Genomic DNA, 115,343 nt, shown 5'->3' with positions numbered 1-115,343 from the left:
TGCGTGAGGCGTTAGATGCGTTAGCGCGCTTAGACCAAATCTATGCTGAGTATGCCGAACCGGATGCTGATTTTGACAAACTTGCTGAAGAGCAGGGCAAAATGGAAGACATTATCCAGTCATGGGATGCACACAATCTAAATAACCAGTTAGAGAAAGCCGCCGATGCGCTACGTCTGCCACCATGGGACGCGGACGTGAGTAAACTGTCAGGTGGTGAAAAACGCCGTGTTGCTTTATGTCGCCTGCTACTATCACGTCCCGATATGCTGCTACTCGATGAGCCTACTAACCATCTGGACGCCGAATCAGTCGCTTGGCTTGAGCAATTCTTGCAAAACTATAGCGGCACTATCGTTGCCATTACCCATGATCGTTATTTCTTGGATAATGTGGCGCAGTGGATTTTGGAGCTTGACCGAGGCTATGGCTACCCGTATGAAGGTAACTATACTGAATGGTTAGAGCAAAAAAACAAGCGCTTAGAGGAACAACAGAAGCAAGAAGAGTCGTTTGCCAAAGCGCTGAAAAAAGAGCTTGAGTGGATTCGTAAAAATCAAAAGGGTCAGCAAGCGAAGTCTAAGTCGCGCGTACAGCGTTTTGAAGAGCTGAACTCAAAAGAATTCCAGCAGCGAAATGAGACCTCAGAGATTTATATTCCGCCCGGTCCGCGTCTAGGTAATAAAGTTATCGAGGTCAATAACATCTCCAAGTCGTTTGGCGATCGTTTATTGTATGAAAACCTAAGCTTCAATGTCCCAGCGGGTGCTATCGTTGGTATCATCGGTCCAAATGGTGCGGGTAAAACCACGCTATTTAACATGATTACTGAGCGTGATACCCCAGATACTGGTTCGGTTGATTTGGGCGAAAGTGTCAAGGTTGCCTATGTCGGTCAGGTGCGTGACAACCTAGACGACAAAAAGACCGTCTGGGAAGAAGTATCAGACGGTCTTGACATGATTACTGTCGGTGACTACACCACGCCAAGCCGTGCGTACATCGGCCGCTTTAATTTTAAAGGCTCAGACCAGCAGAAACATGTCGGTCAATTATCAGGTGGTGAGCGTAACCGCTTGCAATTGGCAAAAACCCTAAAGCAGGGCGCAAACGTACTGCTACTCGATGAACCCTCGAACGACTTGGACGTTGAAACCTTACGTGCGCTAGAGGATGCGATTCAAGTATTCCCAGGTACGGTCATGGTCGTCTCGCATGATCGCTGGTTCCTTGACCGTATCGCCACCCACATCTTGGCGTTTGAAGAAGAAGGCCCAGTGTGGTTCGATGGCAACTACAGTGAGTTTGAAGCCTATCGTAAAAAGACAATGGGTGATGACGCCACGCCTAAGCGTGCTAAGTATAAGAAAATCACCAACTAATACCATTGTTTGGTATATTGGAACTGCATAAAAAAAGACCGCTAATCAATAGCGGTCTTTTTTGTTTAGCTTAATTGTTTAAAAGTCATGACTAACGATTAACGCTTACGCCCAAATTTACGCTGCTTTTTATTACTAATCTCAGTAATAGCACGAGTGATTTCTTCTTCGTTTAAACTTGCGACTTGCTGCAAGATTTGCATCATATCAGGCGTCAGCACATATTTGGCATGACTGGCGATGTCATTGATACGATGGTCAAAGGTCAATATGCCCGTTTCATCATCTTTTTGTAGATAATCAAGACGAGTCAAAGCGCTGATAAAGCTAGTAAATAATGCGCGATCAAAGAAGTCAGGAATATCATCGGCATACAGTACAGACAAGCGTTGTCCAAGCAAATGGCACAGGTCAACGACTTCGCTTTCGGTCAGATTACCAGAGCCCTGCTGAGCGAGTAGGGCAAGCGTCATAAAATAACGCTCAAGACTTTGCCCAACGGGTGTCGCCAGTACTTGTAGCTGTTGATAGCGCTTGCTATTAGACTCAGGAACACTAAGCGTGTCATCACCCAACTCAACAATCAACCCATGAGAGAGTAAACTATCGACTTTTTTGTTGAGCGTCTCCGCCAAACCATGCGCTGGGTAGTATAAGAACAGCTCACCTTGCAAGAATGGGTATAACTGCTCAGCGATACTATCTAAACGACTGCGTTTGATACGGCCGTTACGTGCCACTAGCGCTGATAAGAAAGACAGCAAGATAAAGACGTGTAGAATGTTATTGCGGAAATAGCTGAGCAATGCCGCTTGCTTGCCAGCGACCTGAATGATATCGCCCAAGATGTGCGGCGTACGCTCTATGAGTTTTAGCTTGATGCCATAATCAATGATTTCTTGCGGGCTCATATCTGTGATGACAGTGTCATCTGCATAAGGAAGCTGTTGCGCAAGGCCTTGGTACAAAGCGATTTGCTCACGGCAACTGTTTTCATCCAGTGCCGCTTTCGGTGCGGATAGTAGTACCAATGATAGCAGCGACACAGGCGTTATCACGGCAGCTTTATTGATGTGCTGCATGACTTTTACACCGATATTATCGACCATGGCACTGGCTTTTTCATCGAGTGGGGAGTCGGTGCGATCGGACGGTAAGCTGTTGGCTGGAACATCGAACTTTGTCATAAAATCGCTAAGATGCAGCGGTGTACCAAAACTTAGATGTACATTACCAAAAATACGCTCAATTTTACGACCCACTTTGAGTAGCCCAATCAACGATTCTGATTCTTTTGGTTTGCCCTTTAACTCACCGATATAAGTGCCGCCTTCCATAATACGCTCATAACCAATATAAGTTGGGATGAACACCACAGGCTTATTGGTTTGACGTAACTGGCTATGTACCGTCATCGCCAGCATACCCATTTTGGGCGGTAGTAGGCGACCTGAACGTGAGCGACCACCTTCAATGAAGTACTCGATCGGCGTATTACGCGTGATAAGGGTATGCATATATTCACGCAATACGGCGGTATAAAGGGCATTGCCACGGAAGCTACGACGAATATAAAAAGCGACAGCGCCGCGCAATAACGGTCCCAATACTGGCACATCTAAGTTATCACCTGCTGCGATATAAGGGATACTCAAACCGCGTTTATAGATGACATAAGACAACAATAGATAATCAACATGGCTGCGATGGCACGGCACATAAATCAGCTCATAATCGGTCGCAAGGTCACGTACTCGCTCAAAGTGATGGACTTCGACACCGTCATATAACTGTGTCCATAACCACGTTAAAAACTTATAAAACCCACGAATAATGGAATGAGAATAGTCATTCACCATCTCATTGGCGTATCCTCGCGCTTGACTACGAGCGTCGCGTACGCTGGTGCCTTTTTCGGCAGCTTCCAGCTCTATTGCGTGCTTAATCGCTGGCGAGTAGACCAGTTTATCGACCAAATTACGTCTATCCGACAAATCAGGGCCCAGCATACTGGCGCGCTGCTTGTCTAAATAAATCGTCAATTGCTGCTGTAGCATCCGCACGAGTTCACGATTGCCATCAGCAGCCGCCACGAGCGTATAGCTAGGTGATTTTTCAGCATCAGTTTTGACATCATTATCCGTCGTTGCTGATTCAGTATCTTGTGAGTCTGTAGCAGGTGAGCTTTTAGTACTTGAATCCTCAGAAACCAAATCTTTAGAAACCAAATCTTTAGAAACCAAATCTTTAGAAACCAAGTCTTTAGAAACTGAGCCTTCAGAAACTGAGTCAAAAACGTTAGGGCCCGCGCTTTCACCTTTGAGGCTATCATTGATGATAGTACGCAAATCTTGGGGTGGGTGGAATTGTACAAAGGTATCACGGCCCATCACGCCGATATTAAATAACTGCTTGCTGATACTCGGGTCTTGCCAATTGTCAGCGGTTAATAGTTTAAATAGCGAGTCTTCTTTTTCAGGGGCGCGTCCCCACAGGATAGATACGGGTACTAGGCGCACCTTTAGCTCTGGATATTGCAAAACCGCAGAGACTAAGCGAGAAAGGCGCGGAGACAACTGATTGTCTTTGGCACTTGGGTGATTCAAAAATATGATGGCTGCATTTTCTTTGATATTGTGAGCCGCGTCATTGACCCCAACCAATGCAGGCGGCAAGTTATGCTCTTGCGTCTGCAAATCGATCAAAATACTGTTGGAGCGAGAATAATCCTGTAGCACATAAAATCTAAGTACCTGCTCGTCGCTATCAAAATCAGGCAATTCACCCAATAATTTCGGTTTGACAGCAACATCGAGTAGCTGTCCCGATAGTTTACGATACAGCTGATTGATCGGAGCATTAGCGTAAGGCTTGGTGACGATTGGACCCGCGTCAGTTTCAGAAGTGCGGTCAGTGCTGACTGGCGCTTTAAAAATCCGTTTTTTTAGGAACTTCGGTATCATAATCAGTATCAAAAATAGTCAAATATGTTGCGCTTATGATGCCATAAAAGCCACTAAAGCGATATATAGTGTCTGTATATACTGCTAATATTAATACTATTGGGTTACTCACTAGTAAGCGAGCAATGATATAAAACGGTCAAGTATTTGAAAGTTACGATATTTGGCGTAATAATATATTGATGCCATGTCTATTTAATCCTTAATCCGTATGACGCCTATTCTTTAGTTCTATTTTATTAAGCCGAAATATTATGACGCCAGCTATCGATCTTGCCAAAAAACGCGGTCTTGATTACCGCATACACGAATACACGCATGACAGTCATGCGGCCTCTTTTGGTTTAGAAGCCGCAGAAAAGCTTGGCGTGGCGGCAGTGCAAGTGTTCAAAACTTTGGTGGTATCGACCGATACTGACGACCTTGCGGTTGCGATATTGCCAGTAGATAAAACCCTCAATTTTAAAAAAATGGCCAAAGCCTTATCCGCGAATAAATTGTTGTCCTGCAAAAAAGTACAAATGGCAGATCCCAAGCAAGTAGAACGTAGTACCGGCTATGTGTTGGGCGGCGTCAGTCCACTCGGGCAAAAAAAGCGCCTAAAAACAGTCATAGATAGCAGTGCTCAAGATCAGACAACGGTCTATGTCAGTGGCGGTCGTCGCGGTTTGGAGATTGAGTTACCACCAGCGCAATTAGCCAACACACTTGATGCGCATTTTAGTGCGATTACTGATGAATAATACAAATAAACGTTTTACGGCGATGAGGCAGAGCGCGTAAACTAATAAGCCAACTGATCTATTACTTTCTCTATTTAAGGATGTCCTCATGCCGCATTTAACCGTTCAAGCTACGCCCAATGTCAGTATCCCTCACGAAGAATCATTGCTAAAGTCGCTCAATAAAGCATTATGGGACAGTGGATATTTTGGTAAGCCGACAGATATCAAAACACGTATCTTACCTATTGAGACGTTTTTGGTGGGTGTGGAAGATGATGAGCAAGCGAATGGGTTTATCTATGCCAATCTAAAACTGATGAGCGGCCGCGATATAGAGACTCGTAATCAGCTGGCTGAGCTCTTGGTCGCTACCATCGAAGAAAAGATCGGAGACGAGCAATCAGGTCGTGCGGCACTGCAAATATGCGTAGAAGTCGAAGAGATTAGTGCGGTATATCATAAGAAGATGCTAGGTAGTTAATGTTAAACGCTTTAACCTTTTCCAAAGCGACTTATTATATTTTGAATACTGTTGTTTGAAGGCGTTAGACGTATATGGTTAAGCGGGCTTGCACAAAGACTGACTAGCAACCTTTGGTAGTATCATGACCTCAACTTTATAGCCTGCTGTTTTGCCATGAGTGGCCATAAGATTACGTGCGATACGGAGTCGGTATTTTCCCGTTTGTGGCAGACAGCCTTGATAAATGATACCGCCTTTGGTGCCATCTTGGGTACCATCCGGCATATGCAATACACCGACGTTAGCAGTCTCGGGCGTACCTGCAAGTGGTGCAATGTTAATAACGGCATATTGCTGACTTGCAGCATCGAAACGATACCACTGCTCATCGGTATGAGGAGCGAGTTTACCAGTGACGACGCTAGTAACAGCGCCTTTTGCAAAATGCAGAGTACTATCGCTACTTTTGGCCGCTGCACTGCTGATGCCAATACTGACGAGCGTGGTACTAATGACCAATGCTCGTATATATCGAGCAGCTAAAGCCGTGTTTTTATCGTTAGGTAAAACCATTATTTGCTCCTAAATTACAGGTTACTTTTGATAGTCTTTAATCATAATACGGTCAGTTAAACACAAAAAAGCGCCTAAATGATAGGCGCTTTTTTATACGTTATTGATACTGTATTAGTCTAAGAAAGCAAAGCTGTCGATATCCATCGCTGTCATGCTCTCGCTTGGTGCGACCATGGATTCAGCATGTCCAGAGGTACGTGGTAGCAGCTTGTCAAAATAGAATTCGGCGGTTTGAATTTTTGCTTTGTAGAATTCTGGTGCTTCTGTACCGCCATTTTCAAGCTTGTCATAGGCCACGGCTGCCATACGTGCCCAGTGGTAGCCCATCATGACGTAACCTGAGTACATCAAGAAGTCATCTGATGCGGCTGAGATGATTTCACGGTCTTTACGAGCCATTAGCATCAAGCGTACTGTCAAGGTGTTCCACTCAGCGCACAGCTTGGTAAGTGCCCAAACAAATTTACGCATGTCTTTATCAAGGGCATACTCGCCGCACCATTTCATGATGCTTGAGGTATAGTCACGGATGATTTTACCTTTAGATTGCAAGATAACCTTACGGCCTAATAGATCCAATGCCTGTACGCCAGTCGTACCTTCGTACATGGTCGCGATACGAGCATCACGAGCAATCAGCTCCATACCCCATTCTTTGATATAGCCGTGGCCGCCATAGACTTGCTGACCGTGTTTGGCCGCTTCGATACCAAGCTCAGTCAAGAACCCTTTTAGGATTGGCGTATAAAAACCTAGCTTGTCATCCCATTTTTCAAACTCTTCTTCATCGCCATTGACAATGCCTTGTGCCATTTTGTCCGCATAGCGTGCTGAATGATAAATCATTGAGCGACCGCCTTCAGCAAAGGCTTTTTGCGTCAAGAGCATACGGCGTACGTCAGCGTGGTGGATGATCGCATCAGCTACTTTTTCAGGGTCTTTGGTACCAGAAAGGGTGCGCATAGAGCGGCGTTCTTTGGCATAGGGCAATGCATTTTGGAAAGACAGCTCCGTATGTGCCAAACCTTGGATACCAGTACCGATACGAGCAGTGTTCATAAAGGTGAACATGGCTTTTAGGCCTTTGTGCGGTTCGCCAATTAGGTAGCCAGTAGCACCATCGAAGTTCAACACACAGGTAGAAGACGAGCTGATACCCATTTTGTGCTCGATTGAACCGCAAACAACAGCATTGCGCTCGCCAGATTCGCCTTCAGCATTCGGCGTGAATTTTGGTACGATAAATAGCGAGATACCGCGTGTACCCTCTGGCGCATTTGGTAGGCGTGCTAAAACAATATGAATGATATTGTCCGTTAGATCATGCTCACCACTTGAGATGAAGATTTTGGTGCCACTGATTTTGTAGGTACCATCATCCTGCGGGATGGCTTTTGACTTTACCTGACCCAAGTCGGTACCACATTGAGGCTCGGTCAAACACATCGTACCTGACCACGTTCCTTCGACCAATTTTGGTAAATAAAGGTCTTTTTGCTCATCGGTACCGTACTGCATGATAGTGTTGATACAACCTGTTGAGAGGCCAGAGTACATCGCCCACGGCCAGTTGGCAGTACCGATCATTTCAGCTTTGATTAAGTTGATTGATGTGGGTAGGTTCATTCCGCCGTACTGTTCAGGATACGAGATACCTTGCCAGCCGCCTTCTACAAATTGGTCATAAGCTTCTTTAAAGCCCTTTGGTGTGGTGACTTCGCCATTTTCAAAATGACAGCCTTCTTCATCGCCTGATTGATAGATAGGAGCAAGGACGTTTTCAGCAAAATCTGCCATACCCTGTAGGATCATATCTATGGTTTCAGGATCCGCGTTTTCGCCATTGTCTAGGCTTTTATAATGCGTTTGGTAATCAAATACATCATTAATCAAAAATTTGATGTCACGTAGAGGTGCTTTGTAAGTTAACATAATCGCTCTCTTTGGTTGGTTCGCTATCATAGACTTACGACGCAATATTTGAGTCAAGAGTCATGTCAGCGATGTGTCATTATTTTAATCGAGATAGATACTATATCTGTTGTTATGAGTGCTAGTAATAAACAGCGAGTCCATTGTGAAGGGCTTTAGGACGTCCTTGTTGAGCGTCAGCTATTATTGCGTTGATATGATTATAAATCTTATAGACCAATAAATATACAATTCATAACTATTATTCATGACTTTTACCTTAATTAATTAATTTTAGTTTTATGAAGTGGCTGATATATGTGCTGGACGTGCTCAAAGATCATCTGTTATAGATGATTGATGATAAGCAGAAGACCGAAGAGTAATAGACATAATATAGTCGAACCACTATTAAAGTGTTACAGCGTTAGACTCGTTTAGCCTACTACTGTAGTACTTGCACTCGTCTGCCTTGTACCACTTTTAATATTGATTGACTATAAATAAGGCAGACCCTCTATGAGTGAGTCAAAATTACACAAACAAACCTCTTGGTTGACCGCGCTATTCACGCGTATTAAGGGGCTCATTGATGGTGAACTTGGGCATTTACTAACCGTCAATCGTAGCCGAAGACCCTGGCATATGCCTATTGTTGCTGCGATTGCGATCAGTTTTCCAGTATTTGTGGGGGCTTACTTTGGTGACTTATCTGCTGGAATCAAAGCGTCGCTAGGGTCAATGATTATTTTAAACCTGCCATTGGTGGGCGGGTTACCTTATCGATTGGTAACAGTGATGGCTTGGGGATTTGCCATGATACTTAGTTTTGCGCTGGGTTTGATGGCGCAGCAATTACCTATACTCAGGCTGCCTGTTTTTATGCTTGTTGCGCTTAGCGTGGTGATGTTGGGTCGATACTATAAGCAGCCACCACCAGCAGGGCTATTTACATTGATGGCTGGGGCAATCGCGCTTTTTATTCCTGTCCCATTAGATCGAGTGCTCTCAGCGATAGGGCTTGTGTTATTGGGTAGCGGATCTTCGATGTTGCTCGCGCTACTGTATACACTGTTTTTGCTCGCCACACGTCCTATTGCCCCTGCGCCTAGTTATCATTATGAGCCAGATATGATCAGTGATAGCCTCATTGTCGTAAGTTTCATCAGTCTGGCGTTGGTAATAGCAGTTTTATTAGACATGCCTTATCCATATTGGGTGGCAATGAGCTGCTTTATTATTATTCAAGGCATCCAGCTGCGAACCATGTGGATCAAGCAGTTGCATCGTATATTGGGTACGTTGGTTGGTATGGTGGTTGCCAGTTGGATGCTGTCTTGGGGGCTCTCGACATGGGGTGTCGCCGTGGCTATATTATGTATGATGCTATTGATTGAGTCGTTTGTCGATCGGCATTATGGGCTGGCGGTGATTTTTATTACACCGTTGACGATATTTATCGCAGAGTACGGCAGCACGATGGCGGTGCCGCCAGTGGCAGGAGATGTCATTCATACGCGCATGATTGATACGGCACTTGGCTGTGTGATTGGTCTGAGCGGTGGTTTGGCCATCCACTCTACACAATTGCGTGTACCACTGCGGCGTTTGGAGCACTGGCTGCTGCTGCGCTTTAGTGAATAATAAGCAGCAGTTTGATGCTGCTGATTAAGAGTTCCATTAAGTATTTTGACTCAGTGCTTCTGTTGCTTTTGAGACATCAATTGTATGACCAGTCCAGCGCTCAAAACTCAATGCTGCTTGTCCGATGAGCATGCCGTAACCTTCAGACGTTTGGGCATCACGCGCCGCGAAATGCTGCAAAAAGGGTAGGTCGCGCCCATACATCATGTCATAAGCGTATTGACAGTGTAGAGTGTCATCCAGCGGCAGTTTATCGCCTGATAAGCCAATAGAGGTGGCATTGATAATCATATCAAACGTGCCGCTCAAATCCTTGGTGGCACAGGTCTGAATCTGCTGCGCTGCAATCACCGAGCTTGCTGCGCTCAGCTCATCCACCAAATCTACCGCTTTACTCACTGTGCGATTGGCAATAGTCAGTGAGCCAATACCTGCTTGAATCAGCGGTAGTATGACACCGCGCGCCGCGCCGCCTGCGCCAATCAGGGCAACGCGAGCACCGTCCAGTGGCCAACCTAAGCGTGTTATATGATTAACGAGCCCTTGTCCGTCCGTATTATCGCCGTATATGGCCTCTTTTATCGACGCGCCTTGTTGTAGTAGCGCCTCATTTATCATGAGCGTATTGACCGCGCCTGCTGTTTTGGCATGCTCTGACAAGCCGCCGCGCGCCGCACAGCAGTCATAAGCGACTTGCTTAAAAGGTACGGTCACGTTAGCACCCATACCACCACCATGAAAAAACGCCTCAATGACCGCTGTAAAACTGGCAGCATCGTCAGGGCAATACTGGCGCTGATAGCGAATATCAATACCAGCCTGTAAGGCAAACTGCGCATGAATTTCAGGGGATTTGCTGTGGGCAATCGGGTTGCCAATAACGATGAAGTGTTGGGTCATAAAGGGTCCATTGGCTAAAAGAGGCAAGACATCATTAAAAATGCATCGCTTACGGCCATTTATCATAAGCGATAAAATGATGATTGACAAACCAATGGCTCACTTCATAAGCCTTATATCGGGCAGAGTTTGATGAGTGATATATTTAACAAATATGTACCCTCTGGGAACGTTATGTGTAGCCTAAAAGGTAGTCAAGCGCTGAGCAGTTGGGTAAACTATCGATTATATGTTAATTAGTATAATATGCTCTAATGACTGTTAGGTTATAACTTTTATTACATACATTCTTTATTAAAAAAACCTTTGTTATCGGTGGCTTATGGGCCAGCTCGTTAATATTCTTTTAAGATCAATCTAAAAGTGTGAGTAAATTATCCATGTGGAATCATAACCTTCAGACTCTTCTAGTCGGTACGATAATGGCAGTTAGTGTGACGCTTGGCGGCTGTGATAGCACCAAAGAGGATGCTCAAAATCCAGAGACAAACGCTGAGAGCAGCGAGCAGGCTGTGGCTGAGGCTCCTGTAGAGAACAGCGCGGTAGACAATCCTGATCTAGATGGCGCGACCGCCCAACAAGGTACACCAGTAAAATACGATGTCTCGGCATGGAACGCTGACAAGGGCGAGCCCCTTGGCACCGATGAGTTAGATAGTATCAAGTCAGCATTTGGTAAAGTAATAAGTACGGATGAAAATAGCCTAGACTATGCCAGTAATCCTGCCACCAAATATCGCTTTATGAAGACGGACGCGCCTTATCTAGATATTATCGACTCCGAAAAATACCTTGAGCTTGGCTGGTATTATGCCAATCCGACCGATTCTGATAAAGAAAAAGAGTTGAGCCAAGACCATGCCAAAAAAGCCTACCAACTATCGCGCCGACTGATGGGTGATGAGGGTGGCAAAATGGTCGCTGATATGCTCAGTAATCAAATCATCAAAAACAGAGTCATTGGCGGACAGAAAGTGGAACTGGCAAAATGTGAGTTTTATAGCTGTATGCTAGTCATCAATAAATCCGCTGCCCAAACAGACAATAGCTAAGCGATGCTAGACATGACGTCACTGCCCAACAGCTGGGTATGTCTATATCCACAAGACGATACGGCAACTAGCAAAGCGGTGACACTGTCGCCAGACAACCGCGGCCTAGCATATGCGGATGGATTTTTTACGACCATGGGTGTGATGGACGGACTCATCCTATGGGCAGACTACCATCATCAGCGGCTCATCTCCCATGCCGACGCCTTGCAGTTAGATATAGACTGCGAGGAATTACTGGCAGTATTAAAAATATATGCCCAGCAGCTAGAGCAGGGTATGCTCAAGCTCGTGGTGACTCGCGCCGCACAAGACATTCGCGGTTATGGCTATGTACCAAGTGAATCAGGAAGTGCTTGTGAGATCTGGCTAAAACCGGCTGTTATGAGAGTCTCCACGGCTGTGGTACTGTCATTACCTGATGGCAATCTAGTACCCATGCAGCCGAATGCCTCGGCGATATGTTTATCTTCACAGATTGCCTGCCTGCCGCCATCGCTGGCAGGACTCAAAAGCCTGAGCCGCCTAGATAATGTCCTTGCCAGTGGCGAGCTACAGCGTATAAAAGCTGAACCACTGGCGGCTAACGTTACAAAGAGCCTCAGTGAAGGACTGCTACGTGATATGAGTGGTCATTGGGTTGAAGGTACGATGAGCAATGTGTTCTATCAGTTAGCAGATGAGCCTTTATGCGAATCTGAAACGCACCCTAGTGGCCACGAAGGTGTTGAGAACAAGCATGAGAGCTATCTAACAACAGGTCAATGGTACACCCCTTCCATGGAACAATCGGGCGTTGCTGGTGTGATGCGGCAAGTGCTCATTGATGCTTTGTCCACGACAAAATATCCAGTGGTGATACGGTCGTTATCAGATGAGGACTTGCCTAGGTTGACGCGGTTATTCTTTTGCAATGCGCTGCGCGGCATCATGCCTATTAGCAGTTTGACGTTATTGTCAGGTGATATTGTGGACTTTAAATCTGTTTAGCTGTTATTTTCTTTATTTAATAAACGATAGAAATGTTGTTTAAAAAACTCTTTTCTCCCTTCATGTTGTAGGTCTTCATAGCGCGCTTGGCTAAGCTGTAAATATACAGTTTCCTGCTCAATACCAATAAAACGTCTTTCTAAGACATTACCTGCGATACCTGTTGTTGAAGATCCAGCGAAAGGGTCAAGTATCAAAGCATTTTTTTTAGTAGAGGCTAAAATCATCTGTGCCAATAATGCCAAAGGTTTTTGCGTAGGGTGCTTACCACAAGATTTTTCCCATTTAGCAATTGCTGGCAAGCGCCACACATCTTTCATTTGCTTATCGTTATTGAGTCGTTTCATCAAGTCGTAATCGAAATAATGTGGCACTTTAGGATGTTTTCTCGCCCAAATAATGAACTCTGTAGAATGAGTGAAAAACCGACAAGAAAAATTAGGCGGTGGGTTGGTTTTTTCCCAAGTTATAACATTAAGTATTTTAAAACCAAGCTGCGGCAAAATACGACCCAGAGTAAAAATATTGTGATGTGTACCACTGACCCATAATGTCGCATTATCTGCCATTTTCTCTCGGACAGCAAAAAGCCATTCATAGGTGAATAAATAAGCATCATTGTCACTGACAAGCTTGTCCCACTGACCTTTATTGACTGACTGGACTTTACCGTTTTTGACTGTTAAACCATCATGGAATGTACTGGTCAAGAGAAAGCGCTCTACTATTATCTATACGCTTATACATTAATGTTCACAAGGACTGAGAGCTACTTTTGGTTTGAGCTAGCTACTCATCCTCTTCTACGCCAAAGATAATAAATTCAGTATCAAGCATATCATCAGGTTCTAAAATAATATCCTCGCTTCTATACATTTCTCGCGCTTTTAGTAGAGCAATTTCACCATCTTCTGCAACCACTTCTATAAGTGCACTCATCGTTTCGATTACTTCTATTTGATAAGTATTTGAACCGCCTGTCTTTATCATAAATATCCTCAATAATTAAAGTCTCTCATATATCACTTCAGTTATTTATACCAATTAGATTAGCAAAAGCCCTCAAAAGAAGTGATCGTCTTTTGTTACGCAGACTTGTGCCATAAAGCAAATCGATCAATGATCCTTTTTCAATAGAAATTTTTAAAAGGACAATATCGCATGCGTTCGGTATATAAAGATCAACGAATTCCACTACAAGTTCGTAGATTGATGATATTTAATAAAGTTTGCTGTGTAGCAAAAGAAAATCCTGATGAAGTAATTCACTTACCTTGCTATTCACAGATAGCATTTAGTATTGTTTATTCTAAGAAAGATAAAAAATACACAGCGTTTGGAAGTGTGTTTAAGTATGCGCATACCCGTCAAGAAGTCATTGAACAAGGTTTAGATAAGCAGTTTCATGAAGATACTGTGATGTGTGCAATCACAACCGAAAGACAAGCTTTTACTAAAGTTTCTCGCACTCCGTTAGGGCTGTTAATGAGCTGGAATAAACAGGTAAAAAATCGAGCTTATACCTGTCTCGATGGCAATGTGAAATACTTTTTCAAAGTAAATGATGAGCTAGAGCTAGATTATCCTCCTCACAAGTTTTACGGTCGTTTGGTTGCTGCCAAAGGTTTGCCATTATGGGATGATAAGTGTTCTTAGTATAACTTTTGATAATGGCCACGGCTTATAAATTCAATAATGCCTTTATCTCGTAATACCTGTAACTGTTGGCGAATTTTATCTTTTACGTGGTTGTTTTCAGGATGTTTGAGCTGTAACTCATCAGCAAAAGCATAAACCTGATTCAGAGAGAAGTGAGCATCAAGTCGATCGATACATTGCCAAACATCTAATGTCCAGCCACGCGACTCTATAGATTGCGTGCGTAAAAATAGGGTTTTTTGGAATTGCTGGGTAACCGACTCTTTATCCATAATTTTTTGGTCAAAGACCAAAAAGACTTTGCCTGACTCTGGCACTTTTCGTAAGTCGATATTACAACCCACCCAACCTGCGCGTTTGGCAGTCACTGATAATGGTTTGCGCTTAACAATAATATCGGGCGTAAAGAAATGCTTGGGAATAATGAGAAAGTTATTAACGGCGTATGCTTTTGAGTAGGTCAAAAAGAAAAAACTGGGATTGTCCTTACTATTGATACGCTCAACCATCGTCTTATAAGCGCCATCATTAACGATGTTGCTTAACTTGGCTTTTTTACTTTTTAGCTCATATTGCTCATTACAGTGCGCGCAGTAAAAATCAGCAACAGGTTGACCGTTAGCAAATTCAGTCAAAGGCTGCTCGCTACAATTAGGACAGTAACCATTTTCTGTTACCCATGTTTCACTGAGAACACGAATAATCTGTGATTTAGAGTGATAGTTTTTGGCGAGTCTTTGGTCAAAATATAGATTCATAATAGAGTGTCAGCATCGATGGACAGTGATAAAAATACCAGTAAAAGGTGGGAATGTTGAGCCATATAAATCAGTGTATAGACCAAGTTAATGCATAAGCTAAGCAAATACCATTGAAAATCGTACGGTTCAGTGCTAAATTCTAGCAAACATCTGCCTCGCGAGTTGCCATGAGCAAGCCCACACCCAATACACCACCTGAACGTCCCAATGAGTCGCCGTCAAACAAGCAAGATGGCACAGTCGAGGAGCGTGTAGACACCACGCTACCGGACGCGCAACCAGTGGTAGATGGGGTGCAAGACACGCCAGCAACCAATGTCTCACTGATCAGTGGCAACAGCAAACCGCGTCAATATAAAGTCAACAATCCCTCGTTTTTTATGCAGCGCGGTTATCAAATATTGCTAGTGCTAGGGCTCATTGCTGCATTTTTCTTAGTCATGGTATATCAGACCTTATTTGGCCGTATCGAGCAGCCGCAGCAAATGGTCACGATTGAGCAAGGTCAGACGTATTATGGCCTATTGCCGCAGTGGCAAAATCAGATTCCGCTATTTTCGGCCAGCGTAGCCAAGCTATATATCAAGTCGCAAGTTGATGCGCCTTTGCATGCAGGTATCTATCAATTACCTGAAAATCCAACCATTGCTGAGGCATTGCAAATATTAGAGCAGGGCGCAAAAGCAGCCATGGTAAAGGTGCAAATCATCGAAGGCAAAACATCAAAAGACCTCTATCAAGCGCTGCGTGATAATGACAATATCGAAAAAGAAGTGCTGACCGCAGGCAGTGATAATGCCAGCATTGCACAAGCGTTAGATTTGGCTGGTATATTGCCAGATAACGTGACTAACAGTAGTGATCCTATCGTCAATCATAATCTTGAAGGGTGGTTTGCGCCCGATACCTATTATTATGGTGAAGGAACGAGCGATAAAAAAGTGCTCACGGACCTATATAAACGCCAGCAAAAAGCGCTGACTGATGCGTGGGAAAACCGTGCGCCTGACCTACCTTATAATAGCCCTTACGAAGCACTAGTAATGGCATCTATCATCGAAAAAGAAACTAGCGTACCAGAAGAGCGTCCGCTAGTCTCTGCCGTATTTAGAAATCGCTTGGTTAAAAATATGCGTATGCAGACCGATCCGACCATCATTTATGGTATGGGTAGCCGTTATGATGGTAATATCCGCCGCAAAGATATCGATGAAAAAACGTCTTATAATACCTATCAGATTGATGGCTTACCGCCAACGCCAATCGCGCTGCCATCTGCCGCATCTATCGAAGCAACCTTGCATCCTGCCGATAGCGACGCGTTATATTTTGTGGCAACTGGTAACGGCGGACACAAATTTACCAATAGCTTGGCTGAGCACAACCAAGCGGTAAAAGACTATCTGAGCGTCATGCGTGAGAAAAAATCTCAAACACCGCCGCAATAAAGCACTTCTTTATCTCTTATAAAACGTATCGTTTATTGAGCGCTATAATCTAACGATAGCGCTCACCGATGACATAAGGTCATATCATGTCAGTATCTATACAGACCAACGCGCCATCCGCACAGACGAGTACAGCATCGTCCACGCTACCGGAATCAAATGCTTCACAAACGACGACCGCACCTATTGTAGGGCGGTTTATTAGTTTTGAAGGAACGGAAGGCGTCGGGAAAACCACGGCGATTGAACAGCTCTGCTTGCAACTAGAGAAAAATGGTATTCACTACCTTCGTACGCGCGAGCCGGGTGGTAGTCCGTTTGCTGAGCGACTGCGCGATATATTGCTAGACCCTGCAACTGAAATTGAGGATGATACAGAGCTTTTATTATTATTTGCAGCACGCTGTGATCATATGCAGCAAGTCATCCTGCCTGCGCTACAACGTGGCACATGGGTCGTTTGTGACAGGTTTACGGACTCTACTATTGCGTATCAGGGTTTTGGACGCGGACATGGTGATAAAGCGATACTGACCAAAATTGAGACGCTGATCGAGCAGTTTGTGATCCAGTTGCCTGAGCTGACTTTATGGCTTGATTTACCTGTAGCAGAGGGCATGGCACGCGCCAATAAGCGCAGCGCAGCAGATCGCTTTGAGCAGCAAGCAATGGCGTTTTTTACTTGGGTACATACCGGTTTTAGTCAACTTGCAAGCTCGCATCCTGAACGTATCCAGCGTATTGATGCGTCAGGCAGTACTGATGAGGTGAGCGCGCGGATATGGCAGGCAGTCGTAGACAGATTTGATGTTGAATAATCATATTTGAGTGAGCATGTTTATCTTGTAAGTAGATTTAATAATCAAGCGGATATGATAAAGGTAAAAAGCCCCAGCTATATGCTGGGGCTTTTTCAATGACAGCTCGTTATTTAACCAATTATGACGTTAGCGGGTAAATAACGATAGAGTTTATTTATCACTATTTTTGTCATTCAGCTTACTCTGCTTGGCTTCTTTCTCAGCCGCACCAGAAGCGTCGGTGTCAGTTTTGGCAATCGAATGAGTAGCACTGTCTTGACCAGAGTCAGGGAGACGATTGGGATCAAGCGCTCCTTTTTTATTTTTAGGCGCGTTGCCATTACCGTTGGTATTACTATTACTAGACGGCTTAGTCTTTGAGGTCGTGGTCGAGTTTGCTGACATCACACCTGTGTTCGCTGTGTTGGTAGCCTCTGTTTTTGGTGCTACTGCCTTATCATCGGCCGCGACTGTCGCAGTATTGGACTTATCTATGGCGCTGTTCGCATTAGGGGCACTGGCGACGCTTTGCTCAGTATTTTGAGCGGTATTAGTTGGTGCCTCTGGCGCTGGTTTTTGTAGGTTATCGCCGCCCAGCTCTTTTTCTTTACGCTTTTCAGGCGCTTTTGAGCTGGACTCAAAATTGGCATCGGCGACCATACGCGCTTGCTCTTGTTTTGGTGTTACGTCCACTGGTTTTGGCTGTACTTCATCATCCACAACTAAGGAGATAAGCTTGCGATCGCGAGGCACCGTACCTTCGAACTTATCAGTAATGACGTGCAGCTTGCCTTCTTTGTCTATGGTATATAGCGGCACAAACTGCTTGTTATCCGCTTTATACTGCTCAAAGCTATAGCTGTCAGTGATGTTGGTGATTTTGATGCGGGCTTTTTTGGACAGCATACTAGCAAGCTTGGTATACGTCACATCTTTGCCAAATAGCCACTGTGAGTGAAAATTGGACTGCTTGTCGTCGCGCTCACTTTTGACTTTTTCATCACTGAACTTGAGGCGGTATAGCTTACGCTCGCCAAATTCATGACGATAATGAATCTCAGACAAGGTATTCATCTCTTTGTCCATACTCATGGCAAACAGACGCCCAATACCAATCAGATCAAGATGGTGATCAGCGTGATCAGAGATTGGGTTGCCAAAGTAAGTACGCAGTCCGCTCATGCGTGCGCGCGCGATATTGGTATAGTTATTATGGGCGACGATGACATCGAAGCCTTGCTCTTTAAGAGAGGTGGCGATGAGTAGGGCAATCGGGTTTGAGCCGACGATAAGAATACCGTTGGTCTCAGGCTCACGTACGCCCAGCAAGTTGCCGACCATCTTTGCGCCCAGACCCTGAATCATTACCGTACCGATGATGACCATAAATACCAATGGTACAAGCAGCTCAACGCCTTGAATATCATACTCTTGCAAACGAATCGCAAACAGGGATGAGATAGCAGCAGCGACGATACCGCGAGGGCCAATCCAGCTGATCATCAGCTTTTCATTGGTTTTGAGGTTGGAGCCGATGGAGGACGCCCATACTGATAATGGACGCGCCACAAACATGACAATAGCAAGGAGCACCAGACCTACAAATCCTACGCTCAATAAACTTGCCAGCTCTACACGAGCGGCCAAAATAATAAATAGCACAGAGATCAGTAGAACGGTTAAAGACTCATTGAACTCTAGAATCGTCTCGCGTGGGAATTTTGGCCAGTTTGCCAAAGCCACACCCAGTACGGTCACAGTCAATAATCCTGATTCATGCTCCAAGTGATTTGATACCGAAAACAAGACCAAGACGAATGCAAGGGTAAAAACATTGCGCAAAAACTCAGGAACCATATGGCGCCGCATGAGGAACGCCAGTAACCAAGCGCCTGCCATACCAAGTGCCGTTGCCAATACGACAATTTTGGCAAATAGCAAGATACTACTGGCTTCACCGCCTGAGATGATATATTCATAGACCAATACCACGGCAATTGCGCCGATTGGATCAATGATAATGCCTTCCCATTTTAGGATATTAGAGATGGTTTTATTGGGGCGTACGCTACGCAACAGCGGCATAATGACCGTCGGACCGGTCACGCAGACCAGCGCACCAAACAGGAGTGCAATCAATGGGTCGACATCGAATAGCAAATAAGTCGACAGCGCCACGATAGCGATGGTGATGAGTACACCAATCGAGACCAGCATTTGCACCACAGTACCATGCTGCTTGATCTCATCAAACTCTAGCGTTAGCGAGCCCTCAAATAGAATAATTGCCACGCCCAAAGAGATAAAGGGGAACATCAGCTCACCTAATACCAAATCAGGGTCAAACACCCCCAGGACTGGTCCGATGATAATGCCAATGAGCAATAAAAATAAAATGGACGGTTGCTTCAAATACCAAGCCAGCCATTGGGCGGCAATGCCAATCCCAACCACGCCGGATAGCAATAGGGCGGTATCCATAAATTAATCCTTTTGTAATCTTGTCATATTTTATATCTATCCATAGCTGCTATAAGATAGTCGCTACCGTTCGTTTATGATCAATTGTTATCATTACTGATTGTATCTGGGTCATCACATTGATAGCCATCATGAATCGCAACATGAGCTTGAGATGATATATACACTATAAAGTAGCAAGGGCAAAAGCATTCTTAGACAAATAACAGTGGTCTAAAAATGCAAAAGATGGAAAACAGGGATGATGATAGCAAGCTTGATAAACGAGTAGTCGATAGCATTTTTACTAATTGACTTTTGTTTGTTTTATGATTTGTTTTGCTTGCTATCATAACATGATTTGATTCATATACATGTATATAGAGCCTGCCACGATATCAGCGCGCAGCCACAAAATTGTACAAAGTCAGTATGAAATAACCATGCCTTGGGTTATCCTGCATTATGTAAATAATGGCAAGATAACGTTTTGTCCATCATACAGTAGCTACGTTGGTCATGCACGCCGCTAAAACAACAATAATATGACGTCAATCAGAGACCGTATATTGGCGCTGAGGGTTTATGTTTACTAAAGCCAACAACCCTGGTTTTGATTAAAATAAATATAAAAACGGGGCTGACATGATCGTTACTATATCAGCCTAGCGATAAAACATATATGAAATCGATGCATAGCACGAATACCATCGTGTAATATGAGTATAACGATATAGTCAATCCTAAATAAAACAGATACATTATATATCAAGGTGGAACTGGTCTAAATTTTCCTTGCGTGCTGTGCCTACGCTGCTCGATGCTGCGAAAAATTTATCCCAGTCCCACTGTATCGTTTTTATACTGAATTCACTATATAAGCAAATATAAGAACGCTGACCAATAACGATTGGGGTTATGTGCGTCAGGCAAGACGTTATCGAGTACCATCATCTAATTACCAACAATAATAATGACCATTCATATGGAGGACAATATGCCTATCAATATGTTTAAATCACGAACCACTGTCGATATGCGACTTTGGTTACAGCGCAGTGCGCTGGCGCTCGCTGTGAGTACGGCGATGGTGGCTAGTATTAATGTCACCACAATGAGCAATGCACATGCGGCTGTAACCACGGCTGATTTCTCTGGCCTAGTTCAACAAGTGACGCCAGCAGTGGCGCGCGTCAACGTCACCAAGACAGTCAGTGAGGCTGAGCTTGCTAAGGCGCAAACGGCTGAAGTGTTGCGGCAGTTTTTTGGCGATCGGGTGCGCATTCCTGATCGAGCAGTCACGCCAGCGATAGAGCATGCTTATGGTACGGGGTTTTTTATTACCTCTAATGGCTATATGCTGACCAATCATCACGTCATCGAGGGCGCTGACAAAATCACCGTCACACTTAATGATAGAACCGAGCTTGATGCAACCTTGATTGGTAGCGACGAGCGCTCAGATGTGGCTGTACTAAAAGTTGAAGGCACTCAGTTCCCCGCGCTACCGATTGGCGACTCAAACAGCTTAAAAGTAGGGGAGCCCGTACTAGCCATTGGTTCACCATTTGGTTTTGATTATTCAGCCTCCGCTGGCATCGTCAGTGCCAAATCACGCAGCTTCTCACGCGAAACCAGTGTGCCGTTTATACAAACCGATGTGGCGCTAAACCCTGGCAACTCAGGTGGCCCTCTATTCAATCAGCGCGGTGAGGTGATTGGTATCAACTCGCGTATCTTTAGTGGGACGGGCGGCTACATGGGGCTATCATTCTCTATCCCAATTGACGCTGCTATGGATATCTATGAGCAATTAAAGACCAGCGGTGAAGTCGCTCGCGCATATTTGGGTATCTATCCGCAAGATATTGACCGTAATCTGGCCGAAGCTTATAAATTGGATAAACCACAAGGCGCTTTGCTGACCCGCGTTTCTCCAGACTCGCCAGCACAAAAAGCAGGTCTAAAACCTGGTGACATTATCTTGCAGTACAATAATGTACAAATCATGCGAGCATCCGACTTATTGAATCTGCTCAACCGAGCAAAGCCAAGCGATCCATTTCGCGCACAGATTCAGCGCAATGGTAAGCAGATGATCATTAGCGGTAAACTTGCTTATGCACCTAATGATGTCAGAGCCCAAAGTGGGGATCAGCAAAGTGATGATGTCCAACTGGGCCTACGTTTGCGCGATTTGACCAAAGATGAACAAGCAGAGATTGCTACAGACAATAAAACGGGGGTGTTGGTCACGACGGTTGATCCGACAGGGTTAGCCGCGCGCTCGGGGATTTTGGCAGGTGATGTCATTACCAATTTTCACCAAAAGCCTATTAAGAAAGTAACGGATTTCTCTGACGCCATCTCATCCCTACCCAAAAAGGGCGTTGTCACGATAGAAATTATTCGACAAGGCATCCCTGCTATTATTGGTCTGCGTATTGAATAGATAAAACCATAAGGAAGTGATTTGGACAGCAGCATACCGAAAAACACCGAAAAGTATAATTGCTCATCATAAATACCGCTCGCTATAAGAGATACGCAAACGGATATTGCATCAGTCTGCAAATAATGTATTTAAATATTCGTCAGCAGCGGTATAGGCACGCGAGGCCTGCCTTTTCGCTTATATCGTCCCACCATCGATGTGTTGACCATTCGCTAGTATTGGCAAAACCATTCAGCAGTGTTGATACGTTGCTGAGTGCTTTAGTTATCGGTATATTATTAATAAAGACTTGAAGCAATATTTATTGTTTCTAGCAATAAAAAAAGCTTTTTTCGTCTTTGATTTGTGCTTGAATCATCAATTGATTGATAGCGGTCAAATCAAAATATGCTACACTAGCAGGCGTTTTTATTATTATATTTTATGGCGCAACAGGTATTTGCGGTCACTGGCATCGATAATGCCAATACTCACTTTAATACGCAGTAATTTATAATGTAAACGTTATGATAATAAATAAAATTTCAGCATTAACATCAAGCAAGGGTTGGTCATTAGCGTTTATCAACGTATATAAATTTTTGGCACTTGCAAACGACCTATCATGTGACAGCTTTGATAAAAGCTAGGATAATACAGTAAGGCACGGTTATGAGCACAGCATACGACGAGATCAAAACCCGATTACAAGGCTCAATGGTAGCCTTGGTAACGCCCATGCACCCTGACGGTACAGTTGATTATAAACGTCTGGCTGACCTCATAGACTGGCAGATCGAGCAGGGCACGCATTGCCTCGTTGCTGTCGGCACCACTGGCGAGTCGGCAACCCTATCGATGCAAGAGCATAGCGATGTCATTCGCTATTTTGTCCAGCATGTTAAAGGTCGCGTACCAGTCATCGCAGGTACTGGTGCAAACAACACCATAGAAGCGATTAAACTGACTCAAGACGCAGCAGATGCTGGTGCAGACTGTGCGTTATTGGTTGCCCCTTATTACAATAAGCCGCCACAAGAAGGCTTGTTTCAGCATTATCAAGCCATTGCTAAAGCCGTCAATATTCCTCAGATGCTCTATAATGTACCGGGTCGCACGGTCGTCGATATCGCCCAAGAGACCGTCGAGCGCTTATGTGATATCGACAATATCGTTGCTATCAAAGATGCGACAGGCTCTGTTGGTCGCGGTGAGCAATTGATTAAAGCTGTTGGTGACAGAATGGTCGTATTGTCTGGTGATGATGGCACAGCGCTTGATCTACTAAAAGTAGGTGGTAAAGGCAATATCTCAGTGACTGCCAACGTGGCGCCAAAAGCCATGAGCGAGACTTTCGCTGCTGGCTTGCGTGGTGATTTTGAAACGGCTAGTCAGATTCATGACGTAGTCAAACATCTACATCGTGACTTATTCATCGAGTCAAGTCCTATTCCAGCTAAGTATGCGCTACATAAAATGGGCATGATTGATAAAGGGATACGCTTACCACTCGTTTGGTTGGCAGAGCAACATCATGCGACTATTGATGAAGCGTTGGTTCGAGCAAACATACTATAACCTGATCTTCAGCGATTTAAGACTTGTTGCTTGACGATTAATATTCAAGAGAGCAACAAGTCAACTTATCATGATAAGCCAATCGCCTAAATGAGCAATAACTGCTAACTCAGAGAGACAACATGATGACAGTATCATCAAAAACGACAAAACTACTTCCTGCAATGCTGACCTTAGTTTTGGGTAGTACGTTGGTATTGAGCGGCTGCCAAGCGACCAAGAGCCTGCTTGGAAAGCGCGACAATGGCAGCTTAGACTATCAACAAAGCAAAAAGCTTGCACCGATAGAGCTGCCGGCTGCTCAAGAAACAGCGCCTTTCGTGCCTTTGTACCCAACACCGAATGTGGGCGCGAACACGCTTAAACTACAGAATGAGTCAGGTAATCAGTATCAGTTGCCAAAGCCTCAGCGTGCTGTTAGTAGCCCTTCAAACTAATTTCTTTCTTCATTTGTACCGCCGATTTTTATGATTATTGATTAAAATAATATCGATATTGTAATAAGAGTCAGCGGTCGCTGCGCGTTTTTACCACATAAGCTTGAACGAACAGGAACCCCCATAATGCAAAAGCAACAACTGCTGTATAAAGGCAAAGCCAAATCTGTCTACGAAACAGAAGACAATGATCTTCTGATTTTACACTTCCGTGATGATACCTCAGCGCTTGATGGTAAGCGTATCGAACAATTGGCGCGTAAAGGCGTGGTGAATAACCGCTTTAATGCTTTTATCATGCAAAAATTGTCTGATGCTGGTATCGAGACGCATTTTGAAAAGCAATTGTCTGACGACGAAGTATTGGTCAAGCGCTTGGATATGATTCCTGTAGAGTGCGTGGTGCGTAACTTTGCCGCTGGTAGTTTGGTACGTCGTTTGGGCTTAGAAGAAGGGCAAGCATTGACACCGCCAACGTATGAGCTTTTTTATAAAGATGATGCGCTAGGTGATCCGATGGTCAATGAGTCGCTCTCTGTATCTCTTGGCTGGGCAACCAAAGAACAATTGGCTAAGATGGAAGAGCTGACCTATCAAGTCAACGATGTACTCAAAGCATTGTTTGATGCGGGTGATTTGATTTTAGTTGATTTTAAATTAGAATTTGGCGTATTCCACGACCGTATCGTATTAGGTGATGAGTTCTCACCAGATGGCTGCCGTATCTGGGATAAGAATACCAAGAAAAAGCTGGATAAAGACCGTTTCCGTCAGTCATTAGGTGATGTGATTGAAGCTTATGAAGAAGTGGCTGACCGTATTGGTGTGCCATTAAAATAAGTATCTGATACTTAGCATAAAATAAAAACTGAGCCATGCGCTCAGTTTTTTTATGGCATTATATTTGTGATGGTTCCTTAGTGAGTATTTAAATCTTTGGCTATGGGCTAAGAGTATCAAGGTTTTAACTCAATAAGATAGGCGCGGTGTACTTCATGGTGTACTTACCATACATATTCTATTAGTGATCGGTGCGCTATACAGGCATCGAACTGTTAGAAACCTTTACAGAATTCTTTATACCTACTCCTCCAGTGTACATAAAGCAATCAAGCCGTTTGTTTTTAATCAATATTTAGGGAATTTAGATATGAAAATAGATGATGAAAATCAAGCATATAGGATTTTTGCAAATGGTCTTATGGCTCATTTAGGTAACGAGTATTGGAAGCAAATGTCTAATCATGTCGATATCTATGAGGGAATGACACAGTCTTCTAAGGTTATAATTACTATCAAGGGAGATAAGATAGATGAATATAGAGAACTATCTAACGAACTGCTTTTCCTTGAACATGATGCCTCATTATTTCTCAGAAACCATATTTTTAACCTTACAGGAGAAAAAATATGGGGCTTAACCTTTACTCTATACCCTGATGGTAAGTTTGAAATAGAGTATGACTACGATAAACCAAAAGATTATGAAGAAACTAATGAAGTTATCACTAGAGGTGAAATAAATCGAACTTTTAAAAGTGATAGTCTAAAGTCATGAATAGTAATTGAAAGCATACCCTAACGAAACCAGTTATTTCACACCAAAAACCTATTAATAGACTGCCATAATGGAACCGCTTATAACAGACTATAATTCCTATCCATTTATCAACAGTATCACCCTTTCAGCCATAGGCCTATCACTTAATTCGTATAAAAAATCAAACATATCGCCAACACTGTCTTTGATACCTTATCTTACTTTTATGCTAATTTGTTAGTACTTACTCATATCAATTAGACCATAAAAATAAGAAAAGGTTTCGCTAATGTCTACTGCTTCATCAACTGTTTTAGAGTCTGACTGGTTTACACGTCCGACCTGTGTGGTTGCTGCCGATTTAGTAGGTAAGGTGGTTTGTAGAAAGCTGATCGACAGCGACGGATCAGAGAAAGTTTTGCGAATGCGTATTTCTGAGACCGAAGCCTATATTGGTCAAGATGATCCCGCTTGTCATTCACATGCAGGGTCACGGACGGCGCGCACAGAGATTATGTATAAGCAAGGCGGTGTGTTCTATGTCTATCTGACTTACGGTGTGCATCATATGCTAAATTTGATTAGCGGCTCTATAGAGTCGCCTGAATCGGTGCTGATTCGAGCAGGATTTTTGACAGAAGATAGCGATCGTCTGCTTGCTGAACAACATCTCAGTCCAGACAAACAACTGACTCATCCCAAACAATTTGCAGGCCCTGGCAAACTGACCAAGCGCTTGCAGATAACTCGCGATTTATATGGCAAGCCTATCACGCCAGACTCAGGCGTTTGGGTCGAAGATGATGGCTGCCAGCCACCTGTATCAGTGCGTCCGCGTATCGGTATTGATTATGCCGGTGATGCTAAAGACTGGCTGTTACGTTATATATGGACTGATCATCCTTCCTTATCTAAGAACTAATAGATTGAGATTTAAACCTATTTTGTGAGGTAAGTTCATGTATAAGTTAACGGTTTTTATTCCTGATGAGGCATTAGAGCAAGTAAAGTCCGCTTTATTTGCCGCTGGTGCCGGGAGTATTGGCGATTATGAACAGTGCTGTTGGCAAGTGCAAGGAACAGGGCAGTTTATGCCGTTAGCAGGTAGCGCGCCGCATATCGGTAAGCAAGATAGTTTAGAAACGGTCGATGAATGGCGAGTAGAGATGGTCGTCGATGACGCATTTATTACTGCTGCTGTCATCGCGTTAAAAGAGGCGCACCCGTATGAAACGCCAGCGTATGATGTGATAAAAGTCTTGGATTTTTAAATATACAATCAGAGATAAAAGTCTGGGACAAAAAAAGCCAAGCAAATCGGTTATTGATCTACTTGACTATCAAATCATAAGTTGATGAGTATATAAGACTGGCAAATATACCCAAAACCTAATTAATGCTTTTTAATTTTGGTCACTTGATAGCTCGGATAATTGAGATCAATTTTATACTTATCACGGCCCCGCTTAGCCTTCACCATAATTTTACGCTTGCCCTTCACGTATTTGACATCCTCGACACGGTATCCCATGCTGCTAACTTTATTGGCAGCTCGACGCTCGATAGCAGCTGAGTAGACGTTTTTATCCGCTTTTTTATGCTTGTCTTTGTGCTTTTTATGATCTTTGTTATCTTTGTAGACGTCTCCATAGATATCGTCATATACACTATAGCCGCCAGGTGTGGTGACACAGCCAGTAGTTACCGCTAATAAAGTGGCGACAATACTGCCAGACACTACATTCTTTAGTGTTGAAGATGATAAAGCTTTCCTAAAAATGTCCTCATAATCTACTATCGTTGGATAAAGATAGTTTTCTAATATTTCAGTAAAGGGACATGTAGAGCTGCTCTACTGACAGTAGTGTCAGCGTCATCAGTCTTTTTTAACGTTAATAACGTCTAAATTTGGATAGCTAAGCAATATCTCATACTCCTGCGAGCCGCGTCTGGCCTCAATGTCAAAGACACCACGCTTGTTTTTTTCTTCAAGATCGATATCTTCGACACGGTAACCCATAGATCTTACTTTATTGATGGCACGGCGCTTGATCGCTGGGTAACGTGACTCTCTTTTAATGCTGTCCTCTATATCACCTTTTTTATAGCGCTTGTCGTTCTTATATTTACCATTATCTTTATGCTTATCTTTTTTATAGCGGTCATTGTCTTTTTGATACTTGTTATCTCCCCAATTGTTCGACCATGATCTTTTATTTGAGCTGATGAGTCTTAGAGAAGGATAAGTATATATTAGCTCATAGAGCTGATTATTCTTTTTGGCAAAAGCTATCATTGCGCGATCGCCACGATAGCTATCAGAGCTAATGTCTATGACTTGATAGCCTTTGCGGCGTAAGTCTTGACGTAGCTGCTGGCTGACACGGTTGAAGCTATCGTTCTGCCGATTATTATCGCCACGATATATGGGCTGGTTATCATAGCCAGGACCAACGACAGCACAACCGACAGTGGTACCCAATAGAGCAACGATAAGAACAGTAGATATGGTTGTCTTAAAGGAGAACGGCTTTAGAGTTTTCATGAGGCAATATCCTATAAGGTTTCAGAGAGCTTGCGATAAGAATGCTTATATAAGTTAAAGGTAGAAGGTTCTAAAATATGTTGATACAGCCATGCTCAGATAGGTATTAAGAGCTACTATCACTAAAAAAACTATTTTTAGAAATGTTTTCTTACATTATCTATCATAGGATACAAAGCTTTATATTAAGTGTCATTTGCGTTAATAAGTTGTAATTATTGAGAATAATTAAATCGTTGTAAGCATATGCTTACATGCAATGACGTTTACGCGACTTAACATGAGAGTGAGAGTTAGGCATTATAGTTACACGGCATTAGGGAGTGTGACTCAAGGATTGAGTTGGCCGCATTAAGGATAATGATTCAATTATTAGCATCAGGATGATAATAATAGTTGAAGTAAGGACACATACCCATTGCTGATAGCAGCAGTTAAGATTAGATGCTGTATGCAGTAACAAGGGTAGGATGCCCAGTATCACAGTCACTGAATATTTGTGCAAGGATGCATAGAAAGCAGTCGTGATAGGTAACATGGACAGTTAACGATAAAACCGCATAACAATTTATTGCTATGCGGTCTTATCGTGTCTGGACGATACTAATTATTCTTGTCAGTTGATATTCGCTTTTAGCTGATACAAAATATGAAATAAGAATTATAAAATACTGCGTCTTTAATTTATGATTTGTCTAATACAAAAAAACCGCATAAACTTCTATGCGGTTTTTATTTTATTTATAGTCAAGTCTAAATAAAAACAATACAAGACAATAAATTCATTTGATTTAACGCTATTTTTGTTGCTTGCTGTGACTGCGCCTCCAGAGGCTGCGAAAAATAACGTTGAATCTTATTGTATCGATTTTATAGTAATCTAACTATACTTTGAAAAAGACACTACTTATATTTCTCAAAAAAAATTTATTAGTAATTGTTTTCGCGGCGCCAGTCATCTACTTCGCGCTCAGCGTGATCTTGAGCATGGCCATAACGCTCTTGTATACGGCCAACCAGCTTATCACGGCTACCTTCAACTTGATCTAAATCATCATCAGTCAGCTCGCCCCATTTTTGTTTTACTGAGCCTTTTAGCTGCTTCCATTCACCTTTTAGAGTATTCTCGTTCATAGTTGTATTCCTTTTTCTTTAATTAATATGTGTAATATAATTTTTAATTGCTTTTCATGGTAGTTCTGTTTACCAATTAACAAACCTATCTATTTATTGATTTTCTTATTTTAGTAGTTCACAAGTATCATTGGTTGCTACCAAATATCTTGTGATAATTAATATAGGGCTTTTCAATTCAGCTGTCTGTATACGCTATGTTTATAGTGTTACTTAATTATAGTGAGCGTGAATCGTGTGTTATCTGCTCACCGACTGTATTAATGATGCGTAAATTGCGTCTATTGTACGTAATGTACATCGAATTGAGACCGATATCTAGAGGTAAGTGTCACATGGGGAACTATGAATATACGGGCTAGGTAACTGCGCAATCTCGTAGCGTATGTCAACTGGGAAAGGGGGTGGGGTATTTATAGTAGACAAACATTCTGATCTTATGAAGCATTAATCTGTTTTGTGAAGCACGAGTCCTACTATATGTTTGGCTATAGACTTATGGTTTAAATAACTATAACCTTATAGTCGAAACATAATTAGTAAAAGTTATTGTGGGTTTAAAAATGACGAGTCTAAAAATAGTAATCAATATGTGACTATCATCACACTTTTTTAGCACAATAGCACTTCAGGTAAATTACTGGCGTGTTGACATAATCATTTATCGAGTAGGGATACCTCTATATTGAATGCATTAGCGCAAAATGAAGCAGCACCTATAGAGTCAAAACGTGAGCTGGCAAAAGCCAAGACGCGGCGTGCCTTATTAAAAAGCGCGTTACGGCTCTATAGTCTAGAAGGCGCTCAGGGCATGAGTATGAATAAAATTGCCAAAGGCGCTGGCATTGCGCAGCCCAGTTTTTATAATCATTTTGAGAGCTTGGATGCGCTACAGAACGAGCTCAGCGCTCAGTTAAAAGACCACTATCTATCGCCAATGCGGCTGGCATGGGTTAATATGCTCAAGGACTATGATGTACTGACTAAGGATGAGTTTAATCAGCAGTGTCAGCAATGTCTGATAATGATTTTTGATTCTGCCTTCCAGAATATTGCGCTATTTCAGCACTTACTCGAAGATCGTCCGAGATTTACTGCCGATATAGAGAACCAATCCTCACTCAATAATGGACTGGGTAATCTGGTCGCAGACATACAAGAGGAGTGGACGGAGATATTTATTCAAGGATTGCAGCTATCCAATCGTTCTTGTGAACGCAGTGCGGTGAGTCTCTGTGTGGATATGGCAGCCGCGCAAGTACATGAGCTGATACTAGGCTGTCATCAGCAGCGCTACTCGATGGAGCAAGCGATTGCGACATTGAATATCAGCTTTGACGCCTTATTTGCCAATTTTTTGCAAGGAAGCAACCATAGCGGCTCATGATATATCTCATGAAAGCTAGGATTTATAAAACATAAAAGGGAGTATGACTATGGGCACTACAGCGGCTAGCGCGGCGGACAACGAACAAATCCACTTTAGAACCTGTACTTTATGCGAGGCGATGTGCGGCGTCGAGATCAAGCACGATGGCGAAAAAGTCTTATCGATCAAAGGGGATAAAAACGATCCTTTTTCTCAAGGCTACATTTGCCCAAAAGCCACTGCTTTGCAGGATTTGTACGAAGATCCTGATCGTTTACGAGGGCCTGTTGAAAGAACGGCGGACGGTTGGAAATCGATCAGCTGGATTGAGGCGTTAGATAAAGTCGCTGCAGGTATTCAGTCTGTTCAGCAAAAATATGGTCAAAATGCATTTGGGGTGTATTTGGGTAACCCGAATGTCCATAACATGGGCGGGATGTTGACCATTAAGCAGCTATTGACCAGCCTAAAGACGCGTAGTCGCTTTTCTGCGACCTCAATTGACCAACTGCCACACCATATCGTCAGCATGCATCTGTTCGGCCATATGCTCCGCATCCCTGTTCCGGATGTGAATCGCACGCAGTATATGCTCATCATCGGCGGTAACCCGCTGGCCTCTAATGGCAGTATCATGACTGCGCCCAACATGCGTCAAAAGCTCAAAGACATCAAAGCACGTGATGGCAAAGTGGTGGTGATCGATCCAAGGCGTACCGAAACCGCAGACATCGCCAGTGAACATCACTTTATTCGTCCAGCGACAGACGTATTGTTGCTACTTGCCATGCTCAATGAGATCTACGCTCAGGGCTATGCCAAGGTAGATAGCCGAGTGGCAGCGCTGGCACCAGAGATTGATCGTATTGCATCATTTGCACAAGGGTTCACCCCTGAGTCAGTGGCAAATATTACAGGCATTACCGCCACTGAAATCAAACGTATCGTCAAAGGGTTTTGTGAAGCCGAAAGCTCAGTCTGTTATGGCCGTATGGGTATCTCGGTGCAAGAGTTTGGCTTGCTCAGCCAATATCTGTCCATGGTCATCAATATCGTCACAGGACGCTTAGATGAAGTGGGCGGACTCATGTTCCCGAACCCTGCGGTCGATGTGGTCAATAGCTCGGGTCCTGGCTATTTGGGCAAACGTCACAGCCGCGTGAGTAATCTACCTGATTTTAATGGCGAATATCCAGTGGTTGCGATGGCGGATGAGATGTTGGTCGCAGGAGAAGGGCAGTTAAAAGGCTTTATGAGTGTCGCGGGAAACCCTGTCCTTAGCACGCCAAATGGTGAAAAGCTAGATGAGGCCTTGTCAGGGCTAGAATTCATGGTGTCGCTTGATTACTTTGTGACGGAGACCAGCCGTCATGCCAACATTATCCTGCCGCCTGTCTCGCCACTCGAGCGTGACCATTACGACATTACGTTTAATGGTTTTGCTGTACACAATGTTGCCAAATACTCGCCTGCCTTATTTAGCAAAACAGAGAATGAGAAGCATGACTGGGAGATTTATCTAGAGCTTGCCGATCGCTTGGATAAAGACGCGCCAGAAGCGGTACAAAAAGAGCGTGCCGCGACAAAAGCGTTTGGACCGAAATTCTTGCTTGAGCAAGCTCTCAAGTACGGACCTTATAAAGACGTCACATTGGATGCGCTGATAGACAACCCACACGGTATTGATTTAGGACCATTGCATCGTATGTTGCCGGAGGCGATCAAGCATGCCGATAAGCAAATCAATCTCAATGTTGATTTTTATCAGGCAGATTTGGCACGGGTCAAAGAAATGATGCAGCAGTATGATAATCAGGAGATTTTGCTCATCGGACGTCGCCATGTACGTAGCAATAACTCATGGCTGCACAATAGTTATCGATTGGTGAAAGGTAAATCTCGTTGTACACTAATGCTGCATCCAGAAACGGCAGAGCAGCACGGTATTGAAGACGGACAAGACGTGAGAGTGACCTCTCGCGTAGGTAGTGTGGTCATCGCAGCAGAGGTGACTGATGAGCTTATGCCAGGCGTGGTCAGTATTCCGCATGGCTTTGGTCATGGTCGTAAAGGGGTGAAGCAGAAGATTGCGCAAGCGCATGCCGGTGTCAGTGTCAATGACTTAACAGACGATACTTTGATTGATCAGTTGAGTGGTAATGCCGCCGTCAATGGCGTGCCAGTGCAATTAGAGGCGTTGGGTGCTAACGCAGACAGTGTGGCTAATGCGGTATTAGAAAACTCAATAGATAGTGCAATCGCATAAGTTCAATTTTTTTAAAGTAAAAAGCAGGCGCTTACACGATGTAAGTGCCTGCTTTTTTATGGAGATAGTTTTTTTATAGTGTCTAGAGATTAAGTCAGCTGTTTGTACCCACAAAATCAAAATCAACGTTGGGCGTTTCACCTTGTATCAATAAGCTGATGGCTTTTGCAGAGCCGCAAGCATGCGTCCAGCCTAACGTGCCGTGCCCTGTATTTAGCCATAGATTGTCAAAAGTGGCTGATGCGTTATGGCTACCATGTTTGACTTGACCGCAATGCGCGCGCCCAATCAAAGGTACGTTTGACGGGGTCATGGGGCGCAGTCCTGTCCAATATTGAACCGAATTTGCGATGATACCTTTTGGAAATAATTGCTGCACGCGGCGCGTAATGGCCTCACAGCGCGTGGCATTTAGGTCCAAATTATAACCATTAAATTCTGCGGTGCCTGCCACTCGCAACTTATCACCCAAACGTGAAGTCACCAGCTTAAACTCATCATCAATCAAGCTGACAAAGGGCGCTAAATGCGGCGCTCGTGGATTGACCGTATAGGTGGCTGAATAGCCCTTTGCTGGAAAAATAGGCACGCGAATATCCAATGGTTTTAACAGAGGAACGCTATAGCTGCCTAGCGCGATCACATGACTATCAGCCGTGAAAGTCTGTACGTTTTCGCCTTTTGGGCGAATGGTAATACTATGCACATGCGGACGCGCAGAGTGAGCGTCAGTATTAAGCGCTAAGATCTCAGTATCATATAAAAACTGTACACCCGCATCAATGCAGCGCTGTGCGAGTCTTTGCGTAAATAGGTGCGCATTACCAGATTCGTCACGGCTGGTGTAGGTTGCACCAGTGAGTTTATGCGCAATCGGATAGAGGGCAGGTTCCAAGTTGACGGCATTATTGATATCAATCACATGGCGCTCACAACCAAGCGCTTGCATGCGCTCAGTGGGTTCGATAGCAGCATCAAACTCAGCTTGGCTGGTATAAAAATGCATAATACCGCGTGTTTGCTGCTCATAATTGATACCGATATCGGCGCGTAGCTGTTGTAAGGCGTCGCGAGAATATAACCCTAAGCGTACCATTTGCACCAGATTGGCATCGGCACGATCAGCGCGGCACTCTTGCAAAAACTGCATCGCCCATTTGAGCTGATCCTTATCCGCACGCAGACGGAATAACAGCGGGGCATCCTCTTTAAACAACCATTTGAGCGCTTTCATCGGGGTGGCAGGATTGGCCCACGGCGTCGCATGAGAGACCGATATTTGACCACCATTGGCAAAGGACGTCTGCATCCCTGCCGCCGATTCGCGCTCGATCACAGTCACATCATAGCCTGCTTGACGTAGATACCATGCGGTGGTCACGCCCACCACCCCTGCTCCGAGTACCGCAATATGTGTCATGGGATTCTCTATGCTCATGTTAATCATGACGGCAGCCGTATATTAGCTTGCCACCACCGTTGCTGCGCCGCCTATTTGTTTCAGCTTGATTTTACTTTGGGCGCGCAACATCCACCTGCAGTGCGGCTGGCAAGTCCAATATATTCAAATCGCTTTCTGCCAATTGCTCAGGACGTGCCACGACAAGGGCTATAAATCCATTGTCATTTTCCATCGCATTGACCACTTGGATTTTATCGAGTTTGTCGCCTGCTGCGGGGAGCGCGCCGCTACCTTTTACATAGTGTAAAAACGCTTTGGGCGCTGATTTAAAATAAATACGGGCGATGACTTCTTGGCCCAAATAACAGCCTTTATCATAGTCCATGCCGCCGCGCTGATGCAGGCGCAGCTCTTGCGGCTGAAACTCACCTTGAGTCGGCGCGACAATCCAATAGTTACCAGTGGCGATACTGCACGCCATCCAATCCTCAGTGTCTTTAGCGGTATTGTGATCGTCTTTATGGCTAAAGGTTGGTTCGTCTGCTAACACACAAGGGTAAATGGTAGCTGGTGCACTGGTATCAAATTTAGAAAACGCGCCAAACTTTTTTAAATGAGCTTGTAAGGCATCTGCACAATCGCTGCTGATGACCACATCATAGTGCTTCTCGGCTTGTTTTTTGATCCAAATACCAAATTCAATACGACCTTTTAAGTTGCAGATTGCAGCGGCTTGATAGCTAAGCCCAAGTTTGGTGACATCACAAGTCAATTGCCCTTGCAAGAATTTTTCGGCATCCTCACCTTGAATGGTCAATTGCGAAAACTGCGGCAATGCTGAGGGGTTTGGAGATTGTGTCATTGTTATTATCCTTCTGCTTAATAATTAAAATATATAGATGAAATCGAAGCGATAAAAGTTATAGGTGCGCTTTAATATAGACGCTGTTGTTACTGACAGAACGTGTCAGCAAAAATGTCAATAAGGTTAAGAAGAGTACCACAAAAATGGTGTCACAAAAACGTCATCAATAAGTGGGGCGCTTCAGTGTGGGTTAAGCATTAAATTGGGCGTAGTGCGCCATTTTCAACGGTACAAATTGGTTAAAAATGGCGAGTTACGGTACAATGTCCGCTCTACAATAAACCCAACGTCTGATGACTGCCGAGGATATGATGAGCTTACCAAATTGCCCGAAATGTGATGCTGAATATACGTATGAAGATGGTGCGTTACTGGTATGTCCGATGTGCGCTCACGAGTGGACGGCGGCTGAGACGGATGCGGCACAAGCGGAAGAGCAAGATGCCGTCATTCGTGATGCGGTTGGCAATGAGTTACAGGACGGCGATGCCGTTACGGTCATTAAAGACCTAAAGGTCAAAGGCTCTTCACTTGTCATTAAAGTTGGAACTAAAGCGAAAAGTATTCGCCTATTGCCAGACGCAACCGATGGTCACGATATTGATTGTAAACTTGACGGTTATGGCCCAATGAAGCTGAAATCTTCTGTCGTCAAAAAAGCGTAAATTGTAAAAATGTCTTGAAAGATTCGATAATAAACAAATATAAGACTGACGACATTTAGAAAATACAGAACTGACAGAATACAGAACCTATAAATAGAGAATAGCTATGAGTACTAAAAACGAACAGCTTTTTGCCCAAGCCCGCAAACATATTCCAGGCGGCGTTAATTCACCCGTCCGCGCCTTTGCAGGGGTCGGCGGTACGCCAATTTTTATGCACCGCGCCAATGGCAGCAAGATTTATGACACCGAAGACAATGCCTATATTGATTATGTGGGTTCTTGGGGCCCAATGATTTTGGGTCACGCGCATCCAAAAGTCATCGACGCTGTCAAACAAGCCGCTGATGATGGTTTGAGTTTTGGGACACCAACGCCGTTTGAAACCACGGTCGCTGATAAAATCTGTGAGCTCGTGCCGAGCGTTGAGATGATTCGTATGACCAGCTCGGGGACTGAGGCGACCATGAGTGCGATTCGTTTGGCACGCGGTTATACTCAGCGTGACAAAATCGTCAAGTTCGAAGGCTGCTATCATGGTCATTCAGACAGTCTGCTTGTCAAAGCAGGCTCAGGCATGCTCGATATCGGTGAGCCAACATCTAAAGGCGTCCCAGCCGATTTTGCAAAGCACACGATCACGATTCCTTATAATGATCCGCAAGCGATCAAAGACTGCTTTGAAAAATGGGGCGACGAGATTGCTTGTGTAATCTTGGAGCCTATCGCTGGCAACATGAATATGGTAATCCCAACACAAGAGTTTCATGATACGTTGCGTGCCCAGTGTACGGACAATGGCGCAGTATTGATTTTTGATGAAGTGATGACAGGATTCCGCGTGGGTCTGGGCGGTGCGCAGGCACACTTCGGTATCACGCCTGATTTGACCTGTTTTGGTAAAATCATCGGTGCAGGCCTGCCAGTTGGTGCGTTTGGCGGTAAAGAAGAAATCATGTCGTGCATCGCACCGCTTGGTGGCGTGTATCAAGCTGGTACGTTATCAGGCAACCCACTTGCGATGCGTGCCGGTATCGCGATGTTTGAAGACCTAACGGCAGAAGGTTTTTACGAAGACTTAGCTGCCAAAGTCGATCATCTGGTCGATGGTTTCCAAGCGGCGGCGGATAAGCATGGCATCAATCTGCGCACCAATAAATTGGGCGGTATGTTTGGTATGTTCTTTGTCAAAGACGCTGATACCAAAACCCCAAGTAACTTTGATGATGTGACAGAGTGCGATATGGAGATGTTCAATACCTTCTTCCACGGTATGTTAGATCGCGGTATTTACCTAGCGCCGTCTGCGTATGAAGCAGGCTTTATGTCAATCAAGCACAGCAATGAAGATATCGAGGCATCGATTACTGCTGCTGATGAGATATTTGCAGAGATAACAAAGGGTTAACCCACTCTAAATCTCTCAAATTTTAGACATTTGAAAGATAAACCAGCATTCATAATAAATTATGATGCTGGTTTTTTTGTACGTTTGTCATATTTGTGATCTTTTAGGCTTAAATTGCCACGCAGGACATCGCCATACATACGAAAATCACTAGCAAAACTTTTTAGCGGAAATTTAAGCGAGGCGGGTTTGTTTTTTTCAAAGAAAAAATGCCCGACCCAAGCGCAGGCATATCCTGCTGCGACACCTCTTGCGAGAGGCTTTACCGAGCCAGTTTTGATTGACTTTGCCAATCCTAACAAACCAAAACTGCTACCTGCAAAATGGAGACGGCGACAAGCCATGTTTTGATGCTCGTCTAAATAAAAATCATAAAACGCCTGTTTGGGTGACGCTTCAGTTTTTATCATATCCGTTCTGGTACTGTTATGGGTATTAGCGGTTTCGATCGCATTTTTTTCGGTTGTTTGATTCATGCGGTTAGCGTCCTTGCTGGCGGGTTTATCGACTATCCATTGTCGGCAGTTTTTAGGTAAATAATTGATGGATTTCGATGTGATTTATACCGATGTAAAAGCAGTAAATAACGGTTTTTTATCACAATATTATGAGCTTTCAATGTAGCAAACCGATATTGCTAACACAAGCGTTAGATGTAGGCTTGGTCATTAGCCTTTGATAGAGTGGTTTTACACTTTTGCTATGATTTTGCGGCGCTTGCGCGTATTTAGGATAAATGCTTTAATGGCAAAATGGCCCAGATTTGTGTGGCGGCTGCTTTTTCTATACCTATGATTTTATATCTATGTCGTACCTGATTTTGTTAAACTACACACTCTCTCTAATACGGTGACAACTTGCCTTATGCCTACTGACTATCTTACAAACCCGCCACTCGGCGATGATGAAATGATGGCAGCCATTGATATTGGTTCCAACAGTTTCCACTTAGCCATTGCCCGTCTTGATCATGGGGAAGTGCGCAAAGTAGTCTCTATGTCTGAAAAGGTACAGCTCGCTGCTGGACTGGATGAGCATAAAATCTTGAGCGAGACAGCTGAACAGCGTGGTCTGGATTGTTTGAGTCGGTTTGTGGCGCGTCTGGATTCTGTACCGCCAGAGCGTATTCGTGTGGTTGCGACCAACGCCTTGCGCCAAGCCAAAAATGCCAATGATTTTATTGCAAAAGCCAATAAGATTTTGCCCAAGCCCATTGAGATTATCGCTGGTCGCGAAGAGGCACGATTGATTTATTTGGGCGTCTCGCATACCAATGAGAGTAGCGACAAGCGCTTGGTTATTGATATTGGTGGTGGCTCGACGGAATTTATTATCGGTCAAGAGTTTGATCCTTTATTGACGGAAAGCTTACAAATGGGCTGCGTGGCATTTACACAGAAGTACTTTGCTGACGGCCTCATTACCAAAGAGGCTTTTAACAATGCGATTTCAGGCGCGCGCAAGGAAGTACTGGCAATCAATGGTCGTTACCAAAAGACTGGTTGGAGCAGCGTGGTCGGCTCAAGTGGCACGATCAAAGCGGTACGCAACGTCCTTGTGTCCAAAGGCTGGGCCGATGAGCAAGAACGCATTACTTATAAAGGCGTCAAAAAACTAGAGCGATTGCTGCTTAAGATTGGCAATATTGATGATATCGAGCTAGAAGGCGTCAAAGACCACCGTAAAGCGGTATTTCCGGCAGGTGTGGCAGTGTTGCGTGCGGTGATGAAGGTACTAGGCGTTGAGACCATTACCTACTCAGATGGGGCATTACGTGAAGGCGTGATGTATGACATGCTGGGGCGTTTTGCGAGCGAAGATGTGCGTGACCGCAGTGTGCTCGCGCTTATCAAGCGTTATTCAGGCGACAAAAAGCAAGCCAAGCAAGTGGTAAAAACCAGTCGTAACCTGTTCGAGCAAGTAAAAGATAAGCTTGCCCTAACAAGCGATGACTGTGACTTACTCAGACGTGCCGCGTTTTTGCATGAGATTGGCCTTGCAATCAGTCATAGCAGTTATCATAAGCACAGCGCCTATTTGCTTGAGTATTCTGATATTCCAGGGTTCTCACAAGTGGATCAAAAGCGTATGGCGCAGTTGATGCTCAACCATCGCCGTAAGCTCAAAGCCGATATGTTCGAGCAGACCTGTCAGATCGGGGGAAACCAGCTCGTTTATCTGTGCTTGCTATTGCGTCTTGCGGTACTCGCGCATCATAGCCGTAGTGATTATAAACTGCCAGAATTAGAATTAAAGGTCATCAGTGATAGCGACTGGCAAATCACGGTGGCTGATAGCAGCGAGCATTATGCGTTTTTGGTTGCTGATTTGCGCACAGAGATTGAGCAGTTTGCCAAATGGGGCGTACAGCTTAGTGTGGTAGAGGCGCAAGCAACTGAACCGTTACCATTGTCCGTATCGAGTTAAAGACTAACGTAACAAAAGCAGTGCTGTCGATAATGTCATGCTATATAAGATGTGCTACTATAGCTTCTACTCAGTTTACAACTGTACTTTCATTATCTGAACACCGATAACGATATTATTCTTAAACATAAATACATTAAGTATAATGATTAAAGGGAAGCGTCTATGAGCACTGTCTGGGATAGTGTGCAGCTTGCACGACATGCCAAGCGTCCATTATTTATGGACTATGTTAATCAGCTTTTTACTGAATTTGATGAGTTGCACGGCGATCGTGCTTTTGCCGATGACAAAGCCATTTTGGGCGGTCTGGCACGGTTCAATGATCAACCTGTAATGGTCATCGGTCAGCATCGTGGTCGCAGTACTCGTGAGCGTATCGAGCATAATTTTGGTATGGCCAACCCTGAAGGCTATCGCAAAGTGATTCGCTTGGTCAAAATGGCAGAGCGCTTCAATATTCCTGTGATGACCTTTGTCGATACTCAAGGTGCCTATCCTGGTGTTGGCGCAGAAGAGCGCGGTCAAGCGCAAGCGATTGCAGAGAGTATCGCGGTATTCTCTAGCCTAAAAGTGCCTATCATCGTGACCATTATCGGTGAAGGTGGTTCAGGTGGTGCATTGGCAATTGGCGTTGGCGACAAAGTCAACATGCTGCAAAACAGCATCTATTCGGTCATTTCTCCTGAAGGCTGTGCATCTATCTTATGGAAAACGGCTGAAAAAGCACCAGATGCCAGTGAAGCTCTGAAATTAAATGCCATCAACCTTTACCAGCTAGGTTTGGTTGATGCCGTCATCGATGAAGGTGAGGGCGCACATGTGCAGCCACAACCCGTTATGGAAGCTCTAAAATCACTGATCACTGAGCAGCTTGATGAAATCAGAGATTTGGATCCTCAAGCGCGTTGTGAGCTCCGCTACGAAAAATTAAAGACGTTTAACTCAGAAGTGATGCTGCCTGCTTAATGCAAAGCATGTGCTAAGCTTTTCATATTAGAGACTGAGTCTTAATGCTAAAATAAAACGTGTCATTCAATGGCGCGTTTTTTTATGTCTATTAATTTGCTCATGAATTTATCTATCTAAAACTAAGGCTGATTATGACCAGCAGTGCCATCCTCACGCATCCTATTAGACCAATCAATGATTTGCCAATTGATGAGACATTGGCAGATGCATTATTGGGCAGTATAAATGACTATAGGGAGCAGCTGCATGGTCGTCGCCTATGGCTAGCCTGTAGTGGTGGGCGTGATTCATTGGCGCTTGCAGCGTTATGTGTGCAGCTCTATCGGCAAGGCAGATTGCCATGTTTGCCGCAGCTGTTACATGTTGATCATGGTTTGCAAGCCGATAGTCAGCATTGGGCAACGCATGTCGCGAATTGGGCTAAGATGCAGCAGATACCTTGTCATATCCTAAGAGCACAAGTGACAGGTCGTGATGAGCAAGCCGCGCGGCAAGCCCGCTATAACGCCATGCGTGCGCATATCAACCAAGATGATGTACTGCTACTAGGACATCACGCCGACGACCAAGCCGAAACGGTACTGATGCGCTTGATCCAAGGCGCTGGGGTGAATGGTCTGTCAGGTATGCAGCCATGGCGAGTACAAACGCAGCATGGACGACGCCATGCATTATGGCGACCTTGGCTTACGGTGAGGCGCGCCACGATTAGTAATTATGCCAAGCGCTTAGCGTTGCCTTATATCGATGACCCGACCAACGAGACGGGTGATAATGTCCGTAGCGGACTGCGCCGCGATATCATGCCAGTACTAGCAACTTATAACCCCAATGTCATTGATAATATTGCTCGCAGTGCGCAGCTATTAGGCGATGCGCAAGCCACTGTCAATGTTCAGGCTGAGCAAGATATGCAGCAGACAGCTGATGAAAGCCTACAGCTACCAGCAGCACAGCGCGTGCTCAATATCGATACATTGCAAGTATTGCCCATTTATCGCCAGCGGCAACTACTGCATCATTGGCTGGGTCAAGATGAGCCATTACCGCCTGCTAAGCAGCTCGTCGATGACGTATGGAATCTTACTCAGCGCAGCGACCATGATCACCAAACTGAGCTGTTTTGGCAAGCTCGTACGCAATCCTATGTTGTTCGCCGCTATCGCCAGCAGCTCTACCGGCTAAGCAATGAATGGTTGTCTTGGTTAGATAGACCACTAATGGTACAAGCGCAGCCATTATCGAGTTTGGATTTGACAACAAATGAATCAGCAGAGAGTGATTTTGCACTACTGACTGTTCGTCGCAGTGAAGACTATATCTGGCAGTTGCAAGTGTATCCAGATGCGCTGGCAAGATTGATAGAATGTCATATAGGCGCACTCAATGCAGTATTAAAGATAAAACCATTAGATCGCAAACAGCGTGTGCAGACGGCATTGGCGACACGTTCACAATCAGGCAAAAAACTGTATCAAACGCTTGGTATTCCATTATGGCTGCGAGAAAGCTTGGTTGTGGTCAGTGTCGTACTCTTAGATAAAGAACACGCTAAAAATGAGATTCCTATCTTATTATTATCGCCTTTTGATAGGTGGATATTGAAAAATGACTTTTCGAGCAATACCAAAAGTCTAGGTAGTGATATCGACGATGTTTTTAAGAATGTTATAAGCGTAGTTGAGTAGATGAAACAAAACTATAGCGGCTGTTATATCTTGCAATGAGGCTTTCATAAGTGTGCTGCCCATACCTTGAAGTCTTTTTGAATGGCCTTACGAATAAAAAACATATTTGACACCTCAAAATATTTTATAAAAATTATTTCTCAATCTAACAGCTAAACCATGTCATAGTCGATGTCAGTTGCGTGTTTTAACTAGGTTTACTGCCGTTGTAGACGGCAGGAATTTATCAAACGATACTAGGAGCAGTATGATAAACTGAGTGTCGTTTTATATATCAGTATGTTACGTTGAATACTTTTAAATGTTGTGACTAGGAGACAAGTATGTCGGTATTAGATAATAAGAAAATCAGTTTTATTGGTGGCGGAAATATGGCACAAGCGCTTATTAGTGGGCTTGTGAGCTGCGGCATCAAACCAAGTCTAATCACGGTCGCCGATCCTAGCGGCGATATCCGTGAGCAACTAGCGGCTAAAGGTCTAAACACCGTTGACCCAATGGCGGATGCCAAATCTGCTGTGATCGGTGCTGATATCGTGGTACTGGCAGTAAAACCACAAATCATGAAAGTGGTGGTTGGTGCTTTTGCTGATGCATTGGACAATCAGTTGGTCATCTCGGTTGCCGCAGGTCTGTCAACTGACCTATTGTTTAGCATGCTGGGCGGCTATAGTAATATCGTGCGCGCCATGCCAAACACGCCTTCGATGATTCAGATGGGTGCAACCGGTCTCTACGGCACAGATAATATCTCAGCTGAACAAAAAGAGCTGGCAACGGCGGTGATGGAAGCCTCAGGACTGGTCATGTGGGTTGATGATGAAGAACATATGCATGCTGTGACTGCCGTGTCAGGCTCAGCGCCAGCGTACATGTTTTACTTTATCGAATCGATGGTCGATGGCGCAGTGGCATTAGGGCTTGATAAAGAACAAGCCTCAGCACTTGCCATGCAAACCATGCTTGGTGCGGCAAAAATGGCGATGAATAGTGAAGATACGCCTGCTGAGCTGCGTCGTAAAGTGACGTCTCCAAACGGTACCACTCAAGCCGCTGTTGAATCCATGCAAGCCAATGAGATTGGCCGCCAAATCGGTGAAGCCATGCAAGCGTGCTATGATCGTAGCCAAGCGCTTAGTGAAGAGATGAGTAAATAGTTATTGATTAGCAATTGAGTAAGTAACGACCCAAAAAGTAGGTCAGGCTCAACAGCTGACCTGTATTGTATGATGATTCGCATCTGATAATGACAGTTGTCATCCTAAAATCTGTCAACAATGTCCCATTGAGTAGCCCTTCATGAACAACATGTTATTTCAAGTTTTTGATCTGGTCACCACATTCGCTATGATGCTGGTGTTTATTCGTTTTATGCTGCAATTTGCAGGGATGGATGCGCGCAACCCGATGATTGCACCTGCCTATAAAGCGACCCATATCGTCGATGTGTTTGGGCGTATCTTCCCAACGGTCGGACAGGGACGTATTAGCATTGCGGCTATCGTCTTAATGTTTTTGATTCGTCTGATTGATATTTCTGGAAAAGCGGCCTTGACGCATCAAGGAATTGCCCCTGTGCCGCTATTTTTCACAGGGACGATCAGCCTAGTGTTAGATTTTTTACGCATGTGTCGCTACTTGGTGATTGGGTCTATTATCGTCAGCTGGATCGTGGTGTTTACCCAATCCCAGCATCCTATTATTGGTATCATCATTCAGCTAGCAGAACCGATTTTGGCACCGTTCCGTCGTATTACGCCAAACTTAGGCATGCTTGATTTATCACCGATGATTGCTTTTTTTGTATTCTATCTGCTTGAGATCTTCATCGGCGGCTTGTCGGCAAACTTTATGCCAATGCTAGGATAATTGGTGTCTCTAAATCACAGAGAATAAATAACGCATCCCATGCCAAAAGGCGCACTATAAAATATAGAGCGCCTTTTTTATGTCTGCTATTGATGAACGTTAATACTTTATGTTGTTACTTTATAAAGACATTAAGAGTGGATAAAGCGATTGGGTATTAATTGCGCCTGAGCATCATCAGGGTGCGGTATGTCAGCCGCGCGCAATGTCTGGGTAATCCAATTATCTGCGGATTTTACCGCATCAATCAAATCATCTTCCATCGCCAAACGCCCAGCAATAAAGCTGGCAAGCGAACATCCTGAGCCATGAAATTCACCCTCTAAGCGCGGTAAGATGCTCTTATGTACCATCTCGCCCTCTATATATAAATACTGCTCGATATCACCGCTATCAAAATCATGAGAGGTTTTTACCAACACCGCATGAACGCCTTGCGCGCATAGTTTTTTCGCACCACTGTGCAAATCCTGCTCGCCGCTCAGCGCGCGCAGTTCATGCGTATTGGGTGTAATCAAGGTGGCATAGGGTAGCAGCTGCCTAAACGCGCGCACCAGCGTTTTCTCATCGCCCAAACTGCCACCGCTATTGGCGACTAATACAGGGTCTAATACAAACGGGGTATCAGGGCTTATTATTTGCTCAGCAAACAACTGGGTTAGCATGGCGATATTGTCAGTGGTACCAAGCATACCTGACTTGATGGCTTTGACAGGTAAATCGTCAAGCACCGCAGTGGCCTGTGCTTGTACTAAGGAGGCAGCGCACGCCTCAAAGCCAAATACCTGCTGTGAGCTTTGAATTGTGACTGCCGTACAAGCAATAGCCGCATGCGCACCAGATTGACCGATGGCTTCAATGTCCGCTTGTAATCCAGCACCGCCTGAGGGATCCAATCCTGAAAAACACAGTACGACAGGTCGCATAACCGCTCCTTTTAGGTATTTTATAATCAGTGATAAATACTATAGCCACCTAATGCCAAAAAATCTATCTCAGTCTAGTACCTATAGATTAAGTATAAAGTATCAAAACAAATGAAACTGTTCTGAATCATCAATTTAGCAGTGGTATTTTTTTGCAATATGGCGTAATTTTAAGTATTAAAAGGCGAGAAAAGCATTTATATCGATAATTATGAGAAAAGCCTCATTAAATCGGTAGACAAGGCTTGCAATTCGTTTTGGCTTTGTTATAATACTCGCCCACGACATAAGACGTATTGCTAGCATCAGTACTATGTTTATTTTTATAAATGTCTTAAATCGTTAGGTGAAGTGGGTGAGTGGCTGAAACCAGTTCCCTGCTAAGGAACCATACGTGTAAGCGTATCGAGGGTTCGAATCCCTCCTTCACCGCCATTTATTCAGTTATTATTAGAGTAGTAACGCAGCATATTGCGTTAAACATTTTTAATAATTAAATCAAAAAATATTTTGTTTTTAATTAAAAAAAATGTTGACACAAGCGATATTATCTATATAATAGCCAACCTAATTTACTGAAAATGATTATTCATTAACGGTAAATAATTTGCAAAGTACGCGCTTGTAGCTCAGTTGGATAGAGCACTTGGCTACGAACTAAGGGGTCGGGAGTTCGAATCTCTCCAAGCGCACCATTTGCATAATCAACTAAATCAATCGCCTGTCTTATGACAATTGGCGATTTTTTTATGTCTATCATTTTTGTAATCTATCACGGGGCTTGATGGCTTTGTACTGGTGACTTTTTATCAATCGCTTTGCAACTATAGTCAATATGATTAGACGGTCATCTAGGATAATGTACGATAGACCAGTCATTTACGGTACAATAGCGTTATTATTCACTGCTTGCTATGAGCTTGTACCATGCCAAAAAGTTCCTCTAAACGCCCGTCAAAATCTGTCAATAAATCAAAGCCGCAACCGAGCGCTTTTGCGCAGCAAGATCCTAATGAAGCGCCCGCCATTGCCAAACCCATGGTTCGTGTCGTAGCCATTCTGTATGATGGTATGTTGATTCTGGCATTGTTATTTTTGGTGGGTACGATATTGACCGTAGTTGGCACGCTGCTAACGATGGAGACGGGTACCGAGTCTTCACAGGCCCAGTCACTACCGCTTTGGTATCAAAACGCCATTATGACGCCATCATTTGTACTGACATTGGTGGCCTTCTACGGCATATTTTGGCGCCGTGGTGGTCAGACATTGGGGATGCAGACATGGCGGCTCAAAACCATCAATGACGCGGGTCAGTGGCTCACGTGGGGGCAGTCTTTCAAACGTATCTTGGCGGCGTGTTTGATGCCGCTGATTTTTGGTATTGTTGGTAGTCTGATCGATGGGTCACGCGCCGCCTTATTGGCCAGCGCGTTTCTTGGACTGGTATTCAACTATGTTTTTTGTCTGTTTAACCCTCGTGGTCTCGCAGTACAGGATATGCTATCCAACACCATTACCCTAAAAATGCCAAAAGTAGCACATGAAGGGTTATGGCGCGGTTTTAAAAATCGTAAGAAAAAGTCTTAGGATTATAAAATAGCCAGCAAGGCTCAAAACATACAAAAGTGAAAGTTATATATTAACGCTTTGAATCAGCCATGCAGTATAACCGACAAAGAAAAGCACCAACGTAGCGCCCGACGTACGACCGAACTGGCGCTTTTTTGTAAAGGCAAACACACACAGAGCAACGAGTAATACCGTCAGTAGCCCCATTGCCATCACATCACGTGATAAAATCACTGGATCAGCAGAGATAGGGGCAATCACCGTAGCTAGGCCTACGACCGCCAATGTATTGAAGACATTTGAGCCAATGATATTGCCAAGTGCCATGTCGTGCTCGCCTTTACGCGCTGCTGACAAGCTTGATACCAGCTCAGGCAGTGATGTACCAACCGCAACAATCGTCAAGCCAATGATAAGCTCACTCAGCCCCCAGAGCGTTGCCAATTCGACCGCTCCCCAAACGATCGCCCGCGAGCTAAGTACCAGCATCAGCATACCGAGCAGTAAGCTACCAAGTCCACGCGCTACGCTTGGCTCTGTCGCATCTGAATCTGCATTATCAATGTCCTCTTCATGCTCATGATAGCCCTCACGAATGCTCAATACGATCTGTGACCCCAATACCGCAATCAACAATACAAGCAATATCAGACCATCCACTTGGCTCAATATGCCGTCACGTAGCTGCCATGCAGCGATGGCGGTGATTAGCAGTAGCAGCGGCAGGTCACGCTTTACGATACCTTTACGGATGATAATAGGGCTAATCAGTACGGTTGCACCCAGTACTAAGGCAATATTGATAATATTTGAGCCGTAAGCATTGCCTAAAGCCAGCTCAGGACTGCCTTCTAATGCAGCCAGTACTGACACGACCATCTCAGGTGCTGATGTGCCGATACCTAATATCAAAACACCGATTAGGAAACTCGGTACACTAAACTTTTTTGCCAGCGCTGTTGCTCCGTCAATAAAGACATCGGCACTCCAAACCAAAATTGCTAACCCAATCAGTATTGCAATCACCGCCAACCACATCGGTATGTTTCCTTATATATGATGAAAAATATGAGTTTAATAAATAAAAATCGCACAAAAAAAGCCGAATCTTGATTTAGATTCAGCTTTCCTCATAGCATCGAGATTTTTAGTAATAATAGCAGTTAACTCAAAGATGTAACTTTGTGTTTATCTTAAATTTACCAAAACCTCACCATCCTGTCATATTAAGCAACTTGTACAGGAATGATATTTGCTGTGTCTTTCACCGTGTTGTCTTCGTTGCAATAGACCAGTTTTGGCTGATACGTCGATGCTTCAACTTCATCGAAATGCGCGTAAGCACAAATAATGACGATGTCGCCTAGGTCTGCCATATGAGCCGCAGCACCATTTAATGAGATAATACCAGAGCCCGCCTCAGCACGGATAGCATAGGTGCGAAAGCGCTTGCCATTGGTCACATTATAGATATCGATAGATTCGTTTTCACGTAGACCAGCTAGGTCTAGTAGATCACCATCGATACCGCATGAGCCTTCATAGTGAAGCTCAGCATGGGTAACGCGAGCACGGTGTAATTTGCATTTAAGCATATTAAGTAGCATAGGTTGCTTCCTTAGCGTAACTGATATTAAATAACTAAATCAAAAGGTTAATGGGGACAAACGTACCAAAATAAAAGGCTATTACTATAGAAATAATATTTTATTCAGGCAATTTAAAGCCATTAATTTGTGAACGTGCTTTTTCGATATCACCATCTAGCAATAGTGGTAGCGCGTCAAAAGCCGCCGTCAATGCGCTGTCAATGGCGATTTGCTCATCGGGAGACGCTTTTGAGAGCACATGTCCACTGACTTTAGATTTGTGACCAGGATGACCGATACCCACACGCAGACGATGAAAGTCATTACCGATATGCGGCGTAATATCACGCAGGCCATTGTGACCACCGTGACCACCGTCGGTTTTGAGTTTGATGCTGCCAGCTGGAATATCGAGCTCATCATGAGCAATCAATAACTCGTCGTTTTTGATGCCATAAAAATTTACCATAGGCACGACTGACTGACCAGATTTATTCATAAACGTCAGAGGCATAAGTAAGCGCACATCAGATCCATGAATGTGCCCACGTCCTGTCACCCCGTGGAATTTTTTGTCAGGGGAGAGCGTGATGTTGAATTGTTGCGCCAAGTGATGGACAAACCAAAATCCGGCATTATGACGCGTAAACATATACTGCTGACCAGGATTACCAAGACCGACAATAAGCTTTATGGCCATAAAAACACCCTGCTTAAATTTGATAAATAAGGATAAGGTTTGAAATATTGATAGACAATATATTCTCAAACCTTAGGGCGTGTTGAACATTCGCAAATAGGCACTGCTGATCGCTAAAATTGTTCCAGACAAGGCACAAAGCGACGATAATGCAGATGCCTTAGCGAGATTTGTAACGCAGTATGGGGCAATTTTAGCATCAGCCCCAACGATAAAAGCAGGGGACAGGACTCTTTTTTGCCGCTTCATCGTTAAAAATAAGCGCTTAGAGTGACTAAGCTTATTATTTTTAACATCGAATCGCCTAAAAAATAGTCGCTGTCAGTGCCATGGTCGAATGTTCAACACGCCCTACTTACAAAAACAGCAGGAGATTTCAAATCGCCTGCTGTCTTCTTAACTAAACGAATCTGTTACTAAGTAGCACAAAATAAAATGCTACCTAGACATAGTATATTACTCGTCGTCGTTGCTTTCTTCAGCATCAGCGCCGTCGTTTTGCTCAGTTGCTGGTACTTCATCAGCATCAACGTCGTCAGCATCTTCGTCAACTTCTTCAACCGTTGGTGGCTGCATGTTAACGATAGTACGGTCATGGCCGTCTTCTAGCTCAAGCTCATGAATCACAACGCCTTCAGGAAGTTTGATGTCTGATAGACGGAACAAATCACCGATTTCCATACCAGATACATCTACTTCTAGATATTCAGGAAGTTGTGATGGTAGGCAGATCACTTCGATATCAGATACTAAAGTAGACAATACGCCACCAGCAGCAGTACCTGGCGCTTCTTCACGACCAACAAAATGCACAGGAACGTTCATGTGGATTTTTTGACCTTTTACAACGCGCTGGAAGTCAGCATGCATTGGGAAGCCTTTAGCAGGATGACGCTGCAAGTCTTTGATAACAGCTTGATGCTCGGTACCGTCAACATTGATGGTCAAGATGTGTGAAAAGAATGCTTCAAACTCAAGTGCTTTTACTAGCTCGTTGATTTTGATAGAGATCGCTGTTGGCTGCTCACCACCACCATAGATGATAGCAGGAACTAGGTTCTGCTTACGTAGGCGGCGGCTCGCACCTTTACCTTGTAGGTCAGCAGAACGATCAGTAGCGTTTAGTTCAAAATGATTATTGCTCATGGATATAATCCTATAAAAAGAATGATGAAGTGTCTGGTCATAAAAAAGTGGATTTGCGACCAATCCACTAATACGTGATGAGAGCTAATATCTATCGTTGCGTATAAATGACACAACTATCGATGTTAGCCATTTGCTTATAACAATGATTTTTATAGTAAAAATTACCAAAATAGCCATTATTATTCAGCATGATCAGCACTTTTGATAATGCTGGCCTGATTGAATAAAACAAACGGTCAGCACAGGCGCGCATTATACGGGATTTTGTAGTAATAATAAAGACCTACGCAAAGTACGTACATAAAAATAGCGTCAAGTACTGATACTTGACGCTATTATTTTTATGACTAAATTTTTATTGTCACTACAATGTTATTAAAATTTATAGCAATGACTGTCTCATATTAAGCATCAAACATCGCACTAATAGATTCTTCATTATTAATGCGGCGTAAGCTCTCAGCAAGCATTGGCGCGATACTGACCTGACGGATTTTGCTACAGGCTTTTGCTTCGGCAGATAATGGAATCGTATCAGTCACGACGACTTCGTCTAGCGCAGATTCGCTGATGTTTTTGAGTGCATTACCTGATAGGACAGGGTGAGTGATATAAGCTAAGACGCGGCGTGCACCATTCTCTTTTAGTGCTTCAGCGGCTTTACATAATGTACCAGCCGTATCGACCATATCATCAACGATGACGCAATCACGGTCACGAACATCACCGATGATGTGCATCACTTGTGACTCATTGGCACGAGCACGGCGCTTGTCGATAATCGCCATGTCGGTATCGCCTAACTGCTTGGCCATTGCACGGGCACGAACCACACCGCCAACATCAGGTGAAACCACCATGATGTTGTCATAATCTTGTTTTTGTAGGTCGTTTAGGAGTACTGGCGTACCATAGATATTGTCTACAGGAATGTCAAAGAAACCCTGAATCTGATCTGAGTGCAAATCAACTGTCATCACGCGATCGATACTAACGATGTTCAGCATGTCAGCGACGACTTTTGCTGAGATAGGTACACGCGCTGAGCGCGGGCGACGATCCTGACGCGCATAACCAAAATATGGCATGACAGCTGTGATACGACCAGCACTAGAGCGACGCAAAGCGTCAGCCATCATCATGATTTCCATCAAGTTGTCGTTGGTCGGTGCACAAGTCGGCTGCATGATAAACACATCTTTACCGCGTACGTGTTCTTTGATTTCCACGGCAATTTCGCCATCAGAAAAACGCGTGATGTCAGCTTTACCAAGAGGTATGTGAAGATGATCGGCTACGGTTTTTGCTAATTCTGGGTGGGCATTGCCCGTAAAAATCGCCAAATAAGGCATGACAGAAGTCCTATTGATTGACTCAAGCAGCGACCGCTAAGCAGTGACAAACTGCTCAAATTAAGAAAAGAGTGGTGAAAAAGATTGAAGACTACTATTACAGTAAAAAATGGCAGGGGTAGCTGGACTCGAACCAACGGATGTCAGGATCAAAACCTGATGCCTTACCAACTTGGCTATACCCCTGTAATGTCTAGGCTACGAACAACCGAAAGCTAATAGCGACTAATTCGTCATTCTTAGAATGGTGTCATGACCTGTCAGTTATGTTATAAACGATTGAGCCGCCTAAAACATAACCTTTCCCTAGCGGTGTTCATTGCGAACTATACCGAAACTGGGATAACGTTGTCAATGACAATAGCATAAGAGGTTATGTATAAACCGCTTATACTCAATGTATGTCTAACGCTTCGTACTAAAAAATGGCAGGGGTAGCTGGACTCGAACCAACGGATGTCAGGATCAAAACCTGATGCCTTACCAACTTGGCTATACCCCTATTGTGGCGACCTATTATAAGTAAATTTTCAGATTTTGCAAGTCATTTGCGCCTTTTTCTGGGATTTATTCGAAACTAAGTGAATTAGCCTGAGTTGCATCGCTACTATTGTAGTGAATAGGGGTCTTTTTATTAAGCCTGTCAATCGTAAGCTAATGCTGTGCGAGTTACTTTTGTACGAGAGGATTGACCACTCTACCACTCATAAATATTGCAGGTTCCGTCAAACAAGCTGTATTCTCTGGGTCTTCAATGACAATATCACCTTTTCGTAAATAGTAACTACCTATACGCTCTTTAATTATACCGCTAGTGACAACCTCCTCACCGAGCTTAACTTTGGTTCCATTTACAGAAATGGCTTGTTCATTCTCAAAAAGAATGGCTCTATCGGGATAAAAAATAGGACTAAGATACTTATCATCGTTCTGAACAAAGTATAAGCAGTTATCTTTTATAACGTATTTGCCTTTCAAAACAAAATTGATTTCGCGCATTGAAAGAGCCGGTGCGTAAGTAAATAGTTCAGCAGGTGAACTGGTTTTACGGTGCTGCTCAGAAGTAGATATATTCTGAGAGTTAGCTTGTAATTCAATTCCTAGCTACGGTGGTAAAATTACATTATCAGACAAACGCTTGGAATTAGGTTCATCATAAGACTTAGGTAGCGATGTACACCCAGTTAGACTTAATGATAAGCAAACAAAAACCATACTTGTTATTGAGCATTTTTTTAGATATAAAGCATTCACGTTACAAACTCCCCACCACATACCCCGAACAAGGCGCACTTTCAATCCATGTTACCAACAGCGCTTTATCAGAGGCAATACTCGCATCTAACGGCAAGAATACCGCGCTACCAGAGCCAGTCATGCGTGCTGTACCCAGTGCTTGCGATTCTAACCCTTTTAAGTAATCTAAAGCCTCTGCAACAGCAGGAGCGAAGCTTGTCACTACTGGTGTAAAGACATTATGATAGGGCGTATTCAAATTTTGAACATAATCATTGGACTGGTTTTTGATGGTTTTAATCGATAGAGGGGTGATATCTCGATGTAGCTTAGGATGAGCAAATAGGGTAGCGGTATTGATATGCGCCTCAGGCGTTAAGACTAAATACTGCTGGTCAGGTAAATTGATGGCAGTTAATTGCTCGCCAATACCCATGGCAATGGCATCTTGACCAAAGATAAAGATTGGCACGTCTGCACCTACCTTTGCACCGATTTTTATCAGCGCATCACAAGTAACGTTAAGCTGCCAAAGCTCATTAAGTGCCAGCATAGTCGTTGCGGCATTGGATGAGCCACCACCCAATCCTGCGCCCATAGGCAAATGCTTGTCTAACCTGATAGTAATTGGTGCTAACTGCTCGGGCAGCGTGTTTGACTGTATGGCAAACGCGAGCAATGCGCGCGCCGCTTTGAAGATTAAGTTGTCTTCTATATTGGCAGTTATCGCCTCTGCACCAGCTAATACTAATAGCTGATGACAGAGCGTGTTGGCATCTGCTTTATTATCAGCCGTTTGTATCACAACATCATCCATGAGTGAAAAATGCAAATAATCGCCCCAATCGAGCAGGCGAAACACCGTTTGCAAATTATGATAACCATCAGCACGCTTGCCTGTAATATGCAAAAATAGATTGATTTTTGCAGGGGATAAACGCGTAACAGTAGAGTCAGATGCTTCGGCTATGTTTTCAATCATGTTTTTTCATCATAAAGTACGGACATAAACGACTATGGTAATGAGCAATAGGGGCTGATTTTTCAGTGGTGATACACTAGTAATGACGGACTAGTGATTAATCGTCATCACCACTTTATTGCCCTGTGGTTGTACAGCGCTGATTTTACTAGGGAGCTTGTCATTCCCTTTATAAGTAAAGCTGGCACTCCAGTCGCCATTGACTGAGCTGATCAATCGGTTTTGAGCATCTAGCTGCGGAGCGCTATCTGAGGGCGCGGGGCGACCAAAAATCCAGTAAGGCATTTGCGAGATAGGCGCTTGCCAGCCAGTGGCTTTTTGTAATAGTTCCTCAGGGTCATCAGCGGTCAATGTACCTGTCTTTTCACTGACTAGCGTCGCGGTTTGACCATTGTACTCGATGTTGGTTTTACCAATACCAAGCGCGCCGATGAGTTCAATAGCAAAACGATCGTTTTCTTGTCCCCATGCATAAAACGCACTACCACCTTGGGTACCTGAGGTGTCATTAGCAGGTATGGTCACCCCAATTTTACCCGTGATATTAAAGCTCTCTAGCTTTTTGGGCTGATCTGCGTTTTGAGCTTGCATCGTGGTTGGTTGATTGGTCGCGTTGGCTGTTTTTAGTGACTGACAGCCAGAGGTAATAACCATTGTAGTCGCTATCGCAGTAAGCAAAGCCAGTTTATTTGGTTTATAAGACATCGTTGATGCTGACATAATGTGCTCTCAAAATGGGAAAATGGACAGGTTAACAAAGATATTAGCTTAAGGGCTATTTGTTGCTCAGTTATGCACGGCTGTTAGCTTCTTATACGTCCCTTGTAATTGATAAGTGCTTTGTGACGTGTCAAGCCTAATGGCATCATGCCGCAACAGTTATTTTGAAAAACCACTATCAATATAGCTGTATGCTGTCATTGATATTGTGTTGTCCAAAGGAGAAGCGCTGTTGCAAATCTGCGAGTAGTGCTTCGACTTTTTCGTTATTGCCAAGACCTTGATAAGCACGCAGTAATAGAGTGCCTGAGCGCAGGGTTGGGAGCACATCGTAAGGCGTTTGCAGATAATCGATGACTTGCTTATAGTTTTCTTTGGCCAGTGCATTACCCGCCAGTACGTTTAGGGCCTGTAGATGAAGGTCATTATCGTAGCGCGGATCATCATAGCGAATCTGGATAATTGCTGTGGCGAGTGCCAGACCTTGCTCAGAGCTACGCTCGTTGGCCAATAGCAACTGTGCATAACTGAGCTGATAGGATAAATTGGTAGGATCGAGCGCCTGCAAATGATTAAGGAGTGTACGTTTGACGACATAGTCGCTTTTGTCATCTAACAGTTGGACACGGGCAAAGAGTAACATCTCATTATCAGGATATTTACGAGCGGCCCGCGTCAATAGACGTAAGGCTTCTTCTGATTCATTTTGCTGCCACAAAATATCGGCTTGCATCACAAAGGTGTCAGGGGCGAACACCGTAAAGTCTTTGCGTAGCTTTTCTAAAGTAGCAATGGCGGCGTCGACGTCGTCATTGAGCAATTCATATGCGACCACTTTTCGACGTGCTTCTAATACTAAGTCTTCTTGCATCACGGCATTGAGATAGTATTTGGCTTTATCAAACTGCTGCTGGCGCTCAGCACTGATACCGAGATAGTAATAAGCTTGGTCAAGGTAAGCGGGGTTTTTGGCAAGCATATTGAGTAGATCATCCGCACTCGCATATTCTTCGATATCCAAGCTCACTAGTGCTGCTAACAAGGTAATCTCAGCATCGTCGTTAAAGCGGCTGTGGGCTTCGAGCAATAGTTTCCAAGCTTGCTCGCTTTGTTTTAAGTCTAATAAGTAGCGAATCTCGTACAGGTACAAACTTTTGCTATCAGGATTGCGCAAGCGTGCTTGGCTTATATAGTTGACCACAGTTTCAGAGGTGACGATTTTGCGCAAGATGTCAGCCTTTAGGGTGATAAAAGGCACATAATCAGGCTGGCGCTCTAGCGCACGGTTGATATGCACGATAGCGATTTCGGGCTCATTAAATTGGTAAAGTAAACCAGCTTTTAATACGGACAGTGAAGCATTTTGCTCACTATCTAGTGGCTGCAAAGCGGCAAGCAGCTCGCGTTTGTCATCGTCATTATTGGGATAAATACCGATAAGGATTTCGCTCAAATCTGCACGCGGATCGTAACGCAAGATGCGGTTTAAGGTCTCGCCAGCTAAGATATAGTCGTGTGCCCGTAGTGCCAAATGCGCCACATAAAACCAAGCAGGTACATGATCAGGATTCTGGTCTTGCCATGATTTCGCAAAGGCTAATGAATCCTCAACCCTTTCATTACGCAATGATAGAGTTAGCGCCCTCTCAAATACCGCTGTGGCATCTTCTTTAAAAGATTGTTGCTTATAGATCGTCATCGCACGTTGTTTGTCATCACGATCCGCAGCAAACTCTGCATCTAATAGAGCATATAAACTGGGTTCGTTGAGTTCAGGCTGCCATAGGCTGGCTGGCGCTAGACCATCAATGTTGGTTACGCTATCTGTCATTTGGCTGTTTTTATGAACAGTCGTGCTGATAGAGGTGCTAGAAGTAGCATTATTATTTGCCCTGTTATCGCTAGTAATGACTGCTACTGGTGGCGTTTTTGCGGCCAATTCTGTATCAGCATGGCTGGCATGTGCAGGTACGGCAAGGCATAAACAGACGGCCAATGACAACGCTAGCTTATAACGCTGGCACAAACGATCAATAACGACTTGCAATAAAGCGCGGAGGCTAGATTGCTCGTTATAAAGAGGTTGTGATCTAGATAATGATCCAAAAAACATCATAGATAGTCGTGTTCGCCCATGGTTTACCTACATAGCTGAGGCAATTTTATTTTAATCATTTCAAATCAAATAGTGGTAATGAGTACCCATGACAAATATTATAAGAGCGGATGAACAGTATAAACAATAGCATCCGTGTTACTCATATCTGAGCAATCATCATTCTATTGATAGGCTATGACTGATACTTGTTTTAAGCATGAGTTATCTTGCTAAGACTTTTATACAAATAGGTATATTGATCAGAATACTGTGGAAATATAACAAGTTAGGCGACACTAAGCGAATGATTTATGATGATCTTAGCGACTATTTGCCAAAATACATCCATTGATTTTATCAATCATATCGGTAGTTGATTTGTTACATTTGCGACCAGATACAGAGATATCGCTATCATAGATGGGTGAGTGTTAATTAACGCCAGCAATAATGATATAATAAGCGGTTTTTAGGGTCTTCCTTTCAGCGCTGTCGTCAAAAACTGTCTTTTAAAAATAATAAGATAGCGTGAGTGGGCAGCTAGGCGTCATGTTTATGGTCTATCGATAATGAGATTAGTGGTCATTGGGGTCAATCACAAAACTGCACCAGTCGCTCTGCGAGAGCGCTTGGCGCTGGTGGGTGACGATGTGAATGTCGCGCTTGAGCAAATAGAATCCTTCACGGATGGCAGTGTGATTGTCTCTACTTGCAACCGTACTGAGATTTATGCGCTTGTGCCCCATACGTTGACCCCGCACCACTCACATTCATCAAGCTCGGCAGTCAATGAGCAGACAGATCACGCCATCTCCCACAATGATTTTAGTAGCAGTGCTCATGTCACATCAAGCATGATCAGCGCTCATATCCTCAAGATTAAGACGTGGCTTGCTGAATTCAAACAGCTGCCACTCGTAGATATCGATCCTTATCTCTATGTGCACCGCGACACGCACGCATTGACCCACTGGCTAAGAGTCGCAGCGGGGCTGGATTCTATGATACTGGGTGAGCCGCAAATACTTGGTCAAATCAAGCGCTCTGTGCATTTGGCACAAGAGCAAAAAGTATTGAGCAATCAGCTCGGTTGGATCGTTGATCAAGTATTTGCCGCTGCCAAACGAGTACGTAATGAGACGCAAGTGGGTGCACAAGCGGTATCGCTGAGTTTTGCGGCGGCCAAATTGGTCACGCAGATATTTGATGACTTGCCGAGTCGTACGCTATTGGTCGTCGCGGCAGGTGAGATGAATCGCTTGGTTGCCACCCATATCGCAGGACTTGGCGTTGGGCGAGTGATTATTTGTAATCGTAATCCTGAGCGTGCTGAGGCATTGGCGGCTGAACTGCGTAGTCCCAATCGCCGCATAGACGTCAGACCCTTGCAAGATTTGCCGCAAGTGCTGGCAGACGCCGATATTGTCAGCAGCTGTAGTGGTAGTATGGATTTATTGATTGATAAAACCATGACCATGCAAGCGCTTAAGCGTCGCCGTTATCAGCCAATGTTGATGATAGATTTGGCCGTACCACGTGATATTGACTCAACCATCAGTCGCATGGATGATGTCTATCTGTATTCTGTCGATGATTTGCAGCATGTGATTGCTGGCAATATTGAGCAGCGTCGGCAAGCGGCGGTCGATGCGGAACTTTTAGTCAGTCAATTGGTCGTTGAAATAGATCGTCGCTTCCAAGTTCGTCAAGTGGGTAAAGACATCCAGCAGTATCGTACCTGTACTCAAAATCAAGTAGATAAGCTACTGCATGAGTCCATTGCTAAGCTGCAACAAGAAGATAACAGTCCAGAAGACATTCTCATTGAGCTGTCACGGCGCCTGACTCAAACACTGACGCACGCACCATCCAAGCTCATGCGTAAAGCGGCCCGCGAAGGTGATAGCGATTTGCTAGATTTTGTGGTGTCTGGGCTACAGGATGCCCATCGCGGGCGCTAATGTTCTCACAGCGTCGATCAACGAACACTTACCAATAAAACTCTAATCACGCAAGCCATATCAGTGCCTGAGCGTATCGTTGTCAACCTCTAGTATCAGTGCTACTATCAAATCTTATGGATGATTTGGGTCAAGACAGTTTGGCTTGACATAGGGTGATGAGACTCGCTCATGTTGTGACTATAACGTGACTAGAAATAGTTTCGCCCCATGTTTATAGCCCTCATTAATGTGTATTAGAATCAGTGCGTTTGCATATCATGAATCTGAAGCATTGATATCAAAACAACACATGACCTCATCATCAAAGACAGTAGCGCTGGGTTAAAGGGTTATCTTGTCTATCCTATATCTTCTTCATTTTTGTTCGATATGAGTATTCGGTTGATACCAATCATCTATGGTACTTAACGATATTAGTATCTATATTATTTCCTATCCCCATATTATGGTATAAAAATAAGGTCCAAAAAATTAAGAAACAGTCATCATCTAATCATATACTAGGAGTGTTCCATGCCTGCATTACGTCAAGATATCGATCCAAACGGCTTATTAGAGTATTCGGTGGTCTACACTGATCGTGCGCTAAACCATATGTCAAAAGCCTTTCAGCAAGTGATGAATGACTTATCTAGTGATCTAAAATCTGTCTACAACGCGGATGCCGTGGTGATCGTACCGGGTTCTGGTACTTATGGTATGGAAGCGGTCGCGCGTCAACTGGCAAATGACGAAGATTGCCTCATCATTCGTAATGGTTGGTTTAGCTATCGTTGGACGCAGATTTTAGAAAAAGGCAAAATTGCCAAATCCTCTACCGTGCTCACAGCCAATCGTGCAGATGATAGCGAGTTACCAAAGCCGTTTGCACCAGTCGATATCGACACGGCGGTAGCTAAAATCAAAGAAGAGCAGCCAGCAGTGGTATTTGCGCCGCACGTCGAGACTTCGTCTGGCATGATTTTGTCAGATGATTATATCAAAGCGTTGAGCGCGGCTGTGCATAGTGTCGGTGGATTGTTGGTTATCGACTGTATCGCGTCAGGCTGTGTCTGGTTAGACATGAAAAACTTGGGTATCGATGTGCTGATTAGCGCGCCGCAAAAAGGTTGGAGCAGTACACCAGGCGCTGGTCTTGTCATGCTAAGCGAGGCGGCGGTCAAAAAAGTAGACAGCACAGAGTCTGATAGCTTTAGTATTGATCTAAAGCAATGGCTAAATATCATGCGCGCTTACGAAAACGGCGGTCATGCCTACCATGCGACGATGCCGACAGACAGCTTACGCCAGTTCCGTGATGCGGTGAATGAAGCCAAAGCGGTTGGTTTTGATAAGCTATGTGAGGCGCAGTGGACGCTTGGCAAACGTATTCGTGAAGTACTAGAAGCCAAAGGCATCGAGAGCGTTGCGGCTAAAGGCTTTCAAGCGCCTGGCGTTGTTGTGTCTTATACCGATCGTGATGATATGCATAAAGGCAGCGCTTTTGCGGCAGCGGGTGTGCAAATCGCCGCTGGTGTACCCTTAAAAGTAGGTGAACCTGACAGCTTCAAGACGTTCCGTTTGGGTCTGTTTGGCTTGGATAAATTAACCGATATCGACGGTACGGTCACGCGTTTTGAGTCCGCACTGGATGAAGTACTAAGCCAGTAGTTATGATTGAGAAACCTTTTAAAATGATACCGCTAACTTTATAAGTACTTCTGAAGACGCTTTTATCATCATAAAATACTGAGCCGTTATTATCATCATACGTGCTCAGTATTTTTTTACCCTTTTATTATATTTTATAATATAATGTATTTATATAAATAGAACGTTAAGCAAATACTTAATAAACCTAAATGGGTAGTCCGTTATGAGTATACAAATAGACTGGCAAGCATTTACACCGATCTCTTTAGTCGGTGGTCTGATGCTAGGGGTGGCGACGGTTATTTTGCTGCTCGGTATCGGGCGTATAGCCGGTATCAGTGGCATTTTTTCAAGCTTACTAAAACCCAAGCGTGTAGAGATGTGGCAGGTGCTGTTTATACTGGGTTTGGTCATATCGCCCGTGCTGTACAGGCTGGCAAGACCGCTACCTAACGTAGAGATTAGCACTTCTTTGCCACTGTTGATTGCCGCAGGGCTATTGGTGGGCTTTGGCACGCGTCTTGGCTCAGGCTGTACCAGTGGGCATGGTATTTGTGGTAATGCACGTCTGTCTCCACGCTCACTGGCCGCGACCGTCACCTTTATGCTGTTGGGTATTGTGACCGTGTATATCGGTCGTCATGTCCTAGGGCTACTGTAAATGCTCAATGGCAGATTGCTATGAGATTGCTAGTAGGACTAAAGCACGCACGACATATGATAGTTAATAGAAGATAATAATAGCGAGAGACGACGATGCTAAAAAATATAATCGGATTGCTGGCAGGGTTATTGTTTGGGTTTGGGCTGCTGGTGTCAGGTATGACAGACCCTGAAAAGGTGCAAGGGTTCTTAGATGTGTTTGGCGCATGGGATATCTCCCTTGTACTGGTGATGGGTGGTGGTTTGTTCGTTGCATTTTTTGGTGTGCTGTTGGCCAAGCGTCAAGAGAGTAGCTGGATTGGCACGCCCATTGATATGCCAAGCAAAACCGTCATCACCAAACAATTAATTATCGGAGCCATGTTGTTTGGTATCGGCTGGGGGCTGGTCGGTATTTGTCCGGGGCCAGGCATCGTCTTGCTCGGGACGGGTCAGTGGCAAGCGTACGTGTTTATCCCTGCGATGATCATAGGGATGCTGGTCTATCAGTGGTTTGAGCCAAAAATTGGCTAATTAAATAATGTGAACATTAAAAAAGGTCAGCCACGTATATGTGATTGACCTTTTTTATGAATGTTAGTTGATGACAGGATTTAATGTATTGTCAGATCACTTAGCACTCGCAGTGACTTTTGACGTTTCGTGCGCCAACGATTTGGCTGCTTGGCGTAGCTCAAACTTTTGTACTTTACCCGTACTGGTTTTTGGGATTTCGGCAAAGACGATATATTTGGGCACTTTAAAGCCTGCCAAGTGCTGACTACAATGCGCTATTACCGTATCGCGTTGCAAGGTGCTGCCCTCATGAATCTCGATAAAGGCGACGGGCACTTCGCCCCATTTATCATGTGGCGCGGCGACGACCGCACAGCTCTCAATGGCAGGGAGCTTGTATAAGACATTTTCGACCTCGATACTAGAGATGTTCTCACCGCCTGAGATGATGATATCCTTGAGTCTATCCATGATTTTGATATAGCCATCAGGGTATTTGACACCCAAATCCCCCGTGCGGAACCAGCCATCAGTGAAGGCATCTTCAGTGGCTTTGCGGCTTTTTAGATAGCCTTTCATCACCATATTGCCACGTAGTGCCAGCTCACCCATCTCTTCGCCATCGGCGGCGACTGGCTCAGTCGTGCCTTGTTTAAATACCTCAAACCCTGTCATTAAGTGTGAGGTCACGCCTTGACGTGATTTCTTTTGGGCGCGGGTGGCGACATCAAGATCACTCCATTCTTCTTGCTCAGCGCAAACGGTCACTGGCCCATAGACCTCAGTGAGACCGTAGACGTGAGAGATATCAAAGCCCATCGCTTCCATTGCTGCCAGCATGGTTTCAGATGGCGGTGCCCCAGCGACCCAGCCTTTGACGGTATGCGTAATGGCTTCCTTATACTCAGGTTTGCCGCCAGCAATCATGTTATGGACGACGGGCGCAGAGCAGTAATGGGTCACTTGATGCTTGGCAATTAGCTGCAATATTAAATCCGCATCAATCTTACGCAAGCAGACATTGACCCCAGCGCGCTCAGCGATGCTCCACGGGAAGCACCAACCGTTACAATGGAACAGCGGCAACGTCCACAAGTAGGTCGGATGCTTTGGCATATCCCAATCCAAAATATTCGACACCGCATTGAGCGTAGCACCGCGATGATGATAAACGACGCCTTTTGGTTTGCCTGTTGTGCCAGAGGTGTAGTTCAGGGCAATGGCATCCCATTCATCCGCTGGCATCTCCCAATTATCCAAGCTGTCTGAACTGGCAACCAATGCTTCATAGCTCATCTGTCCAAACGGCTCGACATCGATAGCATGATCGGTCGCGTGAATGACAATGAGGTTTGGGAAGGTCTCATTGATGATCTCAGCGTGCTCCGCAAACTCGCTATCCAAGATCAGCACCTTGGCCTCTGAATGCTGCAAACAAAAGGTCAGGGCGTTGATATCAAGGCGCGTGTTCAACGTGCAGAGTACGCCGCCTGACATGGGTACGCCAAAGGCGCATTCGACCATCGCTGGCGTGTTTGGTAGCATGACGGCGACCGTATCGTTTTTATCAATACCCAGTTTGCGTAAGCCATCCGCCAATTGACGGCAGCGCGTATAAGTCTGTTGCCATGTCTGAGTGAGATTGTTGTGTGCAAGGTCATCATAAATGATCGCAGTCTTATCGGGATAAACCTGAGCGCTACGGATAATAAAATCAATAGGGGTGAGTGGTTGATAATTGGCAGCGTTTTTGCCGAGACCGGTATGAAAATCTGTCATGATGATAATCCTTTATCGTATTTTTATAACGCGTCAATAGGGTAACGCAGCACCGTAATTTAACATAGAAAGGTGTTAGATTAGAATAGTCGATGTTTATCGATTAGTCTAATGGGCGATGAGGAGGAAGTGATAAAATAGTTGTCTGATTATAAAAAAACATTGTCAACACTGGAGCGGGTTTTATCGTAATAACCTAACGATACGCCACCAGCCCGTGTGATAATTGGCACACTTCACGATCATATTCTGATCGTCGCTAAATAGTGCTCACTCATCAGTCGTTTGTCTGCATAGCTAGTGATAATAGCGGTGTGTTACGATACCAGTAACGCTAAGTCCCGTAGCACCACGATTTCTACAAAGCCATTTTTAAGAAGCCGTCTCAAAAAACATTCATAAGGAAAATGATATGACCGCCAGCCGTTCTGCCAATACGATCGAAACTGCCAGCACTAACGAATATTATCCACATTTATTTGAGCCATTGGATTTAGGGTTTACTACCCTAAAAAACCGCATGGTCATGGGCTCTATGCATACGGGGCTTGAAGACCGTTTCTATAACTACGGTAAGCTGGCGGCGTATTTTGCAGAACGTGCCCGTGGCGGCGTGGCAATGATGATCACTGGCGGCATCTCACCGAACCGTGAAGGGTGGCTACTGCCTGCTGGCGGCACGATGAATAGCAAAGCTGACGTCATCAATCATCAGCGGGTCACTCGTGCTGTGCATAAGCATGACAGCAAAATCATCATGCAGATATTGCACAGTGGTCGCTATGGCTATCATCCTTTTGCGGTATCCTCTAGCCCAATCAAATCCCCAATCTCGCCGTTTAAACCGCGCAAAATGAGCATTAAAAACATCGAGCAGACGGTCAAAGACTATGCTCGTTCAGCGCGTCTTGCCAAACAAGCAGGCTATGATGGCGTCGAGATCATGGGCTCCGAAGGCTACTTGCTCAATCAGTTTTTATCGCGCCACGTCAATCAGCGTAGCGATCAATACGGCGGCGATATCAATGGCCGGATGAAGTTTGCCGTCGATGTGGTCAAAGCCGTTCGCGAAGCTGTTGGTGAAGATTTTATTATCCTATTCCGCTTGTCAGTGATTGATTTGGTCAAAGATGGCAACGTCATGGATGAAGTCATCACCGTGGCAAAAGCGCTAGAAGAAGCGGGCGTGACGATCATGAATACCGGCATCGGCTGGCATGAAGCGCGTGTCCCAACGATCGTCACCAGCGTACCACGCGCCGCTTTCGTTGACTTCACCGCTGAGATCAAAAAACACATCAATATCCCAATGATGGCGGCCAACCGCATCAACATGCCAGATACCGCAGAAAAAATCATCGCTGATGGTCAGGCAGATTTGATTCAAATGGCGCGTCCATTCTTGGCGGATGCAAACTGGGTCAACAAAGCCAAAAACGGTCAGACAGATCGTATCAATACCTGTATCGCCTGTAACCAAGCGTGTCTCGATCATACGTTTGAAAACAAACGCTCGACTTGTTTGGTCAATCCACAAGCCTGTTATGAGACAGAGCTGGTGTACAAAAAAACCAAGAAACCGAAAAAAGTCGCCGTTATCGGTGGCGGGGTCGCTGGTATGTCAGCCGCTCATGTCGCCGCCTTACGTGGTCATGAAGTGACCTTGTTTGAAGCCAAAGATGTGTTGGGTGGACAGTTCAACTACGCCAAAGTCATCCCGGGTAAAGAAGAGTTCTTTGAGACTGTTCGCTACTATATCAACGAGCTTGAGCACTTAGGCGTCGAGATTAAACTCAATACCTTTGTGGATAAAGACATGCTGGAAAAAGCCAAGTTCCATCATGTTATCGTCGCCACTGGCGTTGTACCTAGAAGTCTCGCAGGTAAGCTTGAAGGAGCTGATCTGCCACAAGTGATCAGCTACGCAGAATTGCTCTCTGGTGAAAAAGCCGTGGGCAACACCGTGGCGGTCATCGGTGCGGGCGGTATTGGTTTCGATGTCAGTGAGTATCTGACCGCCAATCACGGACAATCGCTGGATGAAATCGGCCCTGAAGGTCTCAAAGATCCAGACTATCGCCCTGAGCCGCAGTCCATCAGTGAGTGGCGCGAGGAATGGGGCGTGACCAACGATACCGATTATCAAAGTGATGGCGGACTGGTCAGACCTAAAGCGATTAAGCCCATTCGCCAAGTCTATCTGATGCAGCGTAGCAAAGGCCGTTTGGGTAGTGGTCTGAACAAAACCTCAGGCTGGGTACATCGCGCGCATATCAAATCGCATGGCGTCATCCAAGTCGCTGGCGTGCAGTACGACAAAATCACCAACGAAGGTATTTGGGTCACCAACTCTCAAGGTCAAAGCCAGCTACTCCGTGTCGATAGCGTCGTCGTCTGTGCCGGTCAAGAGTCCGTCGCCAGTCTGATGCCAAACGTTGGCGATGCGCCAGACGCGCAATATCATCTTATTGGCGGTGCTAAGCTTGCCGCTGAGCTAGATGCCAAACGTGCGATTCGTGATGGGGCTGAGGTTGCGGCAGGGATTTAAGGATTATTTAGACTTTTCAAATAATCTATATTTGAAAAAATGAATGTTTTGACAAAGGCTGTTTTTCTTGAGAACAGCCTTTGCTTAAGTACATTAATTTGCTAAAGAAACTAATTCTTGAAATTATTAATGATTCTTTATCTAGCTTGATTAAGGGATATTAAGTATTTTTTTTACTATTTTGTCATATATTAATTCTTTATGTATGATATTGATATCACTTCGATGTATGTCAGCATGTTTTTTCAATACTATTACTGCTTCCAGAGAGACTTCCTTTTTTATACTGAAAAACGATCCCAAAAGAAAATAAAGCCCTAAAAACAGTAATACATACTGATTGTCTACAGAGACATAGATTTTTGATAAGTACTCATATTCTAAGAAATAAGATAGAAAACCTACAATGAAAAAAACCGAGAGCATATAGTAAAAATAAGAATATATTTTATTTAGTGTTTTTAATATAGGGTATGAATATCTATAAATTAAGCAGATATTTTCATTTTCGTAAGTAATATAGTTATTTGCTTTTCTAAAAGTCGATAACTCAATATCGCAAGAATTGTTGGAGATATCAATAATTTTTCTACGATAATATTTACTTATATTTAATTTATAAATCTTGTGGAACACCTCTCTTTCATAGGTAGTAACTAACTGTTCTCTGAGTTTGTTATCAACTTTTTCTGTTTCAAAAGCTTCTTTGAGCTTATCCAAGCTATAGTATCTATTCTCTTGGTAAGATTTACATACCTTTCCTATCTCAAAAAGTATTTTCAATGTTGCCATGATAATTGCGATTGGCCATAAACTGTCTAAAGATTCAAGATTTAAACCTAACATTTCTGACTTCTATGTGATAAAAAATTAAACTATACACTTTTAATCATAAATTAGTAACCTTCCATCTCACTAGTCAGCCACTCAGATACATCGTCTATCTGTGCTGCCAATTCAGGATGTGCTTTGCCCAGCTCAGCAAGCTTGGCATTAATCTCATGCTTATTATATTTCACACCAGTCAATGTCTCTTTGAGCAAATCAATCAGCTCAATATTTAACGCATCAGAGAAGATAACAACCTCCGTAATCACAGCTTGCTTGATATCCAAATGCACATCCATCATGCCCCAATCAAAGCGCGTCTCGATATGATGGCTAAACTCAGGCGTCTTGCCAAAGCGCCAATCCCAGTCCGCCATCTGCTGATAGTAAGCGTTTAGCGCCGGCTGCTTGGCAAGGCTGGCTTCATCCAACTGCTCAACTGGCGCAGTTTCTCCATAATACTCACAAAACGCCTCGATAATCGCCTCAGACAAGGTCTCATGATTGATGGCATCATTGAACGCTACCAAGTTTGCCACGCGCGCACGTACCGATTTGATGCCTTTTGCTTTGAGCTTTAAGGGATGCGGATTGAGATAATCGCCAAGCTTTTGCATATTGGCATTGACTAGCAGTGTCCCGTGATGAAAACTGCGATCGGCGGCGTGTTTGAAGGCGCTGCCTGATATTTTTCGATCGCCCACTTGCATATCATTACGACCAGACTGCTCAGCATCGATACCCAGCTTTTTTAGCGCATTGATGATAATGGTAAAGTTGGCCGTTTGGTCGTACGCGTGTTTTGGGGATAAAAAAGTAAAATTGGTATTGCCCAAGTCATGAAATACCGCACCGCCGCCACTTTGACGCCGCGCCAAAAAGACATCGTCTGCTGCCATCTTATCCGTCTTGCATTCTACCCATGGATTTTGTGAGCGACCAATGACCACGGTCTCAGAGTTGCGCCATAAGAAAAGCGTGTGCGAGTCGGGATTGAGCGTATTAAATATCCAATCCTCGGTGGCAAGATTGAACCAAGGATTGGTCACCGCAGACTTTAAGATGCGCAGTTTCATGATGGATCCTTTTTTAATCGTTTTTATAGGGAAGTGCTACAAATAGATACTGATATTCTTACTGATAAAAGATTGGGGTTCAATGATAGAGTGGTAGGGAGAGTAATTCGATGGAATATGTAAGCAATACTATAACGTAAAAAGTATTAAGTCTTGCTGCTAGTAGTGGAAAAGCTGAGCAATAAGCTCAGCTTTATGATGTATTAAATCTCAATAATATCTCACTCTATTCAGCACAAATCTCCCACTGCGACTTGGTACTAAGATAACACTGCATCACCGCTTTGCCAGACTGCGCATAGGCATCACTGACGATACGCTGATTGCTTGGCAAACGATATCTGATAATGGCTGGCTCATCATTGACGGTGGTCGTCCATCCAGTGATCTCATTACGGTCATTGTAGTTTGCTTGATTAGATGTGGCCATTTTGCCAAGTCCTGGCAGGTTATAAGAGACCTGCCTAAAGCTATAACTCATCGCTGCACCTTCAGCGCCCTCATACTGACAGTTTAGCTTTTTGTGTAATTTGTCATCTATTTTTGTATCGCCAGATACGAGCCAATACCTCTTAGATAGTAAATAGATAGTAAAAAATTAGCAAACAAATATCAATTATTATATTTTTAAGGAAACCTCCTACTGATTAGATGGCATTGCTTATACTTTGATATTATTAAGATTGTCTATCGATGAGTCTTATTGTTAGAAAGCTTCGATATCAAGATAGGTTCTATTCTTATACATACTGATGAGGGTAATGACTCAAGAGTGACTTTGGAGTTTGCCAGTATATAAATAATAAAGCGCTGAAATAGGCTAAAGTAGAAAAATTGTAGGGTAGCAGCGTCTACTGGCTTTTCGCTCGATAAAGTATTTTACCCAGTTATCTAAGATATAGAAAAGCTAGACATCGTGAAATGGCTTTAAATAAGACAGGTTAATCCATAAGAATGTGCGATGACACCTATAAAAAGCAATATACAAGGTGGTTATAGATTTACCATCATAGTGCCTTATTAGCACATTAACCTCCACCACATATCAGACGGTTATGACCGACACGAGTTGGCAAATGCAGTCTACGTGCTTAATAGGATTATCCGATGACCAACCGTGATCTCATCATCTTTGTGACCCTCTCTTTTATGTGGTCACTCTCTTTTGTGTTTTATCGGGTTGGCGTGCCTGAATTTGGTTCGTTGGCATTTGCCAGTTTGCGGGTGATTTTTGCAGGATTGGTCATGCTCGTATTTGTACTGCTAAAAAAGAAAAACAGAGTTGGTATCAAACAGCACTGGAAAATGCTGTCGCTGGTTGGCTTATTCTCTGCCGCATTGCCATTTGTGTTGTTTTCTTTTTCTGCGCAGTCAGTGAATGCAGGCGTACTCGCCGTACTAAACGCTTCCGTACCGATGATGAGCGGCTTTATCGCTCGCGTCTTCTTTAAAGACAGACTGTCCAAAAAACAAGCGCTTGGATTGGTGATTGGGGTAGTTGGGGTGATTATATTGATGAGCGAAAGCTTATTTGGTGGTGGCGATCAGGGTAAAGGCTTGGTCGAGGGATTATTACCGATGGGCTACGCGCTATTCGCTTGTGTGGGTTATGCGCTTGGCGCAAACATCACCAAAAACTACTTATACGATGTCTCGCCAGTTGCGATCACGGCAGGTTCACTCATCATCGGTAGCCTTATCATGCTGCCGGTGACTTTTACAGAGTTCCCTTATGGCAAAGCGATCAGCATAAAGGCATGGGTATCTGTAATATGTATCGGTGTGTTTTCAACCGCCATTGCCCTTATTTTTATGAATCAGTTGATCAAAAATATTGGGCCAACGCGTGCCACGAGTATCACGTTAGTCATTCCAATTTTTGCGATTATTTTGGGCTATCTATTGCTTGGCGAGGCGCTAAATATACAAGCCATCATTGGTTCGATTGTGATATTAATCGGCACATATCTGTCATTAGAGCTATCAATTAAGAAAATGCTAAAGCCAAAAGACAAGGCCCAGATGAACAGTATTTAAGGCTTAGTAAACAGTCTTCGTAGTAAACAAATACGAAGATTTGTATAGGTGAATATTGTTGTATCTGTTTGTAAATATTGCTTGGAATAATGAAATCTATCCCCTATAAATGTAGGCGCTAAACGTAGATTTACTAATGATATTATAAGTTTTTCTAAACAGCATTCGATAATAATCAGTATGAATGATGGTTGCTATAACTAAAGATCATAAATAGCGACAATAACCAATAGGACAGATTATGGCACACGATATTTTATTTGAGCCTGTAAAAATGGGCACACAAACGCTAAAAAACCGCATTATGATGGCTCCACTGACACGTCTGCGTGCCGTTGAGCCAGGCGATGTCCCTATCACATGGGCAGCAGAGTACTACTCGCAGCGTGCAGGGGCGGGCCTTGTCATCACTGAAGCGACGCAAGTATCGTTTCAAGCAAAAGGCTATGCAGGCGCACCAGGGCTACATACTCAAGATCAAGTCACTGCATGGAAAGCCATCGTTGACAATGTCCATGCCAAAGGTGGCAAGATTGTCGTCCAGCTATGGCACACAGGACTTGTCTCACATGAAAGCGTACAACCTGAGCGCCGTGCGCCAATTTCAGCCTCAGATGTCGATGTAGGTATCCGTACCTCATTGCGTGATAGTGACAACCAAGCCATTCGCGCGGATGCCACGCCGCCGCGCCCAGCCAGTCTTGATGAGATTCAGCAAGTGGTTACTGACTTTGCACATGCAACCAAGTGCGCGCAGGAAGCGGGGTTTGATGGTATTGAGATTCATGGCGCGCATGGTTATTTGCTGCATCAGTTTTGGGCCAAGCATACCAATCAGCGTGACGATGAGTACGGTGGCAGCCGCGAAAACCGCGCGCGTCTGACCTTGGACGTGATTGATGCTTGCGCAGAGGCATGGGATGCTGATCACGTGGGTATTCGTATTTCACCACTTGGCACGTTCAACAATGTTGAGGGAGGCTACGAAGAAGACGATAACATTTGGCTGATTGAGCAAATCAACAAGCGTGGTCTAATGTATTTGCATCTGTCAGAGCCAGACTGGGCAGGGGGTACGCCGTATAGCGATGAGTTCCGTCAGCGTGTCCGTGATGCGTTCGATCAGACCATCATCGCGGCGGGAGGCTATGATGCGGACAAAGCAGAAAAAAATATCAAGGCAGGTTATATCGACGCAGTAGCATTCGGTCGTGATTATCTTGCCAATCCTGATCTCGCTGAACGTATTCAAGAGGGTGCACCGCTCAACGAGCAGCATCCAGAGAGCTTCTATGGTGGCAGCACGGTTGGCTACACTGATTATCCGTTTATGGATCAGGCGCAATAGTTTATTTGTCGGTTCTGCTGACTAAATAGCTAAATTATGCTTCATAAAAGCCCTCTGACTATCGGTAGTCAGAGGGCTTTTTTGTGCTTCTATTTTCATTATGTACCAAAATTGCCTGTTTGATAATCACGGAACGTTTGTCGTAGCTCATCTTGGGTATTCATTACAAAGGGGCCGTGACCTGCGATAGGCTCACCGATAGGTTCACCACTTAACAACAGTAGTTTGGCAGGAGTGTGTTCATCGTTATCGGTAGAATAGGTGAGCTCAATAGTATCGGTAGCAGCATCAGATAAAGGTACAGGTTGAGAATCTACAGATGGTTCAATCGGCGCTGCAAACTGAATCAGATTGCCTGCACTGATAGATGTGCCATTGACCAGTACTCGGCCTTCTTGTACGAGAAGCAGGGTATTGTGCGTGCTAGGTACTTCGAGTATCGTTGTGCCTGCGGTATGCAGCGCGATATCCCATAGGTTAATGGGCGTAAAGGTTACCGCATTACCTGTGACGCCATGCCAGTCACCTGCAATGATGGCAACTTGACCGATGACCGTTTGTTTGTCAGCGCTTTGAGCAACAGCATCTTTAGTAAGATTATCTTGAGAGTCGGCATCGCGACTGTCCACCAATTCTATGATAGGCATCTCAGCACGTTTGATAAATTGATATTTAGGATCAGTCAGCTTGTGCGCGCTTGGCAGATTGACCCACATTTGCACCATACTAAACACACCACCGCGCTGCCCAAACGCCTCAGAATGGAACTCTTCGTGTAGAATGCCGCGACCAGCGGTCATCCATTGCACATCGCCTTCCAAAATATCCCCGCGTCCACCGATAGAGTCAGCATGACTGATTTCACCTGAGTACGCGAGGGTGACGGTCTCAAAACCTTTATGAGGGTGTTTGCCAATGCCATGTGGCTGCGTCTGATAATCAGGATTTGGTGCAAATGTCGTCGGCTCGCCATAATCAAATAGTAAAAATGGATCGGTATGACTGTAATTGAAGTCTGGTTGGTCATCGACATAATTGATCAATGTTTTCACAAAGAATCCGTCACCGACCCAATGTGGTGCTTTATCACCATGAATCTGTTTGATTGGACGCATGGATTACCTCATGATTTTATCTAGCATAAGTCATATTAGTTAATATTATACCGCAATTTCATAATAAAATGAACTTATGTCGTGTTTATTTTAAGCTATCAAATGCGACTGCTTCTTAAACGACCTCGCCACTCACAAAGCCACTGGCCCAAGCCCATTGGAAGTTATAACCACCAAGCCAGCCTGTTACATCGAGCACTTCGCCGATGAAATACAAGCCCTCTTGTAGATTGCTTTGCATGGTCTTTGAGGATACCTCATCGGTTTTTACGCCGCCGCGGGTGACCTCGGCCGTGCGATAGCCTTCAGTACCAGACGGCTTGAGCTGCCAGCCGTTGAGGGTAGCGCCAAGCTCACTCAGTCGCTCATCTTTGATATTGGCAAGCTCAGTATCTTTGATATCGTCCCAAAGCTGGGTCTGTAGTGCTGCCAATAGTTTTTTGGGTAGTGCGTTGTCTGTGTTTTCTGCCAATACAGTACGGATCAGTTGGCGTGGGTGTGACTTTTTGCGGGTGAGTAAAATATCGGTGACATCTACATCGGGCAGTAGGTTAATGCTGATCGTCTCACCACTGTGCCAATAGTTCGATAGCTGGAGCATGGCAGGGCCAGAGAGCCCGCGATGGGTAAACAGTACAGGCAGTTTAAAAGAGATACGCTCGTTACTGGCAATGACTGGTAGGCTGATGCCTGCTAAGCTACGAATCAGCTCGCCTGTTTTGTCCGTGAAGGTAAATGGTACGAGACTGGCATCGGTTGCTATCAAGGTATGCCCAAACTGCTGCGCTAGCTCGTAGCCAATGCCGCTTGCGCCCATCGTTGGAATAGACAAACCACCAGTGGCTACCACTAACGACTCACAACGATAGCGCGTCTGTGACGATTGACTCTCGCTTGCGACGTCTTTTTTGCCAAGCTTTTTGCTGGTTATTAGCTCAAACCGTTTTGCTTTATCATGGTCAGTCGTCTGTACATGATTGATTTGGGTATTGAGCTTGATTTGCACACCGACAGCCGTACATTCATCAAGGAGCATAGTGAGGATATCTTGGGCAGAATCATCACAAAATAGCTGCCCGTGTTCACGCTCATGGTAGGGAATCTGATGCGCCTCTACCATGCCGATAAACTCCCAGCTTGGATAGCGACTCAGTGCCGACTTACAAAAGTGAGGATTGGCACCGATAAAATGCTCAGGTTCGACGAAGTAATTGGTAAAGTTGCAGCGGCCACCACCTGACATCAAAATCTTTTTGCCTGCTTTATTGGCGTGATCTATGACCAAAACGCGACGACCACGGCGACCGGCGGTGAGCGCACAATATAATCCTGAAGCGCCAGCGCCGACGATGATGACGTCATAGTGAGTAGAGGGTTGTGCATTGCGGTGATTAGTCATTGTGGTCTCGTAAAACAATCATTTAAAAAAAGGTGATAACAAAACCAATTGTATGTGTTAATAATACAGATCGGCGGTGTTGTCTAAAGCAGTATCGGTAGGGTAGCTATTGTCCATATTTCATTTGAGGTTACAAGGATTAAATGTGATATCCGATGAGCTGTGACATGGCATCTGCATATCAAGAGCACTCTTGATTGCGATGTTGCAATAATCCTTACTAATAACTCTTCAATAACCGCTGCTATCAATCACCAAGTATACAGATGTACAGCGAAATTGTTATGATTGGCTGATGATGTCTTGCAACCGACACGCTTATTTGTCAAACTATCGCTGAGTGTCACGCATTATGGAAGATGACTCTTATTGCCTGCATGGTTAGTCGTTATATACGATTTTCTGTGTAAGTCATGATAATTAAAAAGGAACCATACTATGACCCAGAAATCATTTCCAATCTCAGCCGAGTTTATGGCTGCTGCCAATACCACCCCTGAAAAGTATCTCGAAGACTACAATCAATCTATCGAAGCAAATGATGCGTTTTGGGCGAAGCGTGCTGAGCTGATCGACTGGATAAAAAAACCGACCAAAGTCAGCAATGTCAATTATGACTTAGACGATTTCAGTATTAAATGGTTTGAAGATGGTGAGCTGAATATCTCCGTCAACTGTCTTGATCGTCACCTCGAAAAAGATCCATACAAGCCAGCTATTATTTGGGAAGGGGATCACCCTTCACTACACAAGATTATTTCTTTTAAAGAATTACATGAAGCAGTCTGTCGTCTGGGCAACTCGCTACGCAAGCTTGGCGTTGGCAAAGGCGATCGGGTCACGTTGTATATGCCAATGATACCAGAAGCCATGGTCTCGATGCTGGCATGTGCGCGTATTGGTGCGGTGCATTCAGTGGTATTTGGTGGGTTTTCTGCTGAGAGTCTGGGCAATCGTTTGATAGACAGTCGCTCAAAAGTCGTTATTACGGCTGATGAAGGTTTACGTGGCGGCAAACATACACCGCTCAAAGCCAATGTCGATCATGCTCTTGAGATGGATGGCACAGACAGTGTCGAAAAAGTCATCGTCGTCCACCGCACAGGCAACTCTATACCGATGAGCGGTCGCCGCGATGTCTGGTATCACAATCTCGTTGATGGGCAATCAGAAATCTGTGAGCCTGAAGTGATGAATGCCGAAGATCCATTATTCCTATTGTATACCTCTGGCTCAACGGGTAAACCCAAAGGCGTTGTGCATACCACAGGGGGTTATATCACTTATGCCTTGTCTACCTTCCGTGATGTCTTTGATGTCAAAGAAGATGACGTTTATTGGTGTACCGCAGATGTGGGCTGGATCACAGGTCATACCTACTCAACATATGCACCGCTCGCCAATGGCACCACGACAGTCATTTTTGAAGGGGTGCCAGAGTATCCAACATGGGCACGTATCGGACACATCATCGACAAGCACGACGTGACCATTTTATACACCGCCCCAACGGCGATTCGAGCAATGATGAAAGAGGGTGATGCCTTTGTACGTGAGTCAGATCGCTCAAGCCTGCGTTTGCTAGGTTCAGTCGGTGAGCCAATCAACCCAGAAGCGTGGGATTGGTACTATCATGTCGTTGGTGACAGCAAGTGTCCCATTGTCGATACGTGGTGGCAAACGGAGACAGGCGGTATTTTGATGGCACCGATTCCGGGAGCGGTCGATCTTAAGCCGGGTGCCGCGATGACGCCACTATATGGTATTAAACCTGAAGTCGTCAATGCTGAAGGCGCAATCATGGAAGGCGCTGCTGAAGGTAATTTGGTCATCAGTACTGGTTGGCCTGGGCAAATGCGTACGATCTACAATGACCATCCGCGCTTTTTGAAAACCTATTTTAGCGATTATCCCGGCTATTACTTCACAGGTGATGGTGCGCAGCGTGATGAAGACGGACATTATTGGATCACAGGCCGCGTGGATGACGTGCTAAACGTCTCAGGGCATCGCTTGGGTACGGCAGAGATTGAGAGTGCATTGGTTGCTCATCCGGCTACTGCCGAGGCCGCGATTGTTGGTATGCCGCATGAGATTCGCGGGACAGGTATCTGTGCCTTTATCATTCTAAAGTCTGGCGAAGAAAAAACAGACGATCTAAAAGCGGAGCTAAAACGTCATGTGCGTGCCGAGATTGGGCCGATTGCGACCTTAGATGCTATTTATATGGTGGATGCGCTACCAAAGACTCGCTCAGGAAAGATTATGCGTCGTATCTTGCGTAAGCTGGCAGAAGGTCAGTATGTCGGATTGGGCGACTTATCTACGCTGGCGGACAGCTCAGTGATCAATGATTTGGTAGAAGAAGTCAAAGCGAGCCGCGGAGAGTAGTTGCGTTAGCCCGTCTATCGGGCACGCGAACGGTGCTATTTCAACTTTGATATCCGTTCAGCAACGTCAAATAAAAGCCATGTTATTGTGAATAGCATGGCTTTTTTACGCAGACGATATTGATATTGCGGCGTTTTGACGATTCAATATCAATGGTCAATGAACATTGCTACCCACTAGTTGCCCGCCATATAAGAGATCGTTTTGCCATTTATAGATGGTAGCGACTCATAAATACTCGATAAGGTTTCCTGTCATTATGACTGATCATACTTTGCTCTCAACGGATAAATCTTTACCAAAAATCGCGATCATCGGTGGTGGTCTGACAGGACTGCTAACCGCGACACTACTAGAACGCGCCTCAAATCAGACACACGATCTATCCAATACACCGCAAATCACTATTTTTGAAAAGTCGCGTAGTGTTGGCCGGTTAGCGACGCGCTATCGTACCGACAGTGACACAGGTAAAAACTGGCAATGGGCATTTGGTGCACAGTTCTTTACGGCAAAGACTGATAGTTTTCAGCAGTTTATCGTCCCTTGGCTAGATACTGGGCTGCTACAGCCATGGTGTGCCAACGTGGTCGAGCTCACGCCCGCGAATGATAATGGTCAATCGCCTGATATCCAAAGTAAAGAGCAGTGGGATACCGTGCATGCGCGCTATATCAGCACACCAAAAATGAGCAGTTGGGGACGTGAGTTGGCCGCTGGGCTCAGGCACACAAACATAGTGTTTAAGACGCGTGTGGCTCCGCTGGATGAGCATACTATTCACTCAAATAATAAAAAAACTGAGCTATTTGACGAGACAGGGAATAGTCTTGGTTGGTTTGACTGGGTCATTTGTACTGCACCAAACGGTCAGGCAGTAGAGCTGATGGCAGACAGTGGGTTTAGTCAGCAAGTTAACATCACTCAGCCGCAGATGCAGGCCTGCTATACGTTGATGCTCGGTTGGGACAATACCCAAGAATTACCTGAAACATTGAACTCTCAAACAGCACCGCAGTGGGATGTTGCTTATTTAAATAGTGAGGTACTCGATAGAATATTTATTGAACATCATAAACCCGCTCGTGATGAGCTATTACCAAGCATCACCATTCATGCGCGTAATGACTGGTCACAAGTCCACGTCGATGATGATTTGGAGACAGTCAAAGCCGCGTTATTAATGGCAGCGCAGCAAGCCTTAAACTGGGACAAAGATAGTGCTCCAAGCCAAACAGATTGTCATCGCTGGCGCTATGCGGCTACTATAATAGATACAGATACTAAAGAGCTAGGTATCTTAGTCGATGAAACCAGACAGTGGATGGTCAGTGGTGACTGGTGCGCACGCGGCAATATCGAAAGCTGCTATCAGGTAGCTCGGCAGACAGTAGAGGCAGTCTATAGGGCACGATCTATATGAGTTGATTGCTGGCTGAATCTATCGGCTGCCAATCGCTAGAGAGGTTTTTACGTGTTTATAGCGATAGGCATCGAGATTTGAACCTGTTATAAATAGCGAGGCAAAAAAAAGCCCACAGAGGAGGTGCTGTGGGCTGAGGAAAACGGGCTGTGGAGATTGACGACAGACTCCGTGGTCATGACTTGTTGTCATTATTATCTTTCTATACCGTTATTTATTAGGGCAATAATAACCAATACAATGGGTACATATATTTGCTTACATATTTAAGTGTACAAGTGTTTTGTGACAGTTGATATCATAACTCAGTTGCTTGCTATTTGGTTATTTTGGTTACAGTATATTACTTTGTAAAAATACTCGGCTGCACGATCACAGCATAGACTCTGTCATTGGGAAGTAAGAAGAAAGACGCAGATAAGTAAACAGCCTGTGACCAACTATCGAGCCCTATACATAATAGGACGTTACATTAGGTAGCAGATTGTTTTTAAGAATTTTATAATGCTTTTAATAAAAGATACAAATGATTTCAATGGGTTATATCATTATGAAACGAATGACTCGATGTTGATAGTTTGAATCATTCAATCATTAAAGAGATGGCATGACGGCATGACGGAAAAATGCTAAGCTATCTGCCATTATTATGTCGATATTACACTGGGTTTGCCATGACTGAGAGCACGCATTTGCACACGCAGGAGCCGTCAAGTTCGCAAAATACTAAAAGTATTTTTAACTTGCCCAACAATCTTACGATTGCTCGTATCTTGATGATTCCGTTGTTTGTTGCGATTGCGTACTGGCCACCTGCTATGGGCATCGGTATGCCTGCAATCTCAGACAACGTCATTGCGCGAGTGGGGATGAGTGAGTTTAGCGATAGCCTATTGCGCCATTTATTATTAACCAGCGTCTTTATTATTGCAGCAATTACCGATTGGCTAGATGGTTACTTTGCTCGTAAGCTGAATGTCATGTCAGCGTTTGGACGCTTTTTGGACCCAGTTGCTGACAAGCTGATGGTGGCGGCGGCCTTGATCGTTTTGGTGCAATGGCATCCCAATATTATTATGGCAATCGCTGCGATCGTCATCATCTCACGTGAGATCGCTGTATCCGCATTGCGCGAGTGGATGGCAGAGCTTGGCAACCGAACCAGTGTCGCTGTGTCCTATGTGGGCAAATTAAAAACGACCTTTCAGATGATAGCGATTACAGTACTGTTATTAAACTGGGAGTCGCTTGAGACGGTCGGTTATGCGCTGATGGTCGCCGCGGTGATATTGACGCTTTGGTCAATGATGATTTATCTCAAAGCTGCGTGGCCTTATTTGAAGCAAAGCGGCTAATAGTAAGACAAACAATCGTAACCTGCATAAAAAACGCCAGTGGCTCATGCGACTGGCGTTTTTTATTTGTCTATTCTTACTGTTTTAAAGATTGAAGCATTACAGCTCTATCGAAAAATTCTCACCCAAGCTCTTTTCAATGGCATTATCTGTCACTGCCGCCGCCGCCATTTTGACAGCACTAGTGATGGCATTACCATTTGCCCAGTACTCAGCGCCATGTGGGGTGACTTTGATTAGCTGAACGCGTGGGTCCTCTTTGCCTTTTTCAAAATACGCATTGTACATAGGCGACCACAGCTCATCTAACTTGTCTTTATCATCTACCAGCTCCGCTTTACCAGTGATAGACAGATATTGTTTGTTGTCTTGGCTGACATAGGCCAAATTGACTTGTGGATCGTTTTTGATGTTATCGATGGTCTCACAAGGGCTGTGACCGATAAACCAAATTTCTTTGGCACCAATACTGGTCTCGGTGGTATTCATGGGGCATGAGTGAAGATGGTTCTCACTGGTGCGCGTGGTCATCATCGTATATTTGATGTCTTTTACCATGGCTTGGATGGTGTCCATTTGTTGTTGCTTGCTCATCGTAGTTATCCTTTACTATTTAAAATTTGGAGTAAAAATTATTATTCGGTAAGAGTGATCTAGAGTACTGATAAGGTGGTCAATGACGCCTATTAACAGTTATCAATATAGCGATATCACCTAATAGAACGATACAGCTGGTCTGTAATACCCTGTGAAAGTTTGTAATTATCTGCGTGATTTTATTCAGTAGATGATTTATCAATCAAAAAATACTGTCTAAAAATAACCTTACCAAAAATAAGGCAATAAAAAACGCCAATAAACCGAGGCATATTGACGTTTTGGGCGACTCAGTAACCGTAGGCTTATCTGAGCCAAATGAAGTTATATATGGCTTCTAAACTATAGCGATATTTCGAACTGCTCACCGATATCTTCGGCGGTTTTGCCATCTTGTAGGGCTGCTGCTGCCATTTTGAACATATTGATAGTAGAGCTGCCACCTAACCAGCACTCAACGCCATGTGGAACGACCTTGATTAACTGTACGTTTGGATCTTCTTTACCATGTTCAAAAAATGCATTGTAGACTGGTGACCATAGTTCTTCTAATTTGTTTTTATCCGTTGGTAACTCAGCATTGGCGCTGACAGAGACATAGTCTTTTTCATCTTTAGAAGCATAAGACAGACCAATTTTTTGATTGTTCTGAATGTCTTTGACCACATCTGAGGTTTTATCACCGATGAACCAAATTTCTTTACCACCGATACTCGCTTCGCTGGTTGTCATTGGCCACGCATGTACGTCACCTTTACTATTGACGGTGCTTAACATCGCAAATTTTACATCTTTAATAACGTTTTGAATTTTGTCGATTTGTTCTTGCTTATTCATAGAGGATTTCCTTTTCTTTATAGTGATTAGAAAGTTAATTGTTTGTAGTAATCATTTTTATTCAAGGTAGATGTAATTCATCTTTTAAAAACATCGCCTTAACAACTGGAACTAGAATACCGATTAGCGGTCCTACATTTATATAGGTGGCCAGTAATGCGATGTGAGTGTTTGTAAGGAGTATGAGGGTTAGGTAAAAATTGCGACGCCGAGTGTCGTCACTGTATGTGAATGCTATCTAAACATTCATGGGCTAAACACTCATGGGCGGATTATTGAATTGATTGATTGTGTTATTGAGCATGTAGTTAGCGGCGACACCGTATCAGTTATCAGCAATTTATCTTGGTTTAAACCTGCTTATTATAGGTCTTCTTGTTATAATACCCAGACCATTTACTTAGCATGGCAGAGATGCCTTGATCTTACGGATTATGCCTTTATGATGACCATCGCCGGACAACCGTTTCTTACCGATTTTCAGACGCAGCAACTCATCAGTCAGTTCCAGCAAAAAACCAAGCTAAATGTTAGTCAAATAAGTACTCAGCAAGTGTATGTACTCTCACGCGAATTGAGCGGTGATGAGCACAAAAAATCCTTAGACTTGTTTGGGATCAAAGAAGCGATTGCGCTTACCACGCCACAAGACAACCAACTGCAAGTGATCGTTGCGCCGCGCTTTGGCACCATCTCACCATGGGCAAGTAAAGCCACCGATATATTCAATAACTGTGAAATCGAGATCAACCGTGTTGAGCGTGTCGTGGTTTACACGCTAACACTTGAGAATGAAGCGGCTGACAACAAGCTACCCGCTGCCGCTGAGCAGTTATTGTTTGACCGTATGACTCAGAGCTTGGTTTATGACTTGAGCGATGTCAGCAAATTGTTTGACGATCAAGCGCCAGCCTCACTGAATCATATCGATGTCATCGGACAAGGTCAGTCAGCGCTAGAGTCGGCCAATACCGAGTTCGGTTTTGCGTTATCCAGCGAAGATATCGACTATCTGATGAATGCGTATGTCAATGAATTAGGTCGCAATCCAACGGACGTTGAGCTGATGATGTTTGCACAGGCGAACTCAGAGCATTGCCGTCATAAGATCTTTAATGCCCAGTGGACCGTTGATGGTGAGGTGCAGCCAAAATCACTATTCCAAATGATCAAAAACACCTATCAGTCGAATCCACAAGGTATCTTATCAGCCTATAAAGACAACGCCGCTGTGATGGCTGGATCTGATGGTATGCGTTTTTATCCTATCCCAACGGATGCGATGGATGCCAATTCAATCCATCCTTATGGATTCCATCAAGAAGACATCGATATCTTGATGAAGGTTGAGACGCACAATCACCCAACGGCAATTGCTCCGTATTCAGGTGCAGCAACGGGTTCTGGCGGTGAGATTCGTGATGAAGGTGCGACAGGTCGTGGCGGTAAGCCAAAAGCGGGTCTAGCAGGATTCCATGTGTCACACTTGCATATCCCAGAGCTGTCCGAGAAATGGGAGCAGTCAGGCCAACTGAGCACGCAAGCCTATGGTACGCCAGACCGTATGGCAACCAGCCTTGAGATTATGCTTGATGCCCCATTAGGTAGCGCCAACTTCTCAAACGAGTTTGGTCGTCCAAACCTATGCGGTTATTTCCGCAGCTTTCAGCTAGATACATCTACGGCAAAAGACGGTAGCGAGATGCGCGGCTATCATAAGCCCATCATGCTGGCAGGTGGTTACGGCAATATCAAACGCAATCTGATTGAAAAAAATGCGATTAAAAAAGGTGATTTGCTTATCGTCTTGGGTGGCCCTGCGATGCAAATCGGTCTGGGCGGCGGCGCGGCCTCATCGGTCGATAGTGGCGAGCTTGATGAAGGCTTGGACTTTGCCTCAGTCCAGCGCGATAACGCTGAGATGGAGCGTCGCTGTCAAGAAGTCATCGATCGCTGCTGGGCCTTAGCTGGCGCGGACAAAGACGGCAATGACAATTCGGACAACAACCCTATCGTCTCGATCCATGATGTGGGCGCGGGCGGTCTGTCAAACGCCATGCCTGAGCTGGTCAACGACCATGAAATGGGCGCGCATCTGAACTTGCGTAAGATCCCATCGTTAGAAGCGGGCATGTCGCCAATGGCCATCTGGTCTAATGAGGCGCAAGAGCGTTATGTGCTGGCGATTCGTCCAGAGAGCAAAGATCAGTTCGATGCCATCTGTGCCCGTGAGCGCTGTCCATATGCCATCTTGGGCGCGGCGACGGATATCCGTCAGCTCATCGTTGATGACGAGCTATTAGCTGAGCAACCAGTCGATATGCCGATGCAAGTACTACTCGGCGGTACACCAAAAATGCAGCGTAGCTTTGAGCGTACTGATAGCACGTTACCAGCATTAGAGCTTGGTGAAGTTAATCTAGCCGAGTCAATTACCGATGTATTGCGTCACCCAACCGTGGCGAGCAAATCATTCTTGATTAGCATTGGTGACCGTTCTATCACCGGTATGGTCGTGCGTGATCAGTATGTGGGACGCTATCAAGTGCCTGTATCAGATTGTGCGGTGACGGCGTCAGGCTTAGTGGCGCTAGATGGTCAGCCGATGACTGGTGAAGCCATGAGTGTCGGCGAGCGTACGCCTGTTGCCCTTATCAATCCAAAAGCCTCTGCGCGTCTAGCGGTCGGCGAAGCGATTACTAACATCGCGGGCGCGCGTATCGCTCAGTTGTCTGATATCACCATGTCAGCGAACTGGATGGCAGCATGCGGTGATGATGCAGAAGATGCGGCACTATTCGATGCAGTACATGCAATCGGTGAAGAGCTGTGCCCAGCACTCGGTATCGCCATCCCTGTTGGTAAAGACTCGCTATCTATGCGTGCTAACTGGACTGATGAAGAGGGCGCTGACAAATCAGTCGTCTCGCCAATGAGTTTGGTTGTGACTGCGTTTGCTCCTGTCGTTGACGTCGCAAAAACGCTAACCCCTGAGCTAATCAATGGTGACAGCGCGTTCTACCGTATTGACCTATCTAAAGGTAAATTGCGTCTAGGCGGTTCGATCCTTGCGCAAACGCTTAGCCAACTAGGTAACGACTGCCCAGATCTAGAGCAGCCAAGTGATTTGATCGACTTCTTTAACTTTGTGCAAGCGGGCAACGCGCAAGGCGTCATCAGCGCTTATCACGATATCGGTGATGGCGGTCTATTAGCGACCATCGCAGAGATGCAGTTCACCAGCCGCCAAGGTATCAAGCTGTCATTAGATGATGACAACTTACTCGGTCAACTGTTCAGTGAGGAGCTGGGCGCGGTCATCCAAGTCATGCCAGAGAACGTTGCCGCTTTAGTGGCGCTAGCGGACGAATACAATGTCAGCGATATGCTTAGCCTCGTCGGACAAAGCACTGAGGAAGATAGCCTCATTATCCAAACGCCGCTACATCAAGGCGATAAAACGCTTAGATTTAGCCGCAGCGAGCTGCAACAGCAGTGGAGTCAAGTCAGTTATCAAATCGCGCGCCGCCGTGATAATCCAGCATGCGTGCAACAAGAGTATGACTTGATTGCCGATACTAATCATAAAGGTCTTATCGCTGCGCCAAACTTCGATCTCAATCAAAAGATCGAGACGCCATATCTGAACAGTCGTGAAGACAAGCCAAGAGTCGCAATCCTCCGCGAGCAAGGTGTCAACGGTCAGACGGAAATGGCAGCAGGCTTTACCCAAGCTGGCTTTGAAGCGGTCGATGTACATATGAGCGATCTACTGAGTGGTCGCGTCAATCTACGTGATTTCGATGGTCTGGTCGCTTGCGGCGGCTTTAGTTATGGTGACGTCCTCGGCGCAGGCTCTGGCTGGGCGAACTCTATCTTGTTCCATGACGAGCTACGCATGCAGTTTGTGCGCTTCTTTGCCCGTCCTGATACCTTTAGCTTGGGTGTCTGTAACGGCTGTCAGATGATGGCGCAGCTTAAAGACCTCATTCCAGGTGCAGAAAACTTCCCACGCTTTATCGCAAATGAGTCGGCACGATTTGAAGCGCGTACGGTCAACGTCAAAGTTGAGCGCACCAAGTCCATCTTGTTCAAAGGCATGCAAGACAGCATCTTGCCAATCGCGGTGGCGCATGGTGAAGGCTATGCCACGCTGGACAATACCGAGATCGACGGTATGGCAAAACACGGTCAGCTTGCGATGCGTTATGTCGATAGCCAAGGTCATCCAACTGAGACGTATCCGCTCAATCCAAACGGTTCGCTCGGCGGTGTCACGGGTCTGTGTAGCACCGATGGTCGCGTCACGATTATGATGCCGCACCCTGAGCGTAATCTAAAAGCCTATAACCATAGCTGGAAACCAGAAGAATGGGATGAGGACGGCGCGTGGATGCGTATGTTCCGTAACGCGCGGGCTTGGTTGCGTTAGGATAGTTTAGAATATTGTTTGAGGTAATAAAAAAAGGTGGGCGTAATGCTCACCTTTTTTGTGTTTGGGGTTTCAACTACTTAGCATTGTTTTTAGGAAGTATAAAGTTCGATGTAGGTGTAATTGGTCTTTTATTAGATAACTTCTCACTACGATCTAAAATAGTAAGACATAAACTGAAAACTAGAATCTGAAACTTGTCTCTCGGTTTAGAAAAATGGTGCACCAATGAAGGATGATCTGTTTCGGCTTCCTTGACCAAGTTAAATTCAGAACAACGAGACTTAATGGAATGAGATTCAAATGTAAGTTCACCCTCGGTATGCGCGAACTCATTACGAATTTTTCGAATTAAGTTTAAATCACGATATTCTTTTTCACCGATGTGTCCTAGGGCATAGCAAATATCTATTCTAGAAGAAAATGTAGAAAAACTACTTGTTCCAGAAAATAACTTCTTTTCTATCTCTTTCGGTAAATTTATACACAGTCTTTTTATAAAATTGCCTAGTCTATTCTCTAAGTTTGACGAAAGTATAAGTGCACAACCTCTATCAGATTCTATATTTGCTGAAGCAATCATTTGTTCAAGTGCTAAGTATTCTTGACTTTTCATTACATAGTCCTGACTTTTCAAAAGTTAAGGAGTTATCTTTCAATTAATATTTCAAATGTATTTTCATCTAACTATTCATTCTCTGAACGCTGATTAGTTTTCTTCTGAGCCTCAGCCATCAACTCCTTTACCCGAGCACTCTCCCTAAGCACACAAGCCTCATATTCAGACAGCGATTCACTTTCTTGTTGTTGCTGATTTTCCTGCTCTTCTTTAGCCTTGGCTTCTAGATACGCTTCAAGTTTTTGTTGTTCATCTTGCTGTGAATGACTCATCACTGACTCCTTATACTATTTATTTGCTGACGATGCTATTCGATTAAACATAGTGGCAAGTCTGGCGTTATTTTCTTCGATATATTTATCGCCTAGCGCTAATATCTCATCCGGTGCTTGTACCGTTTCGGGATAGTCTTTCAGTCCACTTTGAATAGCCGTATTACCATTGGAGACCATCTTCGGTAAGCTCTCTTTGGTGACTTCAAAGTGACATTGCCAAGCGAGTACCCAAGTGCCACGCGCTTTATGTTTTGGCGTTTGATAGATAAAGCCTTGATTTGCCCAAGCCTGCGTCTCAGCAATAATGCTTGCGCCTTTGGGACAGTCAAAACCTTCGCCGCGCCAGTGAAACACCGTAAAGTCTTTGGGTAGATCTTGTAATAATGGATGCGCTTGACCTGCTTCGGTCAATTGCATCGGTAACCAGCCAATCTCTTTGATTCCAGACGGTTTCACCTCAGCGCCCAAACAATGCGCGATGATTTGCGCGCCTAAGCAAATGCCAATGACTGTTTTACCGGCATCAACGGCTTGTTTTATCAGCCGCTTTTCTTTAATGAGCCAAGAATATTTATCCTCATCATGAACGCTCATTGGCCCACCCATCACGATGAGCCAATCAAAGCTATCCAGCGTTGGCAGATTGTCGTTATCGTAGGAGCGACTAACGGTGATCGGATGGTTATGCGCGCGTGCCCACTGTTTGATAAAGCTTAGATCCGCATAATCGGTATGAAACAGCGCGTGAATACGTAAGCTCATAACGTACCTCTTTTATCAAAACGTTCTATTCACAAATCTGCAAATACTGACGCACGACGTTATCCATGCCTTGCTCTAGCGATTCAATAGTAAAGGCATGACCAATCGACACCTCCGCGATATCACCAAGGCTTAGCAAATCGGCTAAATTGTCTAAATTCAAATCGTGTCCGGCGTTGACGCGCATACCGTTTTCGCTAGCGAGGTTAATACAATCGCTAAAGCGTTGCTTGACCTCATCGAAATCAATATTGCCATCGTTCTTACCATTACTGTAGGCGCGCGCCCATTCTTCGGTATACATCTCTATCGTTTGTACGTCGCTAGCGATGACCGCTTTTATTTGCTCGATATCAGGATCGATAAATACCGCGCAGCGTGTGCCAAAGCCTTCAAGCTCATGGCTGAGTTTGGACAGCATGTCGCTATATTTGATAATATCAAAGCCGTGGTCAGAGGTCAGCTGGTCTTCACTATCGGGCACGAGCGTACATTGATGCGGTTTGACCTCGCGAATGAGTTTTAAAAATTGTTCATTCGGATTGCCTTCAATATTAAATTCGATATCTTGATAATCTTTGAGATACTCACTGATATCATAGACATCTTGGTATCTGATATGACGTTCATCAGGTCGCGGATGTACAGTAAAGCCTTTAACTCCCAGATCAATCAGCTTCTTCACGAAGTACAGCAGATTGGGATAATCTGTGCCGCGAGAGTTTCTGATTAAGGCGAGTTTGTTTAAATTGACACTAAATAGGGTGCTCATAATATGTCCTTTTTCATTGTTGTTATGTCCGATAATAAAACATAGACCTTATGTTATCACGCTTGACTGGTATGAGTTTTCTGGCGTGCTGTGTCTACGCTGACAGAGGCTGCGAAAAATTCATGCCAGTCGCGCCAGTTATCTTTTTAAACTGCCTATATTTGTATCGCTTCAATAAAAATCATCCCGACTAGCATACTTCATATTGAGCGCCTGCAATATCGCATAGGTCTCGATATCCATGATGCCTGTTGGCTTTAGCGGCCGGAAATGCAATTGAAACGCATAGATGACATCGCGGCTGGGCTTGTCCCACTCGTCGCTATTATTGATTTGATAGCCGTATTTGCGAAAAGCTTGCTTGATCTCCTGCACGCTTGGCGTGACCAAGGTACGCCGATTCATAATTTCTTGCTTGTCCGCTTCATTATACCAAGCGCCAATACCGTACTCTTTATACAGTCGCTCCCACGGGAATTTTGCACCGGGGTCGATCTTGCGCGAGGGTGCCATATCTGCATGACCGATGATGTTTTTGGGTGAGATGTCATAACGCCCCGCAATATCTTGCACCAGTTGGGCAACTTTTTTGATTTGTAACTCATCAAAATCAGCGTAGTGATCGTAAGGGTGATAGTCGAGCGTGTCATCTTTTAGCGCGTCTCGATATTCAGGCTTGATTCCTGCATTGACGATTTCGATGCCAATAGACGTATCATTGAGGATGGTTCGACCTGAAAAGCCACCTTCGCCTGCATGCCACGCGCGCTCAGACTCTGGCACGAGGTTATAGATTTTATCATCGTTCTTGTCCAAGACCAGATAGTGCGCGCTCACATTGCCCGTGGTCAATGTTTTGATTGAGCGCTCATTATCTGAGACTGTGTAGTGTAGGACAATGGTTTTGATACGCTGGCTTTTGCCAGTCGATTGATAGGTATCGCTGTCGACGCTATAATTTTTGGTCGTTGCTACTTGCGGCGCTGTGGTCACGCAGCCAATTAAAGGTAGGGCTAAGCCAAGTGCTAAGAAGATGTTTTTTACCATGAAATGCTCTGTGTAGATAAAGGGTATATGTCGCTGTCCACTTATATTTTAAGCACCTATTATTATCAGATGATGTCTAAAGATTTTGCTGATTGTATTCAGCCTCTTTTAATTTTTTTTGCCAACACCTTTTTCCAACTCGCCTCCAAACACTCAATCGCGAGCCACGGCTCAATCACCTCAGCGTCAAACTTTTCTTTTGAATTAGACAACTGCCACAGTGTCTCAAGCGTGGCAAATGGATAAGGACGTTCTATCAAGTAGACTGGCAAATCAGCGTTAATGATGCCATCACGCACCACTTGAAAATACCAGCCTGAGATACCTTGCTTGCTGACCCATGCGGCAATATTGGGCACTTTGGTAAATTGGCCGATTTGGTCGTTGATTTTGTAGCACGGGCGACGCGGCTGCACGATACGTAATTGCACGCTTTCAGTGTCCTCTATTTCACCATACTGATAAACGTCGCCAATACAGACGTTAGACTCATCCATCTCAGGCAAGCCATTGACGGCTTCAGTGGTAAGGTTTTCTCCGAGCGTACCGATACGTACTTTTAGGTCAAACTCGGTATTGATTTTTTCATAAGTGGCCGTTGGCATTTGATGCACCGCTTTTAGCGGGCCGCCATGATGTTTGCGGTCGGCTTGCTCGTCAGTGGTCAATCCCATAAAATTGACGGCGACGGGTGCTGTAATGGGCGCTTTATCAATGGCGCTCATCTCATCACGGGTAAAGGGCATGGCTTTGCCTGCGCGGACACATACTACGTTTGCCACATGCAAGGGTAGGTTAATCTCAGGGTTTGGGCGGTGAGTAGCAGACATGGACAATCCTTAATGAGCATTGAGATCAAAACAAAAATTGGGCAATGGTGATTGATAAAGATGATAGCAACCTCTGCAGCAATTATCTATTTAATCAGGCATTATCATGACGCGTATCCCCAAATATCGGCACAAAAAAAGACCAAAATAACGATTCTGGTCTTTTGGTCTTATGCTTTTAGTATGACGCGATTATTGTACTCAATAATCTTATTTGTTCTTGTTGCGACGACCAGCAGTTTTCTTTTCACGCGGTGTGGCGACCAGCTCAGCCAACTGATCCGGTGATGACCATAGGCCTTCTAAGTCATAGAACTCACGCGCTTGTGGGGTCATGATATGAACGACAACCGCGCCCAAGTCAATCAGTGTCCAGTCAGAGTCGATACCGCCTTCGCGGCCAAGCGGCATAAAGCCCGCTTGTTTGACTTCAGCGCCGACGCTATCCGCCATCGCGCGTACATGACGTTTTGAGGTACCATCAGCGATGACGATACGCTCGGTGACGTCAGTTAAGTCTTCTACATTCATTACAGTGATGTTCTTTGCTTTCATATCATCTAGCGCGCTTTGTACAATGTTTAAGCACACGGTTAAGCGTTCTTCGGTCATGGTGTTGATCATAAATTTTAATCTCTTCAATCGTAACTATTAAAAATAAAGGGGTAAAACGTCAATTTGTCTGATTCGACTGATCATATGTCGTCAGTCACGTATAGAGACAGGATAGGCAAAATGACATAGATAAGGCGATTTTAACGGAATTGAGCAGCAGAATATAGCTGATGGGCGATAATATAGTGATAAACGGCAGGATTGAGCCATTTAGCTAATGAATTGGGGTGAGTATTGCTCATAATATCATTTATTGCTGCGATAGATGCGACTTGCCTGTCAGGGACGGGCATTTTATTTGTTTCAGTCGCCAATATGTGTAGTTGTTCGCGTATTTGCGTGCTTGATACGGCAGTGATCGGTCGCGTATCTATATAAATGCGTCCTTTCATAGCGCTTTTCAAGTCAGTGCCATCTGTTTCTAAGCTATCTACCAAGCATCGAGCAATTGGAGTGAATAGCTCAATCGGTGAGTCGGTTACATGTGATTGTAAAGGTAGCGGCAGTTGCGATTGCAAGGTTGCTAGATATTGCGAGGTCGATATAGGGTTTTCAAATGATGTCGCCCTGTCAGAAACTCTACCATTAATATGATCGCTATCCTCACGATTAAAGATCCACAGATTGACATAATCAGTGAGTCCTAACCCGTCTTTCCATTTATCCAAACTGCGCGCGCTGTCCATACCCATGATAAATATTAAACAGTCATAAGGGTACTGTTGTCTGAGTGCGCGTACAGTGTCGATTGTATAGACAGGCGGCGCTTGCCATAGCTCAAGCTCATTGACTTGTATCAGTGTGTCTTGTACTGCCAGCTTTAGCATGGCTAAGCGGTGTTTAGGGTCAGTGCTCTGCGTTTTAAATGGCGAGCGCGCATTGGGTAATAATGAAACGTGCAAGGGGCGGTTTTGCTGCTTTGCGATTGGCAACAAGTCCTGATAGGCGTGTAGAGCCACTTCTAGGTGACCATTATGTACCGGATCAAACGAGCCGCCAAGATAGGCACGGATGGCAGGGGCAGAGATCTTTTCGTGAGAGTTATTGCTCGTATTTGGCATAAATAAATGCAAATAAAAGAATGAGGTGCACGCTGTTTTTGGTACCTCTCATTCTTTTATTAGCTAACCTTTTTATATTAACTGAATCATAGCGCTATTGTAGAGGGCGGGCGAGTATCTGTCATCACTATCTATCACCACCTATAGTCAGTGAAAATTAATACCGCTACATTATGCACTGTTAAATCAATTTTTTTGCTTGCTGTGCTTGCGCAGACAGAGGCTGCAAAAATTGATATTGGCAGTACCGTATCGTTTTTGAGATACTTTGACTATACCACCACAGCACCAATAAAAAACCGACCATCATGATGATAGTCGGTGGTATAACAGACTTTGATTGGCAAATCGTATAGCGATTAAATCAAATCGCTATACGCTTGGATAGCGGTCAGGGCGATGGTATAGACGATATCATCAACGAGTGCGCCACGCGATAAGTCATTGACTGGCTTATTCAAACCTTGCAGCATCGGTCCAACGCTGATGACATTGGCGCTACGCTGCACCGCTTTATACGTGGTGTTACCAGTATTGAGATCAGGGAAAATAAAGACGTTGGCTTGACCTGCGACAGGAGAGTCAGGCGCTTTTTGTTTACCCACACTCATGACCGAGGCGGCATCATATTGTAGTGGGCCGTCGACTTTGAGGTTCGGCGCACGCTCACGGACGATTTGGGTGGCACGAGCGACTTTTTCGACATCCGCGCCTGCGCCTGATGAGCCCGTAGAATAGCTGATCATCGCGACTTTTGGATCGATACCAAAGGCAGCAGCAGACTGTGCCGATTGAATGGCAATTTCTGCCAACTCTTCAGCATTCGGATCAGGATTGATCGCACAGTCACCATAGACAACCACTTGCTCAGGCAACAGCATAAAGAACACGGACGATACGAGCGAGTACTGCGGCGCGGTTTTGATTAATTGAAACGCTGGGCGTACGGTGTTGGCAGTTGTGTGAATCGCGCCTGAGACCAGACCATCGACTTCATCGAGCTGGAGCATGATGGTGCCAAGATATACCGTGTCTTTTAGATATTCAGCGGCGACGTCTGCGCCAGTCTTGCCTTTACGGCGCTCAACGACAGCAGCGATATATTTGCTCATATCAAGGGTGTCAGGGTCGATGATTTCTAGACCTTCTGGCAACGTCAAATCGCGATTTTTGGCGACTTGTTCGACATCGCTGCGTTTTGCGAGCAGTACGCAATCAGCGATACCGCGGCTCTGACAGATACAGGCTGCTTCGACGGTACGTGGTTCAGAACCTTCTGGCAATACGATACGTTTTTTAGCGTGCTGTGATTTTTTGACCAACTGATGGCGAAACGCCGATGGGGACAAGCGCGGTTCATGATTACGGCTAAAGTATTCCTTAATCCAGCTCAAATCCAAATGGGCAGCGACATAACGCGCTACTTCTTCCGCACGCTCAGTGTCATCACTTGGAATCTCTGAGCTCATATGGACAAGGCTCTGTACCGTTTGATAGCTGTCACTCTCGACGCTCATGATAGGGATGCCCGTTTTGAGCGCCGACTGCCACAGCTCCGTTACGGTCTCGCCTGGTAGGATACCACCTGTCAAGACCAATCCTGCGAGCGGAATACCATTGATACAGGCCAATCCTGCGGCCAGTAGCAAGTCATCGCGGTCACCAGGGACCACCATCAACGTACCACGTTTGAACACTTGATTGACACGAGCGACTGAGCGCGCCGTTAGACTGATGCGATTGATACGACGTGTTTTTGCTTCACCAACGTTAAGCCAAGTGGCATCAAGCTCGGTGGCAATGTCCCAAGTGCGCGGTACAGACAACGAATCGCTAAAGGGCACCACGCCAATGAGGCGAAACGCGTCGGTATTGAACGAAGGCGATAGACGCTGCACTTCTTGCAAAAAGGTTGGATCTAAGCTGACGACGGCCTCACCTGGAGCGACTGGTTGATTTTCAAAGGTATTAGGCACGTCTTGTACCCGCATCAATATCACGCCTAATGTACGTGCATCCATGACACCGCCGAACTCGCGCGCATGCACATCAAGCTTGTCCGCCAACGCCGCTGGTTGACCGATATCAGCGGCACCAACAAATATGATCTTGGCATCTAAAGCATGGGCGAGGGCGCGGTTGATTTGTGAGGCGTAAGAGGTCTCAGTGGTCGGCACCAGACCTTCACAGATGATGACGTCAGGGCCATCATCTATTGTGTGATAATTGGCAATCACTTCTTCCATCAAATCATCAAGGTTGCCATCGCCCAACATCCGCTCGACGTGCTGACGGCTGATCGATTTGGGCGGCTTTAGACCAAAGGCATGCATGGTCAATGCACTTGAGCTGTCTAAGCTGTGCTGCTTATCTAGTGTATCGTCTTGCAAAAACGGCTTCATAAAGCCCGCTTTGATACCGTTATAATCAAAGGCGCGAATCAGTCCAAGCGCGGCTGATGTCACACCGATACCGCGGCTAATGGGAACAAGTAAAATGGTCTGCATAGTGTATCCTACGGTTTATTTTATTATTAAGTTCAATTCATCCTTGGCAGAATGAGCAATGTGCTGAGTATGTACGCCATAGCCTTATAGCAAATGTTAATTATATAGATATGGGGTATCAAACACGCTCACGCTTATATTAAATTCAATGCCTGACGAGTCTCTTGAGCAATACGGCACTCTTCATCAGTTGGGACGACCCATAACTCGATACTGCTGTCATCTGCGTGGAAGCTGCCTTCTTTACCACGAACCAAACTGGCATTTTTGTCAGCATCTATTTTGATACCGAAATGACGCATCACTGCCAGGATTTTGGTACGTGTAATATCGGAGTTTTCACCGATACCGCCAGTAAAGACAATACCGGTAAACTCTGGTAGCGCACAGCTAAGGCTGGCCAGATATTTACCAGCACGATAGCAAAACATCTCGATAGCGAGCTTGGCATCTTCGTGACCTTCACTGGCTGCTTGCTCGATGGTACGCAAGTCGTTAGACAGTCCTGAGATACCAAGTAGACCGCTGTCATTATTAAGCATTTTGTCGGTCTCTTCTAAGCTCATACCGAGCTGACGCTTTAGGTGCATGTGCAAGCTAGGATCGACATCGCCACTACGCGTACCCATCATAAGGCCCTCAAGTGGGGTCAGACCCATGCTGGTATCGAGACTTTTGCCATCGTATACTGCGGCGGCTGAGCAACCATTACCCAAATGCGCTGTTAGCCAGCCATGTGGCCCTTTTGCCTCAGTGATTTGGCTGGTGCGTTCTGAGACGTAAGCATGTGATGTGCCATGGAAGCCATAGCGACGGATTTTATGTTCTTCGTATAGATATTTTGGTAGCGCATAGCGAAAAGCAACGGGCGGCATGGTTTGGTGAAAAGCGGTGTCAAACACTACCACTTGCGGCATATCAGGATAGATCGCCTGAACCGCTTCGATACCCAGTGCGTTTGCAGGGTTGTGTAGTGGAGCTAATATTTTGAGACGCTTCACTTCTTCTAACGCATGCTCATCAACGCGAACGGCTTTGGAGTATTCGCGGCCACCATGTACCACGCGGTGCCCAACGGCGATGAAGTGGTACTGCTCTAGTAGCTCAAGGATTTTTTGTAGCGCCAGCTTATGGCGACCACCAGGAATAGAGATTTCAAGTTTTTCACCTTTTAAGGTCGTGTGTTTAATACGGGCGGTATCGAGACCTAGGTTTTCGGCAAGACCGGTGATACGAGTAGAGTTGTCATCACTAATCAACGCGTATTTGATGGAAGACGAGCCACAGTTTAAAACCAAGGTTGGGCTGGTCAGGGTTGATGTTTCAGAGTTCTTATCATCAAAAGTGGTGGTTAGGCTGGCGCTCATACTCTATCCTTAGATTGGTTTTTATAGGTGGGTTTTTTTAGGTCGAAAATCATCATATCGTCAGATTACTATGATAAAAACGACACTGACATCGCATCGTGCTCATATTAAGGTGATGATAGATTGATCGTATTTAACACAAAATTAGCCATATCCATGCTGATCTATCAAACAAGTATATGATCGATCTTAGTCATACTGAGGCTGATGGTTGTATCTTATTACTATATAGCAGTACCGCTGAATCGTAGGCCTGAGCCTCAGCATAGCCGTAAGACCGCGGTATAATGTAACATATTTTTGTAGCTATACCGCGATAATGGTAAGGTTTAAAATTGGTGTCTATCAAGCGTTCAAAATATTGGTACATCTGTTATAGCTAGTGGCTCTTAGGTACTTTAGCCATTGGTTATTGGCTGTTGTAGAGCTGCCTTATGAATATCAAAAATTGTAAGAAATATTGTCCAAATTCCTATCAGACATGTTTTTATGCGCAAATTATCAAGCGACACCGTCAGTAAATTATGATGAAAGCATCAAATCAATCCCCACTATGAGCCAAATTTATTGACCAATGCTGTTCAGTATGCGTACAGCTTTGTGTCATAATGCTATGATTAAAACTTTGATATTGGCCATTTTTGGGCTGCCTTTTTCGCTCTTTATTTATTACGATTTTTAATCGCACTTACACCGCTACACGCTCACAGGTGATCCACTCTATGTCTACTATACTTCGCTCATCAGAAACTGGGTATATCGCCTTATGGAGACTTGCCAGTCGCCGCGCCATTATTACTTTAGTCATTGGCAGTGCGATGATGGTAGGGTTGTCAGGCTGCGGGCAAAAAGGCGCTTTGTACTTACCAAAGTCCAGTAGCCAAACGGTAAAGGGTAGCCCATCTGTACTAAATAGTACGAGCCATCCACAAGATGCCGCTTTTGCTGGTATTGATGATGATACCTATCAAAAAAATGACTATCTAGATGAACAGCAAATACTGCCCGAGCCGAGTACAGATCCTAACGATTATTAATGTTTATTCTTACCCTTGATACCCTGATTATATTAGAGATGTTTATATGAGTTATTCTGAACTACCTGCTGACGTAACCGATGTTGCTACTGGCGAATCTGTCACTATCCAAACTGAGCACGGTCTATATGTTGATCCTAAAGCGTTAAGCGCTCATCTGCCCGCGCTAAGCTATCGCGACGACGCGCTATATATGGAGCAGGTTAGTGTTGATGAGTTGGCAAAACAATATGGTACGCCATGCTATGTCTACTCAAAGCAGGCGATACTGGATGTTTATCAAGCCTATACCGATAGCTTTGCCAGTCTCGATCATCAGGTATGCTACGCGGTAAAAGCAAACTCGAATCTTGCGGTGCTTGGAGTGCTTGCGCAGGCAGGCGCTGGGTTTGATATCGTCTCTCGTGGTGAGCTGATGCGCGTACTGGCTGCAGGTGGCGCCGCGTCGCGCGTTGTATTCTCAGGTGTTGGCAAAACTTACGGCGATATCGAATACGCACTGACCCAAGGTATTGGCTGCTTTAACGTCGAGTCGATCAGTGAGCTGACCTTGATCAACGAGGTAGCGGCAGCACTGAATAAACGTGCGCCAATCTCATTACGCGTCAATCCAAATGTCGATGCCAAGACGCATCCGTATATCTCAACAGGTCTTAAAGACAACAAGTTTGGTATTACCCACGAAGACGCCTTAGCGGTCTATCAGCAAGCGGCGGATTTATCGCATATTGATATCGTTGGTATTGATTGTCACATTGGCTCGCAGTTGACGGAAGTCGCGCCGTTTGTCGCCGCACTAGATAAAGTCATTGAGCTGATACATAGCCTGCGCGATCATGGTATTGAGCTGCGTCATATTGATTTGGGTGGCGGTCTAGGCGTGCGTTATATTGATGAGACGCCCGTGTCTATCGATGAGTTTGCCGAGGCTTTATTACCAAAGCTTAGCGAGCTTGGTTTGACCGTATTCTTTGAGCCAGGTCGTAGTATCGTTGCCAATGCTGGTGTGCTATTGACGCAAGTCGATGTACTTAAGCCGACTGAGCATAAGAACTTTGCGATTGTCGATGCTGCGATGAATGACCTGATTCGTCCTGCTTTATATCAAGCTGAAATGGCCGTGATTCCAAGTACATTACCGAGCGATGGTATTGATACAAATGGTACAAAGCCGTGGGACATCGTTGGCGCGATTTGTGAGACAGGGGATTTTTTAGCAAAAGACCGCTTACTGTCATTAGAGGCAGGAGCTGTCTTGGCAGTGACGGGCGCAGGGGCTTATGGCTTTACTATGAGTAGTAATTACAACTCGCGTCCGCGTGCCAGCGAAGTGATGGTATCAGGCAATAACCATCAGCTCATCCGCAAACGTGAAACGGTTGAAGTATTGTATGCTGACGAAATACTGTGGCAGGATAAATAAAGCCGCCAACCCGCCAACACTGACACTGTTTTTGCATAATAAATAAAACCCACCGTGATAATAACGGTGGGTTTTTTATGGCAAACTCGAATGGGGTATATCGAGTTTGAGGTATAACGATAAGTTAGTATTTGATAGCGGTGATAATTATGATTGTATCTGACAGCGTGCTAATATAAGCCATACATAAAAATAGGATAGGACATCAAAGATATGCTAATAGAATTTACTAAAATGCATGGGCTGGGCAATGATTTTATGGTTATCGATTTGGTGACCCAGCGCTTAGATTTGAGCAAGGAGTTGGTAGCGTTATTGGGAGATCGCCACCTAGGTATTGGCTTTGATCAACTGCTTGTGGTCGAGCCACCGATGCGCCCCGATGTTGATTTTAGTTACCGTATTTTTAACACCGATGGCACCGAGGTGGAGCAATGCGGCAATGGTGCGCGCTGTTTCGCCCGTTTTGTGCAAGCACGTAAACTGTCATTTAAGCAGCGGCTACGGGTTGAGACGGCGAGCGGCATTATCTCTTTGACCACTGATCGGTTTGGTTGGGTAGAGGTTGATATGGGTAAGCCCAAGTTTGAGCCAAATGAGATTCCCTTTAGCCCAAGAGCCACGACCAAAATCCAAAACACTTATCACCTCGATGTCAATGGCACACCTGTACAGCTATATGTCGCTAATATGGGCAACCCACATGCCGTTATCAAAGTTGATGACGTGCTTGACGCTGAGGTTGAGACGTTAGGCAAGGCCATTGAGTCCCATCCAGCGTTCCCAGATCGCGTCAACGTGGGCTTTATGCAAGTGATGAACCAGCGTCATATTCGTCTGCGTGTGTATGAGCGCGGCGTGGGCGAGACGCAAGCTTGCGGCACGGGCGCCTGTGCAGCAGTTGCAGTCGGTATAAGAGAGGGCTGGCTCGATGAAGGCGAAGAGGTGCGCGCGCAGCTCTATGGTGGCAGCTTGATCATCAAGTGGCAGCCAGGCTATTCAGTTATGATGACAGGTCCGACTGCTTTTGTTTATGAAGGAGTCTTTAGTCCAGATGGTTTGATGGCGCAAGCAGGTATTAAGCCAAGTTCTGAAGGCTGATATCTGTCGTTAGAAAAATGATATCAATAACATGGGTGCTTCTGATATGGTTATGTCCACTCATCAAGACGGTCAGACAACGCAAACGGCACCTTGGCTATCAGCTGAGCTGGCGGCGAATATAGAGTCAGATGCCGCGCTACGAGCGTTATTAGCACCTGTCCATCGTTGGCTCAATACGCTGTCTGTGCGTAATCACTCGCCGCATACGCTGACCGCTTATTTTGCTGGCTTAAACCAACTGGCACTGTTCTTACGCGGTAAGCGTCTGACGTGGACGCGTTGTGATAAGCGCCAACTGGCTCAGCATATTAGTCAGCGTCTCGATGAAGACAAGCTTGCGCTTGCTAGCGTTCAGCAAGAGCTGTCAGCGATTCGGCATTTTTATGGTTGGCTCATAGAGGAGGATTTGGCGCGTATTAATCCAACGACCGGCTATCAGCTCAAGCGTAGCCCTAGACCATTACCCTCTATCGCTGATGTGGATTTATTGACGCAGTTACTCGATCAACAAATCCCTGATACGCCAGAGCAGGCGCGCTTGTGGTTGCGTGATAAAGCCATGTTTGAGCTGCTCTATAGTAGTGGTCTACGTGTCGGCGAGCTGGTCGCACTTGATATAGCAGATGTGGACTTGTCGGATTTGCGGGTGCGAGTCACTGGTAAGGGTAATAAAACCCGCTTAGTGCCATTAGGCACAAAAGCAGCAGAAGCGATAACACGCTATCTACCGCATCGCAATCTATGGGTCGAACAGATGGACAGCGCCTTGTTCATTAGCGAAAAACTCGGCACCAGACTATCGACGCGAGCAGTACAGCAGCGTCTAAAAGTTGCGGCGACTCGCGCAGGTATTGCGCAAAACATGTATCCACATCTACTGCGTCATTGCTTTGCCTCACACATGCTGTCAGGTAGTGGTGACTTGCGTGCCGTGCAGGAGATGTTAGGACATAGCGATATCAGTACCACGCAAATTTACACCCACGTTGATTTTGCCAAATTAACACAAGTCTATGATCGCGCCCATCCACGAGCCACCCACACTCAAAATGATGAAAGTCCTACCTAATTGAGTAATCTACGGTTTAAGCAATCTATGTTACTTCTTAAGTTATGCCAAACGATGACAATCAAAGATAGGTAATTTCTGTCGACCTTGCGCTTGAGCTTGCTTGTCTAATGATGCCATGACGATGGCGTATCCTTTATCTATGTGAGATGTCGTAGACAGATTTAGCTCACTGCTATCATGGCTCGCAATAACGCTGCCATCAAAAGCAGTAATGGTAGTATGTCCCCACGTCTGGCGAGTATTGCCATCTTTATATGCATGATCGCCGCCCTGTGCTGCACCGATCACCATGCACTGACTGTCCAAAGCACGTGCCTGTAACAATAGCGACCAATGCGCCTGTCCCGTTAGATAAGTAAAAGCAGATGGTGCGCTTAATATATCAGCACCTGCTTGACGTAAGCGCTGCGCTAGAGCAGGAAAGCGCAAATCAAAACAGACCATCATACCCAACTGATAGACAGCGCCTTCTGACTCAAGAGGCGCAACCACGGTCTGCGTGCCCGGCTCAAACGTCGCCGCTTCATTGTAGCTGCCTTGCTTGTCGGCCACGGTCGCGGTGAACAGATGAATTTTATCGTATCGTGCCACTCGCGACCCGTCTGGCGCAAACAATTGACTGACTTGGCGCAGCCGACCATCAGGAACGACCATGCCATCAGGCCGATAAGGGCAAGGCAGTGAGCCTGCCAGTAGATATATATTATGAGTGCGGGCATACTCTGCCATCGTCGCTGATAGCGCGTCAAAACGCTCTGCAGTCGCAAACTGCTGGCCCATGCTACAGCAGTTTTCAGGTACGACAACGAGTTCAGCACCTTGCGATTTAGCATCAATGATCGCCGCTTTTATATTCGCTAAATTGCTATCGATGTCTTGCTGGCTGTTCATTTGAATGGCAGCTGTGCTAAATTGAGAGGGCATTGTTGTGTCAGTCATGACAATATTCTCCGTGACGGGTAAGTCTTGATGGCTGCTCATGACAATTTTTTATGACGTTTTTTATTATAAAATGTTGATGACGCTGAACAAACCATTCATAGTTATCGGTTGGTTATTAAGGCAAACATGCTAAATTTGTATCACAAACATACCAATCGTATCTGGATAGGATATAAATTAACGTAGCAAAATTGTGATAAAAAATGCTATCGTCATGTTCTGTTAAGGTGACATCATCGCCTTAATTGGCAAAATAAATACAATATGACCAAGACTGGAGTGTAATAAGCCGCCCATGAGTATGTCATTCGGATTGGCGAGCACGCTAAGTACCTCACAAAAACTGACACCGCAAATGCAGCAAGCCATTAAATTGCTGCAGCTCTCTAGTCTTGAGCTTGCACAAGAGGTTCAAGCCAAACTGGATAGTAATCCGCTGCTTGAACGTATCGAAGAGGATGATGACGAGTACGAGACTAACCGTGACGATAGAGCAGATGAGCTGAGCGAGTCATTAACACTTGATAGCTGGAACCAAAGCAGCAGTGACGCATCTAGCGCAGGATCTGATAACCATACAGACTATGGTGACGATAGCACTGACAGCTGGGAGAAACTGCAGCAATCTAGTATTGATGATGGAGCGATGGATAGTGATAGCAGTTTTGACACTGATAGCTTCGATGCTAGCAGCTTTGATACAGGTAACTATGCTTCTGCCTCCACAGGTTCTGGTAGCAGTAGAGCGGATGAGGATTTTGATAGTTATCAGGGCGGTACTTCGTCGACTATCCAAGATCACGTACGTTGGCAGCTCAACTTTAAGCGCCTATCAGAAGCGGACACCCTGATTGCAGAGTATTTGATGGACTCTATGGATGACATGGGATTCATACGAATTGATATCGATGAGCTGCTACAGAGCTTTGATACCATGGCCAACTTTTATCAGTGGGATGAACGCGTTGAGTACGACGAGGTCATGGCCGTATTGCGTATGATCCAATCTTGCGATCCGATTGGCGTTGGCGCACGTCATTTGAGTGAGTGCCTAGCGATTCAGTTATCCAAGCTAGACGCCAATACTGCATATCTCAAAGAAGCAAAAGCGCTGCTAACAGCCGGCGAGCTTTTGGTGAGTAACAATATCAAAGCGCTGACTGAACGGACAGGCCTTGCCCCTGAGAACATCACCCCTGCGCTTAACTTACTGCGCACCTTAAACCCTTCACCCGGATTACTCTTTCAGATCAACCAGCCTGATTATACCCAGCAGCCCGACAGTTACGACATTCCAGATGTATTAGTCACACCCATTAGGAGTCGTAAAGCCACTGCCAATACTGAGGCATTAGAAGACGGTTGGCATGTACGCCTCAATCCTGACACCTTGCCGAAGCTGCGAGTAAACCAAGAATATGCCAATTTAGTCAAACGCGGTGATGACAGTCCTGATAATCAATACCTGCGTGAAAACCTCACCGATGCGCGCCTCTTTATCCGCAGTATTGAGGAGCGCAATCAAAACCTATTAAAGGTAGCCACTAGCATTGTGCGTTATCAGCAGGAGTTTTTGCAGCACGGTGCGACGGCCATGCAGCCCCTTATTCTAAAGGCAATCGCAGAAGAAGTAAATCTACACGAGTCCACCGTTTCACGTCTCACGACCAGTAAGACGATTTTGACACCGCAAGGACTATTTTCACTAAAGCACTTTTTTTCTTCTCACGTCAGCAGTTCGGATGGCGATATCTCATCAACGGCCATCAGTGCCATGATTAAAAAGCTCATCGCTGATGAAGATCCCAAAAAACCGCTATCGGATAGCCGTATTCAAAAAGAATTATTGGCAGACGGTATCGATATTGCCAGAAGAACTGTTGCCAAATATCGTGAAGCCATGAATATTGGCTCATCTACTCAGCGCAAACAGAAGTATTAATCGTTTAAATACAGCCATGTGCAACAATTTTGAGTAATCATTGATATTTCTGTGGCAAGATATAAAAAATAAAATTTTTTGATTATATAGAAACATGATGGAAACAACAGCTATTGTTACACTTAATTACAATTTAACGTCTTGCTACTATCCCTCTTTCATGACAAATTAGAGTCATACCAACAACGAAATCTAAGTGCCAATCTATAGTATTTACTTGTAATGAATAAAGGAGACGATAAAGGGATACGTCGAAATCTTACTAGAGGCATTAGATAAATTATTGGTAAGGCAGGATGATAAGAGCAGGAATGCGACTTCATCTGTTGAATGTAAGTTACAAATACAAGGACAATAATATGAATGTTTCTATCAGTGGTCACCATATCAGTGTTACCGAAGCTATGGACACAGCAGTTCGTGAAAAGCTTGAAAAAGTAGAGCGACACTTTGATCAGATACAGAGTATTAAAGTGATATTATCGTTAGACAATAGTGGCGCAAGTGATGGCGGTAAAAAAAGTCATAAAGCTGAAGCAATTATGCGCGTCTCAGGTCAAGAAATGTTTGTCCAAGCCTTAGAAGATGATATGTATAAAGCCATTAATGAGATGGCAGACAAACTTGATAGACAAGTACGTAAGTACAAGACCCGTCAAGAGCGCAAAAAGACTCAGGGTGCTGGGCGTGATGAGCGCTATCAAGACACCACGCCTGCTGAAGCAGTACCAGCAGCTTAATCATAGGTTTGAATAACGTTGATTAAGTGGGTAATCAGATCATCAAGAGCGTCTGAACGAGCTAAAAAATAAGAAATTTGACAAACAGCTATTTCATTCATTGGTGATCTATAAAAGAAAAAAGACCTCGAACGTTTGACACGTTGAGGTCTTTTTTAGTACGTCTCTAATGATGCGGTTAAGAGTTCATAATTAATAAAAACTAATGACAGACTGAAATATAAAAAATTAGCCTCCGCCCACAGCCTGTACGACTTCTATATTCATACCTTCTACAATACGCAATTGAGCCAGCTCACTCTTTGGTGTTAGCTCACCATCTACTTCAACGGCATAGCGTCCTTGACTGAGTCCAAGTTCATTGATGACTAATTGCACTGTCTGATGAGTGGTTTGTAAGTTTTTACCATTAACACTAATGGTGCTCATATAAAATCCTCCTTAATAATTTGAGATTCCTTGTAGTAACGGTCCTATAAGTATTAGTCGCAATATAGGTGCTTTGAATCTTATAGGCGACTATTTGTATCTATACTCATAATATCAATCAATCTTCGGCAGGTATGAGTAAAATGGATTAATCCATTGAGTTCTCAAGTCGAAATGTAGAGATAGCAAGCCATAACCAACCTGCAATCATAAGAACCCCGCCAATGGGCGTAATCGCGCCAAACCAGCGCGGTGCTCCAAGCGTCATGGCATATAGACTACCGGCAAATATAATAATACCGGTTTGCAATAACCAAGCCGTAGCTTGAGTGGTATATTTTAAGCGTATCAGTAATCCCACAACTAATAGACCCAGCGCATGTATGAACAAATACAGCGTCGCAGTATGCCACCATTCAAGTTGTTGCACATTTACGACGCCCTTCAAACCATGCGCACCAAATGCACCCAAAGCGACAGCGATGGCCATATTAATCGCGGCAATACCGATCCAATTTAACATGACAACACTCGTCTTTTTTTGATGCTATTGAATATCATCAGGTAAAATCACGCTATCAATGGTCATGGCATCGCGGATTTTGTCCATCGCGTTTTTTTCGATCTGACGGACGCGTTCAGCGGATATAGAGTAAACTGCGGCCAGCTCGTGCAAAGTGGATTTTTGCTCAGAGAGCCAGCGCTGCTCGACGATATCACGTGAGCGATCGTCTAATGTCCCCATAGCCGCGATGAGGGCAGACGAGTTATTTTCTTCCCAGTCTTCTTCTTCTAGCTGCTCAGCTGGGTCAATGCCATCTTCCAAAAACAGCTGCGGTGCATAGCGACCGTCATCATCGTCGCTGGATTGCGCTTCAAATGAGGCGTCATAAGAGGTCAGACGCGACTCCATCTCGAGCACTTGCTTGCGCGTGACATTCAAATCTTTGGCAATCGCGTCTGCTTCTTCTAGCGTGAGCTGATTATTGGTTTTCTTTAAACTACGTAAATTAAAGAATAACTTGCGATGTGCTTTGGTGGTCGCGACTTTTACGATACGCCAGTTACGGATGACAAATTCGTGAATTTCAGCTTTGATCCAATGTACGGCAAAAGACACTAAGCGCACGCCTTTATTCGGATCAAACCGTTTGACCGCCTTCATTAATCCCAAATTGCCTTCTTGAATTAAGTCGGCTTGAGGCAAACCATAACCTGAGTAGCTACGTGCAATATGAATGACAAAGCGCAGATGCGACATCACCAGCAGACGCGCTGCCTCAACATCGCCCTCATCATAATAGCGATGGGCCAATTCTTGCTCTTGTACAGGCGTTAAGATCGGAATTTGATGCACAGTATTGATGTAGGCGCCCAGATTAACCCCCGGCGCTGCCAAATGGGTTGGCATTGCTGGCACCAAATCGCGCGTACTGGTATTGCCTAATGTACTGGCATCATAAGGTGGGCGCTGAGCTGCGGCTTTTAGTGCCGCATCGCGCGCATCGTTTTTTATAGGAGCTGTGCTGTCTTTTTTATTCGCATTCGCAGCATCAGAAGTAGTAGTAGCCATATTCTTGACCTTGGTTAAATAGTTAAGCAAATAGTCAGATAAAAATCTCTATAGTTGTAATTGTAAAGGACAGCAGCGTTTAGTTGCTATCAGTTTTGGTAATGATGAAGTGATATATTGTAGCGAAACGCTGCAATGATGTGCTATTGCCTGACAAATCAGTAACTTCGTTGACGATTAACGCTAAGTAGTCGCCCGTTTGTGTTTGCTGACTCTGACGACAAAACGCTGTGATATCAGCTTGTGAGTTGGGATCCGTCGCGACCACATATAATGAGTCACCAGCGGCTACATCGCGTAACGCAACCTTGGTTTTCAGCAGTGGCATTGGGCATGCAAGCCCGCGACCGTCGACGAAACGCTTGATATTTAGTAAAGGTTGCTCTTCATCTATTTTCGTCTCAGTGCCAACATCTGGGCCACCATTCTCTACTGGCAACAAGTCTAACAGATGATTGATCTCTTGCTGTTCTGGATCGGATAAGCTCGCTGATAAGTAAATAGAGTGTGATGCACGTTTGATGGGTAATTGGCTATCAGCGGACATAATACAAACCTTACAAGTATCAGTATTTCGGTTTCTTTATCAAAAAAGGCTCTAACAATTATTTTTGAATATCGTCAATCTATTTACGGCAACCATGAGCTTACTATTATTGTGTTTAACCATTATACCAAATAGCCGATGTATAATTGCATTTGAATATAATCAACGCCATGTTCGGTTCATTAGAATCACACAGTCATGTTGCACAATCGTGACGGGTGGCTGAGTGATTGGTAGCTAAGCACATAGTAGAATTGACCTTATACAAACAAGCTCGTATAGTCGAAAAGACGTCGTCAACAATCTGATAGGATACGAATTTGTACCACGCTAATAGACCGCCACGACTTATTAAAGCCACCAGCCATTCGATGAATAAGCTGTCGGAAAGCTCGCTATCTAAACTATTTGGGCAAACAGATAGCCGCAACTCTGTGGTTTTATCTTTTTCAAATAGTATCAAAATCGGACTGTCAGTGACATTTCTGGTAATTGCTACAAGTGCTCATAGCAAGGATGGTGATGATAGCCAAGCTATGCCATTTGCCAATCATTCATGGCAAACAGTAGAGTCACAATCGTTAGAGCTACCCAATTTGCGCGGGCAAGGACTGAGCTTTGCTGAGCAGTATCAAAATAAAATGCTGGGTGAGTGGTCATTACAGAACATCAATGGTCGGGTCAAAATGGAGCACGACCCTTGGGTGCAAGAAACGGTAAAAGACATGACATGGCGATTGAATGCGCAAGCCCGTCAGCAAGCACCACTTGGCTTAGTTATTCTTGATAATCCCGGCATCAATGCTTTTGCGGCACCTGGTGGAGTCATCGGGATCAATACAGGGACGATATTGGCCGCCAAAAGTATGGATGAGCTGGCAAGTGTCATCGCCCATGAAGTCGCGCACATCAGTCAACGTCACTATGAGCACAGCGCAGACGAGCGCAAAAAAGCCTTACTGATGCAAGTAGGCGGTATGTTGGCTGCGATTGCCGCATCAGCAGTCGATGGTGATGCGGCGGCGGCTGTAATGGCGGGTAGCCAGACAGCTTCTATGAATAGCAGCATGGCTTTTAGCCGTAACAACGAGCGCGAGGCCGACCGAGTAGGGATGCAAATCATGATTCAGGCAGGCTATGACCCTCGGGCAATGCCACGGTTTTTTGCCACGATGAATCAACAAAGCCAGCTCAATCAGGTTGAAAATCGCTTTTTACCAAGCTTTGTGCGCTCGCACCCGCTCAGTGATGAGCGACTGAGTGAATCGCAGAGCCGTGCTGGGCAGTATCCCACACTGTCATTGAGCCAGCAGCAGCGCCATCAAGCCTTGTTTGATTTGCTCTATTGGCGTGTACAAGTTACTGGCAAACATGCTTCTGAAGTGACGCTCACAACCGCTGCTAAAAATAGTCTGGGTGCCAAACTTGCCTTAGTGAGTTGGTACGGAGAACAGCAGCGCATCAAAGAGGCTAATGAGGTATTGGCACAGATTAATAAACTCCCAAATACGCAGCGTCAAAGCCTAGAACCTTTACTATCGATTACTCATAGCCAGCTTTTAAGTGAACAAGGCAGATGGCAACAAGCTGCAGATATTTTAGAGAGTCAGCAGCGTCTGTATCCTGAGCGCCGTGACTTGCGTCTGTATTTGGCGGAAGCACTGACCAATAGCAATCAGCCATTAAGGGCACAAGTACTGCTAAAACCACTCACAGAGCAACAACCAAGCGATCGCTATGCATGGCAAAGTTTGCAGCTTGCTAATGAAAAGCTCGCTAAAACCGCAACGTCACCACAACTGGCTAATATTGCAACGATCAACGCATTGCGTTATCGCAGTTATGATCAACTTTGGAATGGGCGCTATGAGAGTGCGTTGACATCACTGACGCAGGCCAAGCAATTGACTGAAAACCTGCAAGCCACAGCACAAAGCAGTAGTGCGCGCCCATTGCTAGCCAATATCAACGCAGAAATCAAAGCAATAAAAACCGCCAAAGACTTTGAGCCTTAGGCGGTTTGTAAATAGTCAGTTTTTCGTACAACAACAGGTGCGCTTGACAACATCATTTTCAGTAGTAGCAGCTCATATGCCGGCTTGCTACCCAAAATGAAAAATTAGCCTTGTAGCGCATCTTTAACCATTTTAGAGATCAACGCAGGATCAGCACGACCAGCGGTCTTGTTTTTCAGTACACCCATCACGCTGCCCATATCACGCATAGAAGTGGCACCTTGCTCTGCGATTTCCGCGTTGACCAATGCCATGATTTCATCTTGATTCATTTGCTGCGGCATAAACTCATTGATAATATCAATTTCAAACTGTTCTTTGGCCGCCAAATCATCACGACCATTTTCAGTAAAAATAGTGAGCGACTCTTGACGTTGTTTGAGCTGCTTTTGTAGCACTTCTAATACTTGCGCGTCATCAAGCTCTGTCTGACGATCGATCTCAATTTGTTTGACGACTGATTGTACGTTACGCAGTATTTTGACACGCTCAAGCTCACGAGCTTTCATAGAAGTTTTGATGTTGTCTGATAACGTCTGTTTAAGTTGGCTCACTGCTATTATCCTTATTCGTTTGTTAAATGCTATTTGTTGGGTACTGTTTAATAAGTTTTTTTGGGGTAAAACCTGCTGAGAGCGGGCTTTGATAAAAAATTGCGTCAGCAGTAACAACGAAAATTGTAGCATAAAAAACGCCACTGATATCGATGGATAACAGTGGCGTTAGTGTAGCACTGGTACTTAACTAATCAGATCATTGATTAGTACATACGAGTAGTACGAATAGTTTCGCGTTGTAACTTCTTCTTATAACGCTTTACGGCAGCTGCTTTTTTGCGCTTACGTACTTGCGTTGGTTTTTCATAAAACTCACGCTTACGTACGTCTGATAATACACCAGCTTTTTCACAAGCGCGCTTGAAACGACGGATAGCGATATCAACTGGTTCGTTTTCTTTAACCTTAACTGCAGGCATGAAGACTCCTCGATTAGGATGAGATATAAGGGCATTAGTTTGGCTGTGTATTAGTATTTAGCCGTAATATCTCAAGATTACAGGCATCAGCTCAAACTAGGACAATTCTCACGCATTGGCGCAAGGGCAGGTATTTTAATAAAAAATATCAACAAAGTCAATGATTTTAACAGTTTATTGTCTATTTATACTTTGTTTAAAATGTATCGAGGCTGAGCTGTCAGGTTTTAGGTGAGTTAGAGCACAAAGTTTAGTGTTAATAAAAAATCCCTACGGTCTATAACGGTTTAGTGGGAGTTTATGCTATGATATTTCCCATATTGTAGGGTCTATGAACCGTTTTGTGCGTATTTTATTGAGGATGTTGGAATGAAAAAAACAGTATTAAACACAGCGTTGAGCACAGCTTTTATCGTAGCTTTGGGTGCGGGCGTGAGTGCTTGTAGCGGCGGCGAAGAGCACGAAGAAGTATTGGCGATCGATATGGTAGATGAAGCGGCTGAGCTGGCACGCGCAAACGCCCCTGAAGCAGAAGACATGGAGTTTCCAGAGGCGGCACCGATGCCAGCGGCGGATGCAACAGCTGCAGATGGGACAGAAGCTGATGCCACTGCTGAAGCAGGTACGGCGGATACAAGCATGGCAGACGCGACAACCCCAGCCACAGAGAGTGCTGATACTGCGGCTGCGCCTGCTGCCACTGACAGCGCCGATATGGCAACACCTGCTGAATAAGCTTTTAATTAGACTCGTAATATAATATTGTGAGTCTATGAACTGCTACAAAAAATTTGGCCACAGACGCATCAAATAAAGGTAAGGTCATGATCGATATACAGCAGCATATAAAAAGACTGAGTTTATCTGTTATCAGTCTAAGTGCGTTATTAGTATTGAGCGCTTGTAGTAGTGATAACGCGACTACGGAAGCGTCCAGCGCAGCCAACGAACCTGCTGCTACGAGTGTTGAAGAAACAGTTGCAACAGAATCTGAAACTACGGTGCCTGAGCCTATGGCTGAATCTGAGACTACCGACATGGTGGTTGAAGAAAAGACTGCTGTTGTCGCTGAGCCTGAAGTGCTCGCTGCAGATGCTGGTGCTAAACTTTACGAGTCAAACTGTAAAGTCTGCCATACAGCGGGTTTATTGAATGCACCGAAATATGGTGACACAGCCGCTTGGGCGACTCGTCTGACCAAAGATAAAGAGACTCTATACATGCACTCCGCTAAGGGCTTTAATAAAATGCCAGCACAAGCGGTAAATGGTGTCAGTGAGGCACAAGTCAAAGCCGCTGTTGATTATATGCTCGCGTCAGTAAGCTGATATAGTATATATAGAGTATACCAGTCATTGAAATTTGTTAAACTGACCGTCATTGTGACTTACAATGGCGGTTTTTTTATGCGCGTTTTCTATTACTATCGATTTTAACAACATGACTGGCTGTGCGAAGCGGATTTGATTCGCTATTCAAAATTTTAAAGCGATATACAATAAAAACGCGGCAAAAAATAGTCCGAAAACAAAAGCATAAAGGCAAAAGTATGAAGGTATTGGGTTTAGAGACGTCTTGTGATGAAACTGGGCTGGCGATCTTTGATAGCGAGCAGATCAATAATGACAATCAAGGGTTGGTCGGGCAAGTACTGTACTCACAGATTGAGCTACATGCGCTCTATGGCGGCGTTGTACCTGAGCTTGCCAGTCGTGATCATATTCGTAAGCTCGTGCCCTTACTCAACGAGCTGCTTGAGCAGTGTGATATGAGTAAAAACGACATCGATGCGATTGCCTATACTAAAGGGCCAGGGCTGATCGGTGCGTTGATGACCGGCGCATTATTTGGCCGCAGTCTGGCGTATGGTTTGGATATTCCTGCCATTGGTATTCATCATATGGAAGGGCATTTGCTCGCGCCGCTTATGGGTGCCAATCCGCCCGCTTTTCCTTTTGTTTCGCTGTTGGTCTCTGGTGGTCACACGTTACTTATAGCCGCTCATGGTGTGGGACAGTATGAAATCTTGGGTGAGTCGATCGATGACGCGGCGGGTGAGTGCTTTGATAAAGTGGCTAAGATGCTAGGCTTACCTTATCCCGGTGGGCCTAATGTTGCCAAACTGGCAGAAGCTGGCAACCCTGATGCTTACGCACTGCCAAGACCGATGCTACATCGAGGTTTGGACTTTTCGTTTAGTGGTATGAAAACAGCGGTACATAACCTGATTAAAGACACTGCTGGCTCTGATAGTGATCCGCACATTCGCGCGGATATCGCCGCGAGCTTCCAATATGCAGTGGTCGATACGCTAGTAAAAAAATGCGTCAAAGCACTCAAGCAAGCAGGTATGAGCCGTCTGGTCATTGCAGGCGGCGTCAGTGCCAACATACATCTGCGCGAGATGCTAGAGGCAGAGCTGGCTAAGATCAATGCAACGGTCCACTATGCACCGCCCGCGCTGTGTACGGACAATGGTGCGATGATTGCTTATGCCGGATTTGAGCGCCTGCAAGCTGGGCAATCTGATGATCTGGCGGTTAGCTGTATTCCGCGCTGGCCAATGACAGAGTTGCCAGCCGTATAATTGAGCCTTTTGTCCACCAAACCTATTTGAACTAAGGACAGTCTATGCAGTGGCTAGCAATCGGCTTAGGAGCAGCATTAGGCGCATGTTTACGTGGCTATTTAGCGCGCTTTAATCCACTGCATCATTGGATACCACTTGGCACGCTTGGCGCAAATGTCTTGGGCGGCCTGCTGATTGGCCTTGCGCTGGTGTGGTTCGAGCGTATGGGTAGCAACTTATCTGATCATGTGCGCGTGTTTGTGATTACCGGATTTTTGGGCGGGTTAACTACCTTTAGTACGTTTAGTGCAGAAGTATTTGGTTTTATTCATGATGGGCGGCTGCTAGCAGGCTTAGCGCTCGTTGGTTTGCATGTTGGCTTGACATTATTAGCAACCGCGCTTGGGTTTTATTTTTTTAAGTGCGTACTTTGAGCTTGTATCGATATCACCTGCTTATTGAGTGGTCTGATTTAAGTGGTTATCGAAATACAGTCTGTTTTAAATGGTCTGTTAATGAGTCTAGAGGGCATAATGACTGGTTCCGCTGGGGTATACCGCAACATTACAAGATGACTAGGTAACTAGGTTATATCTCTAGTTTTGACGGCATAGTTTGTGTCAATATGACAGTGTCAGGTTTTTAACAGATAGCTATACGTCTCTAGATAGCTCTGCCAGTGATTATATATTAGGTTGCTCCTTCCTTTATCGCCACTTTCTTTAGTAGGCATATAACTGATAAACCCTACCATATCAGAAGGATAGCCAAAATCATCATAAACGCTGTTTACCTTATTAAAGTCAGCATCACTGTTAAGTCTGTTCTTAAATAACCAAAGTAAGATAATATATCGCAATCTATCATTTACACGTTCATCATCTATAGTTATGGTGCCATTCTCTCTACTTACACCACTGTCATCTATCTCTAAATATTGAACATGAGGGTTCAGATAGCTGCCGTTCAATAAAATATCAAGAGCAATTTAAAGTAAGTATTTACTGTCAGGGTAGTTAATTAGGGAAACGTCAACTATCTTTCCTAAGTCTTGTAAATCTATTATCTTGCGACTGATAGCAAAATCGACTTCCTTCTCAGATAAGACAATATCGTTTTCTTTTAAAAAAGAAAATGGAATACTAATATTTTTCACGTTTAGTTTCTCTATATCTTGAATGATACTGGTTACGGCTGCCAGTGCGATGCCTGTATAGCGCACCGAACTATAGGCTAATTCTTTATTAATTCTTTATTAATTCTTTATTAATCCATCATTACCATCATTCTTTAATGCAGGAACACGTTCTTGTATTGCATGATAAAACCCATCTTTGTCTTTTGGTGATATCACTATGCTACCCCCTTTATATATTATCTCAATCCTATCTAAGGACAGTGCTGGAGCAGATAACGTACTGTTGGTAGGAGTGATTTGGGTAATATCTTTCAATGAAATGCTTCGAGTAGAAAAACCATAATTCACTAACAGTTCGTCATCTGACAAACTGTACTTTACGCTGAAAAATATTAATAAGAGTAATATTGCACCTGGCATGGTAAAAAGACTAATAAATATTGTTCTTTTAATTGAACTATTGTTGTATATCCATTCTCCTACAGGCACCAAAATGAGTAATAAGCTAAAACCTAATATTAAAAAAGCTAACCAGAGATCGATCTTTGATGCAAATACAGTATTTATCATAATTTATTAGCAGAAAGCCCTTAGTTAATTTTATATTCGAAAAGCTCAGTTCATGTACACCATGAAGTACATTGTGACTGTTTCAGCGAGATAAAACATTGATACCAGTAGCCTACAGCCTAGTGTTCAAGTCCTCACTAGGGAACCATTATTTACCATAACATTCATTACGATATGAAAAGGTGAATAATATTTCATCACTATAAAAAAGTAATTAGTAATGAAACTACAATGGCTTCACAATTCCATCAAGTAAACTCGCAAAACCCTGCATATACGCCGTATCTTGACTCGACGTGCGCGTTGCGGCATAAAGCTGACAATACACGCCATCACCTAATGGTCGCGAGACTACCCAGCCTTTTTTCTCATACTCCGCCACCACCCAATCAGGCAATGCCGCTACGCCACGTTCACTGGCGACCAGCTGAATCAGCATTGCGGTCAGCTCCGTGGTGCGAATATCGGCAAAGCTTACATCGCTTGGCGTCATAAAATTGGCAATGATATCGAGGCGTTTGGCTTCTACCGGATAGGCAATCAATGTCTCGTTGGTCAAATCATCTGGTTCAATAAATTCTTGCGTCGCTAAATCATGCGTTGGTGACAGCACCAAGCGACTCTCATACTCAAACAATGGCTGATAGCTAATACCGTCGAGCGGTAAATCACTGGTGGTGATAAGCAAATCGATATCACCTTCCATCAAGAGATGATGCGGCTCAGGCTCAAAGCCCGTGGCAAAATCAAGCTCGACATCTGACCATTCACGGCGATAGTGATTGAGTATCGGCATGAGCCAATCAAAGCAGCTGTGACACTCTGATGCCAGTCGTAACCTGCCCGCTTGACCATGTGCCAAGCGCTTTAGATCGTTTTTGGTACGCGTGACTTGCGGCATGATATTATCCGCTAAGGCTAGCACGGCCTTGCCCGCTGGTGTAAAGCTAAGCGGGCGCGTGCGGCGATTGACGAGGCTGACGTCGTAGTAGTTTTCTAGCTCTTTGAGCTGATGCGAGACTGCAGACGCCGTGACATGTAGCTCATCGGCCGCTGCCGCAAGTGAACCATGCGCCCGTAGCGCAGTTAAGGTATTAAGATGACGAAGCTCAAGCATGATAAGACCTAACCGCTAAAGTGAGAAAAACTCATTATAGTGGATACTGTGTTGATTTTCACTCATAGATGTTGTCAATGAGTGATTGCTGCTAGCGCTTGCGTAACAACAACTGTGAGATGACCACCAATACTAGCGAGGCGACCAGCAATAACGTACCTATCGCATTGACTTCTGGTTTGAGGCCTACCCGCACCATCGAATAAATACGCAGCGGTAAAATCTCATAACTAGGCCCTGTGACAAAGGTCGATACCACCACGTCATCAAGCGACAAGGTAAAGGCGAGTAACCAACCTGCCATGACCGCAGGCAAGATAACGGGGATCAATACCGTACGTATCATCGTCGACTCAGATGCGCCCAAATCGCGCGCCGCTTCCATCAAGCGCTCATCTAAGCTGCTCAGACGCGCAAAAACAGTAATGACCACGAACGGCAGGCAAAAAGTGATATGCGCTATCAGTAAAGACACAAAGCCTAGCTGTAAGCCTATCAATAAAAACAGTGCCAGTAGTGAGATAGCCAGCACAATCTCAGGTGACATCATCAGCACAAACAGCAGCCCGTTTAGTAAGCCTTTACCGCGAAAGTTATAGCGATGTAAGGCGAGGGCAGTGAGCGTCCCTATAAGAGTGGAAACGGTAGCCGCGACTAGCCCCAAGACAATAGAATGCCAAAACGCATCGAGCATCGCTTGGTTGTTAAACAGTGATTCGTACCACTTTAAGCTAAAGCCGCCCCAGTTATAGCCAATTTTTGATTTGTTAAATGACATCACCACCAAAACAATGATGGGTAGATATAACAAAGTATAAATGAGTCCGAGATAGCCTTTAGCCGCGATCCTGCCAATCTTGAGCTTACGTGAATAAGACATTAGGCCACCTCGTTAAAATCAGTCTTGCCAATGCGGCGACTACTGGCGCGATAAGCCAGTAATAATACCGCCATTGCCACTGTCAATAAAACGCTAGCAGCAGCACCAAACGGCCAGTCACGGGCGTCTAAGAATTGGTTTTTGATGATATTACCGACGAGTAGGTTGCGAGAGCCGCCCAAAATATCCGCCACATAAAACATACCCATCGCAGGCAACAGCACGAGCAGTACGCCAGAGATAATCCCTGGCGTCGTCAGTGGTAGTACCACATGCCAAAAGGTCTGTGTTTTTGATGCACCCAAATCCTGAGAAGCCAATAGCATGTCATTGCGTAAATCGGTAAACACGGCATATAGCGGTAATACCATAAATGGAAATAATAAGTAAGTTAGACCAGCAATGACCGCGCCTTGCGTATATAAAATATCGATAGGAGCATCAATGGCACCGATTGCCAGCAGTGACTTATTAATCAAGCCATTATTCGCGAAGAGCAGCTTTAACGCATAGGTGCGTACCAGAGAGTTGGTCCAAAAAGGTAGTATTAACAGTAGCATCAGTAACGGCTGCCATCGCACTTTTACCTTGGAGATGATCCAAGCAAAAGGATAGCCCAGCAGTAGACAGATAACCGTCGTGATACCTGCCATCCACAATGAATGAACGAACACCTCAAAATACAACGGATCAACCATGCGCACATAGCTGTCAATATTGATAGGTAAGCTAATAAAGGCGCTGCTATCTCGGGTTAAAAAACTGACCGCGATGACCAATATATTTGGTAATAGCGCAAATATCAGTAGCCAACCCCAGATCAGCCAGAGCGTTGCCG

The 115,343-nt window shown here is 44.8% G+C and carries 102 protein-coding genes and 4 tRNA genes (2 of these 106 only partly in view); 50 read left to right on the top strand and 56 right to left on the bottom strand.

Features of this window, described 5'->3' with window-relative positions; all coding sequences use genetic code 11:
* A protein-coding gene (ettA, locus tag GYK50_RS11975; RefSeq protein WP_071002540.1) for an energy-dependent translational throttle protein EttA crosses the window boundary here: on the top strand, positions 1–1,382 show its 3' portion. Its footprint begins 280 nt before the window's first position; only the last 1,382 of its 1,662 coding nucleotides appear in the window; the start codon falls outside the window, past its left edge; the stop codon is at positions 1,380–1,382.
* Between the two features lie 98 nt (positions 1,383–1,480).
* Here the strand turns inward: ettA and plsB are convergent, their stop codons facing one another.
* Positions 1,481–4,345 carry a glycerol-3-phosphate 1-O-acyltransferase PlsB gene (gene plsB, locus GYK50_RS11970; protein WP_212564019.1) on the bottom strand — a complete coding sequence of 955 codons (2,865 nt, stop codon included), beginning with the start codon at positions 4,343–4,345 and terminating at the stop codon, positions 1,481–1,483.
* Between the two features lie 254 nt (positions 4,346–4,599).
* On the opposite strand from plsB, the gene ybaK reads away from it, so the two are divergent.
* Positions 4,600–5,088: a Cys-tRNA(Pro) deacylase gene (gene ybaK, locus GYK50_RS11965; RefSeq protein ID WP_212564018.1), complete on the top strand. Its 489-nt coding sequence runs from the start codon at positions 4,600–4,602 to the stop codon at positions 5,086–5,088.
* Positions 5,089–5,176: 88 nt separating this feature from the next.
* Positions 5,177–5,551: a 5-carboxymethyl-2-hydroxymuconate Delta-isomerase gene (locus tag GYK50_RS11960; protein WP_212564017.1), complete on the top strand. Its 375-nt coding sequence runs from the start codon at positions 5,177–5,179 to the stop codon at positions 5,549–5,551.
* Between the two features lie 78 nt (positions 5,552–5,629).
* On the opposite strand, the gene GYK50_RS11955 is transcribed toward GYK50_RS11960, so the two are convergent.
* Together GYK50_RS11955 and GYK50_RS11950 are read right to left on the bottom strand one after the other, a co-directional pair.
* Complete coding sequence (locus GYK50_RS11955; protein WP_212564016.1) at positions 5,630–6,106, bottom strand: hypothetical protein; 477 nt, start codon at positions 6,104–6,106, stop codon at positions 5,630–5,632.
* 114 nt (positions 6,107–6,220) lie between these two features.
* Entirely contained in the window at positions 6,221–8,041 is a 1,821-nt protein-coding gene (locus tag GYK50_RS11950) for an acyl-CoA dehydrogenase C-terminal domain-containing protein (protein ID WP_212564015.1), read from the bottom strand.
* A 498-nt stretch (positions 8,042–8,539) separates the two neighbouring features.
* Here GYK50_RS11950 and GYK50_RS11945 point away from each other — a divergent pair, with 498 nt between their 5' ends.
* Complete coding sequence (locus GYK50_RS11945; RefSeq protein ID WP_212564014.1) at positions 8,540–9,664, top strand: FUSC family protein; 1,125 nt, start codon at positions 8,540–8,542, stop codon at positions 9,662–9,664.
* Between the two features lie 36 nt (positions 9,665–9,700).
* Here GYK50_RS11945 and aroE read toward each other — a convergent pair whose 3' ends face one another.
* A complete protein-coding gene (gene aroE, locus GYK50_RS11940; RefSeq protein WP_212564013.1) occupies positions 9,701–10,564 on the bottom strand; it encodes a shikimate dehydrogenase in 864 nt (287 codons plus the stop codon).
* Positions 10,565–10,986: 422 nt separating this feature from the next.
* Between aroE and GYK50_RS11935 the strand changes: the two genes are divergently transcribed.
* Both GYK50_RS11935 and GYK50_RS11930 read left to right on the top strand, forming a co-directional pair.
* Entirely contained in the window at positions 10,987–11,616 is a 630-nt protein-coding gene (locus GYK50_RS11935) for a hypothetical protein (RefSeq protein WP_339605603.1), read from the top strand.
* Positions 11,617–11,628: 12 nt separating this feature from the next.
* Positions 11,629–12,606 (top strand): aminotransferase class IV, encoded by a 978-nt coding sequence (locus tag GYK50_RS11930; protein ID WP_071003716.1) that lies wholly within the window; start codon positions 11,629–11,631, stop codon positions 12,604–12,606.
* Here GYK50_RS11930 and GYK50_RS11925 read toward each other — a convergent pair.
* Positions 12,603–13,316, bottom strand: coding sequence for a DNA-methyltransferase (locus tag GYK50_RS11925; protein WP_071002532.1), 714 nt, complete (start codon positions 13,314–13,316; stop codon positions 12,603–12,605). The genes GYK50_RS11930 and GYK50_RS11925 overlap by 4 nt on opposite strands.
* A 79-nt stretch (positions 13,317–13,395) precedes the next feature.
* Complete coding sequence (locus GYK50_RS11920; protein WP_071002531.1) at positions 13,396–13,596, bottom strand: DpnD/PcfM family protein; 201 nt, start codon at positions 13,594–13,596, stop codon at positions 13,396–13,398.
* A gap of 171 nt (positions 13,597–13,767) precedes the next feature.
* On the opposite strand from GYK50_RS11920, the gene GYK50_RS11915 reads away from it, so the two are divergent.
* A complete protein-coding gene (locus GYK50_RS11915) occupies positions 13,768–14,262 on the top strand; it encodes a hypothetical protein (RefSeq protein ID WP_212564012.1) in 495 nt (164 codons plus the stop codon).
* Here GYK50_RS11915 and GYK50_RS11910 read toward each other — a convergent pair.
* Entirely contained in the window at positions 14,259–15,023 is a 765-nt protein-coding gene (locus GYK50_RS11910; RefSeq protein WP_212564011.1) for a DpnI domain-containing protein, read from the bottom strand. The genes GYK50_RS11915 and GYK50_RS11910 overlap by 4 nt on opposite strands.
* 170 nt (positions 15,024–15,193) lie before the next feature.
* Between GYK50_RS11910 and mltG the strand changes: the two genes are divergently transcribed.
* Complete coding sequence (mltG, locus tag GYK50_RS11905) at positions 15,194–16,474, top strand: endolytic transglycosylase MltG (RefSeq protein WP_071002528.1); 1,281 nt, start codon at positions 15,194–15,196, stop codon at positions 16,472–16,474.
* Positions 16,475–16,659: 185 nt separating this feature from the next.
* Complete coding sequence (gene tmk / locus GYK50_RS11900; RefSeq protein WP_340050280.1) at positions 16,660–17,292, top strand: dTMP kinase; 633 nt, start codon at positions 16,660–16,662, stop codon at positions 17,290–17,292.
* A 153-nt stretch (positions 17,293–17,445) separates the two neighbouring features.
* Here tmk and GYK50_RS11895 read toward each other — a convergent pair whose 3' ends face one another.
* Positions 17,446–19,755 carry a cation:proton antiporter gene (locus tag GYK50_RS11895; RefSeq protein ID WP_340050270.1) on the bottom strand — a complete coding sequence of 770 codons (2,310 nt, stop codon included), beginning with the start codon at positions 19,753–19,755 and terminating at the stop codon, positions 17,446–17,448.
* A gap of 1,015 nt (positions 19,756–20,770) precedes the next feature.
* Here GYK50_RS11895 and GYK50_RS11890 point away from each other — a divergent pair.
* From GYK50_RS11890 to GYK50_RS11860, 7 genes are all read left to right on the top strand, one after another.
* Positions 20,771–22,186, top strand: coding sequence for a Do family serine endopeptidase (locus GYK50_RS11890; RefSeq protein WP_379542908.1), 1,416 nt, complete (start codon positions 20,771–20,773; stop codon positions 22,184–22,186).
* A 654-nt stretch (positions 22,187–22,840) separates the two neighbouring features.
* Entirely contained in the window at positions 22,841–23,746 is a 906-nt protein-coding gene (dapA, locus tag GYK50_RS11885) for a 4-hydroxy-tetrahydrodipicolinate synthase (protein WP_093071436.1), read from the top strand.
* Between the two features lie 122 nt (positions 23,747–23,868).
* The gene (locus tag GYK50_RS11880; RefSeq protein WP_227674193.1) at positions 23,869–24,183 is read left to right on the top strand and encodes a hypothetical protein; all 315 of its coding nucleotides are present in this window, start codon (positions 23,869–23,871) and stop codon (positions 24,181–24,183) included.
* Positions 24,184–24,309: 126 nt separating this feature from the next.
* Positions 24,310–25,023, top strand: coding sequence for a phosphoribosylaminoimidazolesuccinocarboxamide synthase (gene purC / locus GYK50_RS11875; protein ID WP_057757995.1), 714 nt, complete (start codon positions 24,310–24,312; stop codon positions 25,021–25,023).
* A 310-nt stretch (positions 25,024–25,333) separates the two neighbouring features.
* Positions 25,334–25,741, top strand: coding sequence for an antitoxin YezG family protein (locus tag GYK50_RS11870; protein WP_212564009.1), 408 nt, complete (start codon positions 25,334–25,336; stop codon positions 25,739–25,741).
* Between the two features lie 271 nt (positions 25,742–26,012).
* Positions 26,013–26,645, top strand: coding sequence for a DNA-3-methyladenine glycosylase (locus tag GYK50_RS11865; RefSeq protein WP_212564008.1), 633 nt, complete (start codon positions 26,013–26,015; stop codon positions 26,643–26,645).
* A gap of 37 nt (positions 26,646–26,682) precedes the next feature.
* Complete coding sequence (locus GYK50_RS11860) at positions 26,683–26,994, top strand: YqfO family protein (RefSeq protein ID WP_071002521.1); 312 nt, start codon at positions 26,683–26,685, stop codon at positions 26,992–26,994.
* A 122-nt stretch (positions 26,995–27,116) separates the two neighbouring features.
* Here GYK50_RS11860 and GYK50_RS11855 read toward each other — a convergent pair whose 3' ends face one another.
* The 3 genes from GYK50_RS11855 to GYK50_RS11845 form a co-directional block, all read right to left on the bottom strand.
* Complete coding sequence (locus tag GYK50_RS11855; protein ID WP_227674191.1) at positions 27,117–27,461, bottom strand: hypothetical protein; 345 nt, start codon at positions 27,459–27,461, stop codon at positions 27,117–27,119.
* Positions 27,462–27,599: 138 nt separating this feature from the next.
* The gene (locus GYK50_RS11850) at positions 27,600–28,268 is read right to left on the bottom strand and encodes a hypothetical protein (RefSeq protein ID WP_093071447.1); all 669 of its coding nucleotides are present in this window, start codon (positions 28,266–28,268) and stop codon (positions 27,600–27,602) included.
* A 930-nt stretch (positions 28,269–29,198) separates the two neighbouring features.
* Positions 29,199–29,402, bottom strand: coding sequence for a CsbD family protein (locus GYK50_RS11845; protein ID WP_071002519.1), 204 nt, complete (start codon positions 29,400–29,402; stop codon positions 29,199–29,201).
* 685 nt (positions 29,403–30,087) lie between these two features.
* On the opposite strand from GYK50_RS11845, the gene GYK50_RS11840 reads away from it, so the two are divergent.
* Positions 30,088–30,789, top strand: a complete 702-nt coding sequence (locus GYK50_RS11840; protein WP_167669363.1) for a TetR/AcrR family transcriptional regulator — start codon at positions 30,088–30,090, stop codon at positions 30,787–30,789.
* 49 nt (positions 30,790–30,838) lie between these two features.
* Entirely contained in the window at positions 30,839–33,037 is a 2,199-nt protein-coding gene (locus GYK50_RS11835) for a molybdopterin oxidoreductase family protein (protein ID WP_227674189.1), read from the top strand.
* Positions 33,038–33,131: 94 nt separating this feature from the next.
* Here GYK50_RS11835 and GYK50_RS11830 read toward each other — a convergent pair whose 3' ends face one another.
* Positions 33,132–34,457: a D-amino acid dehydrogenase gene (locus GYK50_RS11830; RefSeq protein WP_093067238.1), complete on the bottom strand. Its 1,326-nt coding sequence runs from the start codon at positions 34,455–34,457 to the stop codon at positions 33,132–33,134.
* 91 nt (positions 34,458–34,548) lie between these two features.
* Positions 34,549–35,301, bottom strand: a complete 753-nt coding sequence (gene ygfZ, locus GYK50_RS11825) for a CAF17-like 4Fe-4S cluster assembly/insertion protein YgfZ (RefSeq protein ID WP_212564007.1) — start codon at positions 35,299–35,301, stop codon at positions 34,549–34,551.
* Positions 35,302–35,615: 314 nt separating this feature from the next.
* On the opposite strand from ygfZ, the gene GYK50_RS11820 reads away from it, so the two are divergent.
* Together GYK50_RS11820 and hemL are read left to right on the top strand one after the other, a co-directional pair.
* Positions 35,616–35,969 (top strand): zinc ribbon domain-containing protein YjdM, encoded by a 354-nt coding sequence (locus GYK50_RS11820; protein WP_058025320.1) that lies wholly within the window; start codon positions 35,616–35,618, stop codon positions 35,967–35,969.
* A 106-nt stretch (positions 35,970–36,075) separates the two neighbouring features.
* Positions 36,076–37,377, top strand: a complete 1,302-nt coding sequence (gene hemL / locus GYK50_RS11815; protein ID WP_212564006.1) for a glutamate-1-semialdehyde 2,1-aminomutase — start codon at positions 36,076–36,078, stop codon at positions 37,375–37,377.
* A 59-nt stretch (positions 37,378–37,436) separates the two neighbouring features.
* Here hemL and GYK50_RS11810 read toward each other — a convergent pair whose 3' ends face one another.
* A complete protein-coding gene (locus tag GYK50_RS11810) occupies positions 37,437–37,787 on the bottom strand; it encodes an Mpo1-like protein (RefSeq protein ID WP_212564567.1) in 351 nt (116 codons plus the stop codon).
* A gap of 454 nt (positions 37,788–38,241) precedes the next feature.
* Between GYK50_RS11810 and ppx the strand changes: the two genes are divergently transcribed.
* The 5 genes from ppx (at position 38,242) to GYK50_RS11785 (ending at position 44,333) form a co-directional block, all read left to right on the top strand.
* Positions 38,242–39,804, top strand: coding sequence for an exopolyphosphatase (gene ppx / locus GYK50_RS11805; RefSeq protein WP_212564005.1), 1,563 nt, complete (start codon positions 38,242–38,244; stop codon positions 39,802–39,804).
* Between the two features lie 165 nt (positions 39,805–39,969).
* On the top strand, positions 39,970–40,773 hold the full coding sequence (locus GYK50_RS11800) for an acetyl-CoA carboxylase carboxyltransferase subunit alpha (protein ID WP_071002508.1): 804 nt from the start codon (positions 39,970–39,972) through the stop codon (positions 40,771–40,773).
* Positions 40,774–40,907: 134 nt separating this feature from the next.
* The gene (gene tilS, locus GYK50_RS11795) at positions 40,908–42,464 is read left to right on the top strand and encodes a tRNA lysidine(34) synthetase TilS (RefSeq protein WP_212564004.1); all 1,557 of its coding nucleotides are present in this window, start codon (positions 40,908–40,910) and stop codon (positions 42,462–42,464) included.
* Positions 42,465–42,787: 323 nt separating this feature from the next.
* Positions 42,788–43,621, top strand: coding sequence for a pyrroline-5-carboxylate reductase (gene proC, locus GYK50_RS11790; protein ID WP_212564003.1), 834 nt, complete (start codon positions 42,788–42,790; stop codon positions 43,619–43,621).
* A gap of 142 nt (positions 43,622–43,763) precedes the next feature.
* Entirely contained in the window at positions 43,764–44,333 is a 570-nt protein-coding gene (locus GYK50_RS11785) for a YggT family protein (protein WP_093067270.1), read from the top strand.
* Between the two features lie 131 nt (positions 44,334–44,464).
* Here the strand turns inward: GYK50_RS11785 and GYK50_RS11780 are convergent, their stop codons facing one another.
* Positions 44,465–45,259: a hydroxymethylpyrimidine/phosphomethylpyrimidine kinase gene (locus GYK50_RS11780; RefSeq protein ID WP_212564002.1), complete on the bottom strand. Its 795-nt coding sequence runs from the start codon at positions 45,257–45,259 to the stop codon at positions 44,465–44,467.
* Between the two features lie 345 nt (positions 45,260–45,604).
* Between GYK50_RS11780 and GYK50_RS11775 the strand changes: the two genes are divergently transcribed.
* The 3 genes from GYK50_RS11775 to GYK50_RS11765 all read left to right on the top strand — a co-directional run bounded on the left by GYK50_RS11775 (position 45,605) and on the right by GYK50_RS11765 (position 46,849).
* A tRNA-Ser gene (locus GYK50_RS11775) sits at positions 45,605–45,694 on the top strand.
* A gap of 183 nt (positions 45,695–45,877) precedes the next feature.
* Positions 45,878–45,954, top strand: a tRNA-Arg gene (locus GYK50_RS11770).
* Positions 45,955–46,186: 232 nt separating this feature from the next.
* Complete coding sequence (locus GYK50_RS11765; protein WP_212564001.1) at positions 46,187–46,849, top strand: RDD family protein; 663 nt, start codon at positions 46,187–46,189, stop codon at positions 46,847–46,849.
* Positions 46,850–46,894: 45 nt separating this feature from the next.
* Here GYK50_RS11765 and GYK50_RS11760 read toward each other — a convergent pair whose 3' ends face one another.
* The 11 genes from GYK50_RS11760 to GYK50_RS11710 form a co-directional block, all read right to left on the bottom strand.
* On the bottom strand, positions 46,895–47,869 hold the full coding sequence (locus tag GYK50_RS11760) for a calcium/sodium antiporter (RefSeq protein ID WP_093067280.1): 975 nt from the start codon (positions 47,867–47,869) through the stop codon (positions 46,895–46,897).
* Between the two features lie 188 nt (positions 47,870–48,057).
* Positions 48,058–48,438 (bottom strand): aspartate 1-decarboxylase, encoded by a 381-nt coding sequence (panD, locus tag GYK50_RS11755; protein WP_010196068.1) that lies wholly within the window; start codon positions 48,436–48,438, stop codon positions 48,058–48,060.
* Positions 48,439–48,538: 100 nt separating this feature from the next.
* Positions 48,539–49,120 (bottom strand): aminoacyl-tRNA hydrolase, encoded by a 582-nt coding sequence (pth, locus tag GYK50_RS11750; RefSeq protein ID WP_093067285.1) that lies wholly within the window; start codon positions 49,118–49,120, stop codon positions 48,539–48,541.
* A 456-nt stretch (positions 49,121–49,576) separates the two neighbouring features.
* Positions 49,577–50,266 (bottom strand): 50S ribosomal protein L25/general stress protein Ctc, encoded by a 690-nt coding sequence (locus GYK50_RS11745; RefSeq protein ID WP_071002496.1) that lies wholly within the window; start codon positions 50,264–50,266, stop codon positions 49,577–49,579.
* Between the two features lie 407 nt (positions 50,267–50,673).
* Positions 50,674–51,621 carry a ribose-phosphate pyrophosphokinase gene (locus GYK50_RS11740; protein ID WP_057758042.1) on the bottom strand — a complete coding sequence of 316 codons (948 nt, stop codon included), beginning with the start codon at positions 51,619–51,621 and terminating at the stop codon, positions 50,674–50,676.
* Between the two features lie 110 nt (positions 51,622–51,731).
* Positions 51,732–51,807 (bottom strand) — tRNA-Gln (locus tag GYK50_RS11735).
* Positions 51,808–52,047: 240 nt separating this feature from the next.
* Positions 52,048–52,123, bottom strand: a tRNA-Gln gene (locus tag GYK50_RS11730).
* Positions 52,124–52,290: 167 nt separating this feature from the next.
* Positions 52,291–52,620, bottom strand: a complete 330-nt coding sequence (locus GYK50_RS11725) for a hypothetical protein (protein ID WP_212564000.1) — start codon at positions 52,618–52,620, stop codon at positions 52,291–52,293.
* Between the two features lie 256 nt (positions 52,621–52,876).
* The gene (gene ispE / locus GYK50_RS11720; protein ID WP_071002493.1) at positions 52,877–53,839 is read right to left on the bottom strand and encodes a 4-(cytidine 5'-diphospho)-2-C-methyl-D-erythritol kinase; all 963 of its coding nucleotides are present in this window, start codon (positions 53,837–53,839) and stop codon (positions 52,877–52,879) included.
* A 90-nt stretch (positions 53,840–53,929) separates the two neighbouring features.
* Positions 53,930–54,559 (bottom strand): lipoprotein insertase outer membrane protein LolB, encoded by a 630-nt coding sequence (gene lolB, locus GYK50_RS11715; protein WP_071002491.1) that lies wholly within the window; start codon positions 54,557–54,559, stop codon positions 53,930–53,932.
* Positions 54,560–54,737: 178 nt separating this feature from the next.
* Positions 54,738–56,675, bottom strand: coding sequence for a tetratricopeptide repeat protein (locus GYK50_RS11710; protein ID WP_071002489.1), 1,938 nt, complete (start codon positions 56,673–56,675; stop codon positions 54,738–54,740).
* Positions 56,676–57,226: 551 nt separating this feature from the next.
* On the opposite strand from GYK50_RS11710, the gene hemA reads away from it, so the two are divergent.
* The 4 genes from hemA to GYK50_RS11690 all read left to right on the top strand — a co-directional run bounded on the left by hemA (position 57,227) and on the right by GYK50_RS11690 (position 61,429).
* Positions 57,227–58,618 carry a glutamyl-tRNA reductase gene (gene hemA, locus GYK50_RS11705; RefSeq protein ID WP_093067289.1) on the top strand — a complete coding sequence of 464 codons (1,392 nt, stop codon included), beginning with the start codon at positions 57,227–57,229 and terminating at the stop codon, positions 58,616–58,618.
* A 516-nt stretch (positions 58,619–59,134) separates the two neighbouring features.
* A complete protein-coding gene (locus GYK50_RS11700; protein ID WP_186475244.1) occupies positions 59,135–60,271 on the top strand; it encodes an aminotransferase class V-fold PLP-dependent enzyme in 1,137 nt (378 codons plus the stop codon).
* A 205-nt stretch (positions 60,272–60,476) separates the two neighbouring features.
* On the top strand, positions 60,477–60,914 hold the full coding sequence (locus GYK50_RS11695; RefSeq protein ID WP_075105759.1) for a YeeE/YedE family protein: 438 nt from the start codon (positions 60,477–60,479) through the stop codon (positions 60,912–60,914).
* 95 nt (positions 60,915–61,009) lie between these two features.
* Complete coding sequence (locus GYK50_RS11690; protein WP_212563999.1) at positions 61,010–61,429, top strand: DUF6691 family protein; 420 nt, start codon at positions 61,010–61,012, stop codon at positions 61,427–61,429.
* 96 nt (positions 61,430–61,525) lie between these two features.
* Here the strand turns inward: GYK50_RS11690 and GYK50_RS11685 are convergent, their stop codons facing one another.
* On the bottom strand, positions 61,526–63,190 hold the full coding sequence (locus tag GYK50_RS11685) for an AMP-binding protein (protein WP_212563998.1): 1,665 nt from the start codon (positions 63,188–63,190) through the stop codon (positions 61,526–61,528).
* A 412-nt stretch (positions 63,191–63,602) separates the two neighbouring features.
* Here GYK50_RS11685 and GYK50_RS11680 point away from each other — a divergent pair, with 412 nt between their 5' ends.
* Positions 63,603–65,738, top strand: a complete 2,136-nt coding sequence (locus tag GYK50_RS11680; RefSeq protein ID WP_212563997.1) for an FAD-dependent oxidoreductase — start codon at positions 63,603–63,605, stop codon at positions 65,736–65,738.
* Positions 65,739–65,888: 150 nt separating this feature from the next.
* Here the strand turns inward: GYK50_RS11680 and GYK50_RS11675 are convergent, their stop codons facing one another.
* The 3 genes from GYK50_RS11675 to GYK50_RS11665 form a co-directional block, all read right to left on the bottom strand.
* Entirely contained in the window at positions 65,889–66,584 is a 696-nt protein-coding gene (locus tag GYK50_RS11675; RefSeq protein WP_186475240.1) for a hypothetical protein, read from the bottom strand.
* Between the two features lie 50 nt (positions 66,585–66,634).
* The gene (locus tag GYK50_RS11670) at positions 66,635–67,642 is read right to left on the bottom strand and encodes a lipoate--protein ligase (RefSeq protein WP_093067311.1); all 1,008 of its coding nucleotides are present in this window, start codon (positions 67,640–67,642) and stop codon (positions 66,635–66,637) included.
* A gap of 226 nt (positions 67,643–67,868) precedes the next feature.
* Entirely contained in the window at positions 67,869–68,123 is a 255-nt protein-coding gene (locus GYK50_RS11665) for a hypothetical protein (protein ID WP_071002476.1), read from the bottom strand.
* A gap of 626 nt (positions 68,124–68,749) precedes the next feature.
* Between GYK50_RS11665 and GYK50_RS11660 the strand changes: the two genes are divergently transcribed.
* The gene (locus GYK50_RS11660) at positions 68,750–69,679 is read left to right on the top strand and encodes a DMT family transporter (protein WP_071002474.1); all 930 of its coding nucleotides are present in this window, start codon (positions 68,750–68,752) and stop codon (positions 69,677–69,679) included.
* Positions 69,680–69,920: 241 nt separating this feature from the next.
* The gene (gene nemA / locus GYK50_RS11655; RefSeq protein WP_071002472.1) at positions 69,921–71,027 is read left to right on the top strand and encodes an alkene reductase; all 1,107 of its coding nucleotides are present in this window, start codon (positions 69,921–69,923) and stop codon (positions 71,025–71,027) included.
* 98 nt (positions 71,028–71,125) lie between these two features.
* On the opposite strand, the gene GYK50_RS11650 is transcribed toward nemA, so the two are convergent.
* Together GYK50_RS11650 and GYK50_RS11645 are read right to left on the bottom strand one after the other, a co-directional pair.
* Positions 71,126–72,142 (bottom strand): pirin family protein, encoded by a 1,017-nt coding sequence (locus tag GYK50_RS11650; RefSeq protein ID WP_093067314.1) that lies wholly within the window; start codon positions 72,140–72,142, stop codon positions 71,126–71,128.
* A 115-nt stretch (positions 72,143–72,257) separates the two neighbouring features.
* Positions 72,258–73,541: a BaiN/RdsA family NAD(P)/FAD-dependent oxidoreductase gene (locus GYK50_RS11645; protein ID WP_093067317.1), complete on the bottom strand. Its 1,284-nt coding sequence runs from the start codon at positions 73,539–73,541 to the stop codon at positions 72,258–72,260.
* Between the two features lie 438 nt (positions 73,542–73,979).
* Here GYK50_RS11645 and acs point away from each other — a divergent pair, with 438 nt between their 5' ends.
* The 3 genes from acs to pgsA all read left to right on the top strand — a co-directional run bounded on the left by acs (position 73,980) and on the right by pgsA (position 78,710).
* On the top strand, positions 73,980–75,932 hold the full coding sequence (gene acs, locus GYK50_RS11640) for an acetate--CoA ligase (protein WP_212563996.1): 1,953 nt from the start codon (positions 73,980–73,982) through the stop codon (positions 75,930–75,932).
* 259 nt (positions 75,933–76,191) lie between these two features.
* Positions 76,192–77,355, top strand: coding sequence for an NAD(P)/FAD-dependent oxidoreductase (locus GYK50_RS11635; protein ID WP_212563995.1), 1,164 nt, complete (start codon positions 76,192–76,194; stop codon positions 77,353–77,355).
* Between the two features lie 674 nt (positions 77,356–78,029).
* Positions 78,030–78,710 (top strand): CDP-diacylglycerol--glycerol-3-phosphate 3-phosphatidyltransferase, encoded by a 681-nt coding sequence (gene pgsA, locus GYK50_RS11630; protein WP_071003712.1) that lies wholly within the window; start codon positions 78,030–78,032, stop codon positions 78,708–78,710.
* A gap of 99 nt (positions 78,711–78,809) precedes the next feature.
* Here pgsA and GYK50_RS11625 read toward each other — a convergent pair whose 3' ends face one another.
* Together GYK50_RS11625 and GYK50_RS11620 are read right to left on the bottom strand one after the other, a co-directional pair.
* Positions 78,810–79,304, bottom strand: coding sequence for a pyridoxamine 5'-phosphate oxidase family protein (locus tag GYK50_RS11625; RefSeq protein ID WP_186475228.1), 495 nt, complete (start codon positions 79,302–79,304; stop codon positions 78,810–78,812).
* Between the two features lie 345 nt (positions 79,305–79,649).
* Complete coding sequence (locus tag GYK50_RS11620; RefSeq protein ID WP_212563994.1) at positions 79,650–80,144, bottom strand: pyridoxamine 5'-phosphate oxidase family protein; 495 nt, start codon at positions 80,142–80,144, stop codon at positions 79,650–79,652.
* Positions 80,145–80,586: 442 nt separating this feature from the next.
* On the opposite strand from GYK50_RS11620, the gene purL reads away from it, so the two are divergent.
* Complete coding sequence (gene purL / locus GYK50_RS11615; protein WP_212563993.1) at positions 80,587–84,576, top strand: phosphoribosylformylglycinamidine synthase; 3,990 nt, start codon at positions 80,587–80,589, stop codon at positions 84,574–84,576.
* Positions 84,577–84,652: 76 nt separating this feature from the next.
* Here the strand turns inward: purL and GYK50_RS11610 are convergent, their stop codons facing one another.
* The 10 genes from GYK50_RS11610 to GYK50_RS11565 all read right to left on the bottom strand — a co-directional run bounded on the left by GYK50_RS11610 (position 84,653) and on the right by GYK50_RS11565 (position 94,431).
* Complete coding sequence (locus GYK50_RS11610; RefSeq protein ID WP_212563992.1) at positions 84,653–85,192, bottom strand: MltR family transcriptional regulator; 540 nt, start codon at positions 85,190–85,192, stop codon at positions 84,653–84,655.
* Positions 85,193–85,263: 71 nt separating this feature from the next.
* Positions 85,264–85,467: a hypothetical protein gene (locus GYK50_RS11605; RefSeq protein ID WP_212563991.1), complete on the bottom strand. Its 204-nt coding sequence runs from the start codon at positions 85,465–85,467 to the stop codon at positions 85,264–85,266.
* Between the two features lie 15 nt (positions 85,468–85,482).
* Positions 85,483–86,232, bottom strand: a complete 750-nt coding sequence (locus tag GYK50_RS11600) for a type 1 glutamine amidotransferase (protein ID WP_212563990.1) — start codon at positions 86,230–86,232, stop codon at positions 85,483–85,485.
* A gap of 25 nt (positions 86,233–86,257) precedes the next feature.
* Complete coding sequence (locus tag GYK50_RS11595) at positions 86,258–87,004, bottom strand: pyridoxine 5'-phosphate synthase (RefSeq protein WP_212563989.1); 747 nt, start codon at positions 87,002–87,004, stop codon at positions 86,258–86,260.
* A 171-nt stretch (positions 87,005–87,175) separates the two neighbouring features.
* Positions 87,176–88,051, bottom strand: coding sequence for an N-acetylmuramoyl-L-alanine amidase (locus tag GYK50_RS11590; RefSeq protein WP_212563988.1), 876 nt, complete (start codon positions 88,049–88,051; stop codon positions 87,176–87,178).
* Between the two features lie 98 nt (positions 88,052–88,149).
* Positions 88,150–88,881 carry an MOSC domain-containing protein gene (locus GYK50_RS11585; protein WP_212563987.1) on the bottom strand — a complete coding sequence of 244 codons (732 nt, stop codon included), beginning with the start codon at positions 88,879–88,881 and terminating at the stop codon, positions 88,150–88,152.
* 210 nt (positions 88,882–89,091) lie between these two features.
* Complete coding sequence (rsfS, locus tag GYK50_RS11580) at positions 89,092–89,505, bottom strand: ribosome silencing factor (RefSeq protein WP_071002442.1); 414 nt, start codon at positions 89,503–89,505, stop codon at positions 89,092–89,094.
* 131 nt (positions 89,506–89,636) lie between these two features.
* Complete coding sequence (locus GYK50_RS11575; RefSeq protein ID WP_212563986.1) at positions 89,637–90,557, bottom strand: nicotinate-nicotinamide nucleotide adenylyltransferase; 921 nt, start codon at positions 90,555–90,557, stop codon at positions 89,637–89,639.
* A 359-nt stretch (positions 90,558–90,916) separates the two neighbouring features.
* Entirely contained in the window at positions 90,917–93,064 is a 2,148-nt protein-coding gene (gene pta / locus GYK50_RS11570) for a phosphate acetyltransferase (RefSeq protein ID WP_212563985.1), read from the bottom strand.
* 134 nt (positions 93,065–93,198) lie between these two features.
* Entirely contained in the window at positions 93,199–94,431 is a 1,233-nt protein-coding gene (locus GYK50_RS11565; protein ID WP_186475215.1) for an acetate/propionate family kinase, read from the bottom strand.
* 722 nt (positions 94,432–95,153) lie between these two features.
* On the opposite strand from GYK50_RS11565, the gene lptM reads away from it, so the two are divergent.
* From lptM to GYK50_RS11545, 4 genes are all read left to right on the top strand, one after another.
* Complete coding sequence (lptM, locus tag GYK50_RS11560) at positions 95,154–95,468, top strand: LPS translocon maturation chaperone LptM (RefSeq protein ID WP_071002432.1); 315 nt, start codon at positions 95,154–95,156, stop codon at positions 95,466–95,468.
* Positions 95,469–95,514: 46 nt separating this feature from the next.
* The gene (gene lysA, locus GYK50_RS11555) at positions 95,515–96,891 is read left to right on the top strand and encodes a diaminopimelate decarboxylase (RefSeq protein WP_212563984.1); all 1,377 of its coding nucleotides are present in this window, start codon (positions 95,515–95,517) and stop codon (positions 96,889–96,891) included.
* Between the two features lie 213 nt (positions 96,892–97,104).
* Positions 97,105–97,992: a diaminopimelate epimerase gene (gene dapF, locus GYK50_RS11550; RefSeq protein WP_093067369.1), complete on the top strand. Its 888-nt coding sequence runs from the start codon at positions 97,105–97,107 to the stop codon at positions 97,990–97,992.
* A gap of 52 nt (positions 97,993–98,044) precedes the next feature.
* Positions 98,045–99,064, top strand: a complete 1,020-nt coding sequence (locus tag GYK50_RS11545) for a tyrosine recombinase XerC (RefSeq protein WP_286707870.1) — start codon at positions 98,045–98,047, stop codon at positions 99,062–99,064.
* A gap of 42 nt (positions 99,065–99,106) precedes the next feature.
* On the opposite strand, the gene GYK50_RS11540 is transcribed toward GYK50_RS11545, so the two are convergent.
* Entirely contained in the window at positions 99,107–100,006 is a 900-nt protein-coding gene (locus tag GYK50_RS11540) for a nitrilase-related carbon-nitrogen hydrolase (RefSeq protein ID WP_286707871.1), read from the bottom strand.
* Between the two features lie 298 nt (positions 100,007–100,304).
* Between GYK50_RS11540 and rpoN the strand changes: the two genes are divergently transcribed.
* Together rpoN and hpf are read left to right on the top strand one after the other, a co-directional pair.
* Positions 100,305–101,951, top strand: coding sequence for an RNA polymerase factor sigma-54 (rpoN, locus tag GYK50_RS11535; RefSeq protein ID WP_212563982.1), 1,647 nt, complete (start codon positions 100,305–100,307; stop codon positions 101,949–101,951).
* A 359-nt stretch (positions 101,952–102,310) separates the two neighbouring features.
* Positions 102,311–102,691: a ribosome hibernation-promoting factor, HPF/YfiA family gene (gene hpf, locus GYK50_RS11530; protein ID WP_071002423.1), complete on the top strand. Its 381-nt coding sequence runs from the start codon at positions 102,311–102,313 to the stop codon at positions 102,689–102,691.
* Positions 102,692–102,919: 228 nt separating this feature from the next.
* Here hpf and thiS read toward each other — a convergent pair whose 3' ends face one another.
* From thiS to GYK50_RS11510, 4 genes are all read right to left on the bottom strand, one after another.
* The gene (gene thiS, locus GYK50_RS11525; RefSeq protein ID WP_058025626.1) at positions 102,920–103,120 is read right to left on the bottom strand and encodes a sulfur carrier protein ThiS; all 201 of its coding nucleotides are present in this window, start codon (positions 103,118–103,120) and stop codon (positions 102,920–102,922) included.
* Between the two features lie 148 nt (positions 103,121–103,268).
* The gene (locus tag GYK50_RS11520; protein WP_212563981.1) at positions 103,269–103,643 is read right to left on the bottom strand and encodes a DUF423 domain-containing protein; all 375 of its coding nucleotides are present in this window, start codon (positions 103,641–103,643) and stop codon (positions 103,269–103,271) included.
* Between the two features lie 24 nt (positions 103,644–103,667).
* Positions 103,668–104,531 (bottom strand): RNA polymerase sigma factor RpoH, encoded by an 864-nt coding sequence (gene rpoH / locus GYK50_RS11515; protein ID WP_201587611.1) that lies wholly within the window; start codon positions 104,529–104,531, stop codon positions 103,668–103,670.
* 241 nt (positions 104,532–104,772) lie between these two features.
* Positions 104,773–105,240: a sulfurtransferase TusA family protein gene (locus GYK50_RS11510; protein WP_071002420.1), complete on the bottom strand. Its 468-nt coding sequence runs from the start codon at positions 105,238–105,240 to the stop codon at positions 104,773–104,775.
* A gap of 320 nt (positions 105,241–105,560) precedes the next feature.
* On the opposite strand from GYK50_RS11510, the gene GYK50_RS11505 reads away from it, so the two are divergent.
* Complete coding sequence (locus tag GYK50_RS11505; protein WP_420070462.1) at positions 105,561–107,255, top strand: M48 family metalloprotease; 1,695 nt, start codon at positions 105,561–105,563, stop codon at positions 107,253–107,255.
* A gap of 104 nt (positions 107,256–107,359) precedes the next feature.
* Here GYK50_RS11505 and GYK50_RS11500 read toward each other — a convergent pair whose 3' ends face one another.
* The gene (locus GYK50_RS11500; RefSeq protein ID WP_058025631.1) at positions 107,360–107,809 is read right to left on the bottom strand and encodes a GatB/YqeY domain-containing protein; all 450 of its coding nucleotides are present in this window, start codon (positions 107,807–107,809) and stop codon (positions 107,360–107,362) included.
* A 206-nt stretch (positions 107,810–108,015) separates the two neighbouring features.
* Entirely contained in the window at positions 108,016–108,231 is a 216-nt protein-coding gene (gene rpsU / locus GYK50_RS11495) for a 30S ribosomal protein S21 (protein ID WP_010195908.1), read from the bottom strand.
* A gap of 369 nt (positions 108,232–108,600) precedes the next feature.
* Here rpsU and GYK50_RS11490 point away from each other — a divergent pair, with 369 nt between their 5' ends.
* The 4 genes from GYK50_RS11490 (at position 108,601) to crcB (ending at position 111,234) form a co-directional block, all read left to right on the top strand.
* A complete protein-coding gene (locus GYK50_RS11490; RefSeq protein ID WP_071002418.1) occupies positions 108,601–108,966 on the top strand; it encodes a hypothetical protein in 366 nt (121 codons plus the stop codon).
* 89 nt (positions 108,967–109,055) lie between these two features.
* Positions 109,056–109,559, top strand: coding sequence for a c-type cytochrome (locus GYK50_RS11485; RefSeq protein ID WP_071002417.1), 504 nt, complete (start codon positions 109,056–109,058; stop codon positions 109,557–109,559).
* Positions 109,560–109,780: 221 nt separating this feature from the next.
* Positions 109,781–110,818, top strand: coding sequence for a tRNA (adenosine(37)-N6)-threonylcarbamoyltransferase complex transferase subunit TsaD (tsaD, locus tag GYK50_RS11480; protein ID WP_071002416.1), 1,038 nt, complete (start codon positions 109,781–109,783; stop codon positions 110,816–110,818).
* Positions 110,819–110,862: 44 nt separating this feature from the next.
* Positions 110,863–111,234: a fluoride efflux transporter CrcB gene (gene crcB, locus GYK50_RS11475; protein WP_071002415.1), complete on the top strand. Its 372-nt coding sequence runs from the start codon at positions 110,863–110,865 to the stop codon at positions 111,232–111,234.
* A 200-nt stretch (positions 111,235–111,434) separates the two neighbouring features.
* Here the strand turns inward: crcB and GYK50_RS11470 are convergent, their stop codons facing one another.
* The 5 genes from GYK50_RS11470 to potB all read right to left on the bottom strand — a co-directional run.
* Positions 111,435–111,770: a DUF2247 family protein gene (locus GYK50_RS11470; RefSeq protein ID WP_212563980.1), complete on the bottom strand. Its 336-nt coding sequence runs from the start codon at positions 111,768–111,770 to the stop codon at positions 111,435–111,437.
* 285 nt (positions 111,771–112,055) lie between these two features.
* The gene (locus tag GYK50_RS11465; protein ID WP_093067414.1) at positions 112,056–112,508 is read right to left on the bottom strand and encodes a PH domain-containing protein; all 453 of its coding nucleotides are present in this window, start codon (positions 112,506–112,508) and stop codon (positions 112,056–112,058) included.
* Between the two features lie 226 nt (positions 112,509–112,734).
* The gene (locus tag GYK50_RS11460; protein ID WP_093067420.1) at positions 112,735–113,625 is read right to left on the bottom strand and encodes a LysR family transcriptional regulator; all 891 of its coding nucleotides are present in this window, start codon (positions 113,623–113,625) and stop codon (positions 112,735–112,737) included.
* 91 nt (positions 113,626–113,716) lie between these two features.
* The gene (gene potC / locus GYK50_RS11455; RefSeq protein WP_212563979.1) at positions 113,717–114,505 is read right to left on the bottom strand and encodes a spermidine/putrescine ABC transporter permease PotC; all 789 of its coding nucleotides are present in this window, start codon (positions 114,503–114,505) and stop codon (positions 113,717–113,719) included.
* A protein-coding gene (gene potB / locus GYK50_RS11450; protein WP_212563978.1) for a spermidine/putrescine ABC transporter permease PotB crosses the window boundary here: on the bottom strand, positions 114,505–115,343 show its 3' portion. Its footprint extends 40 nt past the window's final position; 839 of the gene's 879 nt are visible here — the last part of the coding sequence; the start codon falls outside the window, past its right edge — the gene reads right to left on this strand; the stop codon is at positions 114,505–114,507. The genes potC and potB overlap by 1 nt, the downstream gene beginning before the upstream one ends.

The sequence above is a fragment of the Psychrobacter pacificensis genome (assembly GCF_018336615.1).
In the GTDB taxonomy this organism is placed as follows: domain Bacteria; phylum Pseudomonadota; class Gammaproteobacteria; order Pseudomonadales; family Moraxellaceae; genus Psychrobacter; species Psychrobacter pacificensis.
The sequence above is the reverse complement of the archived record's forward strand: the minus strand, read 5'-3'. Positions and strand labels throughout refer to the sequence as shown.

Bases quoted from the DNA above. Each gene is read 5' to 3' on its own strand.
- GYK50_RS11510 (WP_071002420.1), bottom strand. From the start codon at position 105,240: ATGTCCGCTGATAGCCAATTACCCATCAAACGTGCATCACACTCTATT.
- GYK50_RS11860 (WP_071002521.1), top strand. From the start codon at position 26,683: ATGTATAAGTTAACGGTTTTTATTCCTGATGAGGCATTAGAGCAAGTA.
- GYK50_RS11625 (WP_186475228.1), bottom strand. From the start codon at position 79,304: ATGAGCAAGCAACAACAAATGGACACCATCCAAGCCATGGTAAAAGAC.
- GYK50_RS11710 (WP_071002489.1), bottom strand. From the start codon at position 56,675: ATGATGTTTTTTGGATCATTATCTAGATCACAACCTCTTTATAACGAG.
- dapA (WP_093071436.1), top strand. From the start codon at position 22,841: ATGAGCACAGCATACGACGAGATCAAAACCCGATTACAAGGCTCAATG.
- GYK50_RS11670 (WP_093067311.1), bottom strand. From the start codon at position 67,642: ATGAAACTGCGCATCTTAAAGTCTGCGGTGACCAATCCTTGGTTCAAT.
- rpsU (WP_010195908.1), bottom strand. From the start codon at position 108,231: ATGCCTGCAGTTAAGGTTAAAGAAAACGAACCAGTTGATATCGCTATC.
- GYK50_RS11610 (WP_212563992.1), bottom strand. From the start codon at position 85,192: ATGAAAAGTCAAGAATACTTAGCACTTGAACAAATGATTGCTTCAGCA.
- GYK50_RS11665 (WP_071002476.1), bottom strand. From the start codon at position 68,123: ATGAGTTATAGCTTTAGGCAGGTCTCTTATAACCTGCCAGGACTTGGC.
- GYK50_RS11845 (WP_071002519.1), bottom strand. From the start codon at position 29,402: ATGAACGAGAATACTCTAAAAGGTGAATGGAAGCAGCTAAAAGGCTCA.
- ppx (WP_212564005.1), top strand. From the start codon at position 38,242: ATGCCTACTGACTATCTTACAAACCCGCCACTCGGCGATGATGAAATG.
- pta (WP_212563985.1), bottom strand. From the start codon at position 93,064: ATGCAGACCATTTTACTTGTTCCCATTAGCCGCGGTATCGGTGTGACA.
- GYK50_RS11700 (WP_186475244.1), top strand. From the start codon at position 59,135: ATGCCTGCATTACGTCAAGATATCGATCCAAACGGCTTATTAGAGTAT.
- GYK50_RS11930 (WP_071003716.1), top strand. From the start codon at position 11,629: ATGACGTCACTGCCCAACAGCTGGGTATGTCTATATCCACAAGACGAT.
- mltG (WP_071002528.1), top strand. From the start codon at position 15,194: ATGAGCAAGCCCACACCCAATACACCACCTGAACGTCCCAATGAGTCG.
- GYK50_RS11870 (WP_212564009.1), top strand. From the start codon at position 25,334: ATGAAAATAGATGATGAAAATCAAGCATATAGGATTTTTGCAAATGGT.
- pth (WP_093067285.1), bottom strand. From the start codon at position 49,120: ATGGCCATAAAGCTTATTGTCGGTCTTGGTAATCCTGGTCAGCAGTAT.
- GYK50_RS11595 (WP_212563989.1), bottom strand. From the start codon at position 87,004: ATGAGCACCCTATTTAGTGTCAATTTAAACAAACTCGCCTTAATCAGA.
- purC (WP_057757995.1), top strand. From the start codon at position 24,310: ATGCAAAAGCAACAACTGCTGTATAAAGGCAAAGCCAAATCTGTCTAC.
- purL (WP_212563993.1), top strand. From the start codon at position 80,587: ATGATGACCATCGCCGGACAACCGTTTCTTACCGATTTTCAGACGCAG.
- GYK50_RS11920 (WP_071002531.1), bottom strand. From the start codon at position 13,596: ATGATAAAGACAGGCGGTTCAAATACTTATCAAATAGAAGTAATCGAA.
- GYK50_RS11675 (WP_186475240.1), bottom strand. From the start codon at position 66,584: ATGTTAGGTTTAAATCTTGAATCTTTAGACAGTTTATGGCCAATCGCA.
- GYK50_RS11585 (WP_212563987.1), bottom strand. From the start codon at position 88,881: ATGTCTGCTACTCACCGCCCAAACCCTGAGATTAACCTACCCTTGCAT.
- lolB (WP_071002491.1), bottom strand. From the start codon at position 54,559: ATGTCAGCATCAACGATGTCTTATAAACCAAATAAACTGGCTTTGCTT.
- GYK50_RS11780 (WP_212564002.1), bottom strand. From the start codon at position 45,259: ATGCGACCTGTCGTACTGTGTTTTTCAGGATTGGATCCCTCAGGCGGT.
- GYK50_RS11830 (WP_093067238.1), bottom strand. From the start codon at position 34,457: ATGACACATATTGCGGTACTCGGAGCAGGGGTGGTGGGCGTGACCACC.
- GYK50_RS11785 (WP_093067270.1), top strand. From the start codon at position 43,764: ATGAACAACATGTTATTTCAAGTTTTTGATCTGGTCACCACATTCGCT.
- GYK50_RS11740 (WP_057758042.1), bottom strand. From the start codon at position 51,621: ATGCCTTATTTGGCGATTTTTACGGGCAATGCCCACCCAGAATTAGCA.
- GYK50_RS11690 (WP_212563999.1), top strand. From the start codon at position 61,010: ATGCTAAAAAATATAATCGGATTGCTGGCAGGGTTATTGTTTGGGTTT.
- nemA (WP_071002472.1), top strand. From the start codon at position 69,921: ATGGCACACGATATTTTATTTGAGCCTGTAAAAATGGGCACACAAACG.
- ygfZ (WP_212564007.1), bottom strand. From the start codon at position 35,301: ATGACACAATCTCCAAACCCCTCAGCATTGCCGCAGTTTTCGCAATTG.
- GYK50_RS11680 (WP_212563997.1), top strand. From the start codon at position 63,603: ATGACCGCCAGCCGTTCTGCCAATACGATCGAAACTGCCAGCACTAAC.
- GYK50_RS11660 (WP_071002474.1), top strand. From the start codon at position 68,750: ATGACCAACCGTGATCTCATCATCTTTGTGACCCTCTCTTTTATGTGG.
- GYK50_RS11695 (WP_075105759.1), top strand. From the start codon at position 60,477: ATGAGTATACAAATAGACTGGCAAGCATTTACACCGATCTCTTTAGTC.
- GYK50_RS11745 (WP_071002496.1), bottom strand. From the start codon at position 50,266: ATGAGCAATAATCATTTTGAACTAAACGCTACTGATCGTTCTGCTGAC.
- GYK50_RS11880 (WP_227674193.1), top strand. From the start codon at position 23,869: ATGATGACAGTATCATCAAAAACGACAAAACTACTTCCTGCAATGCTG.
- rpoN (WP_212563982.1), top strand. From the start codon at position 100,305: ATGAGTATGTCATTCGGATTGGCGAGCACGCTAAGTACCTCACAAAAA.
- rpoH (WP_201587611.1), bottom strand. From the start codon at position 104,531: ATGCCAACCCATTTGGCAGCGCCGGGGGTTAATCTGGGCGCCTACATC.
- GYK50_RS11810 (WP_212564567.1), bottom strand. From the start codon at position 37,787: ATGATAAAAACTGAAGCGTCACCCAAACAGGCGTTTTATGATTTTTAT.
- GYK50_RS11565 (WP_186475215.1), bottom strand. From the start codon at position 94,431: ATGAGCGCCAGCCTAACCACCACTTTTGATGATAAGAACTCTGAAACA.
- GYK50_RS11820 (WP_058025320.1), top strand. From the start codon at position 35,616: ATGAGCTTACCAAATTGCCCGAAATGTGATGCTGAATATACGTATGAA.
- ispE (WP_071002493.1), bottom strand. From the start codon at position 53,839: ATGATTGAAAACATAGCCGAAGCATCTGACTCTACTGTTACGCGTTTA.
- acs (WP_212563996.1), top strand. From the start codon at position 73,980: ATGACCCAGAAATCATTTCCAATCTCAGCCGAGTTTATGGCTGCTGCC.
- hpf (WP_071002423.1), top strand. From the start codon at position 102,311: ATGAATGTTTCTATCAGTGGTCACCATATCAGTGTTACCGAAGCTATG.
- GYK50_RS11835 (WP_227674189.1), top strand. From the start codon at position 30,839: ATGGGCACTACAGCGGCTAGCGCGGCGGACAACGAACAAATCCACTTT.
- crcB (WP_071002415.1), top strand. From the start codon at position 110,863: ATGCAGTGGCTAGCAATCGGCTTAGGAGCAGCATTAGGCGCATGTTTA.
- panD (WP_010196068.1), bottom strand. From the start codon at position 48,438: ATGCTACTTAATATGCTTAAATGCAAATTACACCGTGCTCGCGTTACC.
- GYK50_RS11490 (WP_071002418.1), top strand. From the start codon at position 108,601: ATGAAAAAAACAGTATTAAACACAGCGTTGAGCACAGCTTTTATCGTA.
- GYK50_RS11465 (WP_093067414.1), bottom strand. From the start codon at position 112,508: ATGATAAATACTGTATTTGCATCAAAGATCGATCTCTGGTTAGCTTTT.
- dapF (WP_093067369.1), top strand. From the start codon at position 97,105: ATGCTAATAGAATTTACTAAAATGCATGGGCTGGGCAATGATTTTATG.
- plsB (WP_212564019.1), bottom strand. From the start codon at position 4,345: ATGATACCGAAGTTCCTAAAAAAACGGATTTTTAAAGCGCCAGTCAGC.
- GYK50_RS11600 (WP_212563990.1), bottom strand. From the start codon at position 86,232: ATGAGCTTACGTATTCACGCGCTGTTTCATACCGATTATGCGGATCTA.
- GYK50_RS11890 (WP_379542908.1), top strand. From the start codon at position 20,771: ATGCGACTTTGGTTACAGCGCAGTGCGCTGGCGCTCGCTGTGAGTACG.
- GYK50_RS11685 (WP_212563998.1), bottom strand. From the start codon at position 63,190: ATGACAGATTTTCATACCGGTCTCGGCAAAAACGCTGCCAATTATCAA.
- GYK50_RS11460 (WP_093067420.1), bottom strand. From the start codon at position 113,625: ATGCTTGAGCTTCGTCATCTTAATACCTTAACTGCGCTACGGGCGCAT.
- lysA (WP_212563984.1), top strand. From the start codon at position 95,515: ATGAGTTATTCTGAACTACCTGCTGACGTAACCGATGTTGCTACTGGC.
- hemA (WP_093067289.1), top strand. From the start codon at position 57,227: ATGAGATTAGTGGTCATTGGGGTCAATCACAAAACTGCACCAGTCGCT.
- GYK50_RS11945 (WP_212564014.1), top strand. From the start codon at position 8,540: ATGAGTGAGTCAAAATTACACAAACAAACCTCTTGGTTGACCGCGCTA.
- rsfS (WP_071002442.1), bottom strand. From the start codon at position 89,505: ATGATCAACACCATGACCGAAGAACGCTTAACCGTGTGCTTAAACATT.
- GYK50_RS11605 (WP_212563991.1), bottom strand. From the start codon at position 85,467: ATGAGTCATTCACAGCAAGATGAACAACAAAAACTTGAAGCGTATCTA.
- GYK50_RS11955 (WP_212564016.1), bottom strand. From the start codon at position 6,106: ATGGTTTTACCTAACGATAAAAACACGGCTTTAGCTGCTCGATATATA.
- GYK50_RS11485 (WP_071002417.1), top strand. From the start codon at position 109,056: ATGATCGATATACAGCAGCATATAAAAAGACTGAGTTTATCTGTTATC.
- lptM (WP_071002432.1), top strand. From the start codon at position 95,154: ATGTCTACTATACTTCGCTCATCAGAAACTGGGTATATCGCCTTATGG.
- GYK50_RS11765 (WP_212564001.1), top strand. From the start codon at position 46,187: ATGCCAAAAAGTTCCTCTAAACGCCCGTCAAAATCTGTCAATAAATCA.
- GYK50_RS11935 (WP_339605603.1), top strand. From the start codon at position 10,987: ATGGCAGTTAGTGTGACGCTTGGCGGCTGTGATAGCACCAAAGAGGAT.
- GYK50_RS11850 (WP_093071447.1), bottom strand. From the start codon at position 28,268: ATGAAAACTCTAAAGCCGTTCTCCTTTAAGACAACCATATCTACTGTT.
- tsaD (WP_071002416.1), top strand. From the start codon at position 109,781: ATGAAGGTATTGGGTTTAGAGACGTCTTGTGATGAAACTGGGCTGGCG.
- GYK50_RS11960 (WP_212564017.1), top strand. From the start codon at position 5,177: ATGCCGCATTTAACCGTTCAAGCTACGCCCAATGTCAGTATCCCTCAC.
- GYK50_RS11545 (WP_286707870.1), top strand. From the start codon at position 98,045: ATGTCCACTCATCAAGACGGTCAGACAACGCAAACGGCACCTTGGCTA.
- GYK50_RS11800 (WP_071002508.1), top strand. From the start codon at position 39,970: ATGAGCACTGTCTGGGATAGTGTGCAGCTTGCACGACATGCCAAGCGT.
- GYK50_RS11575 (WP_212563986.1), bottom strand. From the start codon at position 90,557: ATGCCAAATACGAGCAATAACTCTCACGAAAAGATCTCTGCCCCTGCC.
- pgsA (WP_071003712.1), top strand. From the start codon at position 78,030: ATGACTGAGAGCACGCATTTGCACACGCAGGAGCCGTCAAGTTCGCAA.
- GYK50_RS11895 (WP_340050270.1), bottom strand. From the start codon at position 19,755: ATGGATACCGCCCTATTGCTATCCGGCGTGGTTGGGATTGGCATTGCC.
- GYK50_RS11865 (WP_212564008.1), top strand. From the start codon at position 26,013: ATGTCTACTGCTTCATCAACTGTTTTAGAGTCTGACTGGTTTACACGT.
- aroE (WP_212564013.1), bottom strand. From the start codon at position 10,564: ATGACCCAACACTTCATCGTTATTGGCAACCCGATTGCCCACAGCAAA.
- tilS (WP_212564004.1), top strand. From the start codon at position 40,908: ATGACCAGCAGTGCCATCCTCACGCATCCTATTAGACCAATCAATGAT.
- GYK50_RS11910 (WP_212564011.1), bottom strand. From the start codon at position 15,023: ATGAATCTATATTTTGACCAAAGACTCGCCAAAAACTATCACTCTAAA.
- GYK50_RS11645 (WP_093067317.1), bottom strand. From the start codon at position 73,541: ATGACTAATCACCGCAATGCACAACCCTCTACTCACTATGACGTCATC.
- GYK50_RS11590 (WP_212563988.1), bottom strand. From the start codon at position 88,051: ATGGTAAAAAACATCTTCTTAGCACTTGGCTTAGCCCTACCTTTAATT.
- GYK50_RS11725 (WP_212564000.1), bottom strand. From the start codon at position 52,620: ATGCGCGAAATCAATTTTGTTTTGAAAGGCAAATACGTTATAAAAGAT.
- hemL (WP_212564006.1), top strand. From the start codon at position 36,076: ATGAGTACTAAAAACGAACAGCTTTTTGCCCAAGCCCGCAAACATATT.
- GYK50_RS11520 (WP_212563981.1), bottom strand. From the start codon at position 103,643: ATGTTAAATTGGATCGGTATTGCCGCGATTAATATGGCCATCGCTGTC.
- ybaK (WP_212564018.1), top strand. From the start codon at position 4,600: ATGACGCCAGCTATCGATCTTGCCAAAAAACGCGGTCTTGATTACCGC.
- GYK50_RS11915 (WP_212564012.1), top strand. From the start codon at position 13,768: ATGCGTTCGGTATATAAAGATCAACGAATTCCACTACAAGTTCGTAGA.
- GYK50_RS11650 (WP_093067314.1), bottom strand. From the start codon at position 72,142: ATGCGTCCAATCAAACAGATTCATGGTGATAAAGCACCACATTGGGTC.
- GYK50_RS11635 (WP_212563995.1), top strand. From the start codon at position 76,192: ATGACTGATCATACTTTGCTCTCAACGGATAAATCTTTACCAAAAATC.
- potC (WP_212563979.1), bottom strand. From the start codon at position 114,505: ATGTCTTATTCACGTAAGCTCAAGATTGGCAGGATCGCGGCTAAAGGC.
- GYK50_RS11950 (WP_212564015.1), bottom strand. From the start codon at position 8,041: ATGTTAACTTACAAAGCACCTCTACGTGACATCAAATTTTTGATTAAT.
- proC (WP_212564003.1), top strand. From the start codon at position 42,788: ATGTCGGTATTAGATAATAAGAAAATCAGTTTTATTGGTGGCGGAAAT.
- thiS (WP_058025626.1), bottom strand. From the start codon at position 103,120: ATGAGCACCATTAGTGTTAATGGTAAAAACTTACAAACCACTCATCAG.
- GYK50_RS11760 (WP_093067280.1), bottom strand. From the start codon at position 47,869: ATGTGGTTGGCGGTGATTGCAATACTGATTGGGTTAGCAATTTTGGTT.
- GYK50_RS11540 (WP_286707871.1), bottom strand. From the start codon at position 100,006: ATGACTGACACAACAATGCCCTCTCAATTTAGCACAGCTGCCATTCAA.
- GYK50_RS11620 (WP_212563994.1), bottom strand. From the start codon at position 80,144: ATGAATAAGCAAGAACAAATCGACAAAATTCAAAACGTTATTAAAGAT.